At 32.1% G+C, this 115,343-nt stretch carries 99 protein-coding genes, 2 tRNA genes and 1 riboswitch (1 of these 102 running past the window's edge); of the genes, 40 read left to right on the top strand and 61 right to left on the bottom strand.

Features of this window, described 5'->3' with window-relative positions; genetic code table 11:
* Positions 1–624, bottom strand: partial view of a hypothetical protein gene (locus ABMY20_RS01945; RefSeq protein WP_253056234.1) — the 5' end (the start) only. It extends 951 nt beyond the left edge of the window; 624 of the gene's 1,575 nt are visible here — the first part of the coding sequence; it begins with the start codon at positions 622–624; its stop codon lies off the left edge, out of view.
* Between the two features lie 820 nt (positions 625–1,444).
* Here ABMY20_RS01945 and ABMY20_RS01940 point away from each other — a divergent pair.
* Entirely contained in the window at positions 1,445–2,386 is a 942-nt protein-coding gene (locus ABMY20_RS01940) for a pyridoxal-phosphate dependent enzyme (RefSeq protein ID WP_173359928.1), read from the top strand.
* Positions 2,386–3,180, top strand: coding sequence for a glucosaminidase domain-containing protein (locus ABMY20_RS01935; protein ID WP_173359927.1), 795 nt, complete (start codon positions 2,386–2,388; stop codon positions 3,178–3,180). The genes ABMY20_RS01940 and ABMY20_RS01935 overlap by 1 nt, the downstream gene beginning before the upstream one ends.
* A gap of 49 nt (positions 3,181–3,229) precedes the next feature.
* On the opposite strand, the gene ABMY20_RS01930 is transcribed toward ABMY20_RS01935, so the two are convergent.
* The gene (locus tag ABMY20_RS01930) at positions 3,230–4,360 is read right to left on the bottom strand and encodes a VWA domain-containing protein (RefSeq protein ID WP_349264510.1); all 1,131 of its coding nucleotides are present in this window, start codon (positions 4,358–4,360) and stop codon (positions 3,230–3,232) included.
* A 243-nt stretch (positions 4,361–4,603) separates the two neighbouring features.
* Here ABMY20_RS01930 and ABMY20_RS01925 point away from each other — a divergent pair, with 243 nt between their 5' ends.
* The 4 genes from ABMY20_RS01925 to ABMY20_RS01910 are packed head-to-tail and all read left to right on the top strand — an operon-like array spanning position 4,604 to position 8,758.
* Positions 4,604–5,317: a hypothetical protein gene (locus ABMY20_RS01925; protein ID WP_125064433.1), complete on the top strand. Its 714-nt coding sequence runs from the start codon at positions 4,604–4,606 to the stop codon at positions 5,315–5,317.
* On the top strand, positions 5,310–7,499 hold the full coding sequence (locus ABMY20_RS01920) for a tetratricopeptide repeat protein (protein ID WP_349264509.1): 2,190 nt from the start codon (positions 5,310–5,312) through the stop codon (positions 7,497–7,499). Before ABMY20_RS01925 ends, ABMY20_RS01920 begins: the two co-directional genes overlap by 8 nt.
* Before the next feature lie 2 nt (positions 7,500–7,501).
* Complete coding sequence (locus ABMY20_RS01915; protein WP_047788537.1) at positions 7,502–8,236, top strand: LytTR family DNA-binding domain-containing protein; 735 nt, start codon at positions 7,502–7,504, stop codon at positions 8,234–8,236.
* A gap of 6 nt (positions 8,237–8,242) precedes the next feature.
* Positions 8,243–8,758 carry a gamma carbonic anhydrase family protein gene (locus tag ABMY20_RS01910; protein ID WP_073181751.1) on the top strand — a complete coding sequence of 172 codons (516 nt, stop codon included), beginning with the start codon at positions 8,243–8,245 and terminating at the stop codon, positions 8,756–8,758.
* Positions 8,759–8,854: 96 nt separating this feature from the next.
* Here the strand turns inward: ABMY20_RS01910 and ABMY20_RS01905 are convergent, their stop codons facing one another.
* Positions 8,855–9,280, bottom strand: coding sequence for a hypothetical protein (locus tag ABMY20_RS01905; RefSeq protein WP_349264508.1), 426 nt, complete (start codon positions 9,278–9,280; stop codon positions 8,855–8,857).
* A gap of 122 nt (positions 9,281–9,402) precedes the next feature.
* Here ABMY20_RS01905 and ABMY20_RS01900 point away from each other — a divergent pair, with 122 nt between their 5' ends.
* On the top strand, positions 9,403–10,383 hold the full coding sequence (locus ABMY20_RS01900) for an endonuclease/exonuclease/phosphatase family protein (protein WP_349264507.1): 981 nt from the start codon (positions 9,403–9,405) through the stop codon (positions 10,381–10,383).
* Between the two features lie 116 nt (positions 10,384–10,499).
* On the opposite strand, the gene ABMY20_RS01895 is transcribed toward ABMY20_RS01900, so the two are convergent.
* The 6 genes from ABMY20_RS01895 to ABMY20_RS01870 form a co-directional block, all read right to left on the bottom strand.
* On the bottom strand, positions 10,500–11,834 hold the full coding sequence (locus tag ABMY20_RS01895; RefSeq protein WP_349264506.1) for a hypothetical protein: 1,335 nt from the start codon (positions 11,832–11,834) through the stop codon (positions 10,500–10,502).
* A complete protein-coding gene (locus tag ABMY20_RS01890; protein WP_349264505.1) occupies positions 11,831–18,022 on the bottom strand; it encodes an AAA domain-containing protein in 6,192 nt (2,063 codons plus the stop codon). The genes ABMY20_RS01895 and ABMY20_RS01890 overlap by 4 nt, the downstream gene beginning before the upstream one ends.
* Positions 18,019–18,654: a 4Fe-4S single cluster domain-containing protein gene (locus tag ABMY20_RS01885; protein WP_349264504.1), complete on the bottom strand. Its 636-nt coding sequence runs from the start codon at positions 18,652–18,654 to the stop codon at positions 18,019–18,021. The genes ABMY20_RS01890 and ABMY20_RS01885 overlap by 4 nt, the downstream gene beginning before the upstream one ends.
* Before the next feature lie 4 nt (positions 18,655–18,658).
* The gene (locus tag ABMY20_RS01880; protein WP_349264503.1) at positions 18,659–20,479 is read right to left on the bottom strand and encodes an AAA family ATPase; all 1,821 of its coding nucleotides are present in this window, start codon (positions 20,477–20,479) and stop codon (positions 18,659–18,661) included.
* Positions 20,480–21,069: 590 nt separating this feature from the next.
* Positions 21,070–21,142: transfer RNA gene (locus ABMY20_RS01875), tRNA-Phe, on the bottom strand.
* Between the two features lie 64 nt (positions 21,143–21,206).
* Positions 21,207–21,279: transfer RNA gene (locus ABMY20_RS01870), tRNA-Phe, on the bottom strand.
* 109 nt (positions 21,280–21,388) lie between these two features.
* Here ABMY20_RS01870 and ABMY20_RS01865 point away from each other — a divergent pair.
* The 7 genes from ABMY20_RS01865 to ABMY20_RS01835 all read left to right on the top strand — a co-directional run bounded on the left by ABMY20_RS01865 (position 21,389) and on the right by ABMY20_RS01835 (position 29,001).
* The gene (locus ABMY20_RS01865; protein ID WP_047788529.1) at positions 21,389–22,120 is read left to right on the top strand and encodes a type III pantothenate kinase; all 732 of its coding nucleotides are present in this window, start codon (positions 21,389–21,391) and stop codon (positions 22,118–22,120) included.
* Positions 22,113–23,381, top strand: a complete 1,269-nt coding sequence (locus tag ABMY20_RS01860) for a hypothetical protein (RefSeq protein ID WP_073181738.1) — start codon at positions 22,113–22,115, stop codon at positions 23,379–23,381. The genes ABMY20_RS01865 and ABMY20_RS01860 overlap by 8 nt, the downstream gene beginning before the upstream one ends.
* 15 nt (positions 23,382–23,396) lie before the next feature.
* Positions 23,397–24,707: a hypothetical protein gene (locus tag ABMY20_RS01855; protein WP_349264502.1), complete on the top strand. Its 1,311-nt coding sequence runs from the start codon at positions 23,397–23,399 to the stop codon at positions 24,705–24,707.
* 9 nt (positions 24,708–24,716) lie between these two features.
* Positions 24,717–25,289: an LPS export ABC transporter periplasmic protein LptC gene (lptC, locus tag ABMY20_RS01850; protein WP_047788526.1), complete on the top strand. Its 573-nt coding sequence runs from the start codon at positions 24,717–24,719 to the stop codon at positions 25,287–25,289.
* Entirely contained in the window at positions 25,289–25,486 is a 198-nt protein-coding gene (locus ABMY20_RS01845; protein WP_159489762.1) for a hypothetical protein, read from the top strand. The genes lptC and ABMY20_RS01845 overlap by 1 nt, the downstream gene beginning before the upstream one ends.
* On the top strand, positions 25,486–26,778 hold the full coding sequence (locus tag ABMY20_RS01840; RefSeq protein WP_349264501.1) for a hemolysin family protein: 1,293 nt from the start codon (positions 25,486–25,488) through the stop codon (positions 26,776–26,778). The genes ABMY20_RS01845 and ABMY20_RS01840 overlap by 1 nt, the downstream gene beginning before the upstream one ends.
* Positions 26,779–26,883: 105 nt before the next feature.
* A complete protein-coding gene (locus ABMY20_RS01835; protein ID WP_349264500.1) occupies positions 26,884–29,001 on the top strand; it encodes a peptidylprolyl isomerase in 2,118 nt (705 codons plus the stop codon).
* Between the two features lie 52 nt (positions 29,002–29,053).
* Here ABMY20_RS01835 and ABMY20_RS01830 read toward each other — a convergent pair whose 3' ends face one another.
* The 3 genes from ABMY20_RS01830 to lpdA all read right to left on the bottom strand — a co-directional run bounded on the left by ABMY20_RS01830 (position 29,054) and on the right by lpdA (position 33,144).
* Positions 29,054–30,727: an alpha/beta hydrolase-fold protein gene (locus ABMY20_RS01830; RefSeq protein ID WP_349264499.1), complete on the bottom strand. Its 1,674-nt coding sequence runs from the start codon at positions 30,725–30,727 to the stop codon at positions 29,054–29,056.
* A 63-nt stretch (positions 30,728–30,790) separates the two neighbouring features.
* Positions 30,791–31,600, bottom strand: coding sequence for an AraC family transcriptional regulator (locus ABMY20_RS01825; RefSeq protein ID WP_349264498.1), 810 nt, complete (start codon positions 31,598–31,600; stop codon positions 30,791–30,793).
* Between the two features lie 143 nt (positions 31,601–31,743).
* Positions 31,744–33,144, bottom strand: coding sequence for a dihydrolipoyl dehydrogenase (gene lpdA, locus ABMY20_RS01820; protein ID WP_349264497.1), 1,401 nt, complete (start codon positions 33,142–33,144; stop codon positions 31,744–31,746).
* A 187-nt stretch (positions 33,145–33,331) separates the two neighbouring features.
* Between lpdA and ABMY20_RS01815 the strand changes: the two genes are divergently transcribed.
* Together ABMY20_RS01815 and ABMY20_RS01810 are read left to right on the top strand one after the other, a co-directional pair.
* Positions 33,332–33,802 (top strand): heme-binding domain-containing protein, encoded by a 471-nt coding sequence (locus ABMY20_RS01815; RefSeq protein ID WP_349264496.1) that lies wholly within the window; start codon positions 33,332–33,334, stop codon positions 33,800–33,802.
* 4 nt (positions 33,803–33,806) lie between these two features.
* Positions 33,807–35,036, top strand: a complete 1,230-nt coding sequence (locus ABMY20_RS01810; RefSeq protein ID WP_159489772.1) for a glycosyltransferase — start codon at positions 33,807–33,809, stop codon at positions 35,034–35,036.
* 3 nt (positions 35,037–35,039) lie between these two features.
* Here the strand turns inward: ABMY20_RS01810 and ABMY20_RS01805 are convergent, their stop codons facing one another.
* From ABMY20_RS01805 to ABMY20_RS01770, 8 genes are all read right to left on the bottom strand, one after another.
* Positions 35,040–35,513 (bottom strand): DUF4625 domain-containing protein, encoded by a 474-nt coding sequence (locus ABMY20_RS01805; protein ID WP_073181724.1) that lies wholly within the window; start codon positions 35,511–35,513, stop codon positions 35,040–35,042.
* Positions 35,514–35,574: 61 nt separating this feature from the next.
* The gene (locus ABMY20_RS01800) at positions 35,575–36,399 is read right to left on the bottom strand and encodes a hypothetical protein (protein ID WP_159613475.1); all 825 of its coding nucleotides are present in this window, start codon (positions 36,397–36,399) and stop codon (positions 35,575–35,577) included.
* Positions 36,400–36,418: 19 nt separating this feature from the next.
* Complete coding sequence (locus ABMY20_RS01795; RefSeq protein ID WP_349264495.1) at positions 36,419–38,779, bottom strand: TonB-dependent receptor; 2,361 nt, start codon at positions 38,777–38,779, stop codon at positions 36,419–36,421.
* 193 nt (positions 38,780–38,972) lie between these two features.
* The gene (locus ABMY20_RS01790) at positions 38,973–39,311 is read right to left on the bottom strand and encodes a hypothetical protein (protein ID WP_047788517.1); all 339 of its coding nucleotides are present in this window, start codon (positions 39,309–39,311) and stop codon (positions 38,973–38,975) included.
* Between the two features lie 139 nt (positions 39,312–39,450).
* Positions 39,451–41,478, bottom strand: coding sequence for a M3 family metallopeptidase (locus tag ABMY20_RS01785; RefSeq protein WP_349264494.1), 2,028 nt, complete (start codon positions 41,476–41,478; stop codon positions 39,451–39,453).
* 82 nt (positions 41,479–41,560) lie between these two features.
* Positions 41,561–42,040, bottom strand: a complete 480-nt coding sequence (gene purE / locus ABMY20_RS01780; RefSeq protein WP_047788515.1) for a 5-(carboxyamino)imidazole ribonucleotide mutase — start codon at positions 42,038–42,040, stop codon at positions 41,561–41,563.
* A gap of 38 nt (positions 42,041–42,078) precedes the next feature.
* A complete protein-coding gene (locus ABMY20_RS01775) occupies positions 42,079–43,236 on the bottom strand; it encodes a 5-(carboxyamino)imidazole ribonucleotide synthase (RefSeq protein ID WP_349264493.1) in 1,158 nt (385 codons plus the stop codon).
* Between the two features lie 66 nt (positions 43,237–43,302).
* Positions 43,303–43,713 carry a Rieske 2Fe-2S domain-containing protein gene (locus tag ABMY20_RS01770; RefSeq protein WP_073181714.1) on the bottom strand — a complete coding sequence of 137 codons (411 nt, stop codon included), beginning with the start codon at positions 43,711–43,713 and terminating at the stop codon, positions 43,303–43,305.
* 194 nt (positions 43,714–43,907) lie between these two features.
* Between ABMY20_RS01770 and greA the strand changes: the two genes are divergently transcribed.
* The 3 genes from greA (at position 43,908) to ABMY20_RS01755 (ending at position 45,075) form a co-directional block, all read left to right on the top strand.
* A complete protein-coding gene (gene greA, locus ABMY20_RS01765; RefSeq protein WP_125068825.1) occupies positions 43,908–44,381 on the top strand; it encodes a transcription elongation factor GreA in 474 nt (157 codons plus the stop codon).
* A 102-nt stretch (positions 44,382–44,483) separates the two neighbouring features.
* The gene (locus tag ABMY20_RS01760; RefSeq protein WP_281979757.1) at positions 44,484–44,876 is read left to right on the top strand and encodes an HIT family protein; all 393 of its coding nucleotides are present in this window, start codon (positions 44,484–44,486) and stop codon (positions 44,874–44,876) included.
* Between the two features lie 13 nt (positions 44,877–44,889).
* Positions 44,890–45,075, top strand: coding sequence for a hypothetical protein (locus ABMY20_RS01755; RefSeq protein WP_349264492.1), 186 nt, complete (start codon positions 44,890–44,892; stop codon positions 45,073–45,075).
* Here the strand turns inward: ABMY20_RS01755 and ABMY20_RS01750 are convergent.
* Positions 45,072–46,220, bottom strand: coding sequence for a HAMP domain-containing sensor histidine kinase (locus ABMY20_RS01750; protein ID WP_349264491.1), 1,149 nt, complete (start codon positions 46,218–46,220; stop codon positions 45,072–45,074). The genes ABMY20_RS01755 and ABMY20_RS01750 overlap by 4 nt on opposite strands.
* Positions 46,221–46,295: 75 nt before the next feature.
* On the opposite strand from ABMY20_RS01750, the gene ABMY20_RS01745 reads away from it, so the two are divergent.
* Both ABMY20_RS01745 and ABMY20_RS01740 read left to right on the top strand, forming a co-directional pair.
* Positions 46,296–47,156 (top strand): flavin reductase family protein, encoded by an 861-nt coding sequence (locus tag ABMY20_RS01745; RefSeq protein ID WP_167713211.1) that lies wholly within the window; start codon positions 46,296–46,298, stop codon positions 47,154–47,156.
* Between the two features lie 7 nt (positions 47,157–47,163).
* Positions 47,164–47,529, top strand: coding sequence for a DUF3127 domain-containing protein (locus ABMY20_RS01740; protein ID WP_047788508.1), 366 nt, complete (start codon positions 47,164–47,166; stop codon positions 47,527–47,529).
* A gap of 239 nt (positions 47,530–47,768) precedes the next feature.
* Here the strand turns inward: ABMY20_RS01740 and ABMY20_RS01735 are convergent, their stop codons facing one another.
* From ABMY20_RS01735 to ABMY20_RS01725, 3 genes are all read right to left on the bottom strand, one after another.
* The gene (locus ABMY20_RS01735) at positions 47,769–48,017 is read right to left on the bottom strand and encodes a DUF1456 family protein (RefSeq protein ID WP_073181707.1); all 249 of its coding nucleotides are present in this window, start codon (positions 48,015–48,017) and stop codon (positions 47,769–47,771) included.
* A 12-nt stretch (positions 48,018–48,029) separates the two neighbouring features.
* Complete coding sequence (locus tag ABMY20_RS01730; protein WP_047788676.1) at positions 48,030–48,665, bottom strand: VTT domain-containing protein; 636 nt, start codon at positions 48,663–48,665, stop codon at positions 48,030–48,032.
* Between the two features lie 81 nt (positions 48,666–48,746).
* Entirely contained in the window at positions 48,747–50,303 is a 1,557-nt protein-coding gene (locus tag ABMY20_RS01725; RefSeq protein WP_349264490.1) for an FAD-dependent protein, read from the bottom strand.
* A 65-nt stretch (positions 50,304–50,368) separates the two neighbouring features.
* Here ABMY20_RS01725 and ABMY20_RS01720 point away from each other — a divergent pair, with 65 nt between their 5' ends.
* Together ABMY20_RS01720 and aat are read left to right on the top strand one after the other, a co-directional pair.
* Positions 50,369–51,748: a TIGR00366 family protein gene (locus tag ABMY20_RS01720; RefSeq protein ID WP_349264489.1), complete on the top strand. Its 1,380-nt coding sequence runs from the start codon at positions 50,369–50,371 to the stop codon at positions 51,746–51,748.
* A 298-nt stretch (positions 51,749–52,046) separates the two neighbouring features.
* On the top strand, positions 52,047–52,670 hold the full coding sequence (gene aat, locus ABMY20_RS01715) for a leucyl/phenylalanyl-tRNA--protein transferase (protein ID WP_349264488.1): 624 nt from the start codon (positions 52,047–52,049) through the stop codon (positions 52,668–52,670).
* Positions 52,671–52,740: 70 nt separating this feature from the next.
* Here the strand turns inward: aat and ABMY20_RS01710 are convergent, their stop codons facing one another.
* The 9 genes from ABMY20_RS01710 to ABMY20_RS01670 all read right to left on the bottom strand — a co-directional run bounded on the left by ABMY20_RS01710 (position 52,741) and on the right by ABMY20_RS01670 (position 61,283).
* Positions 52,741–52,899: a hypothetical protein gene (locus ABMY20_RS01710; protein WP_349264487.1), complete on the bottom strand. Its 159-nt coding sequence runs from the start codon at positions 52,897–52,899 to the stop codon at positions 52,741–52,743.
* A 392-nt stretch (positions 52,900–53,291) separates the two neighbouring features.
* On the bottom strand, positions 53,292–53,711 hold the full coding sequence (locus ABMY20_RS01705; RefSeq protein ID WP_349264486.1) for a hypothetical protein: 420 nt from the start codon (positions 53,709–53,711) through the stop codon (positions 53,292–53,294).
* A gap of 248 nt (positions 53,712–53,959) precedes the next feature.
* Entirely contained in the window at positions 53,960–54,394 is a 435-nt protein-coding gene (locus ABMY20_RS01700) for a hypothetical protein (protein WP_349264485.1), read from the bottom strand.
* A 96-nt stretch (positions 54,395–54,490) separates the two neighbouring features.
* Positions 54,491–55,318 (bottom strand): hypothetical protein, encoded by an 828-nt coding sequence (locus ABMY20_RS01695; protein ID WP_349264484.1) that lies wholly within the window; start codon positions 55,316–55,318, stop codon positions 54,491–54,493.
* Between the two features lie 177 nt (positions 55,319–55,495).
* Positions 55,496–55,645, bottom strand: a complete 150-nt coding sequence (locus ABMY20_RS01690; RefSeq protein WP_349264483.1) for a hypothetical protein — start codon at positions 55,643–55,645, stop codon at positions 55,496–55,498.
* Between the two features lie 156 nt (positions 55,646–55,801).
* Positions 55,802–56,320, bottom strand: coding sequence for a DUF4833 domain-containing protein (locus ABMY20_RS01685; protein WP_239179183.1), 519 nt, complete (start codon positions 56,318–56,320; stop codon positions 55,802–55,804).
* A 31-nt stretch (positions 56,321–56,351) separates the two neighbouring features.
* Positions 56,352–56,669, bottom strand: a complete 318-nt coding sequence (locus tag ABMY20_RS01680; protein WP_159489803.1) for a multidrug efflux SMR transporter — start codon at positions 56,667–56,669, stop codon at positions 56,352–56,354.
* A 120-nt stretch (positions 56,670–56,789) separates the two neighbouring features.
* A complete protein-coding gene (locus tag ABMY20_RS01675; protein WP_349264482.1) occupies positions 56,790–58,712 on the bottom strand; it encodes a CocE/NonD family hydrolase in 1,923 nt (640 codons plus the stop codon).
* A gap of 72 nt (positions 58,713–58,784) precedes the next feature.
* Positions 58,785–61,283: a zinc-dependent metalloprotease gene (locus ABMY20_RS01670; RefSeq protein WP_349264481.1), complete on the bottom strand. Its 2,499-nt coding sequence runs from the start codon at positions 61,281–61,283 to the stop codon at positions 58,785–58,787.
* Between the two features lie 172 nt (positions 61,284–61,455).
* Between ABMY20_RS01670 and ABMY20_RS01665 the strand changes: the two genes are divergently transcribed.
* Positions 61,456–63,408: a YgiQ family radical SAM protein gene (locus tag ABMY20_RS01665; RefSeq protein ID WP_159613506.1), complete on the top strand. Its 1,953-nt coding sequence runs from the start codon at positions 61,456–61,458 to the stop codon at positions 63,406–63,408.
* A gap of 33 nt (positions 63,409–63,441) precedes the next feature.
* On the opposite strand, the gene ABMY20_RS01660 is transcribed toward ABMY20_RS01665, so the two are convergent.
* The 17 genes from ABMY20_RS01660 to ABMY20_RS01580 form a co-directional block, all read right to left on the bottom strand.
* Positions 63,442–63,696 carry a hypothetical protein gene (locus ABMY20_RS01660; RefSeq protein WP_047788492.1) on the bottom strand — a complete coding sequence of 85 codons (255 nt, stop codon included), beginning with the start codon at positions 63,694–63,696 and terminating at the stop codon, positions 63,442–63,444.
* A gap of 140 nt (positions 63,697–63,836) precedes the next feature.
* Positions 63,837–65,309 carry a nicotinate phosphoribosyltransferase gene (locus ABMY20_RS01655; RefSeq protein ID WP_349264480.1) on the bottom strand — a complete coding sequence of 491 codons (1,473 nt, stop codon included), beginning with the start codon at positions 65,307–65,309 and terminating at the stop codon, positions 63,837–63,839.
* Between the two features lie 69 nt (positions 65,310–65,378).
* On the bottom strand, positions 65,379–66,389 hold the full coding sequence (locus ABMY20_RS01650; RefSeq protein ID WP_159613585.1) for an ADP-ribosylglycohydrolase family protein: 1,011 nt from the start codon (positions 66,387–66,389) through the stop codon (positions 65,379–65,381).
* Between the two features lie 42 nt (positions 66,390–66,431).
* A complete protein-coding gene (locus ABMY20_RS01645; RefSeq protein WP_349264479.1) occupies positions 66,432–66,986 on the bottom strand; it encodes an NADAR family protein in 555 nt (184 codons plus the stop codon).
* 34 nt (positions 66,987–67,020) lie between these two features.
* A complete protein-coding gene (locus tag ABMY20_RS01640) occupies positions 67,021–67,746 on the bottom strand; it encodes a metallophosphoesterase (RefSeq protein WP_349264478.1) in 726 nt (241 codons plus the stop codon).
* A gap of 5 nt (positions 67,747–67,751) precedes the next feature.
* Complete coding sequence (locus ABMY20_RS01635) at positions 67,752–68,306, bottom strand: RNA 2'-phosphotransferase (protein ID WP_349264477.1); 555 nt, start codon at positions 68,304–68,306, stop codon at positions 67,752–67,754.
* A gap of 52 nt (positions 68,307–68,358) precedes the next feature.
* Positions 68,359–69,327, bottom strand: coding sequence for an ADP-ribosylglycohydrolase family protein (locus tag ABMY20_RS01630; protein WP_349264476.1), 969 nt, complete (start codon positions 69,325–69,327; stop codon positions 68,359–68,361).
* Between the two features lie 18 nt (positions 69,328–69,345).
* A complete protein-coding gene (gene prs / locus ABMY20_RS01625) occupies positions 69,346–70,182 on the bottom strand; it encodes a ribose-phosphate diphosphokinase (RefSeq protein ID WP_349264475.1) in 837 nt (278 codons plus the stop codon).
* A 64-nt stretch (positions 70,183–70,246) separates the two neighbouring features.
* The gene (locus ABMY20_RS01620) at positions 70,247–70,936 is read right to left on the bottom strand and encodes an NUDIX domain-containing protein (RefSeq protein WP_349264474.1); all 690 of its coding nucleotides are present in this window, start codon (positions 70,934–70,936) and stop codon (positions 70,247–70,249) included.
* A gap of 116 nt (positions 70,937–71,052) precedes the next feature.
* Complete coding sequence (locus ABMY20_RS01615; protein WP_349264473.1) at positions 71,053–71,592, bottom strand: sigma-70 family RNA polymerase sigma factor; 540 nt, start codon at positions 71,590–71,592, stop codon at positions 71,053–71,055.
* A 260-nt stretch (positions 71,593–71,852) separates the two neighbouring features.
* Positions 71,853–72,188, bottom strand: coding sequence for a DUF3703 domain-containing protein (locus ABMY20_RS01610; RefSeq protein WP_349264472.1), 336 nt, complete (start codon positions 72,186–72,188; stop codon positions 71,853–71,855).
* 51 nt (positions 72,189–72,239) lie between these two features.
* Positions 72,240–73,853 carry an amidohydrolase family protein gene (locus ABMY20_RS01605; protein WP_349264471.1) on the bottom strand — a complete coding sequence of 538 codons (1,614 nt, stop codon included), beginning with the start codon at positions 73,851–73,853 and terminating at the stop codon, positions 72,240–72,242.
* Complete coding sequence (locus ABMY20_RS01600) at positions 73,853–74,212, bottom strand: MauE/DoxX family redox-associated membrane protein (protein WP_047788482.1); 360 nt, start codon at positions 74,210–74,212, stop codon at positions 73,853–73,855. Before ABMY20_RS01600 ends, ABMY20_RS01605 begins: the two co-directional genes overlap by 1 nt.
* A 12-nt stretch (positions 74,213–74,224) precedes the next feature.
* Positions 74,225–74,437 carry a hypothetical protein gene (locus ABMY20_RS01595; RefSeq protein WP_047788481.1) on the bottom strand — a complete coding sequence of 71 codons (213 nt, stop codon included), beginning with the start codon at positions 74,435–74,437 and terminating at the stop codon, positions 74,225–74,227.
* A gap of 10 nt (positions 74,438–74,447) precedes the next feature.
* Positions 74,448–75,887, bottom strand: coding sequence for a M20/M25/M40 family metallo-hydrolase (locus ABMY20_RS01590; protein ID WP_349264470.1), 1,440 nt, complete (start codon positions 75,885–75,887; stop codon positions 74,448–74,450).
* 49 nt (positions 75,888–75,936) lie between these two features.
* Positions 75,937–77,718 carry a hypothetical protein gene (locus ABMY20_RS01585; RefSeq protein WP_349264469.1) on the bottom strand — a complete coding sequence of 594 codons (1,782 nt, stop codon included), beginning with the start codon at positions 77,716–77,718 and terminating at the stop codon, positions 75,937–75,939.
* A gap of 39 nt (positions 77,719–77,757) precedes the next feature.
* Positions 77,758–80,778, bottom strand: coding sequence for a tetratricopeptide repeat protein (locus ABMY20_RS01580; RefSeq protein ID WP_349264468.1), 3,021 nt, complete (start codon positions 80,776–80,778; stop codon positions 77,758–77,760).
* Positions 80,779–80,902: 124 nt separating this feature from the next.
* Between ABMY20_RS01580 and ABMY20_RS01575 the strand changes: the two genes are divergently transcribed.
* Positions 80,903–81,586 (top strand): ATP-binding cassette domain-containing protein, encoded by a 684-nt coding sequence (locus tag ABMY20_RS01575; RefSeq protein ID WP_047788478.1) that lies wholly within the window; start codon positions 80,903–80,905, stop codon positions 81,584–81,586.
* Positions 81,587–81,797: 211 nt separating this feature from the next.
* Here the strand turns inward: ABMY20_RS01575 and mdh are convergent, their stop codons facing one another.
* From mdh to gyrB, 4 genes are all read right to left on the bottom strand, one after another.
* Complete coding sequence (mdh, locus tag ABMY20_RS01570; protein ID WP_073181642.1) at positions 81,798–82,724, bottom strand: malate dehydrogenase; 927 nt, start codon at positions 82,722–82,724, stop codon at positions 81,798–81,800.
* A gap of 126 nt (positions 82,725–82,850) precedes the next feature.
* The gene (locus ABMY20_RS01565; protein ID WP_047788476.1) at positions 82,851–84,770 is read right to left on the bottom strand and encodes a PQQ-binding-like beta-propeller repeat protein; all 1,920 of its coding nucleotides are present in this window, start codon (positions 84,768–84,770) and stop codon (positions 82,851–82,853) included.
* Between the two features lie 124 nt (positions 84,771–84,894).
* A complete protein-coding gene (locus ABMY20_RS01560; protein ID WP_073181637.1) occupies positions 84,895–85,914 on the bottom strand; it encodes a DUF6588 family protein in 1,020 nt (339 codons plus the stop codon).
* A gap of 91 nt (positions 85,915–86,005) precedes the next feature.
* Positions 86,006–87,943, bottom strand: a complete 1,938-nt coding sequence (gene gyrB, locus ABMY20_RS01555) for a DNA topoisomerase (ATP-hydrolyzing) subunit B (RefSeq protein ID WP_047788474.1) — start codon at positions 87,941–87,943, stop codon at positions 86,006–86,008.
* Between the two features lie 428 nt (positions 87,944–88,371).
* Here gyrB and ABMY20_RS01550 point away from each other — a divergent pair, with 428 nt between their 5' ends.
* The gene (locus tag ABMY20_RS01550; protein ID WP_349264467.1) at positions 88,372–89,550 is read left to right on the top strand and encodes a DUF3103 family protein; all 1,179 of its coding nucleotides are present in this window, start codon (positions 88,372–88,374) and stop codon (positions 89,548–89,550) included.
* 89 nt (positions 89,551–89,639) lie between these two features.
* On the opposite strand, the gene asnB is transcribed toward ABMY20_RS01550, so the two are convergent.
* Entirely contained in the window at positions 89,640–91,301 is a 1,662-nt protein-coding gene (gene asnB, locus ABMY20_RS01545) for an asparagine synthase B (RefSeq protein WP_349264466.1), read from the bottom strand.
* 251 nt (positions 91,302–91,552) lie between these two features.
* Positions 91,553–91,751: riboswitch (cobalamin riboswitch) on the top strand.
* Between the two features lie 94 nt (positions 91,752–91,845).
* Here asnB and ABMY20_RS01540 point away from each other — a divergent pair.
* The 11 genes from ABMY20_RS01540 (at position 91,846) to ABMY20_RS01490 (ending at position 106,053) form a co-directional block, all read left to right on the top strand.
* The gene (locus tag ABMY20_RS01540) at positions 91,846–92,910 is read left to right on the top strand and encodes a hypothetical protein (RefSeq protein WP_349264465.1); all 1,065 of its coding nucleotides are present in this window, start codon (positions 91,846–91,848) and stop codon (positions 92,908–92,910) included.
* Between the two features lie 206 nt (positions 92,911–93,116).
* Complete coding sequence (locus ABMY20_RS01535) at positions 93,117–94,508, top strand: anthranilate synthase component I family protein (protein WP_349264464.1); 1,392 nt, start codon at positions 93,117–93,119, stop codon at positions 94,506–94,508.
* Between the two features lie 83 nt (positions 94,509–94,591).
* Entirely contained in the window at positions 94,592–95,185 is a 594-nt protein-coding gene (locus tag ABMY20_RS01530; protein ID WP_349264463.1) for an aminodeoxychorismate/anthranilate synthase component II, read from the top strand.
* 10 nt (positions 95,186–95,195) lie between these two features.
* Complete coding sequence (gene trpD / locus ABMY20_RS01525) at positions 95,196–96,182, top strand: anthranilate phosphoribosyltransferase (RefSeq protein ID WP_047788671.1); 987 nt, start codon at positions 95,196–95,198, stop codon at positions 96,180–96,182.
* A 122-nt stretch (positions 96,183–96,304) separates the two neighbouring features.
* On the top strand, positions 96,305–97,093 hold the full coding sequence (trpC, locus tag ABMY20_RS01520) for an indole-3-glycerol phosphate synthase TrpC (protein ID WP_047788469.1): 789 nt from the start codon (positions 96,305–96,307) through the stop codon (positions 97,091–97,093).
* A gap of 115 nt (positions 97,094–97,208) precedes the next feature.
* Positions 97,209–97,838 (top strand): phosphoribosylanthranilate isomerase, encoded by a 630-nt coding sequence (locus ABMY20_RS01515; RefSeq protein ID WP_349264462.1) that lies wholly within the window; start codon positions 97,209–97,211, stop codon positions 97,836–97,838.
* A gap of 10 nt (positions 97,839–97,848) precedes the next feature.
* Positions 97,849–99,024, top strand: coding sequence for a tryptophan synthase subunit beta (trpB, locus tag ABMY20_RS01510; protein WP_349264461.1), 1,176 nt, complete (start codon positions 97,849–97,851; stop codon positions 99,022–99,024).
* Positions 99,025–99,152: 128 nt separating this feature from the next.
* A complete protein-coding gene (gene trpA / locus ABMY20_RS01505) occupies positions 99,153–99,923 on the top strand; it encodes a tryptophan synthase subunit alpha (protein ID WP_073181623.1) in 771 nt (256 codons plus the stop codon).
* Between the two features lie 66 nt (positions 99,924–99,989).
* Positions 99,990–103,157, top strand: a complete 3,168-nt coding sequence (locus tag ABMY20_RS01500; protein ID WP_349264460.1) for a S41 family peptidase — start codon at positions 99,990–99,992, stop codon at positions 103,155–103,157.
* Between the two features lie 67 nt (positions 103,158–103,224).
* Positions 103,225–105,330, top strand: coding sequence for a DNA helicase RecQ (gene recQ / locus ABMY20_RS01495; protein WP_349264459.1), 2,106 nt, complete (start codon positions 103,225–103,227; stop codon positions 105,328–105,330).
* Between the two features lie 6 nt (positions 105,331–105,336).
* Positions 105,337–106,053: a hypothetical protein gene (locus tag ABMY20_RS01490; RefSeq protein ID WP_253056135.1), complete on the top strand. Its 717-nt coding sequence runs from the start codon at positions 105,337–105,339 to the stop codon at positions 106,051–106,053.
* 38 nt (positions 106,054–106,091) lie between these two features.
* On the opposite strand, the gene ABMY20_RS01485 is transcribed toward ABMY20_RS01490, so the two are convergent.
* The 3 genes from ABMY20_RS01485 to ABMY20_RS01475 form a co-directional block, all read right to left on the bottom strand.
* Entirely contained in the window at positions 106,092–106,712 is a 621-nt protein-coding gene (locus tag ABMY20_RS01485) for a hypothetical protein (RefSeq protein ID WP_349264458.1), read from the bottom strand.
* Complete coding sequence (locus ABMY20_RS01480) at positions 106,696–107,235, bottom strand: sigma-70 family RNA polymerase sigma factor (RefSeq protein WP_253056133.1); 540 nt, start codon at positions 107,233–107,235, stop codon at positions 106,696–106,698. The genes ABMY20_RS01485 and ABMY20_RS01480 overlap by 17 nt, the downstream gene beginning before the upstream one ends.
* A gap of 72 nt (positions 107,236–107,307) precedes the next feature.
* Positions 107,308–107,682: a hypothetical protein gene (locus ABMY20_RS01475; RefSeq protein ID WP_125343505.1), complete on the bottom strand. Its 375-nt coding sequence runs from the start codon at positions 107,680–107,682 to the stop codon at positions 107,308–107,310.
* A gap of 149 nt (positions 107,683–107,831) precedes the next feature.
* Here ABMY20_RS01475 and ABMY20_RS01470 point away from each other — a divergent pair, with 149 nt between their 5' ends.
* From ABMY20_RS01470 to ABMY20_RS01460, 3 genes are all read left to right on the top strand, one after another.
* The gene (locus tag ABMY20_RS01470; protein ID WP_349264457.1) at positions 107,832–108,338 is read left to right on the top strand and encodes a MarR family transcriptional regulator; all 507 of its coding nucleotides are present in this window, start codon (positions 107,832–107,834) and stop codon (positions 108,336–108,338) included.
* Between the two features lie 762 nt (positions 108,339–109,100).
* Complete coding sequence (locus ABMY20_RS01465) at positions 109,101–109,484, top strand: hypothetical protein (RefSeq protein WP_253056128.1); 384 nt, start codon at positions 109,101–109,103, stop codon at positions 109,482–109,484.
* A gap of 92 nt (positions 109,485–109,576) precedes the next feature.
* The gene (locus tag ABMY20_RS01460; RefSeq protein WP_349264456.1) at positions 109,577–110,287 is read left to right on the top strand and encodes a DUF2071 domain-containing protein; all 711 of its coding nucleotides are present in this window, start codon (positions 109,577–109,579) and stop codon (positions 110,285–110,287) included.
* A gap of 61 nt (positions 110,288–110,348) precedes the next feature.
* On the opposite strand, the gene ABMY20_RS01455 is transcribed toward ABMY20_RS01460, so the two are convergent.
* The 3 genes from ABMY20_RS01455 to ABMY20_RS01445 all read right to left on the bottom strand — a co-directional run bounded on the left by ABMY20_RS01455 (position 110,349) and on the right by ABMY20_RS01445 (position 115,329).
* Positions 110,349–111,275 carry a M43 family zinc metalloprotease gene (locus ABMY20_RS01455; RefSeq protein ID WP_349264455.1) on the bottom strand — a complete coding sequence of 309 codons (927 nt, stop codon included), beginning with the start codon at positions 111,273–111,275 and terminating at the stop codon, positions 110,349–110,351.
* Between the two features lie 207 nt (positions 111,276–111,482).
* The gene (locus ABMY20_RS01450; RefSeq protein ID WP_349264454.1) at positions 111,483–114,923 is read right to left on the bottom strand and encodes a methylmalonyl-CoA mutase family protein; all 3,441 of its coding nucleotides are present in this window, start codon (positions 114,921–114,923) and stop codon (positions 111,483–111,485) included.
* 70 nt (positions 114,924–114,993) lie between these two features.
* Positions 114,994–115,329 carry a hypothetical protein gene (locus tag ABMY20_RS01445; RefSeq protein WP_349264453.1) on the bottom strand — a complete coding sequence of 112 codons (336 nt, stop codon included), beginning with the start codon at positions 115,327–115,329 and terminating at the stop codon, positions 114,994–114,996.
* Positions 115,330–115,343: the final 14 nt, after the last annotated feature.

The raw sequence follows: 115,343 nt of genomic DNA, 5'->3' as shown, positions 1-115,343 counted from the left end.
ATGTCGTGTTGACAAACTTGTCTCGGATGATTTAAGAATTTTCGTTGCAACTTTTTTAAACACTTTACTTGGTTTAACATCAATATGTAATATGAAATAGGATTCATTTGTTTTGACGTAAGATATAGTTAATCGGTCAATATAATCTGAATGCGAATTATTTATTTTTTCAAAATCTAAACTGATTAGTCTTCCAAATCCTGATGAATTGAAATCAATTTTTATTTTGGACAATTTTTTTGATAATTCATCTTTAAATCTAATTTCTTTTCCAAAGCCTGCATGTTTAGATGAAAATTTTGAAATAATAGTTTTTTTGAATTGGTCAAATTTATCTATCTCAATTACCTCAAAAAAACTAATATAAGTTAGATTTAGTTTTTTGTATTGTTCAGGTTGGTTTTTTGAGATTATTCTATCAGTGTAGTAATTTAGATATATATGATGTTCTTTAGCATTCCTTAATTCAGTGTGTCTGTCTATTACGTTTAATTTCTTTTTTAAATATTTATTTCTAGTGAGAAAGGAAAGTGTTTTTTGTTTTAGTTTATAAGAATATTCTGCTCTTTTTTCAGACCAATTTTTATGTTTTTTTTCGTAATAGAAATACTCTTTTTTCTTCAATTTTTTTAATTCGGTATGATTGGTCAATATTACTGGCAACTAGTTTATATACGTAATAAAATCACTTATATATTCCTTTTACGGTAAGATATGCGGAACTTTTAGCAATTTTATTAACACTTTCAAATATAAAGAAATAAGATAAAAAAGTGCAACTTTTTTATCGGGACTACAAACGAAGCCTAATCGGTTGTCTTCCTTCTTCAGTAATAGGAGCAACTTTAAACAAGTTGACACACTTCATTGAATACTCCCACACACTTTATTGAATGGTCTCCTTATTGGGTCGCTGATACCACGGCATGCTCCGAAGACACCGCGGCATGGGTCGCTGATATCACGGCATGCTCCGAAGACACTACGGCATGGGTCGCTGATATCACGGCATGCTCCGCAGACACCGCGGCACGGGTCGCTGATATCACGGCATGCTCCGCAGACACCACGGCACGGGTCGCTGATATCACGGCGTGCTCCGCAGACACTACGGCACGGGTCGCTGATATCACGGCATGCTCCGCAGACACCGCGGCATGGGTCGCTGATATCACGGCGTGCTCCGCAGACACCGCGGCATGGGTCGCTGATATCACGGCGTGCTCCGAAGACACCGCGGCACGGGTCGCTGATATTACGGCATACTCCGTTGACATCACGGCACGGGTCGCAGATATCACGGCGTGCTCCGAAGACATCGCGGCACGATTAGTTAATACTTTTCACTACTATGTTGTTATTTTTTTTAAAAATTACTATTGGTATAGTAGGGGATAAACTAAAATAGATTAAAGGCTTATTTTTGCATTGATAACTTTTTAAAATGCTGTTTAAACTAGAAATTCCCATACCAGAAAACCAACAAATTCACTTACCTATTTTAACAACAAAAGAGGTTGAACTTTTTATAAAAAGAGAAGATACTATTCATCCATTCGTTTCAGGCAATAAATTCAGAAAACTGAAGTATAATATTGCAGAAGCAAAACAACAAAAAAAAGAAACCTTATTAACTTTTGGAGGCGCTTTTTCAAACCATATTGCAGCTACTGCTGCTGCAGGAAAAATGGCAGGTTTTAAAACAATAGGAATTATTAGAGGTGATGAACTTGGAAAGGATGTAGCCAAAACACTTTTACAAAACGAAACCTTGAGAAAAGCTTACGAAAGTGGTATGCAATTTAAGTTTATTACTAGAGAAGCCTACCGAAGTAAAACATCTGAAGAATTTATTAATCAGTTAAAAAAAGAATTTGGTAATTTTTACCTAATTCCTGAAGGAGGAACAAATGCTTTAGCTGTAAAAGGTTGCGAGGAGATTTTAACAAATGAAGATGAAAAATTCAATTATATTTGCTGCGCAGTAGGTACTGGAGGAACGATTTCTGGATTGATAAATTCGGCCAAAAAGAATCAAAAGGTAATTGGGTTTCCTGCACTAAAAGGTGATTTCTTAGCAGAAGAAATAACACCTTATGCAAAAGAAAGTAAAAATTGGAACTTGCAAACCAACTATCATTTTGGAGGCTACGGAAAATATACTGAAGAGTTAATCCGTTTTATAAATGAATTTAAAGGGCAAACAGGTATTTTATTAGATCCAGTTTATACAGCGAAAATGTTATTTGGAATACTAGATTTAGTAGCAAAAGATATGTTTTCGAAAAACAGTAAAATACTAGTAATTCATACAGGAGGTTTACAAGGAATAGCAGGAGTAAACCAGAAATTAAAGGATAAAAATAAAGAGTTAATAAAGGTTTAATGAAAATAAAGGTAGTTTTTTTAGTAGTTTGTGCGGCAATATTTACAAGTTGCGGGTCGGGTAAAAATGTGGTAAAAAATACACCAAAAGAGGTGGTTTTAGAACCTAGAGAAGAAAAAATGCCTGAGTTACCACAGTTAGAGCAAATACAAAAGCCAATATCAACAACTACAAACCATACCGAGGCCTATATTCAAAAATTTGCACCAATTGCAGTGAAGAAAATGCACGAACATGGTATTCCTGCTAGTATTACCTTAGCGCAAGGAGTATTAGAATCAGGGAGTGGTAGAAGTCAATTAGCTCGAAGATCAAACAATCACTTTGGTATTAAATGTCATAGAGGTTGGCAAGGTAATAGTGTAACTCATGATGATGATGAAAAAGGAGAATGTTTTAGAAAATATAAATATCCTGAAACTTCGTATGAAGATCACTCACAGTTTTTATTAACTCGTAAACGATATGCAGGTTTATTTAGATTAAGGCATACAGATTATAAAGGTTGGGCATACGGGTTAAAAAGAGCAGGGTATGCAACGGACAGAAAATATCCTCAAAAATTAATTTCTATTATTAGAAAGTATGGTTTAGATAAATATGATAGAGTAAGAAGAGATGGTTCTTTAGCAGTAAAAACGCCAACGTATAAAACGACTTCACATAAAGTTCAAAAAGGAGATACGCTATACTCTATATCAAGAAGATATAATGTTTCGGTACAACAATTGAAAAAGATGAACGGTTTAAGTGATAATAACATTAGTATTGGGCAAGATCTATTGGTAAAATAAAAAAAAGCGGAGTTTTACTCCGCTTTAACTAACCAAACCCCAATTAAAACTACCAAGAGTAATTTTTCTTTTCTGCTTGTTTTTTAATAGCTTTAATCATAACACTTTCTAACTCATTTTTTTTAGAACTTTCCCTTTGTTTTTTAGCTACATACGTTTTTCTTTTTTTATTTAGTTCTTGAATTTTTTGTTGAATTTCAGTACGCTCTTTACGTTTTTTCTCCACATACATTTTAATTTCTTTGGCAGATTTGTTTTGTAACTGTTTAGGAAGCTGCTTCTTTTTTAAAGAACCATAATCAATTTCTTTTTCTTTTGAAGCATCCACCAAATCCCATTCAGCATTTTTATATAGTTTAGAGCTTTTAGTTACGGCACGTTTTACAACTACAGCTTCATCTAAACTCTCAGCATTCATGTCTTGCTTCGCTTGGTTACTATATTTAGAATATCCATAAGAACCATAGTGAATATAGGTGGCATTTAAACGTTTGTTTAAAATAATAATATCGTTGTCATAAGGTGTTACAATATGTACAATGTGTTTGTTTTGATTAATAGTCATATAATCACCATCTCCATAAATAGCTCCGTCTTGCCATCTTCCAGTAATCCCTTGGTTATAATCACCGCAGAATATTGTGTTAACTATAATATCTTTTTCTTTAGCATTAGTAATAGCATCTTTATAGTTTACTTTTCCTTGAGTAAAAGGCTCGTTTCCGGCGATAAAAATCATTTTTAAATCACGTTTATTAGTTCCCCAATCCAATTCGTTTAAAGAAGTTTGTATTACTTGACCACAATATTCACTTCCGCCATTAGTGCTTAAAGAAAAAAGATGTTCAGAAATCTCATCTAAATCACTCGTAAATTGTAAAACCTGTTGGATATATCCTTCTTTAGGAGATAAACTTGAATTTCCGTATTCGTATAAAGCAATTTCTAAGTTAGGAGTAATGCCATTACATTTAGCATATGATAACTCATTAACAATTTCCCATAGTTGTGCTTTTGCTTGGTTAATGAGTCCGTCCATACTATTACTGGTATCCAGTAACAAAGCAACTTTAACAGTTTGTTTTTTTACCTTTCTTATAGGGGTGTTTTTGTTGGCAAACGTAGTTGTTGTTAGTAGTATTAAGCAAAAGAAAAATACTTTTAATGTGTGCGTTTTCATAATTTTTATTTTTAGTTATTAATTGGGTATAAGTTTGATTGGTGTTAATTTCTATTCAAAATTACTTCCAACTTTCTTCTTAAAAAATCCAGAATGAGTGAACAGGTTGTTTCATTTAGGGAAATAACGAGTTAAATGAGCAACATCTATTTTTTGACTGTTTTTTGTGGAGTTTTAATGGTTTAGGTGTTTTTTTGTATGGCTTTTTGTGAGTATGTTTACACAAATAAAAAATTAATAAACATGAGAAAAGAAGTAATTTTAATATTCCTTTTTTTAGGAATTATATGTTTGAGTTGTGAGCCGAAAACCAGAAATGAAACTAATGAAATAACTGTTTTAGATAAAACTAAAAAAGAAATTAAAGTTGATACTTCTTTAATTAAAATAGCTGATTTACCTATACATATTGATAGTACAAATTATCTTATACACCCTGTAGGATATGGAAATAATAAGGAAGTAAATAAAAGCTATTTTTCATTAAGTAAAGGAGGAAAAACATATCATTTGACAGATTTCTATGATAATGAAATTAATGGAATGATGATTAACCTTAAATTTCAAAAATTAGGGTCAGATAAGTTTACATCATTAACGAAAGAAAATATCCATATATCTTCTGTAAGCTTTTTAAGAGAGATATTTAATGTTACAAAACAGCAAATATTAATGTATAAAGTTATTGATAGCGATACTAATGATGATAAAAAACTCGGTTATGAGGATGATATAAGTTTGTACTTAAGTAAAATTGATGGTACAAATTTTATTAAAATTTCACCTCAAAAACAAAAAGTAATAAATGTTAAGGAGTTAGTTGAAAATAAAAGACTGTATTTTAAAACAACAGAAAAAATAAAATCAGAAGAAGATAAATTACAAATACATTATTTTTATGTTGATTTAACTAATGAAAATTTTAATGTGGTTGAATATTTTCCAGTAAATGATTAAAAAAATATACATAGTATTTCTTTTCCTTTCATTCGCTGCTTTTTCTCAAATAGAGGAAAATACAGCTAAAGATTTTTTAGTAAAAGTTCAAGTAGTTAGTAAAGAGACGCGTGAGCCTATAAAAGATGCGAGTGTAGAAGTAAATGGAAGAACATATCGATTTTCTGAAATAACGGGAAGCTATACTGTAAAAGCCACAGCGGGAAGTCAACTAGAAGTATCACATCCTAGTTTTAATCGTGTTTTTTATACAATTAGAGATGATGAAGATATAAAGGTGGAAGTAGAAGATTTTACGCCCCAAAAAAAATCAAAACTAAGCTCTTATAGTACAAGAAAACAAACAGGTTTATATTCACAATATTTAGATTCTGTTCAGTTTTACAAAAAGAAAAATATTGATAAGAGCTTGTCTTTTGTTGAAAAGACGTTGTTGATAGACCCAAATAAAAGCCAAAGAGCTACTGTGTTTAAAGAATTAGCTGAGGTGTACTTTTATTGGAAACAGTACGATTTAGCGGTTGAGAATTATCAAATTTCCTTACAAGAAGTAAACTCGCCTAGGGTTCGTTTGAAACTGGCAAAAGCAGCATTTTTATCGGAAGATTATAACAGTAGTGAACAAAACTATATACAAAGCCTACAAAGCGGGGTGCTTAATAATTACTTACGTTTAACTGCATACCAAGGATTGGGAGATGTGTACTTAGCTCAAAAAAACTATAACAAGGCTAAAGCAAACTACGAAAAAGGATTAGAAATTGCGAAAAAGAATTTAATCACACCTAAAATAACAGACTTAAACTCTAAGCTAGCAGAAGTTTTTGCAGCCCAAGGAAACACACAAAAAGCAGATGGCTATTTTAAAAACTCATTAAAATTAGCATCCGAAGAAAACAAAAAGCGCTCGTTAAAAGAACAGCAAAAAGTAGCCGATTTTTATAATAAATCTCAACGATACGATGAAGAAATTCAGTTACGAAAAGAAAGCCTAAAAGAAGCAGATAATATAGTTGTAGAAGCGGAAAGCAACGAATCTTTGGTAGATTCAATTACCTCACAAAAAATCAACTATAAAATAGGAAATGCCTACATGCAAAAATCTGAATATGAAGAGGCAATCCCGTATTTAAAAAAGAGTATTGCAGATGCTGGTAAAAATAAAGATTTAATTATTCAAAAAGACGCGACTAAGCGTTTATCGGAAGTATATGCTACGGTTGGAGATTACACAGAAGCTCTAAAAACGTATCAAGATTATGTAAAATTGGTAGATACTTTATATTCACGAAAAGAACAGGAAATTCAACAAGTAAAACGTTTTAGTAAACGAATTTCAGATAACCAAAACAGAATAGTAAGTTTAGAAAAAGACAAAGAATTAACAGATAGTAAAATAAGTTTAGCATACAAAGACCAGCAATTGGTAGAGGAGAGTAATAGACGTCAAAAATGGATTATTTATTCATTAATTGGAGGTTTTTTATTAATGGTTTTGTTGGTGTATTTTATGTTTAGAACGAATAAACAACAAAAGTTAGCCAATAATTTACTGGCTTTAAAATCGATGCGGTCACAGATGAATCCGCACTTTATTTTCAATGCATTGAATTCAGTTAACAGTTTTATTGCAGTAAGTGACGAGCGAAGCGCAAATAGATATTTGTCAGAGTTTTCGGTATTAATGCGTTCGGTATTAGAAAATTCAGATGAAGATTTCATACCGTTAACCAAAGAAATTGAGTTGTTAGAATTGTATGTGAAGTTAGAGCACAACCGGTTTAAAGATAAGTTTGATTATACTATTAATATAGACAAAAGTATACCTTTAGATGAATATTCGATTCCACCAATGTTATTGCAACCGTATATAGAAAATGCAATTTGGCATGGACTTCGATACAAACAAGAAAAGGGAAAACTTCAAATTTCAATGCTTCCAAAAAACAATGATTCTATTACTATTTTAATTGAAGATGATGGGGTTGGAAGAGAGAAATCAATAGAAATGAAGACGAAGAACCAACTCAAACAAAAATCAAAAGGAATGAGTACAATAAAAAATAGAATTGCTATTTTAAATAATATGTATCAGGATAAAATATCTGTGGTGGTTTTAAATGCTTTTGAAGATGGAAGCGGAACTAAAGTAGCATTGACACTAAAAAAGGATAAAAATTAGCAATGAAAATAAAAGCAATTATAGTTGAAGATGAGCAAATAAGTAGAGATATTTTACGAAACTATATTACTAAATACTGTCCTAATGTAACCTTGTTAGGAGAAGCAAGTAATATTGAAGAAGCACTAAAACTAATTGAAAAACACGAATTGGACTTGGTGTTTTTAGATGTAGAAATGCCTTTTGGAAATGCTTTTGACTTGTTAGAAAAAGTAGAAAATCAAACTTTTGAAACAGTTTTTGTAACTGCTTACGATCATTACGCGATTGAGGCATTAAATAATCAAGCAACTTATTATTTGTTAAAACCAATTTCAATCGACGAGTTGATTAAAGCAGTAGGTATTGTAACTGAAATTAAAGAGAAAGAAAATGAGTTAGAAACTAATGTGTTAACTCCAAAAATGACTCATCAAGTAAATGGGAAAATTACGATTCCGCAACAAGATGGATTTGAAGTAGTAGCTGTTGAGGAAATTTTATTTTGCAAAGCAGATGATAACTACACGGAAATCTATTTTGATAATTCTAAAAAAGTGGTAAGTAAAACACTTAAATATTTTGAAGAAGCTTTAAAAGACAGTTCTTTTGTTAGGGTACACAAATCGTATTTAGTCAACGTTAATGAAATAGTAAAGTATAAAAAAGGAAAAGGAGGAAGTGTTGTGCTATCAAACGAGAAAGAAATTATGGTTTCAGCATCCAAAAAAGCAAATTTATTATCATATTTTAAATAAAAATTTATGCCAATTATAAAACCAGTAAGAGGAAAACACCCACAAATTCCAAATGATTGTTACATTGCAGAAAACGCAACTATTGTAGGCGATGTGCAAATGGGGGAGTCGTGTAGTGTATGGTTTAATGCGGTGATTCGCGGAGATGTACACTATATAAAAATGGGAGATAAAGTAAATGTACAAGATGGTGCAGTAATACATGCAACATATCAAAAATCACCAACAACTATTGGAAATAATGTGTCTATTGGTCATAATGCCTTAGTACATGGGTGCACTATTCATGATAATGTGTTGGTAGGTATGGGAAGTATTATCATGGATGATTGTGTAGTAGAGTCAAATTCTATTATTGCAGCAGGTGCTGTAGTTACTAAAAATACACATATTGAAAGTGGAAGTGTGTACGCTGGGGTTCCAGCAAAAAAAGTAAAAGATATTTCCAAAGAACTTATTTCAGATGAAATTGATCGAATTGCCAATAATTATGTGAAATATTCAAGTTGGTTTAAAGAGTAATGAAAAATAAAAAAGCCTGGTTCTGTTTCCAAAACCGAGCTTTTTTTCAATCAAAAACTAATCTACTATAAATCGATATTACCTATCGCTTTTATTTTATTTATGATGCTTTCTTTTTTTGTGTATTTTGCGATCACCTTTCTTGCTATGTCTCTTTATTTTTCGAGCAGCCATTTTTTCATAACGTTCATATTGTTGCTCATTTAAAATACGTTTCATTTCAGTTTTGTAAGCAATTTGTTTGTCAAGCATTTTACTTTTCATAGCATATTTCTGATCAGCAGTAGGTTTAGTACCGCTTTTTTTCATAGCTTTTCTTTTAGCCCACATTTCCTGTCTTTCAGAAATTTGCTCTGCTACTAAAGGCTTCACTTGTTTTTGTTGAGACTCTGTTAAATCAAGCTGTAAGGTCATTTTTTTTACAGCTAATTCTGTTTTTTGCTCTACAGTTAATTTTTCATGTTTAGTTTTATCTCTCTTTTGAGCTTGAGTAGTAACAGTAAAACCAACTGCTAAAATCAAGAGTGTTAGCGCTTTCTTCATGTTGTTAAATTTTAAGGTTTATTAATTATTTACGCTTCTAAGACCGTTGCAGATTAAAAAAGTTTAAATTTGAAACTATATTTAACATTTTTTTATTTTTTATGAAGTTAATTTTCAGAATTGCTGTAAGGTTTTTATTGGTAGCTATAGGAGTGTTTGTAATCTTCTTTTTTTGGGCGTCTTCACCAACAATTGATGAAGCAGAATATGCTAAAATTATTACGCATAAGTATGCGAGTAAAATTGATACTGATTCAGTATATAGTATAGTAACTTATAATATTGGTTATTTAAGCGGAATGACGAATAACCGAGCAGTAGCAAAACCTAAGCAATTGTTTGAAGGAAATATGAAAAAGGTATTAACTGAAATAAAAAAAGTAAATCCAGATATTATAGCGCTTCAAGAAGTTGATTACAATGCAGCTAGATCTTATAAAGTAAACCAAGAAGAAAAATTAGCAGAACTAGGTTATAATTATGTAGCAAGAGGTGTAAACTGGGATGAGAATTATGTGCCTTTTCCATACTGGCCACCAAGTATGCACTTTGGTAAAATAGTTTCAGGTCAATCAATTTTAAGTAAATATGAGTTAAAAGATTATGAGCGTATCGTTTTAGAACGAGTAGCTGATAACCCTTTTTATAGAGACGCTTTGTATTTAGACAGGTTGGTACAAGTGGTAAAAGTTAAGGTAGAAGGAAAAGAAGTGGTAGTAATAAATTTACATTTAGAAGCATTTGATAAAGCAACGAGAGTAAGACAGTTTGAGTACGTATTGAATCTTTTTAATAAGTATAAGAGTCAATACCCTACAATTTTATTAGGAGATTTTAACTCAAAAGCTAGAGACAGTGAAGCCGTTATTCAAAAAATATTTGCAATGGATGGAGTAGGAAATGCTGCTTTCTCAACTGAAAATCCTGAGAATACTTTTGATACAAAAAATCCAGAAGAACGTATTGATTATATTTTTTACACCAAGGATTTTATAGAGTATGTAGAGGGAAGTGTATTAAAAAAGTTCGGACAGGCATCAGATCATTTGCCTATTGAAATGAAGTTTAAATTAAAAAAATAAAGAAGCTTGGTAAAGCTCCAAGCTTCTTTATTTAAATATAGAGTTGTTTTCAAAGCTACCTTACAATAAGATACTGTCTATAGTGGTATGTAGTTATACATATTTTTGTATTGAATTTAAACATTTTTTCTTTTCTTGGATTGATTTTCTCTTTTTACATAATCATTACCTAGAGCAATTTCTTTCATTTTTACTGCACCTGCTTCTTCTGCTTTATCCACAACAATAGATAAATTTTGGCTTTCTAAAATAGTTTTAATATCGTAAAATTCATCACACCAAATTTCTTCCTGATTTTTGTCTAGATTTGGACTGCGTTCATTATTTCTATTTTTATCGGCAACAACTCGTGCTTGAATGCGGCTTAGGTTTTTGGGACTCATAAACTCTACACCATATAACGAATTTTTAGCTTTTTTTACCACTAAGCTCCCATTTTCAACCCATGCAGTTTCCATTGTGTCATTAACTTCATAACCTGCATTTTGTAATGCCTTTTTAATAGCCTTTCGTCGAGTTTCAATAATGATTTTCTCCGAAACTTCAGTATACAAGTATTTGGCTTTTTCTAAGGCATCTTTTACATCATTTAGATTATCTGAATTAAGTAAGGCTATCCATTTATCAATAAAACTCAGATTCAATTCTAAAGATTCTAATTGGTCAATGGCTGTTTTGAGCTTTTCTTTAGCTTCCCGTAATGCCAATTGATTTTTACTGAACTCGGCTACCTGAATAGTTAATGAATCCAATAACAAATCGTAATTAGGAGCTTCTTCTTCTAATTCGGCACAACGATTCATAAATTCGTGTATTTTGTTCTGAGAAATTTCAGAAATATACATTTCCTTTAACGCGTTTTCTAACTTTTTTAGTCTGGAAATTACTTTAGGACGATTGGAACGCCATTTTTGTACAGACAGCAAACTGTCACCAGAAGATAATCGTTCTTGAATTACTTTTTGTTCATTTGTCAGTGTTTGAGAATTAAAAGAAGCTTCTTTTAAAAGGCTGTACAAATAATCTACTTTTTCACGATATTCTTCTATTTCATTTATATTTGAAGGAGTGTCGAAATCTTGGAAATCAATGCTTTTATTTTTAAGTAAAAAGCGTAATTCGTTATGTGTACTCTTTAGGTTCTTAAAAGATTCCCATTTAGAAGTCCTAATTTTAACTACTTTTTTTACCAAATTCTTTTTTTCCTTATCTAGAAACTCGATATGTCCCGAAACTTCTCGCTCTATTTTTCTATAATCATCTTCTGAAATATTTTGGTAATACTCCAATGTTTCATCCAAAGCACCTTGAAGTTCTTCTGTAAACATATTATGTTTGATGGCATAAGCCTTCACGTGTTCTATTTTGTTTTTTAATCTAGTTAACCACCTTTTCTTTATCAATTTTCGCTCAGCTGGGGTAACGATTCGTACAACTTTTGGTCCGCTCATGGTGTGTTGTTTAAAGCATTTTGTATGGCGTGTTTCAGCCTTAATTTTTCATTATCTGTATCTTGTAACCACTTATAAGAGGTAGTTCTATGTATATGAGGAATCGATTTTTTTAAAATCAATGGGCGCCATATTTCACGATGTCTAGCATCTTTAAGTAATGAGTTTTGAGGTACATCACATTCAATTCCAATAACAAATCGTCCTGTGTTTTTATCTTCAATGGCTAAATCTAAATAAAAAACATTGTTATCATTATTTTCCACGGTTTCATAACCCAAGCTGTGAATGTAATTTCTAACAGTATTTTTAAAACCATCGTTATTTAGTGTTTTACTTTCTTCTATTTTTCTTGATGAAAGCCTTTTTAACGATTGATTAGCAACCTCTATTTGATTACTAAAATGTGTTTCGGTATATTTCAAATAGCCCTGAATATAATCTCTTGGTTTTGATGGAGATCGTCCTGTAGAAAGCATATCAGAAATATCTTTGATGGGCATTGAGGTGGCAATAACTACTTTATGTCTTGCTCTTGTAATAGCTACATTGAGTCTTCTTTCTCCACCACGATGCCCTAAAGCTCCAAAATTTCGGCGGAAAACTCCTTGTTTATTAAAACCAAATGTAGTGCTGAATAAAATCATATCACGTTCATCTCCTTGAACATTCTCTACATTCTTAACAAAAAAGCCCATGGCTTCTCCTTCTTGTTGTTTGTTACGTTCACGATTTAAAACTTCCATAAAAGCATCATCTGAAAGCGCTTTTTCTTCAATTTTATCTTCAATAAGATCTGCTTGTTTTTTATTGAAGGTTACAATACCTGTACTTAAAATTTCATTTTCAGGTAATTGCCAGTGGTTATATAAGTATTCAATTAGCACTTCAGCTTCAGTTTCGTTGGTTTGTTCATTATAAACACCATTTACTCGAATGACTTCTAGAGGTTTTATTTTCTTAATTTCGTTTTTAGGGTGATAAGCAGGAATATGTAATTGACCAGCATAAAAGGCATGGTTAGAAAAGTTAATAAGCGCTTTGTATTGAGAACGGTAATGAATTTGAAGTGTAGTGGTGGGAAGAACCGTTTTGGCTAATGTTAATAAATCTGGACAATCTTTGACTTCTTTTTTATTCCAAGCCTCTTCATATAGAGTTAATTCTTCTTCGGAATTATCCTCACTGAGTTCGATATTTATGCCTTCACTTTCGTCATCATCCATTTTATGACCAAAGAAGTTTGCTGGAGGCATTTGCTTTTCATCACCACTTACAATTACACGTTTTGCACGATAAAGTGAAGGGATTGAATGATCAATTAACATTTGAGAAGCTTCATCAAAAATTACTACATCAAACAATCCCGCTTGTAAAGGTAAAGCTTGTGAAACTACCTCTGGGCTCATCAACCAAATTGGACGAATATTCATTAAGCCTAAATTGTTGCCTAAATGAATAAATTCTCGTAGTTTTTTATAGTTCTGCCCTCGTAGACGTGTAATACCATGCCATTGTGACTTTGAGCCAATTTTTCCAAAGTCATAGTTTAAGTTAAGTAGTTCTTTGTTTAATGTTTTTATTTCAGCTAAACTATTTTCTAACAATCGTACATTTTGGTCAATTTCACTATCAGCCATTAGTAAGGCTGGTGTTTCTTTTTCAATACGTTGTTTCCAACCCAATAAACCTTCTCGTCGTATTGTTTTTTGGATAATTTTAGGCCAACGTTCAGAGGTATATTGAGTAATTTTATTTTCGTAATTCCTAAAAATTGCTAAAAGTTGTAATGTTTTGTCTTCTTGAAGTTTATCTCCTAGTCTTATCCTAAATTTTTGATATGGAATAAAGTGGTTTATGTCTTGGGACATTTTTTGAATGACAGATAAATCGGTATTGTTATTTTTTATGTTTGAATGGAAAAAATTAAAACTAGAATCTATTAACCATTGTTTTAAGTCAGTTAGTTTTTCGTAGGATTCTTGTCTTTTTTCAAAACGATTACTAGCACTGCTTAATTCTTTTATGAAATTTTGAAATTCAGATTCTTTTCCGGATTTTAAAACTTTTTTAGCTTCATCTTTTAAAGGGCATTTTTTTAATGCTTTTACTAAAACAATCGTGTCTAATAGTTCGCTGATTTTATCACTAATTTTCACAGCAAGAAACTTAGGGTTTGTAATGGTTTCTACTGTGTTGTCTAACTTTATTAATACATTATTAAAGTGATTTCGGTAAGATCTAAAAGTAATTTCGTATTCAGAATTTGTTTTTAATAGTTTTATATTTTCTTTATTGGAGTGAAGTTCAAGTTCTTTTAAGACTTTCTTCAATAGAAATTGATGTTTCCATGTTAAAGGATTAAGAAACTTAAAAATGGATGTATTTAGATAGCTGTCACAAGCTCGAATTACTTCTTCTAGGATTTCATTATCAGTTTGTATTAACCAACTCGAAAAATAGATTTTTTTGTATTTGAAAATCAGTATTTTGAGGTCTGATAGTAATTGTTTTAGTTCATCAAGAATATCGTCACCAATGGACTTTTCATTGAGTTCATCCCAAATAAAATCAAGCCAAATTTTAGCATTTTTAGCTTCTGTATCAGTAATATTTAGGAGTTTTTGTTCGTTTTTATACAGCCATGCTTTATAAAATTGAGCGTGTTCATTATCATAGACTCCTGTGGTTTGTTTTATACAATCTACTCTTTTTTCTTCAATCTCATTAAAAAGCTCTATATCTTGCTTAATTGCTTTTTTTGTTGCGTTATCATATTGTGTTATTTTTAAATTGGAAAGCGCATTATTTTCATATTTTGAAGGCACCCATTCACGCATTAACGTACTGATTTCCGTTTCAAGAATGTTCAAATCATCTGCTGAAGTATTTTCTAGAAAATTTCGGGCTTCAGGAATATCAATATAATCACTATGTTGAATTTCAATAAGTTCAGATAAAATGTTTCGATAACTTGCGCCTGCTTGCTCGTCCAGTACATGAATCTCTTTAGAAATTATATTCAATTTCGATTCGATTCTATCAATTTGTTTTGCCAAGTTATTTCGCTTGAATGTGATTTTTTCAAGAATATTTTGTTGCTCAGATTTGTTTAAATCGAAAGAAACCTGTTCACGAATACTTCGAATAATTTCTTGTCTATCTTTAGCAATATCAGTGATAGAAAGAGCTCTTTTTTCTAGACCTACAGCCTCTAACCGTTTCATAATTACCTGAATTGCTGCTCTTTTTTGAGAGACTACTAATACTTTTTCCTTTCTACCAATACAATCGGAAATAATATTAACAATCGTCTGGCTTTTCCCTGTTCCAGGTGGACCTTCAATGACAATACCTGGTTTTAATCGACTATGCATTACTGCGTGTTCTTGTGAAGGATCTACATTAACGACAGTAAATCGATTATTTTCTGATTGTATGGGCTTATATTCGGGTGTTTGTGGCGTGCTTATTTTTAAAATTGGTTCCATAGCTGTTCCCGAATGTGGTAATTTTTGAAGTAAACGCAAATCTTCACTAATTGATTGACCTGTAAAATTGGCATTAAAAATTACTCCAGAGCTATGTAGTTCAAGACCTATATCTTCCATCATGTAAGTAACTTCAGGATGAGTAACAAGTTTTGAAGTTTTGTGTTTTACAAATGAACCGAAGGCATCGATAACCTCAGAAACACTTAGAGATTGCCTACTTAAAACCTCATTATAAATTTGTGTTATTCTTTTGTAATTTTCAGGTTCTAAGGAGCTTGAAAGAGCTGGGTTTAGTCGAATTTCTTCACGAACTTTGTCGAAACCAATTTTTAGTGTAGGGTTTGATCGGTATTTAAATTCCAGTGTAATTGGCCATAAAATAATAGGTAATATTCGGGGACGATTATTTTTTTTGAACTGACTAATTAGGAATGGAAACCCTAAATACAAAGAGTCTAAACCGGTATCGCGTTTAAAGTTTGCTGTTCTTAAAACTAACCTCCTTGTTCGGTAACTAAGTAATGGGTTTTGGCTGAAACTTAATGGATCTATTTTTTCCGTACTAGATGAGCGATTAATAATACTATTGAGTATTTTTTCTGAAGGTTTTAATGAGGTTCCTAATGTCTTTAAATCTAAACGAGGTGAATGTTTAGAAATAACTAATCTAACTAAAGGACCTCTAGAGGAAGTATGAATAATCTTTTTTTCAAAAAAGTTTAATAAACTAGAAGCATATTCATACTTTGGTGGTGTAATCCATTTGTCTTTGGGAATGGATAAACATAAAATTGATTGCAATATGGGTAATCGTCTTTCTATCCTGAAACGATCTGCCCAACGATTTAAGTTATTGTTATTACTTAGTGAAAACCCTTCTAAAAGCTCGTGTAGAGATTCGTAAATTTCTAGCCTGGATTTTATTAGAGTTTCTCTAAAAAAACTTTCATTAGATTCAATTTTTATTTCTCTTGCCAAATTAGCAGCTTCTTTTACTAATTGATTTAAGGAGATAAATTGATCTTGTTGAGCGCTTAAAATAAGTATCAAATCTTCTTCACTAAGTCGGATGTCTCCCATTAAATCAGATAAACTGATGTTTTTGGCATCAGGATAAATTTGACGTAAAAGATTCAATTCAGATTTTAATCGTACCCTAGAAGTACTTAGTGTATTAATCTTGAGCTTGTCATTATCCAATTCAATACCTAAACTCTTTGCTTTTTGCAAAACATTTTGTTTTCTACTCTTGAGGTTAACCAACCATTTTTCACGTGAAAGTGTGTTTAAATAATCAGGAATGTTTCCTTCTATAAGCTCTGAAGCGAGTGTTGGATTGCCAAGTAACCATGCAGGAATAATAATTTGTCCTCGCCAAGTAAGTGGTAAAGCTTCATTGAGGTGCATTAAAGCTAAGGAAAACCTCCACTCCAAATCGATATCTTCTTTAGAGCGTAAGTTTCTAATAGTAGCAGCTATTTTTCCTTCTCCAAGGATTTCTTTTACCCAATTTGAAATTTCACCAGAAGTAAATAAGGTCAAACCTTTTTTCCAATTATTTTCCTCTGCTGCCGCAAGTGCAAAATAGCTTACATTGGTGTAAGTTGTATCTCCAAGTTGGATGGTTTTTTCCTTTTTTTGATCAGTCCCCGAAGTAGCTTTTATAGGAGGAGCAACATATTCTTTATTCAGCCATTTTTCTACTTGTTCCCAGTGCCAACGTTTAAGAGGGTCTCTACATAACAAGCCTTTTAGCAATAAAAGTATATGTTCATCAATACCTTCTGGAATTTGAACGCCTCTGGTTACCAAATGGATCATGAACGCTTTGTCATTAATGTTTTCAAAGAACGCTCCTTTGGTAATTTGCTCTAAAACTATCATTCCTAAACTCCACCAATCCGAGGCAGGACTTACTCCACCAATGATAGCTTCCGGAGCTGTATACCGAGTTAATTGTATAGGGGTATCGGTATCAAGATCATAATCTGATAACCTTGCAGAACTGTAATCGATAATTACCAAATCGAAGGTTTCATTATCACGGATTAGAATGTTTTTAGGACATAAATTACGATGTCTAAAACCAGCTTCTGAGAAATCTCGTAGTGCTCGACCGATTTCGTTTACTAAAGTTTCGAGTCTGTTTTCTTTTATATATCCTAAATCATTGAGTGATCCTCCTTGGATATGTTCAGAAACTTCAAAAAATCGATTGTTCCAATAACCTGTTTTTACTAATCTAGCAATATGATCAACATCCGCTCGGTGCAGTACATCATAAATTGTTTTATCAGGCTCAGAATTTTCATGATAATAAGTTAAAAAAAAGTGTTTTTCATTAGTGTCTTTAACTAAAAAACATTCTTTGGTAGCTCCTGAAATCTCGATAGGTTCAATAATGGTGTATGCATCAATTTTCTTGAGGGCTTCTTCTTTAATTGTTAATTCTTGAATGTCAGCACCACATTCCATGCACATAAAATCGTCTTTTCCAACTTCATGCCCGTTTTCACAAAGGCGTTTGATTGATTCTTCAGCTTCAGGATGAATTTCGATTCGACCGCCTACTGGAGTTTGGGGTACATTCATTAATAACCAACTACATGTTGAATTACTGATTATGTTTTGGCAATACATTTCGGTTACTGGTCGTTCAGTATTACATGCAGGACAAAGTCGTATGTGTTTCATTTCTTATGTTGCTTTATCACCGCTTGAGTATTGGTTGTTTCAACGTTGTTTTGTCGAAAACTTTCAGTTATTTTATTCATTCCATTAATAGGTATGCCTGCCATCCAAAGAGTCTCATTATTAAACTGAATGTCTAATTTACTTTCGGGTTTTTTGTTTAAATATTTAGCAAAGCTTTGCGCTCCTAAATTAGTAAGAAAATGAATTTGTTGATTGTCACTTCCTAATAAAGCTCGAGTTTGGGCTTTTGTATAGTCATAAGGTTCAGAAATTAACACATCGATTAATTTCTCCTGAACAACTTTTTTATATTTTAATTCTTGGAAAGAGTATCCACTGTAAACTAACAAGGAAAGTTTATAAGGTTTAAGAAATTTTAGCAAATTTTGTAAAGCAGGTTCTTGATCAAAGGGTTCTCCGCCGGAAATAGTAATTCCATCGCATGTTGGAAGCCACTTTTTTAATAGATTTTTTACTTCTTCTATATTTATTGAATTGGTTTTGAATTGCCAGGTATCTGCTGAGATACATCCTTCACAATGTAGAGAGCAGCCTTGAAACCAAATGCCAATTCTTTGCCCTGGACCAAGTGTAGTTACTGGAAAGTGTAAACGAGAGATTCCTATTTTCATTCAATTATTTTTTAGTTAGATGAATGGTAGTACTTCGGTTTTCAAAAGAAATAGAAGTTACTTCTACCGTTTCTCCCTTGTCTGGATTTAAAGAGAACAAAGCTCTAGAGAAAGGTGAGATAAAATGGTACTCAATTTTATTTCTAATGCCTCTACCACCATTGTTTAAATCAGTAACAGATAATTCTTTTAATGTTTGCATCACTGTGGGGTGAATATTTAGTGTAATATTTAATTGTTTTTGAATCCCCTTTATATTATTTTTCATCATCATATCAAAAATCATTTCACCAACATCTTTACGTATATAATCAAAAATAATAATGTTGTCTCCAATTCTATTGAGGAGTTCAGGTCGATTGAGTTCAAACTTAAAATAGCGCTCAATTTCATGTCGTACTTTCTTTTCAACAGTTTCAAAACTATCTTTATAAGTCACATTTGGTAATCGTTCACCAGTAGTTGAATTTTTATAAATTCCAAGGTTTGATGTGAAAATTATTAGTGTCTCAGAGAAATAAACGGTGTCTCCTCGTCCACTCGTAAGAACCCCATCATCTAGAATCTGAAGAAATTTATCTAATATTCTAGGGTGTGCCTTTTCAATTTCGTCAAATAAGACTACACTAAATGGTTTTTCTCTTATAGCATTGGTGAGTTCGCCACCAACATCGTAACCCACATATCCTGGAGGAGCACCGATTAAGCGTTGATCGGAATGTTCAGCGCTGAACTCAGACATATCAAACCGAATATAGGCACTTTCATCACCAAATAATAAACTGGTTAAGGTTTTAGCTAATTCAGTTTTTCCAACACCAGTAGGCCCTGCTAAGAAAACTACACCTCTTGGGCGATTATTTCTTTTAGAATTCCCCACTCCAGTGATGGCTCGCTTTACAATATCCATGATATGTTGTACAGAATGATCTTGTCCAATAACACGTTCTTTGATAAAAGCTTCTCCGTTTTCAATTTTGCTACGTTGAATTTTCATCCAAGGGTCTTCAGTTACACCTACTTTGTATCGCCGTACTGCATCTGCTATCATAGATATTGGTATGTTTTCTGATCTTGCTAATTCTATAATCGCCACTAAGTCTAACAATAAAAGACCTTCAGTTTCTTCCACAAATTCAGTAACTAAAGCATCTACATTAGCTTTATCTTTGCTTAGGCTCTCCACAATCGGGTGAACCAATCTTCTACGAGCAATGTGATTAGGTTTTCCAATAGGTATATGTCTTATTTTAGGGTTGTTAACCACCATCCAATCGGGTAAGTCTCCCTCTTTATCAACTAACCATATTACAATGTTGTAATACGGATTAGGAGGGTTACCGTAAGGTTTAGTTTCTGTAGTTTGAGATAAGATATGAGCTATACTAAAAGAATCGTGTTCTGCTTTTACCAAATTTTCAGGGTTTATTAAAAACTGAGAAGCGAAATCGACAATTAACCCAATGGGTTCATCAGGATAGTGAATAATCTTTTGTAATACCGTATTAAAGGTTTGTAAATCGTTATAGACACCTTCTTGCTGAAGAGGAATTTGAAGTTTTTGAAAAAACACTTTTTTTTCATCTGAATTTCCTGTAAAAAAGGGAATGTCAAAACCACTTAACGGGTTATAGTAAACCACATGTGTATACCCTATGTTTTTTAATTCAGAATCTATTACATTTTCTAATCGATGCCAACTGTAGCTGCCAAAATCGTTCTCCAGTAACTGAAAATCCTTAATATTACCCGAAAGAAAAAATTGACTTTTTAAAGGAACAAACCTTCTAAAGTCTTGTAGCCATCGAGGTTTGGTGTTATTCATTCTTGTTTTTGTTTTAACTCATTTATTACAATTTCTAAAGCGTTTAATACTTAATCTAAATTAACTGTTATATATCGCTTAATTTGTTAATTAAAGTATCATAGCGTTTACTGTATTTAGATTGGAAACTAAATGAGTTGATTAATATTTTTATGTCTTGCAATTTTTTCTTCTTCCTTAACCTTACTCATTAACACACTTTCAATACTCTACTACCTGAGAAGTATCTCAAGAGTATGACTCATTGTTCTTTTCATACGACAAGGTTCCTAAGTATTTATTGGTCTTGTTTTAACATGACCAATTTAAAAATAAACAAATATATAATTACAAAAACGATTAAAGAAAATTAAAGAATATATAAGTTTTTTAAAAAAGTAAGTATTTATAAATCATGTTTAGTGAGGTGTTCAGCGGTAGATGCATAGTCTTACTTATATATCCTGATTTTTTGAAACTGAAATAAACCTTAATGCCTCTTAGATGATAGAATTTTGCAAGAATTTGTATTAAAAATAAAAATGTATGAGAAGATTTTGATTTATTGTTAAAACTAAAAAACCCGAACAATTTTGTTCGGGTTTTTATCGTGGTGCCTCCAGGAATCGAACCAGGGACACAAGGATTTTCAGTCCTTTGCTCTACCAACTGAGCTAAGGCACCAGTCATAACTTAAAAAGTAACATCTTTAAAATAAAACTCGCAACTAATTTTACTAGTTTTATTGTGGTGCCTCCAGGAATCGAACCAGGGACACAAGGATTTTCAGTCCTTTGCTCTACCAACTGAGCTAAGGCACCAGTTGCTACTTTCGTTAAGCGGATGCAAATATACAATCGTTTTTTAATTATACAAAGTAAAAACTTTAAAAAAATGTAACGTAAATTTACAAGCTCTAAGAAATGAAATATGTACCTAATTATAGATGTAGGAAATACAAGAGTTAAAGTAGCTGTTTTTGAAATAGATACTATTAAAGAAGTCTTTACTTTTGAAAAAACAAATATAATTTCAGAGCTAAAAAAAATAATTTCAAATTTTTCAATTTCGAATAGTATTATATCGTCTGTAGCTAATTTTACAGATGAGGAAACGAAAAAAATAGCTGAACTTTTGAATCCGGTTTTTTTAGACTCAAATACCAAAGTTCCATTTAAGAACTTATATAAAACGCCAAAAACATTAGGAGTAGACAGGGTAGCATTGGCATCAGCAGCGATAAAAAAATATCCAAATAAAAATGTATTGGTACTAGATGCTGGTACTTGTATAACATATGAGTTTATCACAGATGAAGGAAATTATCTTGGAGGGGCTATTTCACCGGGGATAACTATGAGGTATAAGGCACTACATACTTTTACTTCTAAATTACCGTTATTAAAAGCAAAAGAATTAGAAAACTTTATTGGTACAGATACAGAAAGTTCAATTCATTCAGGGATTATCAATGGAGTTTGTAATGAAATAGACGGGATTATAGTACAATATCAAAAAAAATATCCACATTTAACAGTAGTTTTAACAGGAGGAGATACATATTTTTTGTCAAAACAATTAAAAAGTGTCATATTTGCCCATCCAAATTTTGTTTTGGAGGGGTTACATACTATTTTGATACACAATTTAGCGAATGATTAAGAGATTTATATTAGGAGTTTTTGTACTTACTTCATCAGTAATAATAGCACAAAGAAATAGTGCATCACCTTATTCTTATTTTGGTATTGGTGAGAGTTTTGAGGCAGTAACAGTAGAACAAGCTTCTATGGGAGGTATAGGTGTTGCAATGAAAGATTATCATCACCTAAATTTTACAAACCCAGCTTCAAATGCTGATTTAAAAGCAGCAACCTACGCAATAGGTGGTAGTTTGACTTTTTTAACAGTCAAAGAACAAAATGCTTCTCAAACAGGTAACTCAACAAACTTAAGATATATATCGTTAGGTTTTCCTGTAGGAAAAAATGCAGGTTTATCTATTGGTTTGCAACCTTTTTCATCTGTAGGCTACTCTTTGCTAAATGATGAAAATGCTGATAATGTTACTTTATTCACAGGTGAAGGAGGAGCCAATAAGATATATGCTAGTTATGGTATGTATGTTTATAAAGGCTTGTCTATTGGTGCTGAAGCGGGATTTATTTTTGGAAGCATAGATAATAGCGTTTTAAATCAAAGAGCAGATGTAGCATTAGCAACTAAACATGAAGAGTCTTTCAATTTAAGAGGAGGACAGTTTAAGTTAGGTATACAATATAAAACAGAACTTAAAAATAAACTACAACTATCTACAGGAGCATCATTTATTTTGTCTACAGATTTATCTGCTAAAGGATCTGAGAAAATGTATTCATTGTCATTTAATGGATCAGGGCAAGAAGTTCCTAGAAATGAACTATTCAATAGAACTTTAAATGGTAATATCAACATGCCTTTAAAAAGTATTTATGGTTTTGGTTTAGGAAAAGAAAATAAATGGTATGTAGGAATTAATCAAGAATTTCAAACAGCTTTAGAAAGTAATAGTGTTTTTATAGCAGATGGATCATCTCATAAATATGAAGATTCAAATAAATTTGCAATAGGAGGATATTTTATACCGAAAATAAATTCTATTTCAAGTTATTGGGATAGAGTTACTTATAGGGCTGGTTTGCGTTTTGAAGATACAGGATTGCTAGTTAAAACTACCGATAATTTTACTTCTGTGAAAGACTTTGGCATAAATGTTGGATTAGGATTACCGTTGCCAAGACAACTATCAAACGTTAATATAGGGTTTGAGTATGGGCAAAGAGGTACTACTAACAATAACTTAATAAAAGAAGACTACTTTAATGTAAGATTAAGTTTATCTTTAAATAGTATTAAGTGGTTCCAAAAAACACGAATAGATTAACATAAACTGAGAACGATGAAAAAAATTACGTATTTACTAACAGGATTATTTTTGTTTGTAGCCGTAAGTGGAGCGAAAGCGCAAGCAAGTCAAGAGTGTCATATTAAATACAATCTTTTTAAAGGAGATGCTACAACTAAAAAATATGACCAAGCAAAACCTAATTTAGAATACTTATTAGATAACTGTGCTACATTGTCTATTAACATATACAAGTATGGAGCAAAAGTTGCAGAGAACTTAAAAGATCCTGTTTTAGCTAAAAAAGTATATGAAACAAGATTAGCTAATTATCCAAAGAAAGGGGCAGCAAAAGCGCATAGTGATTACGCTGAGTTTTTAATAGATAATAAATTAGCTTCTGATGATGAAGTTTTTGAAATCTTAAAAAAGGCTTATGATATTTCTCCTAAAGATATGGGGGTAAAAAATATCTTTAGATACTTCCAAATGATAGCTGATAAGTATCAAGATACAAATCCACAAAAAGTATTTGATACTTATGATGATGTAATGGAGTCAGTTGATGAAAAGCTGGAAGATTACAGTAAGAAGATAGCAAAGTTACAAGAGAAAGATTCTGTGGGTACTATTACATCAAGAGAAAAGAGTCTTTTAAGAGCATATACTATTAACTCTTCTTCATTAGGTCAAGTAGAAGGTGGTTTAGACGCTAAAATATCTAAAATAGCAACTTGTGAAAGATTAATACCAATTTACTCTAGAGATTTCGAACAAAACAAAACTGATGGTGTTTGGTTAAAAAGAGCAGTATCAAGAATGTATAATAAAGAGTGCCAAACAGACCCTTTATTTGAAAAATTAGCAAATGAGTACGCAAAGGTAACACAATCTGCAGATGCATATAACTTCTTAGCTGGTGTGTTAGCTAAAAACGGAGACAATGGTGGAGCTGCTGAAATGAGAAAAAAAGCATTCGACTTAGAAACAGACCCGTTTAAAAAGGCTAAGTACAAGTTAAGAGAAGCACAAAATGCTGGTGGAAGTAGAGCTAGAGCTTTAGCTTATGAAGCACTAAAGTATAACCCTAATATGGGTAAAGCATACTTGTTTATTGCAAGTTTATACCAAAGAAGCGCAAATTCATGTGGTAGCGACGAGTTTGAAAAAAGAATGGTATATGTAGCAGCCTTAAATAAAGCTTTAAAAGCACAAAAAGTTGATCCAGGATGTGGAGCAGGAAGATATATTTCTAGTTACAAAAAAAATGTACCATCTAAAAAGTTAATTTTCCAAAAAGGAATGTCTTCTGGTGCAAGTTATAGAGTAGGATGTTGGATTGGAGAAACTGTTCGTGTACCTTAATAGAAGTTAATGCTTAAAAGAGCAAAACATATATACAATAGCATTGCTACCATTTATTTGGTGGCAATGTTTTTTTCTTGTACTAATTCTAAAAAGGAGGTGCGAGATTTTCTTGCTGATAAAAATTTACCAGTAGGTTCAGCAGTAAATATTTATCATGTTCACAAAGATTCTGGAAGAATAAGTTCAAAAACAAAAGCACCTATTTTTTATGACTATTCAAATAGAAAAGAACACCCTTACAGTGAGTTTCCAAAAGGAATAGAAATAGTAACAATAGAAAAAAAAGGAGCAGATTCAACAACAATTTCTGGTAATTATGCATTAACCTATAATAAAACAAAAATATCTGAAATTAGAGGTAATGTTGTTATCACTAACCATAGCAATCAAACAAAATTAGAAACTAACCAGTTGTTTTGGGATCAAAAGGAGCATTATTTTTTTACAGAAGACGGTTTTCGATTTACAACACCTGAATCTGTAATTAATGGTTTTGGATTTGAGTCGAGCGAAGACTTAACTAAATGGATAGCTAAAGATATTACTGGAGATGTAGAAACTACACAAAAAGATATATAATGAACGCACTTTGGAAATATTTACAATACGGATACTTGATTATAGGAGTAATCTTTTTTGTTGAAGGAATCTTTAAATGGAATTCAGACAGACAAGAAGCATTTATTATGTTTGGATTTGCTATCTTTATCATATTAATTTTCTTCTTCAAACGACACTTTAGAAGAAAAGTAGAAAAAAGAAACAAAGAACGTTAATGCAACCCGAACTCTTAATAATTCTTACTTCTATTTTATTTTCAGCCTTTTTTTCTGGGATGGAAATAGCCTTTATATCTGCAAATAAACTTCACATAGAGTTAGAAAAAAAGGGAGACGGTTTGCTCTCTAAAATTCTAACTAAGCTAACTGAAAAATCCTCAAAGTTTATTACCACTATGTTAGTAGGTAATAATGTAGCTTTAGTTATTTATAGTTACTTTATGGGAGAGCTGTTAATGAAATGGTTTCAATCTTTTTTACCATCAGATTATGCGGTTGTAAACTATGTGTTATCAGACGTAAGTTTATTAACTCAAACCCTTATTTCGACTGTAATTATATTGGTAACAGCAGAGTTTTTGCCAAAAGCTATCTTTAGAATTTATGCAAACGAAATGCTAAAGTTCTTTGCACTACCAGCTTATATTTTTTATGTTATTTTTTATGGGGTTACATGGGTAATTACCAGAATATCAGATTTTTTTCTACATGTATTTTTTAGAACAAAAGAAGATGAAATTCAGACCGAATTTAGTAAAGAAGAATTAGGAAATTATATTTTAGAACAATTAGATTCAGGAAACGATGAAGAAGAAGTTGATTCAGAAATTCAAATATTTCAAAATGCATTAGAGTTTCATAAGGTTAAATCTCGTGAAATTATGGTGCCTAGGACAGAAATTGTTGCGGTTGATTTACACGAAACGGTAAGTAATCTCAAAAAAATGTTCATTACAACTGGGTTATCGAAAATCTTGGTTTATAAAAATTCATTAGATGATATTTTAGGGTATGTAAATGCCTTTGAGCTTTTTAAAAAACCACGTACTATTAAGTCGATTTTGTTACCAGTAGAGTTTGTTCCTGAGTCAATGATTATTAATGATGTACTTAATAATTTAATAAAAAAGCGTAAAAGTATTGCAGTTGTAGTTGACGAGTATGGAGGAACTTCAGGTATTATTACAGTTGAAGATATTGTAGAGGAGTTATTTGGAGAAATAGAAGATGAACATGATACGCAACAATTATTAGAAGAACGAATTAGTGAGTATGAATTTAATTTTTCAGCTCGTTTAGAGGTAGATTATTTAAATGAAGAATATGGTTTAGGAATTCCTAAAGAAGAAGCTTATGAAACCTTAGGAGGTTTTATTTTAAACCATACAGAAACAATACCATTACAAGATGAGGTATTAGATATAGAAAACTTCCAAATCAAAATTTTAAAAGTAAGTGCAACTAAGATTGATGAAATTTATTTTAAAGTAATTTACAAAGAAGATTAAGCTAGCCTCATTTACTTAGAACTCCCTCAAAAACAGCGTAAAAAAACATTGCATTATTTAATGTGAAATTGTATTTTCGCACACTGTTAATAAAATAAATTACGTATGGCAATTTTATCGAAAATTAGAGAACGTTCAATGTTCTTAATTCTTGTAATTGGTTTAGCACTTTTTGCTTTTGTATTAGACCCTTCTACAATATCAGATTTTTTCAGCGCAAGTAAAGTAAACGAAATAGGTGAAGTAAATGGAGAAGCCATTTCTCGTCAAGAGTTTGCTGAAGCACTAGAAGCTTACAAAGCGCAAACAGGAAATAGTATGTCTGAGATGCAAGCAGCAAAGGCAGTATGGAATAATTTAATCCGTCAAAAAATATACAAAAAACAATTAGAAGAAGCTGGAATTACTGTAGGAGATGTAGATATTTTAAATGCCTTATATGAAACTCCTGTAGTTCAAAATGATGCTAGATTCCAAACCTCAGGTATTTTCGATAAAAACAAGTTAAAAGAACATTTAGCTACTATAAAAGAAGAAAATGGACAAGAATGGGCTGCATGGCAAAATTACATGGCTTCTATTAAAAGTAACATAGAAAAAACAACATACGACAACTTAGTAGCTGCTGGTTTAGGAGCTTCTTTAAAAGAAGGGGAGTCTAGATATTTAACTGAAAACACAAAAGTATCTGGTAGGTATGTATATGTACCTTATACAACAATTGCAGATAGCTTAGTAACTTTAAAGAAAAGCGATATTCAAAATTATATAAACCAACATCAAGATGCTTTTCAAGTAGAAGCTTCAAGAGACATTAACTTTGTAAAATTTAATATCGAACCTTCAACAAAAGATGAAGAAGCTATTAAAGCTAATGTGGCCAAATTAATTGATGATTCTGTAGTAAATAACACTCCAGTTAAAGGGTTAAAAAATACTACTAACTACAATGAATTTTTAGAAGAAAATGATTCTGATTTAAGATTAGATAATAGTTATAAATTTAAAATACAAGTTCCTCAAGTAATTGCAGAAGAGGTTTTCAATGGAAATGAAGGTGATGTATTCGGACCATACAAAGATGCAGGATTCTTTAAGTTATCTAAAATTACTGAGGTAAAACAATTACCAGACTCTGCGAAAGCAAGTCATATTTTAATTCCTTTTGTTGGTTCTGCTAGTGCTGATGCTACTGTTGTTCAAACGGAAGAGGAAGCTAAGAAAACAGCAGATAGCTTATTAGCTGTTGTTAAAGCAGATAAATCTAAGTTTGCAGATTTAGCTAAAAAAATGTCATCTGATCAAGGTTCTGCTGAAAAAGGAGGATTTTACGATTGGTTTGCTTACAATAGAATGGTACCATCATTCAGAGATTTCGTTTTTGAAGGTAAAGAAGGAGATATGGGAGTTGTAAAGACTCAATTTGGGTTCCATGTAATTAAAATTGATGGGCAAAAGAATTTTCAACCAGTAGTGAAGTTAGCTACTTTTGGACGTAAGATAGAAGCTTCAGAAGAAACGGAGAATGCAGTATTCCAAAATGCAGAAACATTTGCTTTAGAATTAGCTAATGGAAAAGCTTTTGAAGAAGCTGTAAAAGAAAAAAACTTAACTTCACTACCAGCAGTAGGATTAAAATCTTTAGATGAAAACGTACCAGGAGTTGGTAACGAAAGACAAATTATTACTTGGGCTTTTGAACCAGAGACTGAAAAAGGAAGTTACAAGCGTTTTGATGTTGAAGGAGGATATATTGTAGCGGTACTAACAGCAAAAACAGCTAAAGGTTTAATGCCTGTTGATAAGGCAATTACTTCAGTTCGTCCTATATTAACAAACGAAAGAAAAGCCAAAATGATTGAAGATAAGATGAGCGGAGCTACTTTAGAAGAAATCGCAAAATCTGTGAATCAGTCAGTGAGAGCAGCAACCGATGTAAACTTACAATCACCAACAATTTCTGGTGTAGGATTTGAGCCTAAAGTAGTAGGAGCAATGATGAACGCTAAAGAAAACAAGATGGTTAAAAATGTTGCAGGAGATAAAGGTGTATTTGCTTTTGTAGTAGAAAAGAGAGAAGAGCCAACAGCATTACCTAACTACGACACGTATAGAAAGCGTATTGTTGCTGAAAGACAGAATAAGACATTTCAAATGTATGAGGCGGTTAAAAAAGCGTCTGAAATTGAAGATAACATGAGTTCTTTTTACGGAATTCAATAAGAAATAACGTCATACCAATAAAAAAATCCCGAACTATTCAGTTCGGGATTTTTTATATAGTGATTTTGATAAAGTTTACCCAAATCCGTTTATAATCCATATTCTCTTTAAAATTTTCTATCATGAACTCTCTTTCGTATATAATTCTTTTTTTAAAGTAACACTTGTCATTAACATAAATTGTTATTTTCTTACTTAAGTCAACCATTTCTGGAGAAAGATTAATTCTAAAAGATTTGATTCGAGAAGTTTTAATGGTGAAGGTATTGTTTTGGTATGAAGCAATTATTTTTCCTGATTTTCTTGGAAAGTCAAAGGCTTTTTTATCTACAATTTTTTCTATTAAGCTATCTTTTTCATTATATGTAAGCCACTTTTTAATGTCAAAATTTAAATTATTATGCCAAGAGGTTTTCTTTTGTAAAGTGTCAAGTTGTATGTTAGTTAACCAATCAATACTTCCATAATTATTATCATCAAACTCCCAAGTTATTTTTCTTGGATGAGGATTTCTTTTCCTTTTCATTAAATCTGAAAAAAGAATTTTATAAGCAGACTCAGAAGCATCAAATTGAGGAAACCAATGAGGATAACCATTATATCGATAATCCTTATAATCTGCGGCTATACTTTTCATTAACTTAACTAAATTATCATTAGCTTTTGGAGGATAATAGTAATCTTGGTCGGTAGAAAAATTAATGAATGAACGATTTAATATGTTTTCAATATAAGTTCCACCCGTATACACTTTTGGTTCAGTATTAAAACCATAAAATCCAGCAAATATATTAGGCTGTTTCATTAAATATGAAAATGCCCCAGTAGCTCCATTCGAATGTCCAGAAATAAAAATTTTATCATCGTTTATATTGATAGCTTTTTTTAATTGTCTTACAATTGAAGGCACCATAAAAAAACCAGCATCAGAGGTCATCCAATTATACTTTTTGTTTCCTTTAGGAAAAATTAAAATAACATTATTTTTATCTGCATACTTTGTATAATATCTGTTCCAATACTTTAGGTTTTTCTTTGTTTCAAAGTCAGAAAGTTTAGTATGTCTTACAGCTCCATGTAAAAAAATAAGGACAGGATATTCTTTTTTAGGAGTATAGTTTTGGGGTAAATGAACGTAATAAGATGTTTTTAAAGAATCGTTTATTTTAAAGCTTATAGAATAACTTTGTTGTTGTTTTGTTATATAGGGATTAAATTCTTTTAAATACTTAAAAAGTGTTTCGCTCTTTAAGGTTTCAGGAATACTTATTTTTAAAGTATTGAAAAACTCTACTTCTGATTTTTTTAGATTACTAAAGAATTTAGTTTTTCTTTTTAAAGCCTTAGTTTTTAATTTTGTCCATCTTTTGTCGTTTTGAATATTTTTGTAATCTTCATCTGCATATTCACCAACAACATAGTCCCAACCAGGATAACCGTCTTCATCTTCTATTAATTCAGATAGAGGAGTTAAGTATTTGAAGGCTTTATTATTTTGTTTTAAATCAGCAGCAATAATAGAAGAATAGTATAATTCAGTATCGGTAATACTATCAGGAAACTTTTCAAAAGCTTTTTCAAATAAGCTTAATGCTTTTTTGTAAGAGGTAGTGTCTTTTGAAGTATTCATTGTTTTCATAGCTTTTTTTACTAGTTCAGAATATGTGGTCTGAGCATTAGTTGATATAAAAGCTAAAAAGAAGAAGGTGTAAAATAGTAATTTCATTATTGTTTTTTTTACAAATGTAATTGCAAAAAAGAAATGAAACTTGTAAAAATGGGACGGTAGCTATTTTAAATGCCAAAAAGTATCTTCATTACCAAGTTGTGTTCCTTTTTTTATAAGGTTTTTAGGGGAACTTAAAGTAAGGCTCTTGAAAAGTTTAGTAAGGTGTGATTGATCAAAATAATTGAACTCATGTGCCAAAGAAGTAAAACTTTGTTCCGAATCGATTAAGAGTTTTTTTTCTAAAGTTTTTCTAAAAAGTACAATTTTGTTGAACTTTTTGACTGAAACACCAAAATGAGAATTAAAAAGTCTATTTAAGTGCCTTCTACTCACGTTTAATTTAGAAGCTAAACATTCAATAGTTATAGCATCAAAATTGTTAAAAATTACCTCGATAGCATTATTTAAAATAGTATTGTTATAGGCTACATATCTACGAAATAAAAATTGGTCTAATAATCCTGCAATAGTGTTAATATTTTGTGAGCTAAACAGAGCGTTAAGTTCAAGTTCAGAAAAGAAATTGAATTTTGTTATAAAATATGTAAAAGATAACCCCCTATAAAATTGATGAATACCCAAAGGGTTGAAAATTATTACAATTCTATGTACTTTACCAATTTGTGTGACATTAAAAATATTTTCTCTTAAAGGAGTGAAAATTTGAAGAGGATTAGTATCATTTTTAAAAACTATTTTTCCAATTTCAGGACTAAAATGTGAGTTGTAAAGAGAGATGGAATTATTGAAATGTGGATAGCAATCAAACTCTATTTTTTTATTTTGTGGTTTTACATCCAAATAATAATAATGGACATGTTGTGCTATTATAGGGTTTTTGGGTCTAAAAGTTTCAAAGACATTATTCATTAATTATAAGTTAGGTGTTTTCTGTCTATATTTTTATAAAAAAGACGAATTTAGTAAAACTTAGAAAAGTTAGCCAATTGAAGTAAAGTAAAAAAGCAACCTCATACGAGATTGCTTTTTAAAGTATGTTTAAAGCTTTTTTATTAAGCGTTTAATGGTTTACCATCCCAAGCTGCTTTCGCTGCTTCTTTTACAGCTTCAGAGTAGGTTGGATGTCCATGACAAATACGAGCTAAATCTTCCGCAGAAGCTCTGTATTCCATTGCTACAGCTGCTTCCATAATCAAGTCAGCAACACGAGCACCTACCATGTGAACTCCTAATACTTCATCAGTGTTTTTATCAGCCAATACTTTTACAAATCCGTCTAAATCTCCACTTGCACGAGAACGTCCTAATGCACGCATTGAGAATTTTCCAGACTTATAATCAACACCAGCATCTTTTAATTCTTGTTCAGTTTTACCAACAGCCGCTACTTCTGGCCATGTGTAAACAATACCAGGAATTAAGTTATAGTCAATATGAGGTTTTTGTCCAGCTAAATATTCAGCAACCACAACACCTTCTTCTTCTGCTTTATGCGCTAACATAGCTCCACGAACTACATCTCCAATTGCATAAATGTTAGAAACATTAGTTTGTAAATGACCATTTACTTCAACCATTCCTCTTTCAGTAACTTTTACACCCGCTTTTTCTAAAGCTAATCCTTCAGTATACGGACGACGACCTACAGAAACTAAACAGTAATCTCCAGTGAAAGTAACCTCTTCACCTTTTTTATTAGTAGCTTTTACTACAACCTCGTCACCATTTCTTTCAACAGAAGTAACTCCGTGGCTAGCATTAATTTTCATTCCTTGTTTCTTTAAAACTTTAGTCAGTTCTTTAGAAACATCTTTATCCATGGTTGGAGTAATTGTTGGAGCGTACTCGATAACAGTTACCTCAGCACCTAAACGCTTGTAAACAGAACCTAACTCTAAACCAATAACACCACCACCAATAACTAATAAGTGCTTAGGAACTTCAGGAAGTTTTAAAGCTTCTGTAGAAGTAATTACACGCTCTTTATCAATAGTAATAAATGGTAAAGAAGATGGTTTAGAACCAGTAGCTATAATAATGTTAGTACCTTCAATTACTTCTTCAGTACCATCATTTTTAGTGATTTTTACGTGCTTAGCATCTTCAAAAGATCCTAAACCTTCGTAAACTTCAATATTATTTTTGTCCATTAAATATTTGATACCTCCTGTAGTAGTTTCTACTACATTTGCTTTACGAGCTACCATTTTTCCGAAGTCAAAAGAAGGTTTCTCTACAGAGATACCGTGCTCTTCGAAATGATTTACTGCATCATAGTAATGGTGCGAAGAATCTAATAAAGCTTTTGAAGGAATACATCCAACATTTAAACAAGTTCCACCTAAAGTTGAGTATTTTTCAATGATAGCAACTTTAGAACCTAATTGAGCGGCTCTGATAGCAGCGATATATCCTCCTGGACCAGAACCAATAACGATTAAATCGTATTTCATGAGTTGTGTTTTATAATTTCATCTATTTATATTGCACAATGTCCATTACTAATAGTTCAACTATTTGTGTTTATGTTAACCATTGTTTGCAATTGCCCATTTTGGGCTTTCGTAAAAATGAAGTACAAAAGTACAATTATTTGTCGATAAAATTAGTTTTCATATCTTTAAAACTTAAACGCATTGTATGAAAATTTTTAAAAAAATAATCATAGTTTTATTACTATTGTCAGTAATAGTACAATTTTTTCAACCAGAAAAAAATGAAGGAGAAATTACTTCTGTTCAGTATTTTATAGAAGAAACCAAGCCAAATGATGCAGTGCATAAAATTTTAAAAACGGCTTGCTTTGATTGTCATAGTAACTCAACACGTTATCCTTGGTATAGCAGTATTACGCCTGTGAATTATTGGTTGGCTGATCATGTAAATCACGGAAAAGAAGAATTGAATTTTTCTGAATGGGCTACCTATTCTTTAAAAAGAAAGGAACACAAAATGAAAGAAGTTTGGGAAGAAGTTGAAAAAGGAAAAATGCCATTAGATTCATATACTTGGATGCATGCCGATGCTCGTTTGTCTAAAGAAGAAGTACAACAAATCACTGAGTGGGCAAAAAGCGTTCAAAATAACTACCAAACGCAATTAGCGAACTAAATTAATGCAACAACTTTTAATTATTGGGTATGTTTGGGTAGAAAAAACAACAGGAGCTGGTAACCGAATGCTACAGCTAATCAATGTTTTTAAAAACCATAATTATACCATTACTTTTGCCACACCAGCTCAAAAAACTGAAAACTCTTTAAACTTAGCTGAATTAGGAATTGAAGAAAAATCTATCGAATTGAATTCAAGTTCTTTTGATAATTTTATTACGGAACTTCAACCTGATGTTGTGTTGTTCGATCGTTTTATGATGGAAGAGCAATTCGGTTGGCGTGTTGCAGAATATTGCCCGAAAGCTTTACGAATTTTAGATACAGAAGATTTACACTTTTTACGTAAAACACGTCATCAACAATTAAAAAAAGGAAAACAATTTTCAACAGAAGCTTTGTTGAAATCGAATGAAGCAAAACGAGAAATAGCTGCTATTTTACGTTGCGATATGAGCCTGATTATTTCAGCTTATGAAATCCAGCTTTTGAAGGAAGTTTTTAAGATTGATAAAGCTTTGTTATATCATTTACCTTTTTTGTTGGATACAATAGATGCTGAAACTACTCAGAAATGGAAATCTTTTGAAGAACGAAAACATTTTGTGTTTATAGGTAACTTTTTTCATGCTCCAAATGTTGATGCTGTTTTGCAATTAAAAACAATATGGAAGCAGATCAGAAAACAACTACCCAAAGCAGAAGTACATATTTACGGAGCCTATGTTACGCAACAAATTCAACAATTGCATAAACCAAAAGAAGGATTTATAATTAAAGGTTTTGCAGAAGATGCGCTCGAAGTAGTTAAAAATGCTAGAGTCGTGTTAGCTCCCATTCGTTTTGGTGCGGGAATTAAAGGAAAGTTAACCGAAGCAATGGAATGTGGAACTCCAAGTGTTACTACTTCGATAGGAGCAGAAGGAATGTATGACAACTTACCTTGGAACGGATTTATAGAAGATAATTTTGAGAAGTTTGCTAACAAAGCTATAGAGTTATATACTTATGATATTCTTTGGAAAAAGTCTCAACAAAAAGGTATAGAAATAATTAATTCACTATATGATAAAGACAAGTTAGGTGTTTCTTTTATTAGGGGGATTAAAAAAATCCAAGAAAATTTTGAAATACATCGTACACAAAATTTTCTTGGAAGTTTGTTGCAACATCAAACCTTACAGACTACTAAGTTTATGAGCAAGTGGATTGAAGAGAAGAATAAAAAATAGAACTTATTCAATTTTAATATCTACAGAGGTTCTACTTTGCCATCCAGTAACATCAATTACAGAAATTTGACAATGGTAATCACCAGAATCAATATCAGTAGGAATTGTAATGTTTTGTGCTATTTCATATTCTTTACGATTATTATCAATTGTGTAATTTTCCATAAAAATTAAAGGAGAAACAGGATCTTTTATAGGAGATAATTCACAATTAGAACCTTGGTCATCGTGCGTGTGATGATCAAAATTATGGTGGATATCAATAGCATAAGTGGCCAAAGCTATGTTGTCAGACACTTTTACACGTATTGTGTACTCTTTTCCTTTTTCTAATACAGCACACGATTTAGGAAACCCTTCGTTGTAATTTATGGTAATAGTTGGTTTTTCAGTATCTGGTTCTTCAGAATCACTACTACAACCAAAGTTTACCAAAGTTAAGAAGAGTAAAGCGCTTGTTATTTTTAATAATTTCATGGTAGTTTATTATTTATAAAAGACTACTTGAGAAAATCAAGTAGTCTTTAATTAGTTATAATTATTTTATTTCAAGAGGAATAGACAGCTTTACTGTTTCACTTTCACCACTTTCTTTAGCGTAAATGTTTAACCAGTAGTTTCCTACAGGAGCTCCAGGAATTAAATCGTAGTGATAATGTATGTGTGGGTTTTTAACTCCTTCATATAAATTTTTAGGTAAAACAGTAATTACTTTGTCCCACTTTCCAACTTCAACATTCTGTCCTTCTCTCCATTCTTCGAACCAAAACTCATATTTAATTTCAGTAACAGTATTATTACCAGAAACATATTCAAACTCTGTGTGTAACTCATCTTTTCCAAAAGCGATTGAGTTGTTCTCACCAATTTCTAAGTCTTTAAATTTTTGAATGATATGTAACTTTTTAGTAATAGCACTTTTAGTTCCGTCTTCATGTTCAACAGTAATTTTGAATTTATAAATCCCTTCAGCAGGTGTAAAAGAAGGAGTGTACTTGTTCTCTTCATCAAAATATACATGGTAATGTATGTGAGGGTTTAATTGGCCTTCATATCGGTCAACAGGTACTAAATGGTTTTTTAACTCCCAAATTAGTTCACCGTTTTTAACTTTTGGAACATCGTAAGCTTCTACGTCAAAATAAATTTTAGAAACTTTGCTAGTACCCTCATAGCCAAATTCAATATGAACATCTATGTTCGATTGTGGTAAAACAAAATCAGAATTACCTAACTCCAAGCCTTTGAAATTTTGTGTATTAATATTTTCATCAAAAGTATCTGGGATGTTATCTTCATCACTACAAGAAATGATTAAAAGACTTACGAAAAATAAGATTGCTGATTTAAATGTGTTTTTCATGATTAAAAAAATTAAATAATTAAAATGTTTGTATAATTGTTATTGAAAAGTTTCTTCCAGGTTCAGGAACCTCTATCAGTCTGTAGAAGCTTGTATGGTCGAATACTTTGTTGTTTAAAATATTATTTAGCCTACCTTGAATTTTAAGAGGCTGCTTTTTTGAGAAAAGATCTACACTAGTATGTAAACCGATGTTAAATAAAGAATACCCTCCTGTAGTTTTTTCAGGAGGAACAATATTGTTTTGATCCGAAACTAATCGTACACTAGAGAATATTTTAGTTTCTCCAAAAGTGGACCAAGGATTCAATGTGTATTCAAGCGAAACAACTCCTGTTAATGGAGGGGAAAAAGGAAGTGTGAAGTTTTTCTTTTTTCCACTTAACTGTCTTGCTTTTACATATTCTAAAGAACCTGTAATAGATAATTTATCAATAGGTTCATATTGCGCCATAATTTCGCCACCATATCTAAAAACACGACTTTGATTGTATTGATACTTCTGAAGTGTTTCGTAATACTCTGACGTTGGACTTAAATAAATATAATTATCAAAATAATTGACAAATGGCGTGACTTGAATAGATCCTCTACTAAAGTTAGTTTTAAACTCTCCATCTATTTGATAAGAACTTTCAGGTTCTAAGTCAAGACTTCCTTCTTCGTATCGATACATGTGATAGTTTACTCCGTCTGAAGCCAATTCGTTTGCCAGTGGAATTCTAAAACTCTTGCCTATATTTATTTTATATGATGTATTTTTAAGTCCATAACTTAATCCAGCTGAAGCACTAAAACTTCCAAAAGTTAAGCTCTTTCTTTTTGAACGCTGTAGTTGTTGCTGAGTAGTGTTTCCGTTTTCGTCAGTAACAGGAGATAAAAACCACTCGTAATATGGCTGTGTTTTTATTATACCATAATCGTAACGTACACCACCATCTAAATATAATTTGTCGTTGAGTTTTATTTGATCGTACACAAAAGCCCCAGCTGTAAAACGAGTATATTCAGGAATAAGAAACCCCCAACCATCAATAGTATTATCTTGATACTCTAAATTAACACCTGTAGTAACTTTATGTTTATTAAAGTTATGTAATTGACTTTTTACATTAAGACTATAGGTATTCTTTTTAAATAAGCGTTCCATTGTAGATGACGGCTTGGGCATATAACCATGTGGAACAGGTTCTGAGTGTTCTTCGCGATGATTATTTTGAAACCCAAGCTCAACATCTAACGTATAATTGGGGAATAGAAAACTGGTATTATTTGTTATTTTAAAATGATTGACCTTATGATATGGTAAATCAATATCTCTATTGTCAACATCGTAGTCTATTTTAGAAGTTCTCACTTCCAGACCATGAGCATTAGCGAAAAAACCGTTTTTAGAATTAACATTACTAAAAGAAGTTATAGAGCTTATATTATCAGATACATAACCTATAGAAACTCCAACATTATGATTAAATCCTGCTGTATTACGTAAGTAATTTTTATGCAAATCAAAAATGTAATTATCGTACGTTATTTTTTTGGTAGGAACTTTATAATCGCCATAATCTTCATGAGTTATTCTAGCTTTGTAATACCAATGATTATAACGTTGTTTAACACCTAAAGAAACTCCATAAAAATCGTTGTTACTTCTATTGGTAAGGTTTAGTTCACCAGTAAAGGAATTAACATCAGATAGTAAATTGTTTTTCAGGCTAATTACACCCGATATTGCATCTGAACCATAGAGTAGAGAAGCGGCTCCTTTAGTAACCTCTATATTATCAATATTATATTGGTCTATTTCCAAACCATGGTCGGCTCCCCATTGTTGTGCTTCGTGTTTTATACCGTTTTCAACAACAACAATTCTATTAAAACCTAAACCTCTAATGGTAGGTTTGGATTGACCAGAACCTATAGTTATTGTACTAACTCCTGGTATGTCTTTAAGAGTTTGCATTAAACTATTATCCCTGTTTTTCTCTAAAAAATCAACATCAATCCTTTGTGTGTTGCTAGAGAACTTTGTTAGTGTTTTTTTAGGGTTTTGTGCAATAACCACCTCATTTAATACTGAATTGTCTTGTATTAGAGGAATAACTATTACTGAATTAGTAGGAGAAATACTTTCTTTATAAGTAACATACCCAACATGAGTAACAGTTAAGAGGTATTCTTTGTTTAAAAGTTTAAAAAAAGTACTACTTCCTCTAGTGTTTGTGTATGCGTGCTTTGAACCGATACTCACGTGAGCATTGGGTAACTCACTTTGTGTTGTTGCATCAATAACCTTAATAGTAACAGAATTAGTGTTCTGACCAAAAAGAATAGTATGAAACAATACACAAAATAAAGCACCTAAGCTTTGTTTTGTCATTGTAAATAAAATTAAACGAATTGTAGTAGTTGAACTGTAAGCGCTCAACTATTGATTAAATAATATAGAACAGATAGTTAACTAATAGAAAAAGTAAGTGGTAAATACAGTACAGACTTAGTAGGTTTATATGCATATATATTTACAACAATTCTTAATACAAGAAAGTTAAGTATGTTCTAAATTTAGTATGTTATGAGTAAGTTGGAGGTCCTCTAAGCTTTCTATTCAGACATTGGTAAGAAGGTAAGATAATTGACTTGTAATTATCTACTATCGTCTTGCTAGGAAGAATAGCTAAAGCTGGTGAGAAATTTTGTGTAGGTACATCAAAAGAAGCAAAAGAAAAATAACAAATATCACAATGGTCGTTTACCGATTCGTGCAAGTGAGTAGATTTTTCTTTACAGTTATGGTGGTGTGCTTCATTATCATGATGATGAGTAGCTTTTATAAGAATAGGAAGCATAAGAAGAACCACCAATGATAAAGAGGTGATTTTACGAAATATGCTATTTTTATATAAGCTCATTTTTTATAACTGATAAATGGCAAAAATAAATGCTTGTTGTATTTTTTTATATTAAATTATGTTAATTTTTATTAAAAAAAACAGCTTCTTCTTTCTAATAAGAGGAAGCTGTTTTTGTTAGATAAAGTAATAAAGAGATTTAGCTCATTAATCCAGCACGTCTTAATAAAGCATCAGGTTTTGGTTCTCTACCTCTAAAACGTTTGTATAACTCCATAGGCTCTTCTGTTCCGCCTTTAGATAATACATTGTTTTTAAATTTATCTGCAACTTCTTTATTAAAAATACCTTCCTCTTTAAAATATTCAAAAGCATCGGCATCTAAAACCTCTGCCCATTTATATGAATAATATCCAGCTGAGTATCCGCCTTGAAAAATATGAGAAAAGGAAGTACTCATACAATTTTCTGCTACATCAGGATATAATTTAGTCTCAGCAAAAGCATTCGTTTCAAACTCTTTTACATCAGTAATGGTTTCAGGAGAATCTCCAGAGTGCCAAGACATATCTAATAATCCGAAGCTTAATTGACGCAGGGTTTGCATTCCTTCATGGAAACTCGCAGATTCTTTAATTTTCTCAACATATTCCATAGGAATAATTGCTCCAGTTTCGTAATGTTTTGCAAACAACTCCAACGCTTCTTTTTCGTAACACCAGTTTTCTAAAACCTGACTAGGTAACTCCACGAAATCCCAAGAAACTGAAGTTCCAGATAAGCTCTTATAAGTAGTATTTGCCAACATTCCGTGTAAAGCATGACCAAATTCGTGGAAAAGGGTAGTAACCTCGTTAAAAGTTAATAAAGAAGGTTTGGTTTGTGTTGGTTTGGTAAAGTTACAAACGATAGAGACTTGTGGTCTTTCGTTAGTATCGTTACTCCTATATTGTGATTTGTAAGAAGTCATCCACGCACCGTTACGTTTTCCTGGTCTTGGATGAAAATCAGCATAAAAATACGAAACAAAATTACCATCAGTATCAGTTACAGCATACGTCTTAACATCTTCATGATACTTATCAATAGTGTCAATTTCTTCAAACTGTAAGTTGTACAATTTGTTAGCCACAGTAAACACACCATCAATTACATTCTCTAACTTAAAATAAGGTTTTAATAATTCTTGATCTAAGTTAAACAACTCTTTTTTCAGCTTTTCAGAATAGTAAGCACCATCCCATTTTTGTAATTGATCTATTCCGTCTAGTTTTTTAGCATAGGCCTCTAAATTATCAAATTCACGTTGTGCAGCAGGTTTCGCTTTTTCTAACAATTCATTTAAAAACTCCATAACCTTTTCAGGAGTTTCAGCCATACGCTCTTCTAATACAAAATGAGCGTGGGTTTTATACCCTAATAGGTTGGCACGTTTGTGGCGTAAGGTTACAATATCTTTTACAATTTTCTCATTGTTATATTCATTTTGTTGGAAACCTTTTTTACCAAAAGCTATTGCTAACTTTTTTCTCAATTCTCTATTATCAGCATAGGTCATAAAAGGAATATAGCTTGGGTAATCTAAGGTAATCATCCAACCCTCTTTATCTTTCGAGTTAGCGAGTTCTTTAGCAGCTTCTTTAGCGCTTTCTGGCAAGCCAGCTAAATCATCTTCATTGGTAATTAATAATTCAAAAGCATTGGTTTCAGCCAACACATGCTCACCAAACTGTAACGATAATTTTGCTAACTCAGCATCAATTTTGCGAAGCTCTGCTTTGTCAGTTTCATTTAAATTCGCTCCATTACGTGCAAAGCTTTTGTATTGCTTATCTAACAACATTTCTTGTTCAGGAGTCAGATTTAAATCAGACAATTGATTGTATACAGTTTTTACACGTTTAAACAACCTCTCATTTAAAATCATATCGTTTCTAAACTCACTTAACCAAGGAGAAATATCTTTCGCTATCTTTTGAATTTCTTCATTTGTCTCAGCGGAGTTTAAGTTGAAAAAGATAGAAGTAGCTCTATCTAATTTATTACCTGTATTGTCTAAAGCGACTGTAGTGTTTTCAAAAGTTGGAGCTTCAGAGTTTTCTACAATAGCATCAATTTCGTCTTTAGCTATTTGTATAGCTTCTTTTATAGCGGGTTTATAATCTTCTTCTTTAATTTGAGAAAAAGGAGGCGTATTAAAATCTTGTAAAAGTGGATTTTTGGTCATGAAAATTTAGTTTAAAAAATTGAAGAAACCTCACAAATAAAAAAATCTGTGAGGTCTTCAAGTTAATATTGTACTAAGGTACTTATTTTTTTACGCTTTCAGAAGCTTTTTCAACTTTCAGTTTTAAGCCTTCTTTATAAGCGATAATTTTGTCTAACACACATTTGTCTGAAGCTCCAATAATTTGAGCTGCTAAGATTCCTGCATTTTTTGCTCCGTCTAAAGCAACTGTAGCCACAGGAACACCCCCTGGCATTTGAAGAATAGATAAAACAGAATCCCAACCATCAATAGAGTTTCTACTTTTAACAGGAACTCCAATTACTGGTAACGGACTCATACTGGCTACCATTCCAGGTAAATGAGCAGCACCACCAGCACCGGCAACAATAACTTGTATGCCACGCTTGTGTGCATTGTTAGCGTAATCGAATAATTTTTCAGGAGTTCTGTGTGCAGATACAATATCTACTTCAACTTGAATATCAAAACTCTCTAAAATATCAATTGCTTCTTGCATAATTGGAAGATCTGAATCGCTTCCCATGATAATTCCTACCATAAATTTATGTTTTTGTCATCTCGAACGTAGTCGAGAGGTTATTTTGCTATTACCTTAATAGTTTCTTTTACTTGTTGAGCGACTTTTCTCGCCTCATTTATATCTTCATTCACAATAGTTACGTGTCCCATTTTACGGAAAGGTTTGGTTGTCTTTTTTCCGTAGATGTGAGGAGTAACGCCGTCAATCTTTAAAATTTCTTCAATGTTTTCGTATACTACATCACCAGTATAGCCTTCTGCCCCCACTAAATTCACCATAATTCCAGCTACTTTACTTTCGGTATTTCCTAATGGAAGGTTTAAGATGCTACGTAAGTGTTGTTCAAATTGGCTAGTATAACTTGCTTCAATAGAATAATGCCCTGAATTATGAGTTCTTGGAGCCGCTTCATTAACTAAAATTTCGTTATTTTCAGTTTGGAACATTTCCACAGCTAACAATCCAACAAAATCAAATGCATCCGCAACTTTTAAAGCAACTTCGCGCGCTTTTTTAGCAACTGCATCTTCAATTCTAGCAGGACAAATTACATACTCTACCTGATTTGCTTCTGGGTGAAATTCCATTTCAACTACAGGATAAGTTTTAGTTTCTCCGCTTGCATTTCTAGCAACAATAACAGCTAATTCATTTTTAAAAGGAATTAACTTTTCAGCAATACACTCACCAGTAGGTAGGTTTTCTAAATCGCTGATAGCACGAACTATTTTTACCCCATTACCATCATATCCAAATCGAGCTGATTTCCATACAAAAGGATATGTAACAGCTTCGTTACTTATAGCATGTTTTAATTCTTCTAAAGAAGTAAATCTAGAAAAATCAGCAGTAGGTATATTGTTGTCGTGATAAAACACCTTTTGATGTGCTTTATTTTGAATAGTTCTTAAGTTCTTAGGCTTTGGAAAAATGGTTAATCCCTCAGCTTCTAAAGCATCTAAAGCATCAATATTTACGTTTTCAATTTCAATGGTTAACAAATCTACTTGTTTCCCAAAATTGTAAACAGTATCATAATCTAATAAATCTCCTTGATGGAATTCGTTACATATCTGAGCGCAAGGAGCGTCAGCGTTTCCGTCTAAAATAACAGTGTAAATGTCGAATTTTTGCGTTTCGGTAAGCAACATTCTTCCCAATTGGCCGCCTCCTAGAACACCCAATTTAAAGTCTGAAGAAAAGTAGTTTTTCACGATAAATGTGTTAATTGTGTTGTTGTTGCTGCAAAAATAAGAATCTAATTGTTAGTACAAATAGTATTAACGAGATATTCTTAACTGATTGTTACTAATAGGAGTAACAAAATACATTAAAGCATTGCAGCCTTCACCATCTAAAGGAGTACCACCTGAAAGGTAGTTATACTTTTTGTCATCACACGGACAGGTTATTTCAACTCCGTTGAAAGTCATTAAAGAGTTACAGTTTTGTTCAGGACATTGTTGATCAAAAGCTCTGTAACCAGAAGTTCCTGTTCTAAAAATAAAAACATTTCGCCCTTGTATCACGTTTTGCGATTCTCCTCCAGGAACTAATAAACCACTAAATTCTGGAAGTGATAAATCAATAATAGCATTCATTTTTATTCCAGAAAAACAGTTGTTAATAGGAGTGTTATCACTACAGCTAAAACAAATTATAACAAGAAATAAATAAAATATTTTTTTCATTTTTTAGTATAGAAGTTGTTATTGTAACGCAACGAAGTTACAAATATTTTGTACATTTGTAAGACAATCTCATTCCTAACGGCGTGAGATTTTTAAATTTAACCCACAGGGTTATAGGAAGAAAAGTTATATGCTTCTTACAAAACGTTAAAGAAAGTGTATAAAAGTTTGTTGATTTTAAAAAGAGAGAAGAGATGAGTAATGTATCATATTATACGGAAGAAGGATTAAAGAAACTTAAAGAAGAATTAGCGCATTTAGAGCAAGTAGAAAGACCACGTGTTTCTCAAGAAATTGCAGATGCTCGTGATAAAGGAGATTTGAGTGAGAATGCAGAATACCACGCTGCAAAAGAAGAGCAATCGTTGCTAGAAACAAAAATAGCAAAGCTAAAAAATGTAGTGGCTAATGCTCGTGTTATTGATGAAAGTCAGTTAGACACTTCTAAAATTTTAATCCACTCAATAGTGAAGATTAAAAATACGGTAAACGGAATGGAGTTTACGTATACGCTGGTAGCAGATAGCGAAAGTGATGTAAGAAACGGAAAGTTATCTGTAAACTCACCAATAGGTAAAGGATTGTTAGGTAAAAAAGTAGGTGATGTTGCCGAAATACAAGTGCCTAACGGAATTATGAAGTTTGAAGTAATGGAGATTTCTCGATAAGAGAAAAAACAAATACAAAAAGAGTAAAGATTTATTCGGGTTTTAGCTTCGCTAGAACCCGATTTCTTTTTTACTTTTACTGTAAAATTAAATTTAAAAGACATGGCAAGTATTTTTACTAAAATAATTAACGGAGAAATTCCATCGTATAAAATAGCTGAAGATGACAACTATTTTGCTTTTTTAGACATCAATCCAAATGCAAAAGGACATACGTTAGTAATTCCTAAACGTGAAGAAAATAAACTATTTGATTTATCGAAAGAAGAGTACGAAGGATTAATGTCTTTCTCTTACAGAGTAGCCAAAGCTATTGAAAAAACAATTCCGTGTGAACGCGTAGGAATGAGTGTAATTGGTTTAGAAGTACCTCATGTACATGTACACTTAATTCCGTTACAAACGATGGAGGATATCCGATTTGTAAAGAAAGAAAAATTAACAAATGAAGAGTTTGTAGCAGTAGCAGAAGATATTGCTAAGAATTTTGAATAAATAAAAAAGAGCTATGAAAAAGTGGATAAAAGAGGGGATAGCCTGGGGAGTAATTATGTTTATAATAATGGTAATATTCTTTCCGTGGTATGATAGAGAGGAAATTACATTAAAAAGAATGCTTGTAGGAGCGCTTATATGGGGAGCAGGAGGCTTCTTTTACGGTTTTTTAATGAACAAACTAAAGAGAGACAGTTAAACCTTATTCAATAAGATTTCAAAAGTAGTTCCTTTTCCTATTTCAGATTTTAACACGTGTATTTTTCCGTTGTGGTAATCTTCAATAATACGCTTAGAGAGCGATAAACCAAGTCCCCAACCACGTTTTTTTGTGGTAAACCCTGGGTTGAATATTTGTGAAAACTGTGTTTTAGGAATTCCTTTACCAGTGTCAGTAATTAGAATTTTTACATTCTTAGAACTTTTACTAATGCTAACAGATAAACTCCCTTTACCTTGCATAGCATCAATAGCATTTTTAATTAAGTTTTCTATTACCCAACCATATAACTCGGTATTTAGGTTGGCGCGAATTTCTTTTGCTTCGGTAGTAAAAGAAAAAGAAATTTGTTTAGAACTTCTATTTTCTAAGTAGTCATAAGCAGCTTTAGTAATCGACACAATGTTGAAAGGTTTTAACTCTGGTAGAGACCCTATTTTAGAAAAACGATTTGCGATGGTATTTAAACGTCGCACATCTTTTTCAATTTCATCAACATAATCACTGCTAACATCCTCAGCACGTAAAATAGCTACCCAACCTAATAAAGAAGAAAGCGGCGTTCCTATTTGATGCGCAGTTTCTTTAGCCATTCCTGTCCACAACTTATTTTGTTCAGCAACTTTGTTAGACTTGTACACCATGTAAATAATAGTAAGGAATAACCCTAAAATTAGTACTAAGGCGAGCGGGTAGTATTTAAGTTTGTATAAAAGATCAGAGTTTCTGTAGTAAATATGTTCTTTAATACCTAAGTACTCTATAGCAATTGGTTCATTCTGTTTTTTCATAATGCTCAATTGCTGTTGAAGATACTTTGGGTCTGTAGATTTTATAGAATCTAAGTTATGGAACTGCTTTATCTGTCCATCTTTATCAACCAAAATAGAAGGAATATTCTCTATGGTTTCATAAACTTTGTTTACTAAGTTAAAGTTACCATCTGAATTTGGGTTAGATACCACTTCTTTAATAGCAGTGGCATAAATCTCCATCTTAGCGCGTTCATCTTTTTTAAATTTTTGAAAAAACACGTAGGTATTCCATAAAATAAATAAAACGATAAGTAAGGAAATACTAATTGCAATACGTTTTACCCAATAAGTGTTTCTAAAAAAAACCATCAATCAAATATAAACTATTATCTAGAATAACTAAATTTATAAATAGGTAGTATATTTACACTAAAATTATACAGAATGTTATCAATAAACCCTAAAGATATACCAACTTCTAAACTTCATGGATATTTATTAGGAGCTGTAGCTCCAAGACCTATTGCTTTTGCAAGTACTGTAGATGCAGATGGAAACCCAAATTTATCACCATTTAGTTTTTTTAATGTATTTGGGGCAAACCCACCAATTATGATTTTTTCTCCAGCACGTAGTGTAAGAGGAAATAAAACCAAACATACGTTAGACAATGCTGAAGCAACCAGAGAAGTGGTTATTAATATTGTAAATTACGATATTGTTCAGCAAATGTCGTTGAGTAGTACGATGTATCCTAAAGGAGTTAATGAATTTATAAAAGCTGGTTTTACAATGTTACCTTCAGATGAGGTAAAGCCGTTTAGAGTAGCAGAATCTCCTGTACAATTTGAGTGTAAAGTAAAAGACATTATTTATACAGGTGAAGAAGGCGGAGCAGGAAACTTAATTGTGTGTGAAGTAGTAAAACTACACGTAAACGAAAATGTGTTAGCAGAAGATGGCAGTATAGATCAACATAAAATAGATTTAGTAGCCAGAGCAGGAGGGAATTATTACAGTAGAGCTAGAGATGGCTTTTTTGAAATACCAAAACCACTAACTACCTTAGGAATTGGAGTAGACCAAATACCTGCTGAAATAAGAAACAGTAGTATATTAACAGGAAATAATTTAGGGATGTTAGGTAATGTAGAACAGCTACCTACAGAAGAAGCTGTTAATAACTTTGCAAAAGAACATTCACAATTTGTGGGTATTTCAACTGAAAAAAAACATACTTTTGCACAAGAGTATTTACAAAACAATGATGTAGAAAGTGCTTGGAAGGTACTTTTAATTAAATAGATAAGAAATGGAAGTAATAGGGAAAATCAAATTAATTAACGAAACGCAAACATTTGGATCTAACGGATTTAGAAAGCGTGAAATGGTTGTAACTACTGATGAGCAGTACCCACAAATGATAATGATTGAGTTTATTCAAGATAAATGTGATTTATTAAATAATTATCAAGTAGGGCAAGATGTAAAGGTTTCTATTAATTTAAGAGGAAGAGAATGGATTAACCCACAAGGAGAAGCAAAATACTTTAATTCTGTTCAAGGATGGAGAATTGAAAACTTAGCACAAGCAGCTCCTCAAAACATTCCACCTGCTGATCAATTTGAACCAGCTCCAGATTTATCTGCAAACGAACCAGATGACCTACCTTTCTAAGAATACTTAGAAAAAATATGAATACAACAAAAAAGAGCGCAAAATTTGCGCTCTTTTTATGTTTTGCGGAAAACTACATATTTACTTACGGTTATCCCTTTTAATAAGTTAAAAGTCAGTTATATATTTGTAGTATAATCATTCAATAAATAATTATTGATTGAAAAATTTAAGGGGAAAATAAAAACCTTCTGATATTAAATCAGAAGGTTTTTTAATTATAAGTGTTAGTGGTGTGGTTACTTTTTTGTTGGCTTTTTCTCAGGCATCGGACCTCTTAAATGAATAATTAATCCGTTTAAAAAGTTACGTAAAAACTGATCGCCACATTCCATATACTTAGGGTGATCTTCTTTTCTAAAAATAGCGTTGATTTCCGATTTAGAAACTTTAAAATCTACCAAAGAGCAGATGTCAATAATATCAGTATCTCTTAATTTATGTGCTACTCGTAGCTTTTTAAAAATATCGTTGTTAGTTAGTCCCATAATTATTTTAAGTTAATTTACTACTGAAAAAATAGCCCATGCATAAATAGCAAAACGAGCAAAACGAAATAAGCCTACAAAAACTACATTTTTAAAAGGATATTTAATCATACCAGCAGTTAAACAGCTAATGGCAAAGGGTAGTGGTAATAGTGCACCTACCAAAATTAAAAAACCTCCCCATTTACTTGTGTTTTTAAGGTTTTTAGCCATTTTAACCTCTAAATAATTTCTTACAGAGTCAATCTTTAAAGAAGCTCTTCCTATAAAATAAGCACACAAACCTCCTAAATAAGATAAGGTAGCTAACAAAGAAATATTTACAATAGGATCTTCAGTTTTCTTAGACCATGCGATGAAAATTTCTGGCGGAATTAATCCTAAAATTGTTTCAGAGATAAAAAAAGTAATTAAAACTCCTGTTCTAGAAAAGGTTTCGGTCATGGTTTGTAAACCATCGTTAATATTATAAACATACTTGTTAAATAATAATAACCCTACAATAACGCCTACAATTGGCCAGAAAGCTTTTTTTAAGCTTACCCATATAAACATATAAAAACCAGTGCGATTATAATAGTTGTGTAAACGTTTATAATGCGGTTTATCTATTTTCTTTTTGTTATTTTTTTTATTCTTTTTACTCATCGCTAAAAAAAGCATCTAATTTTTAGGAATAGCAAAAGTACGAGGTAATTAGAAATTACACTAACAAATAGTTGTTAATTATTACAGGTTTGTAATAGCAGCCTCAGCACAACGTTCACCGTCCATAGCAGCTGAAATAATACCACCGGCATAACCACCACCTTCACCACAAGGAAAGAGCCCATCAATTTGTGGATGTTCAAGGTTTTCTTTTCTAGGAATATTTACAGGCGATGAGGTTCTAGACTCCACTCCAACAATGTTTGCTTCCGCAGTATAGTACCCGTGCATTTTTTGTCCGAAAGCCGCAAAACCTTTACGTAATCTGCTTCCAATTAATTTAGGAAGTAACGAATGTAGCGGAGAAGAATTTAATCCGGGTTGATACGAACAGTCATTTAAAGAAGAAGACAATCTACCTTCCACAAAATCGGTTAAACGTTGCGCTGGAGCAACCTGACTTTTTCCGCCTGCGTTAAACGCTAACTTTTCTAAATCTTTTTGATATTGTAAGCCTTTTAAAACTCCGTATTTTTCATACTTAGGTAAATCTTTATCAACATTAATTTCAACGACAATACCCGAGTTGGCAAACTTGTTATTACGACGCGATGGTGACATTCCGTTTACCACCACTTCACCATTAGCAGTTGCCGCAGGAACAATGAATCCACCAGGACACATACAGAATGAATACACTCCACGGTTTCCTACTTGGTGTACTAAACTATACGCAGCAGCAGGCAATAACTCATCACGTTTACCTGAACAACTATATTGAATTTGATCGATAATTTCTTGCGGATGCTCTACACGAACCCCCATAGCAAACGATTTAGCTTTTAGTAAAATGTCTTTTTTATGCAATAGCTCGTATATATCTCTTGCAGAATGCCCAGTAGCTAAAACAACAGCATTTACAGCCATTTCAGAACCATTTTGTAACTGTATGGCTTGTAGTTTGTTGTTTTTAACAATAAAATCGGTCACACGGGTTTCAAAATGAACTTCACCCCCATGTTTTAAAATCGTTTCGCGAATATTTTGAATAATCTTCGGAAGTTTGTTAGTTCCTATGTGCGGATGTGCATCGACTAAAATTTGATCGGTAGCACCGTGATATACTAAGTTTTCAAATATTTTACGAACATCACCACGCTTTAAACTTCTTGTATATAACTTACCGTCAGAATACGTTCCTGCACCACCTTCACCAAAACAATAGTTAGAGTCTGGGTTTACCTCATGAAATTGGTTAATAGCACGTAAATCTCTACGACGATCTTGTACATTTTTACCACGTTCTAACACAATAGGTTTGTATCCTAATTCAATACAACGAAGTGCTGCATACATTCCCGCAGGACCAAAACCTACAATATGAATTTCTTTAGCATTCGATACGTCTTGATATTCAAAAATATAATCAGGAGTATCAGGTTGCGGTTCGTTAATATACACCGCTACTTTATAATTAAAAATAACTTCCTTTTTACGTGCATCAATCGATTTACGTAATACCTTTAGGCTAGTAATATCAGCAATAGGAATACCTAGCTTTTTAGCAGCTTTTAGCTGTAATATATTGTCTTTGCGTTCTTCTACTAGATTAACACGTAATTGAAGTTCTTTAACCATATTGCAAAACTAGTTAAAATAAGATTCAGTCTATTTAATTATTTTAGCAAATCAAACCCTACACTATGAAAATTACGCAGGTTATAGAAAATGTTTTTAAAAAATATTTACCCTCACCTTTTACCATCGCTATATTATTAACGCTCGTAACACTTTTACTAGCACTGTTTTTTACAAAACCAGCAGAAAGCTCAGTAGTAAACTATTCTTTAGAGGTGTTACAATTTTGGGAAAACGGAATTTGGTCTAACGGATTACTTGTTTTTGCCTATCAAATGATGTTGATTTTGGTTTTAGGGCATGTATTGGTGTTGAGTAAACCTGTGAGTAATTTAATTTTAAAAGTAACAAAATTCTGTACCAACACAGCAAATAGTGCAGCTATTGTAAGTTGTACTACCATGTTGGTAGCTTTTTTTAATTGGGGGTTAGGGCTCATCTTTGGAGCTTTGTTGGCACGTAAAGTAGCAGAACATGCACAACAACACAATATCAAACTAAATTATCCAATTATTGGAGCGGCAGGTTATATGGGATTGATGGTTTGGCATGGTGGAATTTCAGGTTCTGCACCCATAAAAATTAACGAAAGCGGACATATAAAAAGTATTATGCAATCAGTTTCTTCGGATGAGGTTTTAGCTCAAATACCTGATGTGATTGATTATTCTCAAACGATTTTTAGTTGGTGGAATTTGCTAATTTTTTTCGTGGTAGTAGCGGCGGTATCGGCAACTTTTTATTTTTTAGGGAAGAAAGCAGCTCCAACGGCGATTAATTTACCAGAATATAAAATGCATACTGATGAAAAGGTTAGTACCCAAGCAGAAAGGTTGGATAGTTCTCAATGGTTAGCCATTGCTTTTGGTGTGTTGATTTTAGTGGCGTTTGGTTATCGTTATTGGGCAGACATTCAGCAGTTAAAAATTACGCCTAACCTAATTAACTTTTTTATGTTAGGATTAGGAATTATACTACACGGAAGTTTTAAAAAGTTTACCAATGCTGTGGGAGAGTCAATTAGTGATGTATCTGGAATTTTAATTCAGTTTCCATTGTATTTTGGTATTATGGGCGTGATGAAAAGTACGGGAATGGTTACTTTAATTTCTGACTTTTTCGTGCCTATAGCAACGGCAACGACCTTACCCATATTTACATTTTTTAGTGCTGGTTTGGTTAATGTTTTTGTGCCAAGTGGGGGAGGACAGTGGGTTGTACAAGGTCCTATTGTGGTAGAAAGTGCATTAAAATTAGGGGTTCCGTTGCCTAAAGCAATTATGGCACTAGCATACGGAGACCAAATAACGAATATGCTACAGCCTTTTTGGGCATTACCTTTATTAGGAATTACGAAACTAAAAGCAAAAGAAATTTTACCCTATACGTTAATTGCAATGGTGGTAGGTAGCGTAATTTATTTGTTAGGACTTACGTTGTTTTAAGAGTTTATTGAGGAAACATCAGCGCGTCACGTTGATGGTTTCGTTGTGTTGAGGAAACGTCAGCGCGTCACGCTGATGGTTTCGTTGTGTTGAGGAAACGCCAGCGCGTCACGCTGATGATTCCGTTGTGTTGAGGAAACGCCAGCGCGTCACGCTGATGGCTCCGTTATGTTGAGGAAACGTCAGCGAGCTTCGCTGATGGTGACTATACTTTGTTTTATTGAATAGTCTCTTTTATTGATAAAACGTTGATGTTGAATTGGCGGATATAGTATTTTTGTAAAAAAGAATATAACGAATGATTTGGCTTTCTGAAAAAATAGAGTTTCCTCCGTATGAGTTGGCTACTGATGATGGTTTACTGGCTTTGGGCGGTGATTTATCGGCTGAACGATTGGTGTATGCCTACCAACATGGAATTTTTCCGTGGTTTAATGAAGGGGAGCCGATTGTTTGGTATTCTCCATGGGAGCGTATGGTGTTGTTTCCTGAGGAGGTGAAGATTTCCAAATCAATGAAACAGGTATTGCGAAAAGGTGGTTTTACGATAACGGAAAACAAAGCTTTTGATGAGGTGATTTTTAATTGCCGACACATCAATCGTTTTGATCAATTAGGTACTTGGATTACCGATGAAATGGAAGATGCTTATATAAACCTACACGATAAAGGCTATGCAAAATCTATTGAGGTATGGATAGACGGTAAATTAGTTGCAGGTTTGTATGGAGTAGATTTAGGAAACGGGGTATTTTGTGGCGAAAGTATGTTTAGCAAAGTAAGTAATATGAGCAAAGTTGCGTTTATCCATTTAGCTAAAAAGGGAGGCTACAAACTCATCGATTGTCAAGTATATAACGATCATTTAGCCAGTTTAGGCGCGAGAGAAATTCCTAGAGAGGAGTTTTTGAGGTGGTTGTGAGAACAAGGAGTTAATAATAGTTTGCAAATGTTCTTATAATTGTTCTTTTAATTTTTTTTAAATTAAATCATTAAAATCTGTAGCAGCTATTTCCAGAATCATAATTTTCAATAAAGTCGCGATAATTTTTCGGGATATTTATTTTAAGTGTTTCTTCAATATCATTAACTACAGTTGAGTCAATTTTTCCGTTAAACCTACAATTATCAATATTCTGTTCGATTGTCATTTCAAACATTTACTAATGTCTTGTGTAAAATGTATTTTTTAATTGTTATTAATAATCCCGTTGCCACGTTATTTCATTATTATCATGAAATATTGGACATAAAATTTTAATTATTTCATTTTTCTCATTTATGAGCTTCCATTCCGAACTATTAATAAGGTCAAGGTATATTAGTTCTTCTTTACATATCTTATTATAGTTCTCCTCGTCACCGTTTTCTAGATATTTACTTGCTAGAATTGAATACTTAATAAAATTACATAAATGAGTGTTCTCATCTGCTTTTTGTTTATAATTCAATTTGAATTGAATATTACCTGAACTTCGCATGTCCCAATTCGTTTCTATCAAAGTTCCTATTTCAATATTATGCCAAAATAGATTAAATTTTTTCATTCTGTTTTTGGTAATTCAATTTTAATAATCTCAGCCTTCCCAACTTTATTCAGACCTTCGTGAATCCACCATTTTCTTCCAATATTCATGTATGGATCGATAGGTTGTCTAGATAAAAATCTAACTAAAACCTCTTTAGTTTCTCCAGGCATAATCCATTCTGTTTGGTCAAATTGAATATCTCCCATATATGCATATTTAAATTGTCCATTTGGTTGATATTCAAAAACGTGGTTTGGTCTGTATCCCTTTTTAATGCCAGTTTTTCGTCCTCCTTTTTCGGAGGGAGTTAATTTTAGATTTGCTTTTACGTGAATTAATTCAGGCGTTTCATCAAGGTCAAAATCAGTAATACTATAATCAGTATATTTTCCAAAAGCTTGTTTATCAAAAACTTTTCCGTAACCTAAATTCAACCATCTTTTATAAATCAACTTTCCATTGAAGTAGAGGTAGAGCTCATTACTATTTCTTATTTCCTTTTTGATTATCATTTTAATTAGCTACAACGGTATCGTATAACCGTTAGTTACGGGTTAAATTAGCGTTTATTTTTGGTTTAGCACAGACGTTAGCAATTTCGAGTGGATTTGGACGTAATCGAATCCGCCGTAATTGTGGTTATAGATTGTTGTACACAGTACTTTCTATACTTATCTTAGTGTTAATCATCACCTAAAGAAGCAAAAAAGGAGTCAAAATCTTCTTCTTCATATTCATTTAATATTATTTCTTGCTCTAATAATTTATTAATCATTTTTTCGAGGTATCCATTATAATGAACTTCAGATTCTTGTCTTATTTCTTCTCCGTCAAAATTTGACTTGATATTCATTTTATTATTTCCCAGAAATGTTATTTGGATATAAGGTTCTTTATCTAAGCCATGATTTCTATTTCTAGATAATAAAAAAAACCATAATGATTGTCCAGCTCTTACTTTTTCATCAAGCCCCAATTCTCGCATTTTTTTTATTAACCTTATTGCATCTTCTCCACTTGAACTCCAATCATCAGAAAAAGAGCTATAAAATTCTTCAATCGAATTCCAGCTTTCTATAAAGTCATTTTTATGGCAATCAATATTTTTATTTTTCAATCTTATTTTTGTGTGTTAGATATTGTGTACAAAGGTCTCAATTAAGAGTAGTTGTATGGTTAAACAATTACTTATAACCATTGTTGTACAATGTTTTTATTTAAAGTAATCTCTAATTCGTTTATAAATTCCCAATATTAAATAGCCAACAATAGAATACGAAAAACCAACAACACCTGATACAATAATCAATGACTTTTGCTCTGGGTAATTGAGCGAAAGTATCGCAAGTATAATTACTACAAGCGCTATTCCTATTCCTACTGCTGTCCATAAATTTTTCTTGGCTACTTTATCATCATCCACTTTTCTTTCCAGTCTGACAGACTTGTGATTAATTGAAGTATATAAAATAGCTGTACTCCCATCTAACGGGTCTTCAAACAAAAAGTTAAAATGAGCAGTATCATTTCTGTTAAATACTGGGATTAAATATTCTTGGTTCTGATTAACATAATTAATTAGGTTCTGTAAATTATCTGGAATTTGCTTTACCCCATTTTCATCAGTTGGTAGAGCATTATATTTAGATAGAACATTTTGGAAGATTTCATTATGCTGTTCAGTCCAATTGAGCCAAGAAAGTCTATTTTTCACGTATCCTTCACTTCCTTGAAAAACTGCACCTTGACTGATATTAAACCTTATTGCAATATTTTCTAAGTCAACATTATTTTTATTTTCAAACTCGACATACGCAGTTCTCAATGAGTCAATTTCTCTTTCATTTAGGGATATTTTCAAATTACCGATAAGATTCTTTGATAAATTTGGCTTTAAATTCTGAGTGTAAATTTCGTAGGTTATAATTCTCAGTCTATTCTTAAATTTCTCAGTCAATATTCCAACTAACAATCCAAAAAGAGAAGTTACAATCAATGTAATTGTCGCTGGTAATAAAGAGTTTATTGTTTCAGTTTCCATTTTTTTTGTCAAATGTTGTATAACACATAGATATAAGGATATTTTTAATATATCCAGACTATTTTTAATTCCTAAACTTCTCAAATATAAAAAAATAAAAAGAGTACAAGAGTTTAATTCAAAAGGGTTAGTTAAATAAGCGTTCTTAAAACAGACGCTTATTTAGTATTATAGATTTTAAACAGCATTCACTGGACCAGCAAGCGGAGTTTGAGCAGGTTTGGCTATTCCGTAAACTACTACGACACCAGAGCCACCACCCCAAGTAGAATAAGCAGGGTCAGGTTTTGCTTCCATCACCGTTTGAGGTAGGTTCCAGTTATACATCGGTCAGCATTTGTATACTGCCCGAATGAATGGTGTGAATCACCTCTCCTGTAGTAGCGTTAAAAAGTTCTAACAGGAGGGATTATCACCTAGTATTTTAAATTAAACTCAAAGATCAATTTTTGTGTCTAGATTTATATAAGATTGTTTTATCGTTTAAAAGTCTTCAACTTTAATTTCAATTTTTTTATTGGTATTGTAGTCTTTTCCGTAAAGAATAACCGATTTTATTTCAGTACTTAAACCAGTTCCATTAATATTTAAGAACATTCTGTCTAGGTATATTTTTGTTGTATTATGGTTTACAAAAATTTTGTAATGATTGTTTTTTTTCTCTAAATTAAAAACAAGTTTTGAAGAAGCAGCTAGCCTAAATTTAAAAGAATTATCATCTGCATTAAGCAATACCATACCATAAGCAAGCCTTTTTTGTGTTGGAGTTAGAGGCTTAACTTCAGCATTTTTGGTATATAGTATTCTGTATTCTTTGATAGGCTTTTTGGTGTTTAACTTAGAGTTTTTAAGATTAACATCGTATACATATGTGTTAAAATTATTGCTGTGTTGTATGTAAAAAAGGCTATTAGAGTTTTTAGGAGGAAAAGGGTAATTCTCTTGTCCGTATGTTATAAAATGAATGTTTAAAAAAAGAAGGAAAAAATATTTTTTAGGCACAGTTAGTTTTTTTTGAGAATAAAATAATAATTTAATTGGCTAGTTTTAGTCCTACTATTCCAAATACAATTAATGATGCAGAAATAAGACGCCAAATGTTGGCTGAGTCTCCTAAAAATATAATACCAACAAGTAAAGTGCCTACAGCGCCTATACCTGTCCAAACAGCATAAGCTGTTCCCATAGGAATTGTTTTTTGAGCTAACCATAAAAAATATCCACTGGTAGCCATACAAATAATAGCCATACAAATGCCTAAGAATTTATATTGAACGTTTTGAGAAAGCTTTAAGCCTAAAGGCCATCCTATTTCAAAAATACCAGCTATAATTAAATAAATCCAGTTCATAAAATACATTATTATTTAAAGATAAAGGTACGTATTGTTATTTAGAGTTATAAATTCTAAAATAAAAAAAACTCACAATACTTAAGTGTTGTGAGTTTTTAAATAGAAAAAAGTTTGTTGTTATTTTAACACTGTAAATTCTATACTAGAATCGGTAAATACTGAGTGTGTTTGTGTTTTAAAATCTTTTTCGTCTGCTTTGTAAATATTGTCTACATAGGTTTGCGGATTCAAATCAATTAAAGGAAACCAAGTACTTTGTACTTGTATTTGCACTTTATGCCCTTTTTTAAACGTATGGAAAACATCTTGTAGTTTAATGTTTACGGCTGTTTTCTTATTTGGTGTAAAAGGTTCTGGATTTGAAAAACTATTTCTAAAACGTCCACGCATTACTTCACTACGTACCATTAAGTGGTAGTTGCTTAGTTTTAAATGTGATTGCATTTCTTTGTTGTCGTTTTTTAAATCAGCAGGATGCACATCAACAACCTTCACAATCCAATCGGCTGCTGAACCTGTAGTAGCTACTTGTAGCTTTGCTAAAATATCACCAGCAAGGGTAAAATCTTCTGTTAATATCTCTGTTTCAAATACCAATACATCAGGTCTTCGAGCAGCAAAACGCTGATCGTCTGTCATATATTTACGCGGAGTAAACACCGTTTTAATATCTTCTGAATAAGGCACAGGTCGCTTAACATCACTAATAAAACTAACTTTATCTATTCCTTTTTGAGTTGCCGTTAATTCTTGATTTTCTGAAAGGAAAAATGTTTGTTTTTGAGCATTTTTTGGTGGCCATACATCGTATGATTTCCACGTTTTTTTACCTGTATCAAAAACATAGGCTTCTGGTAATCCAGAGTTTTTAGAACCATCACCTTTTAAGAAGTGGTTAAAGAATTTTGTTTCTACTTCTTTTTGGAATTTTAAAGAGATAGAATCTCCAAAGTAGTAGTTACCAACTTTGTTAGCTACTTTATTTCTAGACCATCCGCCATGATCCCAAGGTCCAAAAACAATTGTATTATAGTTGTTTGGTTGATTTTTTTCAATGTTTTTGTAAGTTTCTAAAGGCCCGTATAAGTCCTCTGCATCAAACCAGCCTCCAACAATCATTGTTGCTACGGTAGAAGGAACTTTATCTAAATGTTGGATAATTCCTTTGCTTTGCCATACAGAGTCGTAATTAGGGTGTTCTACAATTTCCTTCCAAAAGAAATCATCAATACGCTCCTTATTGTCGGAAACTTTGGTGTCTAGCTTATCGTATTGAAAATATTCGTTTAAGTTTTTTAATGGCCCTTTATCTAAGAAAAACTGATATTGGTCTTGAGTTTTCATGTCAGGAAACGAGTACCAAGCAGAATCAGTTGGTTGTTCTTTGTAAGTTCCGAATAAAGAAATAGCTTTGAAATAGCTTAATAAAAAAGCTCCGTTATGATGAAAATCGTCAAAAAAGAAATCACCAATACACGCTTGTGGTGAAGCAGCTTTTAAAGCAGGGTGTGCATCAATGGTTGAAACAGTAGCATAATGACCAGGGTATGAAATTCCCCATGTACCTACCTTACCATTATTGTTTGCTACATTGTTCACTAGCCAATCGATAGTGTCATAGGTATCGGTAGTTTCATCGGTTTGTTTTTCTGTTTTATTAGGAATGTAAGCACGCATATTGTCATACACTCCTTCACTCATCCAACGTCCGCGAACATCTTGATATACTATGATGTTTCCTTCTTTCATTAAAACTGGGTTTGGACCAATTTTCCTTCTAAATTTATCTTCTCCATAAGGTTGGCAACTATACGGAGTACGTTGTAGTAAAATAGGGTAGGTTTTACTAGTGTCTTTTGGTGAATAGATAGTGGCGTGTAGTTTTACACCATCTCTCATTGTAATTTTCACCTCTTTTTTAGTGTAATGGTCTTTAACGTAAGTGTTTTCTTTCTTTTCAGCTTTCTTTACTGTTGTTTTTTTAGTACAACTAGCAAATGAAATTGCAACTATAAAGAATAGAATTAAGTTTTTTTTCATTTGGTTTTGTTGATGTATAATAAAAGTATAAAAATAACAGCAATCTACTAGATTGCTGTTATGTAAGAAAAATTAGTTGTTTGGGTTTAGAATAGTGTCTATTCTATCTGCTGCATCTTGTAAGTGGTAACGGGTTATTGTGTTACGAGTAGAAGGAATACTACGTTTAATATCTTTTTGTAAACGTTTTAGCTCTCCTCTTACCACAGGTTTAATATCTGATTGATTGATAGTAACCGCTGTTTGTTTAAAATAGCCTCTATCACTTCTTGGTGCTTTTTGGTCTTTTGCTTTGTTTAGTAAAAAGTCCAATCTGTCTAAATGTGCACGTTGTAAGTTTCTACGGTAAGGATCAATAGTTTTGTTAGCGTATACTTCGCTCCAAATACCTTTACGTAAATCACCCATCATTTCAATAAGAGAATATGCTTTAGTTCCGTTTAAAGTTTCATTCTCAATCATACGAGTTAACCTTCCAGTTTTTAAAACCCTATTTAAGGTTTGTACTTGTAAACCTCTAATACGCTCAATAATTCCAGAGTGTTGTGTTTTACTGATGATGTTTTCATCAATTAACCAAGTAGGAGTTTTAAACAATTCGTTATTTACAAATTTTAACGCTCTTTTTTGATGCTCTTTTGGAACGTGAATATATACAGCACCGTCTTGATCGGCAGTTTTAAAGTATTCATATACACCACCAATATTAGAACTCACATGTCCCATATATCTATTAAATTGCCCAACTACTTGTCCGTACATAGTTTTTAACTCTTCGTAAGTTTCACCATCTTCAGTAGTCCACTCTTCTAAACGAGGTAAAATACGTTGTAAGTTTTTAATACCATAAGCACTTGCTTTCATGGCATCGTCACCTAAATCTTCTGTTTGAGAACTAGGGTCAATGATATTACGAACTTGTTGGTGTCCGAATCTATACACAGGATTTCCTGCTTTTTCTTTAATCCACTGATTTAAGATTGTTTTTTCATCTTTAGCTGATTTATCTAAGATTGGTCTGTATCCCCAGTTGATAGCATATTTATCATAAGGTCCAATATTAGGCATTAAAGCAACTCCTTTGTCTTCTGGTTGTGCTACATAGTTAAAACGAGCATAATCCATGATTGAAGGAGCCGTTCCGTTCTTTTTTGTAAATTCAGCTGAACGTAAAGAATCTACAGGATATGCAACAGAACTTCCCATGTTGTGAGGCAATCCTAAAGTATGTCCAACTTCATGGGAAGAAACAAAACGGATTAAGCGTCCCATAACTTCATCTTTAAATTGATTTCCTCTTGCATCTGGATTGATTGCAGCTGTTTGTACAAAAAACCAGTTGTGTAATAAAGTCATTACATTATGATACCAGTTAATGTCAGATTCTAAAATTTCTCCTGAACGAGGGTCGCTAACGTGAGGTCCATTCGCATTAGGAATTGGAGATGCTAAATAACGAACTACAGAGTAACGTACATCTTCAGGGCTCCAATCAGGATCTTCTTCTTTAGTAGGAGCATCTTTAGCGATGATGGCGTTTTTAAATCCAGCTGCTTCAAAAGCAATTTGCCAATCTTCAATACCTTGTTTGATGTACTTACGCCATTTTTTTGGTGTAGCCCTGTCAATGTAGTATACGATTTGCTTCTTAGGCTCTACTAATTCACCTCTTTTAAACTTTTCTAAATCTTCGTCTTTTACTTCTAAACGCCATCTGTCTAAATAGGTAACCGATTTACTTTTTTGAACATCTAAACCGTAATCTGTTTGAGAACTCGTAAACCACCCTACACGTTCGTCAAAATAACGTCTTTTCATAGGTGTTTTAGGAAGTAAAATCATAGAGTTACTCAACTCCATAGTTACAGAACCTACACTTGAATTTGAAGGAGGGTTTCCAGCAATGTAAGTTTTCACATTTCTAACTTCTATGTTTTGAGGATAACTACTAATTCTGTCAATATAAGATCTCGTTTTATCCATTTTAGAAATCTTATAACGTTTTCTGCTTCTTTGTGGAAAAGTAATTGCTTTTACATCACCTTCAAAAAGAGGGCTAGCATCAATTACAGTAGCTGTTGAGTCTTTGCTAAATGCTTTGATTGGAAAAGCAAATAGGATAGGCTCAAAATTAGAGTTTACAACGGCTTCGTGTACCGGTAAAATGGTGTCTGCTACAACATTGTGAGAAACTACTTTTAGTAAAATTTGTTTCTTGTTTTTTACCCAACGTAACACTTGTGTATTTTGTTTTCCACCACCAAAACCAATACCGCTAGCTGTTTTAGCAATTCTAGTCACCATAAGCATTTCACGATTAAGAAGAGAATCTGGAATCTCAAATAAATATTTAGCATCTTTTGAGTGAACTTTAAACAAACCTTCGTCTGTTTTGTGTTTTTTGGTAACTACCTTTTCATAAGGTTGTATACCGCCCTTTTTAGGTTTGTCTTTTTTAGCAGTAGTTTCTTTTTTTGCGTTTTTTTTCTTCTTTCGCTGTGCTTCCGCATTCAAAGAAAATCCTAAAGCAAGAAATACCACTAAAATAGTTGAAAGTATTTTTTTAGTCATTGTAAAAATTAATTGAATAAATAAGTGCGGAATTTAGCAAAACTACTACCAGAATTATCTTAATTAATTGTTAAAGAGATGTTTTGATGTATAGTTTTTTCTTTATTTATAGCTAGTTTTCAGTTTTTTACTGTATTGTAGTGTAAATAAAACCCCGTACCTTTGCAGCGGCATGAGAATTAGACGACTTTCAGATTGGTTACCGACTACGAAAAAGGAGGTGAAGTTAAGAGGATGGGATGAATTAGACGTAATCCTATTCAGTGGAGATGCATATGTAGATCATCCATCATTTGGTCCTGCAGTAATTGGACGTATTTTAGAGAGTTACGGTTTGCGTGTGGCAATTGTTCCGCAACCAAGTGTACACGATAATTTACAAGATTTTGAAAAGCTAGGAACTCCAAGATTATTTTTTGCAGTTACCGGTGGTTGTATGGATCCCATGGTTAGTAATTACACGGCTAGTAAGCGCCGTCGTGATAAAGATGCTTACACTCCTAATGGAGATAAAGGGTTCAGACCTGATTATGCGACTTCAGTATATTCTAAAATTTTAAAAGAAAAGTTCCCAGATGTTCCTGTATTAATTGGAGGAATTGAGGCTTCGTTACGTCGTGTTACGCATTACGATTATTGGTCTGATAAATTATTACCAACGATTTTAGAAACTTCTAAAGCCGATATGTTGGTCTACGGAATGGGAGAGCAGCCACTAAGAGAAATTGTTGAGTTGTTGCAAAAGGGTGTGCCGTTTTCGAGCTTAAAAACGATTAAGCAGACAGCAGTTTTATTAGAAGAAGGTGAGAAAACTCCGAAAAATAAGAACTGGGACGATGTAGAAATTAATTCGCATGAAACTTGTTTGAAGGATAAGAAAGCCTATGCTTCTAACTTTAAAGTGATAGAGCAGGAGTCAAACAAATTATATGCACGTCGTATTTTTCAAAAGGTTGGGAATAAAAAGTTGATGATTAATCCGCCGTTTCCAACAATGACAGAGGAAGAAATTGATGCTTCGTTTGATTTGCCTTTTACACGATTACCGCATCCAAAGTATAACAAACGCGGACCTATTCCTGCGTTTGAAATGATTAAGTTTTCCATAAATATTCACCGTGGATGTTTTGGAGGGTGTAGTTTTTGTACTATTTCAGCACACCAAGGAAAGTTTATTGCGAGTAGAAGTCAGGAATCTGTTTTAAAAGAAGTAGATCAAGTTGCTCAAATGGATGATTTTAAAGGGTACTTATCTGATATTGGAGGACCGTCGGCAAATATGTATAAAATGAAAGGTAAAGTACAATCGATTTGCGACAAATGTGTTGCTCCGTCGTGTATTTCGCCAGTAATTTGTAGTAATTTAGATACCTCGCATAAGCCGTTAACAAAATTGTACCAAGCTGTTGATGCACATCCGAAGGTTAAAAAATCATTTATTGGAAGTGGTATTAGACACGATATGTTAGTGCCTGAGTTCAATAAAAATGCAGATCCTAAAGAGTTAGATGCATATACAGAAGAAGTGATGACAAAACACGTTTCTGGGCGATTAAAAGTAGCACCAGAACACACTTCTGATCCTGTACTAAAGTTAATGCGTAAACCGTCGTTTAAGTATTTTCATTTATTTAAAGATAGGTTTGATCGTATTAATATTAAAAAGAAATTAAAACTTCAATTAATACCATATTTTATTTCGAGTCACCCAGCTTGTGAGGCAGAAGACATGGCAAACTTAGCTGCGGAGACTAAAGATATGGGCTTTCAGCTAGAACAGGTACAAGGATTTACGCCAACACCTATGACTGTGGCTACGGTAATTTATTACAGTGGATATCATCCGTATACTTTAAAAGAGGTAAAAACTCCGAAAACTAAAAAGGAGAAGGAAGATCAGCACAAGTTTTTCTTTTGGTATAAAAAGGAAAATAAGCAATGGATTAAAGATACGTTAAACAAAGTTGGACGTACAGATTTATTGAAAAAGTTACTTCCAGAAGACACTTCTTGGCGAAAAAATAAAGCAGGAAAAGCTAAAAATACCTTTGATGATACTGTAACGTATAAACCATCAAAGCCTTCTAGAAGAAAGAATAAAGGTTTTAAAAAGAAGAGACGATAAAAATAAAAATCCGCTGTTAGGCGGATTTTTTATTTATGCTTCGTTTTCTAAACGGTTTCGTTTCATTTCAAAAGCTTCGGTAGCTTGTTTTATAATATTTAAGGTGTCAGAAGCTCTTACCATTACTTTTTCGAGTTCTTTGTCTAAGTCTTTTGACTGGATATCGAATAGTTGAACTTCAACCACACCAATTTTTTCAATTAAACTTTTTTGCGTGTTTTTAATGTCTTCCATTTTAACTAAAACAGAGTTCATTGTATCGAGTCTTTTCTGTTCTTGATCTGTCATAAGTTTCTTTTTTAGTTGCAATTAAGATATGAAAAAATCAAGAGTTAAGCAAATTAAGTAGTTTGTAAGGTGTTGGTATTTAGTGTTTTTAGTAGGTTTTTAAATAACAAAAAAGCAGGAGTAAAATTCCTGCTTTTTTGTTATTCTGAAAATTCTAATACGTTGTTTTTAGTACGGAGTCTTATTTCACTTAGTTTTTCATCAACCAACAATTTTCCGTCTTTAAAAACTTCTCGTAACTCGCCTTCTTGTTCTTCTTTCCAACTTACTTGATCGTGTAATGTATATTCTCCATCTTCTAGTGTTATTTTTAATAGCCCTTTAGCAGATTTTTTAGTTCCGTCATCAGTAATTGGATCTTTAAAGATTTCTCTTCCTTCTCCATCTACTTCTCCGTAAGTGGCTTTCATGGCAAATCCAAAGGTATCTCTGGTGTTGTATTGATAGGTAAAAGAACCAATTCCTAAGACTACGTTGGTAGATGCAAACCCTTTTTGTTTTAAACGTTCACAAATTTGTGTGGCTCTTTCAAGGGTAATGCTATCGCCATAAATAGTTCCAATATGACTATCTAGTTCTTTATATCCTTTTGTATTGGTTGTTCCTCCAAAAACTTCCCAAAGCAGCTGTATAACCCCTTTTTGTTCTTCTACTGTTTTACCATTTGGATTTCCGCAAATAATATCCACAGGATCACCACTGTCTGGTCTTATGACTACTTTTCCATCTCTGGCTAAGACTTCTTCTTTTAGATTAGGTAAGTATTCGGTAAGTACTTTCCATAAATCCCACGTATCAGAAACAATAGAAACGATACCGTTTGGATATACCTCAGTAATTAATCGTTTAAAAGTTTCTTCTTCACCAGTGTTAGTTCCCATACACATTACAGAGTGTTCAGTTGCCGCAACAGAACCACCAATCAACTCATTATCAGAATCTGCATTGTAATATTTTTCTAAAAAGTCCACAGCAGGTATAGTATCTGTACCAGTAAAACTTAATAAGTGACCAGCAGCACTCATTTCAGCAGCTTCTAAACCAGCCATTCCTCTCATAGAAAAGTCGTGTCCTTGCCAATCTACCATTTCAGGAACAGATGAGGTTTCTTGTGCGTATTTGTCTAATATTTTTCTGTACTGTTTTGCAATGGTTGCAGAATTACATGGTAACCAAACAGTGGTAGATAATAAAGTTTCAAAGTAATTGGTTAACCAAAAGAACTCTGGCAATGTATTATACATGGTAAACATAGGTACTCTGATAGGAACTTCTACACCTTCAGGTAATGCTTTAAAAGTCATAGGAATGTATCCTAAATCGTGTAATGCTGCAATATGTTCAATACCTACTGAGTTTTCACCTAAATAGTTATTAATTCTTCTACTGTATTGTTTGCAAATTTCTTCTTTTGGTTTGTTAAAAAAGTTGGTTTGAAAATCTTCAATTATATATTTTTTGATGAAGTATTGCAGTCCAAAAAAAACAACCTTCTCAACTCCTTGAATCCTACTTTTTCTTGGTGTCCAGTTTGAATATACTAAGGTAGTATTGTTAGGGTATTGTCTTCTGTGGTCTACTTTGTAACCGTCTGTATATAATAATGGATTCATAGTATGTTATTTTATTTGTGTCAAAATTACGCAAATTAAAATTAACTGACAATTAAATCTTTTGAAATTTTAGTTTATTTCCTCTAAATATTGATTAAAACGAGAAGATATTTCTTTTATATATTGTTTCCCTTCAACATTCTCAATCATAAAGTCAGGAAGGCTTCCAATTCCATACAATCCTGAGTTAATTCCTGTTGTTATAGATGCTACAGAGTCAACATCACCTCCAAGAAAAATAGATTTCTTAAGAGCATCAAAAGCACTTGTACTATTTTTTAAGATATATAGAACACTGCCTGTGGTATATTTTGAATCTGATGGCATACCGTTAATCCCATTTAAAAAATATGGTTTTCTTATCGGTTGATGTCCGCACAATGTTTCGTAATTACCCTTAGTTAATATCTCATTTGATTTTATCTTATTAACGGAGGTAAGGTAATTTTTATATTCATCATTTAGATTTACTTTTTCTATACAGTATTTTATGAGGTTTTCTTTATTTCCTTTTTTTACAAGTAAGTACTCAGTAGCTCTTGCAATGCATTGACTACTAAGTATGGCATTTATATTAGGATGTGTTGCGTTAGCATTAATCTTTGCATATTTATTAATGAGATTCGAAGGAATGAAACCTAATGGGACTGATCTCATGGCTGGAGCATTTCCTGGAGTTGACCTATTTCTTTGAAAGTTTTTAATTTCTTCAATTGTCATTTCTCCAGAGAAAAACCATCTCATTGACCCATGGCCATTTCTGCCGTGGCCTTTTTCATGTTTCCCTTTGTTGTATTCATCTTTCCATTTTTCTACTAATAAACTCTCATTAAACTCTTCTTTTGAATAGAGAGCTTTTATAAGTCCAATAGTCATTTCTGTATCATCTGTGTATTGCCAATCGTAATAATTTTCTGTAAAAGCACTTAACTTATCAGTTGAGATCTTAATTAAGTGGCGTACGTTGATGAACTTGGTAAAGTCTACATTTTTTTGAATCCAATTTCTATCTTGAAATTCTAAACCGGCACCAAAAGCGTCTCCTATAGCTATACCCAGTAAAACATTGTATAAATTCACAATTTTATGTTTAATTATATCCAAAATTTTGTAATCAAATGCTTATGAATTTTTGTTTAATAAATCTCTAACTTCCATTAAGGCATACCCTAATAAATTGTGCCCTTTCCATAACTCTGGATTAGTAACATTAGGGTTATCAGCAGCCATTCCAATTCCCCATATAGAATCAACAGGGCTTGCTTCTACTATAATTCTATCTTTTGTATTTAATAAAAATTCTTTTAAGTCTTTATTTTGAGAAAATTTAGCATGATTGGCTTTTACGACGATTTCGAATTTATGTTGATCCCATACTTCTGGAGAAAAGTTTTTAACCTTTCTTCCTAATTTTTTTACTTGGTGTGGTGTGCCAGCAGAAAGAATTTCTTGTAAAATATCTTCATCATTAAACACTTTTGCTTTGGCATCCATCATATAATGTTCGGCCGTAGGGTAGGTAGTTCCATCTACTTCAAAAGGTGACTCCCACCATTGACTAAAACAACTTTTACTTATGCTACCATCTTTATTGGGTTGATGCCCCCAAAAAAACAAGAATTTTAAGTTTTGATTGTTGTTGTAACGTGTTATTATTGTTTCATTATTATATTTCATAGTATTATTATTTAGATGAATTTATAAGAAAATTTTAATTTCTCCCTTTTTCATTTGGATACAAATTTTTTACTTGGTCACTTTGCCAAAACTCTTTGTTGTCGATATCCATGATTGTTAAACACCCTGTAAATGCAGCTCCAGTATCAATGTTCCATAAGTTTAAGGCGTTTATAGGTATTGATGAACTATAGCGTATAGTTGGGGTGTGACCAATGTATATTTCTGAGTAGTGTGTAAACCTTTCAGGATATAGTTCAGATTTTTCAGATAAGTTTTTATCAGTAGCCAACGCTGTTTCCCATAAGGTTCTATCAAAATGATAATTTAATTTAAATGTCTCTTTTTCAACTCCGTGCATAGAGGTAAATCCAGCATGAATAAACAAACGATTTTTACTATCGATATGGTAAGGTTTCATTTGTTGAAAAAATGCTAGATGTTCATTTTTTTGTTCTTCTGAATAAGATTCGTAACTCTTTTTGGTTTCTTCTCCACCATGTGCTAACCAAATGGTTTCACCTTCACCAGTTCTCAACCAATCTTCACACCACAAATCATGATTTCCTTTAATGAAAATACATTCATGCTTTTTGTTTAACTCTATTAAAAAATCAATGACTTGTGCAGATTCACTCCAACCATCTACATAATCACCAAGAAAAATTAAGGTATCTTCTATAGTGATTTTGGCTTTTTTAAAAACTTGGGGTAAGGCTTTTAAGCCTCCATGAATATCACCAATGACTAATGTTCCCATATCTATTATAAATCTTCAAAATTAATGAACTCAGTAGGAACAAGATTAGTTAGCCAAACTCCATTTTCAGATAAAAAGAACTCATAATTTTTTTTATGCATAACACCTGATTGAACAGTCAAAATTATAGGTTTACCTCTTCTACTGCCTACTTTTTTAGCAGTTTCTACATCGGAACTCAAATGAACATGTTGCCTACTCATTTTTTGTAATCCGTTTTCTTTTATGGAAGGAATAAATTTATCTACTGTTCCATGATATAAAAAGGGAGGAGGAGTCTTTGTTTCAGTTACTATGGTTACATTTTTTAAAGAGTGTCCTTGATTGGCTCTTATTTTTGTTTGATTTTCATTTAATGAAAATCGTTGTTTATCGTTGTTTTTTACAATAAACTCCAATTCATCTTTTGTAAAAGTAACTCCGTTGTTACTTGATTTGTTCAAAAGTTCTTCTACTGAAGCCCATCCGTTGATGTCTAATTTTAGCCCAATTTTTTCAGGCTGATGCCTTAATATCAGGCTTAAAAACTTACTTATTCTTTTTGTGTTCTTCTCATTCATTTTTTTCAATTTTATTCAAAAACGTAAGCAATGTTTGTTACGTTTTTATTGGTTAATTTTCATAACGATATTTTTTTGCGAATTGTTGACTTAAGAGAATAATATCATCTTTTTTTACTAATGAATCTATCCATTTTTGAGGTATATTATCAATTCCATAATACATACCAGCAATAGCTCCAACTACAGTAGCTGTGGTATCAGTATCATCCCCTAAATTTACAGCTTTTAAAACTGCCTCACTATAATTAGTAGTGTTGAGCAAACACCAAAGTGAAGCTTCTAATGTATCTATAACATAGCCACTGGAATTGATATCTTTTTCTTTTAAGTTAGATATATCTTGCTTTAAAATTCTAGAGAAATGATTTTGCTCGTAAGAAGAAATACTTCTTTCTGAAAAATAGACAGTAATTTCCTTTTGTATCTTTTTATATGAATCTACAATTGAAAATCCATTTAAAATATGTTCAGCTAATTTTAAATATATTAAACAAGAAATTGCCGATCTTATGTGGGGATGTGTTAGTGATGAAACATGCCAAATAATATTAAACTGGTCATTTATTTTTTTATCCTTTATGTAAAAGAGTAAAGGAACAATTCTCATTAATGAACCATTACCATTTGTATATTCATCATCAGAATATTTTAAAATTTCTAGTTCTTTATAGTCTTTTTTATTTATGATTTTTGAAAGTTGTTCAATCGCTTTTCGCGTTTGGATTCCGATATCAAAAACATTACCGTGTGGAGTCCATATCTCAGCATTCATCCATTGGATAAATTTATATGAAATATCCACTAAATCGTACCCTTGACATAAACTTTCAGCTAAACAAAATGTAAGAGAACTATCATCAGACCAAGTTCCTTTTGGTTGATGATGTGTTCCAAACTCTCTCATGTTTATTACAGGGTTTTGTTTTAACTCTTGCCTGTTTTTAAACTCCACAGGTACCCCTAGAGCATCAGCTACAGCCAATCCAATAAATGTTGACTTTATAATGTTATTTTTCATAGTAGTTTTTTATGATTTTTATAGCAATTTTCCCAATTCAATCTGTATGCAATTATCGTTTTCTATAGTTTTAAAACTATCTGTTGTAAAAATTTTGGTGAAGTGTTTTTCAAGTTCATCAAAACCTTTACTAAATATTCCGTGACTTATCGCTAAGTATAAGTTTCCTGCATTCTTAGCTTTTAGTTCTTTAGCTAGCCCTAGAAAAGTACCTCCACCATCACAAATATCATCTACTATCAAACAATCTTTTCCTTGTAAGTCATCAGTATATACTTTAAAACCTGTCAACTGACCTGTTTTTACGTTTCTGCTTTTTGAGCATTCAACTACTTCATAGTTTTGAAGGTAAGCAGCAACTTTGTATATCTTTTTTAAAGCACCACCATCAGGAGAGATTAATGTCAAATCTTCTGAAAGCTGTTGTGTAACTAGCTCTATAAATTTGTGATTATCGATAACCTTACAGTTATTCAATAGGGCAGGAGTTACCTCAGAATGTGGATCGAAAACAGTTACTGACTTAAAGTTTTGCGCATTTATAATATCTGCATATACTTTTACCGATAATGGTTCGCCTGATACCATTAATCTGTCTTGACGAGCGGCTGGAAAATAGGGAAGGACAACGTGTAACTTTGTAATCCCCATGTTTTTTAATGCATTAGTAGCCAATAAAAGCGTACCGATATCATTAAAAGACTGAATGCGATGTGTAATGGTAACTTCTGACACATTTTCAAGTTCAGAAATGATTTTAATATGTGGTTCCCCTCCTGAAAAAGTAAAGAAATTATAGTCTACATTGTTTTCTGTTCCGTAAGGAGCAAAGCTTTTATCTAAGTTTAAAATCATATTGCGTAATTTTTACACAAATATAATGCGGTTTTTTAAAATAAAAAATGTTTTAGTGTTTTTTTTACGCAAACTTAATTTCGAAGTGGAATCCTTTCTTTTCTAGTTCTTTATACTTCTTAGCATTAAACTTAAAAAGTTTTGCAGGTCTACCACTAGAAGGCTGGTGTATTTTGTCGGTTTCGGTAAGTATTCCAAAGCTCATAATTTTTTTTCTGAAATTACGTCTATCAATTTTTTGATTAAGGATTGTTTGATATAAATTTTCTAAATCAGAAAAAGGAAATTCTTTTTTTAGTAATTCAAAACCAATAGGTTGGTAGTTTATTTTGTTTTGAAGTCTTTGTAAAGCTGTGGTTAAAATACGATTGTGATCAAATGCTAGTTTGGGGAGCTCATGAATAGTAAACCATTGTACTTCAGCGGCATCAGTATCAGCACTAATTTTAAAATGATTGGGACTTACCAAACCAAAATAGGTAACAGAAATAACTCTGTTTCTTGGGTCTCTTTTGGGAGTTCCGAATGTATATAGTTGTTCAAGATAATCGATAGTAACTCCTGTTTCTTCTAATAATTCTCTTTCAACTGCATGTTCTAGTGATTCGTTTTCTAAAACCAATCCACCAGGCAATGCCCAAGCTCCTTTAAAAGGTTCGATGCCTCTTTTTATTAATAAGACAGAAAGTTCTTTTTGTTGGTAGCCAAAAACAACAGCATCTACAGCAACTTTTATATTTTGTGATATCTTCATTTAGTGTTGAATTTACACAAAGTTACGAAAGTTTTAAAAATTATAGATTCATATTTTAAACAAGGTACTTTTTAATTGTTTTTTTAATGTAGCTTGTGCAATTTGAATAATAAAACCTACTTACAAACTTTACAATCTTCTTTGTCTTGAATTTCACCTACTAATTTTCCTTCTTCGTTAAGTGAAAATCCACAGCAATCCATAAAACCTTGAGCAATTAATTTACGAGCACGTTGAATTTGAGATTTAGTGGTTGGTAAATTTTGTTTTAAAATGTCAGCAACTTCTTGCTGTTTTAAGCCTTTTATATCTGATAAAAATAGCGGCTCTCTATATTTTTTTGGTAAGCTTTGTAAGATTCCACGTAAGCAATCTTTCTCGGTATGCTCTTGTTCTTTTATGTCTGTTTGAACTTCAAAATTTTTAAATTCAATTGTTTGATTAGTATTCTTGAAGTAATCCATCATCGTATTCCGAGCAATCGTAAAAATCCAAGGTTTTAGTTTGGTGATATCGTTTAATGTATGAAGTTTAGTGTGAACTTTTATAAATGTTTCTTGTAAGAGGTCATCAGTCACAGTAGTGTCTTTCACCTTACTTAAAATAAAGTGTTTTATATCATCTGCGTATTTTTTCCAAACTTGTTGCGTTGTCATTCTATAAATTTACGAAAAATGCCACGTTGAATAAATAAACATTTGTTTTTCATTTTATTCAGCGTGACAAAACATTTAAAAATTGATTTAATTAACAGTTACAGTTGTTGCATGTGCAGTTTTCACATGTACAATTTGAGCAGTCATTTGTTTTACATCCTTCGCAAGTGCAGGTACATTGATTATTATTTTTCATGATATTATATGTTTTGTGTGTTCGTATAATAGACTAGGAAAAGAATAAAAAGATGCGTTTATTTTTAAAAATATTTTTGAAGTTCTTTTCTAATAGGAATAGGCTTCACTGCTGAAATGTTTGTACCTCCTGTATTCCCTGTAGGTACCCAAATTAAAGTGAATAAAATTGAAGCTATAATTCTAAAAAGTTGCCCAATAATTTCTTTACTACTGTTTGTTTTTATTCCGTAAACTAGCATCCAATAATGAGATAGAGTGTGTCTATAAACATGTTTTTGTCCTAATACATGAGCGTTTTCTAAATGATAAAAAGACACCTGAAAGCTTTTGCTTTTAAGTGCCTTTTTAGCTAAAGTTAACTGCTTGTAAAACTCCTGTTTTCGTTGTAGTTGTGTCATGATTTATTGATTTTGTAAATCAGACTACAACGAATAGAAAAAGATGCATTTTTAATTTACTTTTTCACCATTAATATAGGTTGCTAAAACTTTTGTATTCGGAATTTCTTTTCCGTCGATTTTCACGATGTCTTTGTCTAAAATGATAAAATCAGCTACTTTACCAACTTCTATGCTTCCTTTTTCTTTTTCTTCAAAGTTTGCATAAGCATTCCAAATGGTCATTCCTTTTAAAGCATTTTCTCTAGATAAAGAGTTTTCCATTTGATAACCTTTTTCGGGATATCCTTTTAAATCTTTTCTGATGGTTGCTGCGTAAAATGTATATAATGGACTAACATGTTCAATAGGAAAGTCCGTTCCTAAGGCAACTTTTCCATATTCTTTTAATAAATCATTATAAGCATAAGCGCCTTTAATTCTTTCAGCACCTACACGATTTTCAGCCCAATACATATCAGAAGTGGCATGTGTTGGTTGTATAGATGGAAGTACATTTTTGAATAGATTAAAATCCTTTACATCTACTATTTGAGCGTGCTCAATACGCCAACGTCTGTCAGTTTTGTTTTTTAATACTTCGTTATAGGTTTTTAACATCACATAATTGGCAGAGTCACCAATTGCATGGGTATTCATTTGATAGTTGGAGGCAGCAATTCTCTTAGCTAATTTTTGTAAGTTCTCATAAGAGTTTACCAAAGCACCATAATGTCCTTTTTTATCAGAATACTCGTCTTTAAGAGCAGCTCCTCGAGAACCTAGAGCTCCGTCAGAATAAACTTTTACTGAACGAACGTTTAATCTATCCGTTTTAATGATGCCATTGTTGAGGTAGTAATCAAGGTTTTTTTGATTGTTAGAAATCATAGCGTATATACGCATTTTTAAATCCCCCGATTTTTGTAAACTATCAATTAACTCAATAACTTCTTTATCTAAACCAGCATCGTCAACGGTAGTTAATCCTAAATCAAAACAGATTTTTTCAGCATCTTTTAAAGCTTGAATCTGTTCTTTTTTAGACGGTTTTGGATTGTTAATAAAGTTCATTGCATTGTCAATAAGCACCCCTGTTAGCTTACCGTCTTTTTTTATAAATTCTCCTCCGTCAATTTTTGAGTCAAGAGTTATTCCAGCTAAATCAATAGCAGCTTGATTGACTAACATTGCATGACCATCAATTCTACGAATAGTAACAGGTGTGTTTGGAAATATACTATCCAATTTTTCTTTGGTGGGAAACTCTTTTACTTCCCAATCATTTTGATCCCAACCACGACCTGTGATGTAGGTTGTATTCTTTTCTTTTTGGAAATCAATTAATCTTTGTAGTACTTCATCATAACTCTCAGTTCCAACTAAGTCTACTTTCTGTTGTTGTAAACCTAATCCGTAAAAATGACAATGTGCATCGATAAACCCGGGGTAAACAGGTTTGTTTTTAGCATCGATAAGATTAGTTGCTGTGTATTTTTTTTGTATTTCTTTATTGTTTCCTATGGCTATAAATTTTCCATCTTTAATAGCAAAACTTTCAGCGGTGTCAAAATTAGAGTTTACCGTGTATGTATAGGAATTAATAACAATAGTATCTACTTTTTCTTTTTGTTTGCAAGAAAGTAGGAAACTAAAAAAGAGCAGAGGGAGTAGTGTTTTTTTCATTAGTGTGTGTAAATTAAATAGGCAATATATAATAACAAAAACTGAAGAGGCACTCTTATAATGGCTATTTTCCTAGATCCAATTGCAGGTTTTTCTCTAAAAACATCCCAAATGTGAATAGGTAAGAAAATTAACATTAATAAAAACATTGCTAAGGCTGCTTGTTTGGTAGTTTGATTAATTAGTAATCCAATACCAATAAGCAGTTCTAATAAACCAGCTATGTAGTTTACAACTAATTTGGGAAGGAAATTAGGAATAAAGCGATTGAAAATCTTAGGTTTCACAATGTGCATAATACCTGCAAAGGCGAAAAATATTCCGAAAATAATTCTTAATGCTAATATTAATATATTCATTAACTGAGTTTATTACTGGATTAATATATAAGATGAAGAGTTTTCTTTTTTATTCTGTTCAGCCTTCTTAGATAAATAGTTGTTAAAAATATTATATAAGGTAATTATAATAAAGGTGATAATTAAATTAAAAATGACTTTTTTTAAAGTAAATTTCTTTTTTCCATAACCTTCTTTGTGTTTTCTTTTAGTTTCAAAGTATTCTTTATTTAATCTAGTGCTCATCTTATACTTTTTAAGGTTTTAAAGCTTCTTCGTTATATAAATATTTATCCATTAAATATACAATACTAGCCATAGAAGCACTTCCTAACTCAAGTTCACGTTTATTTACTTTATCAAATGTATCAGTAGCTGCATGATGATAATCAAAATAGCGTTGTGAATCTGGTCGGTAGCCTACTAAGGTAACATGGTCGTCTTTTAAAGGTCCGATGTCAGCACCGCCACCTCCAGCAGTAATATCATGTAATCCGTAAGGTGCTAAAAGCTTTTTCCAGCTTTGAACTAGTTGCAAGTTTCTTTCATTAGCATCGATAGAGAAACCTCTTGGAGTATGCCCACCGGCATCAGATTCTAAAGCTCCAATATGTAGTTCATTATTTTCCTTAGCTAAACGAGCATATTCCGTTGCACCACGTAAGCCATTTTCCTCATTCATAAAAAATACAATACGGATTGTGTTTTTAGGTTTAATATTGTTCTTTTTAAACAAATAAGCAACTTCTAACGATTGTACAATTCCGGTTCCGTCATCGTGCGCGCCTTCCCCTAAATCCCAAGAATCTAAATGTCCTCCAACAACCATAATTTTATTAGGGTATTCACTTCCTTTAATTTCTCCTACGACATTGTGTGAAGGGGCATCAGGTAAGTTCTCGCAACTTTGTTTAAAATAAAACTGTAAGCTAGGGTTTTCTTTTAAATGCTTGCTTAAGTTTTCAGCAGCACGAGAACTAATAGCAGCTGCAGGAATGTATTCTTCTTTTGGAATATCACCGTACCCCATAGAACCTGTGTGTGGATAATCATCAATTCCATTAGTCATAGAACGAACAATGACTGCTTTTGCTCCAAATTTTCCAACTATGGCAGCTCCTCCATAGCGTTGTCCTACACAACCTCCATAAGCTTGAAAGGTATTAATAAGAGTGTTGTCAAAAGCACCATTGAAAAATACAATTTTACCATTGGCTTTATCACCTAAGTTTTTAGCTTCTTCAATATTTTTTACTTCGATAACTTCTGCTGTAATTCCGTTAGAAGGTGTTGCAATTGAGCCTCCTAAAGCACAAATAGGGACATTTATTTTTTCTCCGTTAAATTCATAATTAGCAACTTCTTTTTCTCCACGAACCCAATGAGGCACCATAATGGGTTGTAGCCAAACAGAATCTAAACCAACTCCTTTCATGAGTTTTTCTCCCCAAATAACTGATTTAGCTGCCCCTTCTGAACCAGATAAACGGTTTCCAATATTTTGTGTTAAATCACGTAGCCATTCATATGATTTACCTTGGGTAAGCGCGGTGCTGAACAGTTTTTTTATTTGTGTTGAGTCTTGTTTGTAGTTTGCTTCAGTATAAGTGTTTGAAGCAGTAGTAGGTTGTTTTTGCTCTGTTTTACAAGCAAAGAAAACCATGTTTGTAAGAAGTAAAAAGGTTAGTTTTTTCATTTAGGGTATTAGTTTTAACACCCTAAATGTAAGTTTTATATTTTAAATGCTAGAACAGTGTATCAAACTTCCAGGTTAAGCCGCCCATTGCTTGAAATCCTTGTACATTAAAGTTGTTGAATCGCTGATAGCTGTTATTTAAAACATTGTTTAAGTTTAAGAAAACAGAGAACGAATCATCAAAATGATACCCCCCATTAAAGTTTACATCAAAATAACTTTTTAAGTCTATTGGAGTATAGGTCTCAGCAGGTAAAGTATCATAAATTCTTCCTTTACGATTTCCTACGAAGTATAAGTTAGCACCAGCAAACCATTTATTGGTTTTGTAGGTTCCAAAAACTTCTCCTTTTATTTTAGGCGTGTTCCAAGCTTCTTCTTCATTGGTTAAGGTAAATTTATTAAACTGAGCATTCGCTCCAATAGTAAGATTTTTAATGCCATCAAAGGCAACTTCACCAAAGAAGGTCATTAACTTAATATCATCATAAATTACTTTAAAAGAGTTCCCATATTCATATCCATAGAATGTAAATCCATTAGTTCCAGCAATGTTATCACCCTCCGATTTTGATTGATTCAGTACAAAAAATGGATTATTTTCTATGTCAGCATAACTTACTTTTGCATTATAACTGAATTGATGATTTAGTTTACCTCTAATTCCTCCGAAAGCATCAAACTTTTTATTAGTTTGTCTCATGTCAAGAGTAGGAGACAAATATGGGTTATCATCTGTAAAAGATTGATACATATTTGTGGTTAAATCACCGGAAGCACCAAGAAATACATTTGCTAGTTCTTTAACTATAGGATAAGAAATCTCCACATCAGGGTAGATAAAAAAGTTATTTTCGCTATTCTCTGTATCCATTGAAAAGTAACTTTTTGCTCCTAATTGAATTGCTAAATCTTGTACATTGAATTTGTAAGTAGGATGTACTCCAAGTGTAATGAAGTTATAATCTATCGGAGTAATTGCATCGTATGCGTAAGCATAAGAACCTCCTAAGTAATTAATAGTGGTATTTATATACAAATCGTTTAATTGGCGATGAAAATTATCTAAAGGAAAACGAAATTGTGCATTACCATCAACTAAAAATTCAGCACTTTCAAACGAGTCAGAGAAAAAAGCGATTGACCCATTAGCTTCATCTAAAAAAGAGTCATCTGGTTTTATTTGACCAAATATTTTTATGTGATTGTAACTTTGTGCTTCTTCAATAGCACTTAAAGTAGTTTCTGTAAACGTAATATTTGTAGGTAAACCGTACCAGTTGTATTTGTCTTTTTCAGCACTGATACCTGCTGACCATTGAAAATAACGTTCTTGTTGGGTGTAGTTTATGTTTAGGTCAATATTATAAAAAGTACTGCTTAATTCTGTGTTAGCTACAGGGTCAGATGATAATAGGAACTTTAGATGTGCTGTTAATTCACTATTATAACTTTCATTTCGTCTTACATATGCTTCTAAAAAAGGTGAAAGGACGTTTCCAAATCCAACCGATACATAGTTAGGATATAACTTTTCTCTTTTACCCAAGTCAACTTTTTTCATTGTTCCACTTTTGGGGATAAAAGTAGAGGCAACAGGAACCGAATATATTTGATATTCTAAAGCTTTTTTCTGAGTTTCTTTTGTGTGTTCAATCACAGGTTTTTGCTTTATTTTAAAAGCATCAGTAATTTTAGGAACATATGAAGTTACAACATTTACAACTTCGGTTTTTATAATAGTGTCTTTAGCTTTATTAGTGGTATTTTTTTCTTGTGCATTTGTGTATGCTACTACAAATAAAACAAGTAAACTTAAGTGCTTTTTCATCAATCTAGTCATTTAACTTTCGTTTGTTATTAACAAATTTTAGTTTTGGGTAGTTACTGATTCGTTTGTTTTTGCTTCTTTATTTTTAATGGTACGAAGCTCGTTTTTTGCTTCTTCAATTACATCTTTATACTGTGTAAAGTTTTTTATAATGTTCTCCAGGATGTATGTTGCTTGATATGCATCTTTCAAAGCATAATAGTTTTTAGCCATTATTATATAACTTTTAACTCCCCAGTACTTATATGATGAGTAGTTGGCAATTAAATCTTGTACAGCTTTGGTAGATGCTTCATATTCTTTATTCTCATGCAAAAAGAAAGCATTGTAGTATAAACATTCGGCTTTCAGTTCACCAGTAGCTTTTTTACTAGCTTCGTTAAAATATTCTTCAGCAGTTAAAAAGTCATTGTTTTTGAAAGAAGAGCGTGCTAAAATTATTTTAGCATCCTCAGCAATATTAGTATCTACCTTTCCTTTGAGTAACACTTTTTCAGCATAAGTAATAGCATTGGTGTAATCATCTTTTTTATAGTACCCTTTCATTAAATTACTTTGAGCAAAAATGATGTTTTGTGGGTAGTTAGCTTCCTTTTCTAGTTGTTGGAGTACTACAATACCGTTGCTCCAATCTTCTTTTTGTAAATAAATATTAGCTAACTTCGTTAAAGATTCTTCTGTAAACTCGCTTTTTGTTTGTTTGTTTACATAGGTGTAGTGAGGGATAGCTTTATCAAATAACTTTGTATTGTTATACGCTTGAGCTAAGTAAAAATGTGCTTTTAAGACATTAATCCCGTTAGGAAATTGTTGTAAGTATTTATTGAATCCTTCAATAGCCTTAGTGTTATCGTTCTCTAGGAATTTATTTTCAGCAGATTGATAGGTTGCGTTATCTAATTCTGCATTGCTAACATTAGCAAAAGGTATGTTTTTAACCCAAGCAGCATATTCATCTACTTTACCTATATCGATATATACATTTTTAACGTTGGTTACTGCTTGTTTTGCTTCGTTTGAATTAGGATGCTTCGCAACAACTTCTTTATATTTTTCGATAGCTTTTCTATTATTGTTGTTGCTATAATATAATAATCCTTGGCGTAATAATACATTTGGAACGTAGTTGCTTTTTGGATGATTCTTTAATAAACGTTCGTAAGTTTTTTGTGCTTTTGAGGCATTATTCATGGTTGTATAGGTTGTTGCTAACTGAAATAAAGCATCGTCTTTTAATTGAGAACCATCATAGTCACTAATTAAAGTTTCAAGGTTTTGAACTTTTACATCGTTTTTACCTAAGAAACCATTACTCATAGCTGTTTGATATTGTGCATAATCTGATCCTACACCACCTTCTTGTATTACCTTATTATATGCCTTAATAGCATTTGTGTAGCTTTTTGAAGCATAAAAAGAATCTCCTAAGCGATTGGAAGCATCATCATTTAAATCGTTATCATCCAAATTTTGTTCTAAAAATTGCTGAAAATATTTTGCAGCATTCGGATAACTTTTTAATTTGAAGTTTGTGTACCCAATTTGGTAATTAAGCATCTTAGCCTCGTTAATATCCTTATCAGTAACTGATAAGAAGTGTTTAAGGGCACTTTGATAATTTCCTAAAGAATATTCGGTTTCAGCCAACCAGTAAGCTGCTTTGTTACTCACAGTAGCGTTCTCTGACTGAGTTGCATTTACAAAGTATGGTTTGGCTTCTGTTATTTTAGTTTCGTTATATAATTGAATTCCCCTGTATAAAGAAACTTCATTAATAATACTTTTACTTTCTGGAGTCTCTGAAGTATTTAAAAAGTCCAAAGCACCTTGATAATCTTGTTGATGCAAGTATGAAGTCACTAACAAATTGCTAATTTCAGCAGCGTATGGAGATGTTGGGTATTTAGCTAAAAAGCCTTTTAAAACATCAGGAACACTTTCATACGGATTTCCTTCTTCGTAACTTAACTTCGCATAATTTAAAGAAGAACTTTGAGTAATTTGAGCATCAAAATCCATTTCACTTGCATTTTTAAATGCGTTTAAAGCTTCCGTTTTTTTATCTAATTCTAAATAACACTCTCCTAAATGATAGTAAGCATTTTGCGCTACTTTGTTATTTCCACCAATAATTTTATTAAAATTACTAACAGCAGTTTCATAATCTTTTTGTTGATAATAAGCATAGCCTAAATAATAGTAATCGGTATTTGTCCAACGACCATTTTTTCCTTTGTAGGCTTTTAAAAACGGAATAGCTTTTTCGTATTTTTTAAGGTTAAAATAACTTTCACCAACAATTTTAGAAATTTCAGAAATCTCTTTTTGATCTTTCGTAGTTTTTAGTAATTGTTCTCCAATTTGAATTGATTTATCGAACCTTCCAGCTTTAAAACTAATATCTAATATATAGTAATTTGCTTTTGCTTGGTAAGTAGCATCATTAGCTAGTTGACTTAAATTGTCTTCTGCTTCTCCAAAGTTTTCTTCTTTATAGGCTATGTATCCGTAATAGTAACGAGCGTCGTTACCATAAATAGGATTTCCTAACAGAGTTTGAAAACGAGATTTAGCATCTTTTAAATAGTTAGAAACTAATAATGCATAGCCCATTTTATAATTGAGTTCATTCTTTTCTTCTGGACTCAATAGTTTTTCATTTACTTTTTGATACCATTTTAGGGCGTGAGCAGCTTTTCTGTTGGCGAAATAATAATTACCAACATTTAAAAATGCTTTTTCTTTTTTATTGTTGTAAGGGTAGTTTTCAACAAACTGATTAACTCTATAATCAGCATCATCTTGTTGTAATTTTATTGCACACATAGCATCATAATAGTCAGCATCAGCTTTTAAGTTATGATGTTTTTCAGAGTTTATAGAAACTTCGCGAAAAACTTCTTGAGAAGCAGCGTAAGCTTTATTATTATACAGGCGCATTGCTTTATGAAAATTGGCATTTACATCAGTATTTATAGCTGATTCTTGCGCTATTACCGCTGTTGTAATGGTTAAAAAAAGAAATAAGTAGCAGCTTTTTTTGAAACAGTTAAATCTCATATTTTTTAGTTATCTAGAAACTATAACGTTAGTTTTTTATTTTTGTTGGGAGACTTTTTATCAAAAGTAAGAAATGTTAGAGAATTACGTTATAAAATTTTAGATTTGTAAAAAACTACACTCCATGGAAAATCCTGTTTTACACCTAGAAAACGCAGATATTTATCAACAAGACAATTTAGTGTTATCAAAAGTAAACTTTACCTTAAATAAAGGTGATTTTTATTATTTAATTGGTAAAACTGGAAGTGGGAAAAGTAGCTTGTTAAAAACCTTGTATGGTGATTTACGTTTGCAACGTGGTTTAGGAAGCATCGTTGATTTTGATTTAAAGAAAATGAAAGAAAAAGATATTCCTTTTTTAAGAAGAAAATTAGGTATCGTTTTTCAGGATTTTAAACTATTAAACGATAGAAACGTATTTGAAAATTTAGAGTTTGTATTAAAGGCAACTGGGTGGAAAGATAAAACTGAAATGAAAGATAAAATTCATGAAGTTTTAGATAAGGTAGGAATGAAGGAAAAGTACTATAAAAAAACTTTTGAATTGTCTGGAGGAGAGCAACAACGCGTAGCAATTGCAAGAGCATTATTAAATAATCCTGAATTAATTTTAGCAGACGAACCTACGGGGAACTTAGATCCAAAAACTTCACTAGAGGTGATGGAGTTATTGAATGAAATTCACCAAAGTGGAAAAACGATTCTTATGGCTACGCACGATTATCAATTGATTGTAAAGTTTAAACAAAAAGTAATTAAATGCGAAGGTGGAGAATTGTTTGAAGTAGTACAGCAAGCAGTTTAATTTTTTATAAAAAAACAAACCCACTTCAAGAATGAAGTGGGAAAATTGCTATGAAAAACTATGAAAAGAAACACTACTAATGCTTCTCCATAATAAAGACGTTCAGATTAGCAGAATCTTACACCACTATTTGAATTTTAACAAAAAATTATAAAAAAAGTCCTGAGTAAATTCATTACTCAGGACTTTTAGATTCTACGTTTTTAACTTCCTAGAAAGTTAAAGTAGTGTTGTTGTTTTTAACAGCTTCAGCAGAAGAAGTTAAAGCAGCTTTTTCTTCCTCGCTTAAGTTAATTTCAACGATTTTTTCAATTCCGTTTTTACCTAATACTACTGGTACACCAATACATAAATCAGATAAACCATATTCTCCCTCTAATAAAGCAGAACAAGGGAATATTTTCTTTTGGTCACAAGCAATTGCTTGTACTAAACCAGATACAGCAGCACCTGGAGCATACCAAGCAGAAGTACCTAATAAACCAGTTAGGGTAGCACCACCAACTTTAGTATCTTGTTTTACTTGCTCTAATCTTTCTTCTGATAAGAATTCAGATACAGGAACAGAGTTACGAGTAGCTAAACGAGTTAACGGTACCATTCCTTTGTCAGAGTGTCCACCAATAACCATTCCGTCAACATCAGAAATAGGAGCTTCTAAAGCTTCAGCTAAACGATACTTGAAACGAGCTGAATCTAAAGCACCACCCATACCAATGATTCTATTTTTAGGTAATCCAGTCGCTTTGTGTACTAAATATGTCATAGTATCCATTGGGTTAGATACTACAATGATAATTGTGTTAGGAGATTGCTCAACTAAGCTAGCAGCTACAGATTTTACAATACCAGCATTGATTCCTAATAACTCATCACGAGACATTCCTGGTTTACGAGCAATACCTGAAGTAATTACACAGATGTCTGATCCTGCAGTTTTGCTATAATCTCCTGTTGTTCCAGTAATTTTTGTGTCAAAACCATTTAAAGAAGCAGTTTGCATTAAGTCCATTGCTTTACCTTCAGCAAAACCTTCTTTAATATCAACTAAAACAACTTCAGAAGCGAAATTTTTAATAGCAATGTACTCAGCACAACTTGCACCTACAGCACCTGCTCCTACAACCGTTACTTTCATTTTATATATGTTTTTTGTAATTAATTATGTTTATAAGTGCGGAATCCGCACAAGATGCACAAAAATAGCGATTTGGCTATGGATATAAAAGAAAAACCCGTTGATATTTCAACGGGTTTTATATTGTTAGTTGTAGCTAAATATTTTTAAGTCTTTTCCTTTAGAAAAATAAATCTTTTTAGCGGGCTTGTCAATTTTGTATTTTGGTTTGTCTACACCAAACTCATATGTTTCAACAGTGTCACCAGAATCTTTGTTAACTTGCACTAAAACTTTTTTACCTCCTTTGTTTGCATAGAAGAAGGCATTATTTTTAGTGGCTTTAAAAGCATTGTGACGGTCTCCATCCCATAATAACTCTCCTATTTCAGAAATCGTTGTTCCGTCGTTAAATTGAGATACGCCTTTGTTAGCATGTTTTATACCGCGATTTATTGTGTTTTGTTTACCTACAAAAGCTCCTGATCCAACTAGTGCTGACCCATATGTGGCGTTAGCGTATCCAAGTCCTTGCATTCCAAAACCAGTAAAACCTAATGCATAAGAACCAAAATTCTTTAAATGTCTAAACCCTTCGCCAGGTTGTTTAAAGTATTCATTCTTTATTACATTACCTTTGAAGTCTGTAATTACATATTCCCAGTTGCTGTTGATGAAATAACCATTGTCTCTTATTTCAACAGAGGTTATTTTACTAGCATCATTAAAATCAATCTTTTTTACTTGGTCTTTTCCAAGTTCTTTGTCAGGGTTTAAAATGTATAGTTTTTTACCACTTAATAAAATTAAAGAGTTGTTTTTCTCATGATAGGTTAGTTTATCATTTTTTTCATCTAATTTAATTTTGTATACTCTTTTCTCTTCTCCGTTTTGGAAATATTCTATTCTGTATGGGGTTACAAAAATAGTACCTTTATCATAAGAGAAAGTAGTGAATTCTTCTTCGTCGTCTACTTCAAAATCTACATTTTTAATAACCTTTTGAGGTTTTTTCCAAACTTTTTTACCAGTATTATCTACCAAATGCTTTTTGTTTTTGTAATAAACAATATAACCTTCTGAAGTTTTTTCAACACCTTTAACTTTTTTTCTTTTGAATTCTTTTTTCCAAGCATCTTCACCAGTATGATAGTCAAATAATTTAGCTCCGTCTTCGTGGATTAAAAATAATTTTCCATCCTCAAATTGATAGTCTACAAACCCCTCATCTAGTTTAATAGGTTTTTTCCAAGTTTCTTTACCTGAATTTACATCAAAAGCAATAAGCTCTTTACCAATTACTTTTTTCCCTATTAGAGATAATCCCATGGTAAAACCAGCTTTAATAGCTCCCCCAACTAAAGAACTACTTTTGTTTTCAACAGCGATTAAAGACTTATTATCTTCTGTAAAAAACAATTTACCAGCGTCGTATTTTTCTGATAGTATAACTTTACCATCAGATTTGTTGATTAAAAAAACAGTTTTACCAGCTGTAAAAGCAATTTTATCTTCGTTTTGGATAAAGTTATAAGCACCTGCACCTCCTAATAATAAGCTTCCTAATTTCTTATTGGTTTTTATAGAGCTTTCCCAAATGATGTTATCATTTTCAATGCTAGTTAAAAATAGTTTAGCTTCAGTTTTATCAGTTTTTGCAAAAAATAAAATAGCATTTTTACCAAAAACAAACTTGTCATCAAAAATTCCTTTGTATCCATTGGTCTTTTCGTCTAAAATTTTATGACCTGTTTTGATGTTGAAAATTGTTTGATTAAATTTTCCGAATGGAGATAATGCTACTTCACTAAAAGAAGAGCCTCCATCTTGACCAAGAGCATTAAGATTTTTAATAAACCCACTTTCTTTGAACTCCCATATTTTTTGACCTGTTTCACCATTAACTCCATATACGGCACCGTCTGTTGTAATCACGGGAATCCCTGTTAGGTTGTGTAGGTAAACGTCACTAATTTTACTATCGAGAGTAAGTGTGTGATCAGGGGCCTTTTGGGCAGATACTAATATAGAGATTAATAGAAGTAATAAGAATAATTTTGTTTTCATAACACTTAAAAATTAAGAGGTTAAAATTTTGTTAAAGTAAAAAAATTAGTTGCGAATATAGAGAATAAAAAAAACCTATTTTGTAAAAATAGGTTTTTTTTATTATTGGTTTATAAAGTGAGTTTTATCTAAAACTAAAAGCAATACCTGCATTAACAGAGTTATACTCTTGTAAGGTATAACTTCCGAAGATTTTAAAGAAACCTAAACTTAAACGAGCACCTAATGTGGTGTTAAAGCTACCCGTATTAGTCTTTAAAGATAAAGGGTCAGTAACTCTTTCTTCATCTACTGGAATATTATTGAATTCGTATCTAAGAATGTAGGTTCCAAGCATATTTAGTCTGGTATTACCTCCATTATATCCTACACCTCCGTAAATATTAATAACAGGAAAGTTTAAAGATGCGATTGCTTGTACAGTATATGAGTTTAGTTTAAATTCTGCAGAAGCATTTTCGGTTGATACATCACCAGAAACATCACCTATTGTATAATCAACATTCATATTGGTGTAGGCAGCTAGTAAAGAAACATGCAATGGTGTTTTATCCATAGGACCAAACCAATTGGTAATTTCTTTTTTTACTCCTATTCCAAACAATCCTCCTTTTACATCATCAGAGCCTACTTTTGGTACATATCTAACCATTGCTTCAAATTTATAAGGAAGTCCTAATCCAATTTGAACAGAAGGAGCTGGTACGGCATTAGCAGGTAGATCATCTTTAACGCCTTCAGGCATTGTAAAGTTAGCTTCAACTTCTTGTCCATTAACGGTTGTTCTATATGTTAATTCTGCAGGAGTTAGGGAATTGCTTCCAGTAACTGTTGGTGTAGTATTTTGGTTATAGGTAGTATTACTAGATAATCCTATTTTTGTTAGATTAAATATTTCATCTTCAGAAGGTACAAAAGAAGCATTAGCACCAATAGTGATATCAAAGCCAAATTTTTTGTGAACTTTAGCAGTATGATACCAGCCATTGTTCATGCTATAAATAAAACCTTTCATAGCAGGATCTAAATAAGCATTTGTTAGTTTGCTAGCGTCTTCTTTTGCTAATAAAATAGTTTCTAATTCCTGAGCTTTAACACTAAAGCTTACCATTAAAGTTAAAAGTGGTAAAAGAATTTTTTTCATAATTATGAGGATGTTGTTTTAAGCGGTAAAAATATAAAATAAAAAAAAGCTCAATAATTTTATTGAGCTTTTTTGTCGTTAAGAAATTGTTTTATGCATCAATATTCGCATATTTTGCATTCTTTTCTATGAAATCTCTACGTGGAGGAACTTCATCACCCATTAGCATAGAGAATATTCTATCAGCTTCAGTTAAGTTGTCAATAGTAACTTGTCGTAATGTTCTAAACTCAGGATTCATGGTAGTGTCCCATAATTGTTCTGCGTTCATCTCTCCAAGACCTTTATAACGTTGAATTGTTACTGATCCACCCATTTTTTGAGCAATTAAATCACGTTGATTGTCATCCCATGCATACTCGCGTTTTTGCCCTTTTTTAACTAAATATAAAGGAGGAGTAGCAATGTAAATATATCCTTGTTCAACCATTTCACGCATGTAACGGAAGAAGAATGTTAAAATTAAAGTAGCAATGTGGGAACCATCCACATCGGCATCACACATAATAACTACTTTATGGTAACGTAATTTGGTTAAGTTTAATTCACGAGGGTCGTCTTCTGTTCCAATGGTAACTCCTAATGCGGTAAACATGTTTTTGATTTCTTCATTTTCAAAAACTTTATGTTGCATAGCTTTTTCTACATTTAAGATTTTACCTCTTAAAGGAAGAATAGCTTGGAAGTTACGGTCACGACCTTGTTTTGCAGTACCACCTGCCGAGTCTCCCTCAACAAGGAATATTTCACATTGAGCAGGGTCAGTTTCAGAACAGTCAGATAATTTACCAGGTAAACCACCAATACTCATTACTGTTTTACGCTGTACCATTTCACGAGCTTTACGTGCTGCGTGACGTGCTTGTGCAGCTAAAATAACCTTTTGAACAATGGTTTTAGCGTCGTTTGGATTTTCTTCTAAGTAATCTGTTAACATTTCAGATACCGCTTGTGATACAGCAGCGCTTACTTCACGGTTACCTAATTTTGTTTTTGTTTGACCCTCAAATTGAGGTTCTGCTACTTTTACAGATACAATTGCTGTCAATCCTTCACGGAAGTCATCACCAGCAATTTCGAATTTTACATTTTTAAGTAAACCAGACTCATCAGCATACTTTTTTAATGTGTGCGTTAAACCACGACGGAAACCTGATAGGTGTGTACCACCTTCGTGTGTATTAATGTTATTTACGTATGAGTGTAAATTTTCAGCATAAGAATCATTATACACCATAGCAACTTCTACAGGAATTCCATTCTTTTCACCTTCCATAGAAATTACATCTTGAATAATCTGTGTTCTTGTCCCGTCTAAGAATTTCACAAATTCAGATAAACCTTCCTCAGAATGAAATGTTTCAGAAATATTATTCCCTTCATCATCCTGATTACGTTTGTCAGTTAACGTAATGGTGATACCTTTATTTAAGTATGCCAATTCGCGCATACGTGTAGCTAAGGTATCGTAGTTGTATTCTGTTGTTTGTTGAAAGATTGATTTATCTGGCAAGAAGCTAACAATAGTTCCAGTAAAATCTGTATCTCCAATAGTTTTTACAGGGTATAAAGTTTTACCTCTTTCATATTCTTGTTGCCAAATTTTACCTTCTTTATGTACAGTTGCAGTTAAATGATCAGAAAGTGCATTCACACAAGAGACCCCAACACCATGTAGTCCACCAGATACCTTGTATGAATCTTTATCAAATTTACCACCAGCACCAATCTTGGTCATTACAACCTGTAGTGCAGAAACTCCTTCTTTTTTATGAATTCCAACAGGAATACCACGACCATTATCTTTTACTGTAATAGAGTTATCTTCATTAATATCTACTGATATTTCATCACAGTGACCAGCTAAGGCTTCGTCAATAGAGTTATCTACAACCTCATATACTAAATGGTGTAATCCTCGTACTCCAACATCTCCAATATACATGGAAGGACGCATGCGTACGTGCTCCATTCCTTCTAGCGCCTGGATACTATCGGCAGAATAATTATGTTTTTTTTCTTCGCTCATTATAAAGAGAATTAAATTAAAGTCTTTATCATAAAAAAATCGCTCGGGAGCGATTATTGTTACATTACAAATTTACGATTTTATAAACTTTAAATAAAGTTTTTAAGAGGTTTTTGTGATGTTTTATAACAATTGCTTAAGAAATAAAAAAGCCCTTAAAACGGCTAAAAACACTTTTAAATTAGAATTTGAAGATAAATGGATAGTTTGGTTTAATCTTTTTTTATAAAAATAGCTTATTTGGCTTTAAAAATGTTTTATAAAAGTAAAGTTATAAAATTGTTTGTTTGGTGTTAAATAAATGAATTTAAATTAGTGTTTAATGGTTTTTTGTTTATGCTTTTGTAAAAAATTAACATTTTTTAAGGTTTTTGTTGTGTTTTTTGTTAATATTGAAGCTAGTATTAATAAATTAAATTTTTTTTAAAATGAAAACCCCCCGAATTTTATTAGGAGCTTTATTGGCTTCTATGTTGTTTATTGGCTGTAACAATTCTGAAGAATTTGTTACTGGTTCAGAAAGTTTGACAGAAGAGCAAATTTCTAGTTTAACAAATAAGAAAGAAGCTACTTTTCAATTTATTGATTTGATGAAGAATCAAAGCTTTAAAGAAAAGACTCTTGAGTTGTTGAATAATCAGCAACCAAGTGTAGCGATGTCTAAAATTTTAAACCAAACTTCTGAGTTTGTAAGTGATGAAGAGTCATATAAAATGTTAATGTCTAAAACCACTATGTTAGAAGGTAAGGCGTCTAAAGAAGCCGCTCCTGAAAAGATAGAGATTTTGGAAGTTTGGATGCACAATGGAGAGAGAATAGAAGATTTTTCTAATGTATTATTTTCTTTTGCTCCTGAAGGAGATGAGAAAACTTGGGAGAGAGTTGAAGCGTATACAATAGATAAAGAAGTTGTTTATCTTGATCCTAAAGAAGCACCAAGTCAAACAGTTATTGTTATTGAAACTGATGGTTTTGAAGCCTTGAAGAGAGAGGTAATTTATATGAATGAGTATCTTCAAGAAAATGGAGTTCAAAACAACAGGTTTTTAAAGTCTTCATTAGATTTAAGTACTAAATCTGCAAGAAACACTGGATTAGAAACTACGAAGTTAGATAAAATAAGATTAAATGACGATGAAGAGCCTTGGATAAGTGGTGCTGCTGAGGTATATGCAATAACATCTGGTATTAAAGATGATAAAAATAACCCTGAAATTAAGATAATACCTATGTATTATTTAGATCATGACGATACTGATTATTACCCGAATCAAATATTATTGTTTTGGGATGATTATCAATATCAAGCAGCAAATATTCAGTTATTTGAAAAAGATGACAATACAAATTATAAAGACTTAGTTTCTGCTATTGTAAATGGAGTTTTTCAAATTATAGGAACAGTTTCAACACAACCTTGGGTTAATGTTTTGGGTCAGGTTGCTGGAGCAATAATTCAAGCGATGCCTGATAGCTGGTATGCCAATAATGATGATTATGTAGATTCGTTTTATACAATTGAAAAAAATAAGAGTTACTATAATTATTATGGAGCTAGAAGAAATGCAAAGGTGAACTTATCTCCTTTTTATGTAGCTCCAAATTAAAAAATAAATTTAAAGGAATAACAAAAACCTCGCCAATAAGCGAGGTTTTCTTTACAACTAAAATTTGAAAAAAAAACTAAGAATTTTTCTTAGTAAGCGTCTTCATGTACAGCTTTGATAGCTCTACCAGAAGGTTCGTTTTGGTTTTGAAAACTTTTATCCCAAGCCAGTGCGGTAGGGGTGCTACAAGCAATTGAAGGCACAGACGGAACTGTTAAAGCAGCAGTTTCACTTGGAAAATGCTCTTCAAATATTGAACGATAATAGTATTCTTCTTTAGCTCTTGGTGTTTGTGTAGGAAAGCGATGTGGAGCATTTGCCATCATTTCGTCAGTAATAGCAGCTTCTACAACTTCCTTTAAGGTGTCAATCCAGTTGTAGCCAACTCCGTCAGAAAATTGTTCTTTTTGTCTCCAAGCTACTTCTTTTGGTAAATAGCTCTCAAAAGCTTTACGTAACACCCATTTTTCCATACGTTCACCATTAATCATTTTGTCTTCTGGGTTAATACGCATTGCTACATCCATAAATTCTTTATCTAAAAATGGTACACGACCTTCAATTCCCCAAGCCATTAAGCTTTTATTGGCGCGTAAACAATCGTATTGATACAATTTATCTAATTTTCGTACAGTTTCTTTATGGAATTCTTCTGCATTAGGGGCTTTATGGAAGTATAAATATCCTCCAAAAAGTTCATCAGCACCTTCGCCAGATAAGACCATTTTTATTCCCATAGATTTAATAACACGTGCCATTAAATACATTGGAGTAGAGGCACGAACTGTTGTAATATCGTAAGTTTCCAGGTTGTAAATAACATCTTTTATTGCGTCTAAGCCTTCTTGAATAGTAAAGGTTATTTCATGATGAATAGTATCAATATATTCCGATACTTTTTTAGCTGCAGCTAAATCAGGTGAACCTTCTAAACCAATAGAAAATGAATGTAATTGCGGATACCAAGCAGCATCTTTATCACCAGATTCTACGCGTTTAGCAGCATATTTTTTTGCAATAGCAGAGGTGATGGAAGAATCCAATCCACCTGAAAGTAATACTCCATAAGGTACATCACTCATTAGTTGCCTATGAACAGCGGCTTCTAAAGCATCGCGAACTTCATCTATGGAGGTCTTATTGTCTTTCACAGCTTCGTATTCCATCCAATCACGAGAATACCATTTTTGTAATCCGTCTTCACGCGTATAATAGTGTCCTGGAGGAAAAATTTCGATTTTGTTACAAACTCCTTCTAGCGCTTTTAACTCAGAGGCCACATAAAAAGTTCCGTGTTTATCCCATCCCATGTATAAAGGAATAATTCCCATATGGTCACGAGCTACTAAATATTCATCTGTAATTGAATCGTATACAGCAAAACCAAAAATCCCGTTTAAATCATCTAAAAACTCAACTCCCTTTTCTTTGTATAAAGCTAAGATAACCTCACAATCAGATTTAGTTAAAAACTCATGTTTTTCCTTAAGTTGTTTTCTTATTTCTTTATGATTATATATTTCTCCATTAGCAGCTAAGACAAATCTACGGTCATGGCTAAATAGAGGTTGTTGTCCAGAGGCAGGATCAACAATTGCTAGTCGCTCATGTGCCATAATTGTTTTTTCATCGCTATAAATTCCACTCCAGTCTGGACCTCTATGGCGAACTTTCTTAGCCATTTCTAATAATTGAGGTCTTAATTTATCTGAAGATTGTTTTAAATCAAACGCACATACAATTCCACACATAATTTTAATTTTATTGTTTATTATAATGCAAATAACTGAATGATGTTTTTGTTTTTAAACAATTATGCTTTTTTTGGTTATATATTGTAATTTTAAAAGTTGAAAAACATATTTTAATTAACTTTAATTTGCGTTTTAAGCTATTATTATTCTACTTTTTAATTATTCTTATAACAATTATGAGAGTTTACTTTTATCGAAAAAGAAGGAAGTATAATTTTAACAGTAAAATTAGTGTTTCTTTCCTACGACTAAAATATATTTGCCGCGGTTTTTCTTTATTGTAAAGAAAATTAAAAGGGAATTAGGTGAGAATCCTAAACTGTACCCGCAACTGTAAACTTAGTCTATTAAAATTATAGATACTTGTTATTTCTTACGCCACTGTTTTTACGGGAAGGTAGTAGCAAGATGTTAGTCAGGAGACCTGCCAAAATTTAATTCATTGCTTTTCTTTCGGGTTAAAAGAAGAAGCAGTAAAGAACATTTGAAATATAATGTTTGTATTTTTTTGTTTTCAGAAACTTTAAATTTAATTATAATAATGATACGTAATTATAGTATTGTATTGGTATGTTTAATATCAGTTTTTTTTTCATGTTCAAGTGATTCAACGAAACAAGAACCAACTCCAATTTATGATAATTCTTTTATACTAAGTTATGAGGGGGACAAAACAGTGGTAGGGCATTTAGATGAAAGTCAAGTTTTTACCCCAAATGTATATGAGTCTCTAAATAAAAATTCAATATCTTTTACAAACTTTGAAAATAGTTTATTCATAGTGTCTCAAGACGGACCTAATTTTGTTACAAAATTAAACTTAAAAGATCTTGCAGAAGAAGTAACAGTGACTACATCTAAGGTAAGTAGCCCTTCGTACTTGGCCATGTACTCAGAAACTGATGGAGTAATCATTTCTACTGGTGGAAGAGGAAGACGAAGAACATATGATTTATCGTTTTTTAATGTAAGTGAAGGAGTTAAAGATAAAATTGATGGAGTTTCTTCAAAAGTATTGTTTTCAAAATCAGGAGTATTGGTAGATGGAGAAAACATATTGATTGCTGATGATAAAGAGTTGAAAGTATTAAATATCAAAGATAAGTCAATAAAAACCACAGTAATATTTGATGATGTAATTTCAGGAATCTTAAAAGATAAAAACAATAAAATTTGGATAGGAACTGAGAAAAGAATTGGAGATGCTAAGTTTGTAAGTTTGACAACTGATTATGGTATTGATGAAATGGTTACATTAACAGGAGTGAATTTATATAAGAATAGTATGCTTTCTGTAAGTGAGTCAGGTAGTTATGTTTATTGGTCAGAAGTGTCAACAGGAGTGATTCACCGTTTTAACACAGAAACAAAAAAAGCAGAAGAATTTATTAATCCAACTACAGAAGGAATAATGCTTACAACTGTTATAAGAGAGCATCCTATTACAGGAAAAGTACATGTTTTAGGTGCAGAAGATTTTTTTGATACAGATAAAAGTATACTTACTATTTATAATGAAGATAAATCTGTTTTTAAAACTGTAAAAGGAATAGGTAACTCGCCAATAGATATTTGCTTCTCTAAAGAAGATTTTTCTGTAAATTAAGTATTGTTTATTTATTTTTAATACGAAAAAGTTTGTAAAATCAAAATCACTTTATACATTTGTAGCATAATGATAAAACAACAATTAAATAACTGGTGGTGGAAAACTCATAACTTACGTTAGTGAGACCATCTTGTTATATCTATAATACAACGAAAAGGCTTATCTCATGATAAGCCTTTTTTGTTTTTTACATATTAAATAAAATGAAAAAAATTACCTTTAAAACAATAGCAAAAAAACAATTGGCAGATATGATAACGCCAGTTAGCTTGTATTTAAGAACAAGAGACAAGTATGCGAATAGTTTGCTGTTAGAAAGTTCAGATTATCATAGTAAAGAAAATAGTTATTCGTTTTTGTGTATAGAACCTTTGATAACCATCAAGGCAGAAAATGATGAATTGTTATTGTCGTATCGAAAAGAAGAATTAGAAAGAGAGCCTATTCAAAGAAATTTTTATAAGAAGTTTGATGCGTATAGCAATGTTATTTCGATAAATTGTTCAGAGGAAATAAAATCATTTAATGGATTGTATGGCTATACAACTTTTGATGCGGTTCAATACTTTGAAACAATTCAGTTAAAATCAGATAAAGCACCTTCTGAAATTCCAGTATTACAGTATAGCTTTTTCCGATTTATTGTAGCAATCAATCATTTTAAAAATGAAATGATTTTGATAGAAAATATACCAGAAGGAGAAGAATCTCGATTATCAGAAATAGAAAACTTAGTAAACTCTCAATCTTTTGCTAAATATGACTTCGTTTTTGAAGGAGAAGAAACTTCGAATATCACGGATGAGGAATTTAAGCAAAGTGTAACAAAAGCAAAGGAACACTGTAAAAGAGGAGATGTTTTTCAGTTGGTTTTATCACGTCAATTTCAACAAAAATTTAAAGGAGATGAATTTAATGTGTACAGAGCATTACGCTCTATAAACCCTTCTCCATATTTATTTTATTTTGACTACGGAAGCTTTAAATTGATGGGGTCTTCACCCGAAGCACAAATTAAAATAACAGATGGACAAGCAATTATAAACCCAATTGCAGGAACCTTTAGAAGAACAGGTGATGATGAAAAAGATAGAGAGTTGGCGAAAGAGTTAGCAAATGACCCGAAAGAAAATGCAGAACATGTAATGTTGGTTGATTTAGCGAGAAATGATTTAAGTAAACATGCAACCAATGTAACAGTTGAAACCTACAAAGAGGTTCAATATTTTAGTCATGTAATTCACTTGGTATCAACAGTAACAGGTAAAATTACAGGAAACCCAATAGAAATTGTTGGAGATACATTTCCTGCAGGAACTCTAAGTGGAGCTCCAAAATACAAAGCCATGGAATTGATAGATACATACGAAAATCAAACTCGTGGATTTTATGGAGGATGTGTTGGTTTTATTGGACTGAACGGAAATGTAAATCAGGCAATTGCAATTCGTTCTTTTGTAAGTAAAAATAATACTTTGTTTTACCAAGCAGGTGCAGGAATTGTAATCAATTCAAAAGAAGAAAGCGAACTACAAGAAGTAAATAATAAGTTGGCAGCACTCAAAAAAGCATTGGTGTTAGCAGAAGAAATATAAAATTAGAATTGAGATGTTAGTATTTACATGTAGGATATGCATGTTTTATCAATACTCAAACCTCAATATTCAATACTATAAATATGAAGATATTAATATTAGATAACTACGACTCATTTACCTATAATTTGGTACACTATGTAGAAGACATTACAGGTAGGTTGCCAGAGGTGTATCGTAATGATGAAATTTCTATAGAAGAAATTAAAAATTATGATGCTATTATCCTGTCACCAGGACCAGGTATTCCTGATGAAGCAGGTATTTTAAAGGAAACTATAAAAACCTATGCAGGTAAAATTCCAATTTTTGGAGTGTGTTTGGGTTTGCAAGCAATAACGGAAGTTTTTGGGGGCGAGTTAGAAAACCTGAATGATGTATTTCACGGAGTAGCTACTGAAATGAAAGTAACTAAAAATAACACGATTACCTTTAAAGATATTCCAGAAACTTTTGAAGCTGCACGTTATCACTCTTGGATTGCTTCACACAACAACTTTCCTGAGGAACTAGAAATAACAGCAGTTGATGAAGAAGGAAGCATTATGGCATTACGCCATAAAGAATTTGCTATTGAAGCAGTACAGTTTCACCCAGAAAGTATTTTAACTCCAGACGGAAAAAAAATGATTCAGAATTTTATTGCTTTTGCCGAAAGCCAAAAGCCAAAAGCTTAAAGCTATTGATATGAAAAAAATACTAAACACCCTATTTGAACAAAAACGATTGACCAAGGAACAATCGAAAGAAGTTTTGATAAATATTGCACAAGAAAAATACAATGCTTCACAAATAGCTGCATTCATTACCGTGTTTTTAATGCGACCAGTTTCGGTTGATGAATTATCAGGGTTTAGAGAAGCTTTATTAGAATTAGCGATAAAGGTAGATTTATCAGACTTTAATACGATTGATTTATGCGGAACAGGGGGAGATGGAAAAAATACGTTCAACATTTCAACATTAACCTCATTTATTGTGGCGGGAACAGGACATAAAGTTGCAAAACATGGAAATTATGGTGTGTCTTCTGCATCAGGTTCTTCTAATATGTTAGAGTTTTTAGGATACAATTTCACAAATGATGAGACTACGTTAAAGCGTCAGTTAGAAGAAGCAAATATTTGTTTTTTACACGCACCGTTATTTCATCCGGCGATGAAAGTTGTAGCACCTATTCGAAGAGAATTAGGAGTAAAAACATTTTTTAACATGTTGGGGCCATTGGTAAATCCAAGTCGTCCACAAAATCAATTGGTGGGCGTATTTAATTTAGAGGTTGCCAGAGTGTACAATTATATGTTGCAACAATCTGAAGTAAATTATGGTGTGGTACATGCATTAGATGGGTACGACGAAATATCGTTAACAGGAGATTTTAAATTATTTACAAAAGAGGCAGAGCAACAAGTTTCTCCATCTGATTTAGGACAAAAACAAATTGCTCCATCGGCTATTTTTGGAGGCAATACCGTTAAAGAGGCTGCAGATATATTTGTAGATATTATTAATGGAAAAGGAACAGAAGCTCAAAATAATGTGGTATTAACCAACGCGGCATTTGCCTTAAAAACTTTTAATAAAAATAAGCGTTTTGAAACCGCATTTGAAGAAGCAAAAGATTCGTTATTAGGGTTAAAAGCAAAACAATCGTTAGAAAAATTAGTAAATTAAAATAAAAAAACGTCATTCCGAACGGACACTGAGCGTAGTCGAAGTGGTAGTGAAGGAATCTTTCTGTAAAGAAAATAATTTAGATTACTTCATTTTGTTCGCAATAACAAAAAGAATATAAGATGACTATTTTAGATAAAATAATAGCCTTTAAAAAACAGGAAGTAGCAAAAATAAAAGCTGAAGTAGCTGTTAAAAAATTGGTAGAAAGCCCGAATTTTAAAAGACAACCAATTTCTTTGAAAAAATCATTATTGGAGCCTTATTCAACAGGAATTATAGCAGAGTTTAAACGTCAATCGCCTTCTAAAGGAATTATCAATGACAAAGCAACGATTACTGAAGTAACGAATGGATATTTAGATGCTAATGTAGCAGCACAATCAATCTTAACCGATACTTCTTTTTTTGGAGGTACCATGGCAGATTTGATGGAAGCACGAGTAATTAATCAACAAAAACCCATTTTAAGAAAAGATTTTATTGTTGATGGGTTTCAAATAGTAGAAGCTAAAGCAATTGGTGCTGATGTGGTGTTGTTAATAGCTACCTGTTTGACAGCTGAACAATTGAAGAATTACGGTCAATTAGCAACAGATTTAGGATTAGAAGTCTTATATGAAATCCATACCCAAGAAGACTTAGATAAAATTGGAGATTTGGATAATAAAATTATAGGAATTAACAACAGAAACTTAAAGACGTTTGAAGTTGATTTAGAACACTCAATAAATTTAGCAAGTCAAATTCCAGATACAGTTGTAAAAGTTTCAGAAAGTGGAATTTCAGATCCAAGGATTATAACAGGATTAAAAGAACATGGTTTTCATGGTTTTTTAATAGGGGAAAACTTTATGAAAACAGAAAATCCAGGTCAAGCATGTCAAGAGTTTATCGATCAAATTAGATAATGTCAGTTCGAGTGAATTTATGAGGAACGAATAAATTAGTATCGAGAACAAGTACTTCTCGATACAATTTTCTCACAAAGTCGAAAATTACTCGAAATGACGAAATATAAATAATATGAAACTAAAAGTTTGTGGAATGAAGTTTATAGAAAATATTCAGCAAGTAGCTGAATTACAACCTGATTATTTAGGGTTTATTTTCTATGAAAAATCATCAAGAAATTTTGAAGGCATCATTCCGAAACTACCTAAAGGAATCAAAAAAGTAGGTGTTTTTGTAAATGAGTATTTGGAGATTGTAGTTTCTTTAGTTGAAGAATATCAGCTGGATTTGGTTCAGTTGCATGGAGATGAACCTGTTGAATATATTCAAAAATTAAAGGGGCATTTACCAAAACTAGAAATTATTAAGGTGTTTGGAATCAAAGACAAATTTAATTTTGAGATATTAAAACCTTATGAAGAGGTAATAGATTATTTTTTATTTGATACCAAAGGTAAAGAGCGCGGAGGAAACGGAGTAACTTTTAACTGGCAGGTTTTGAGAGATTACAATTCAACCAAACCTTACTTTTTAAGCGGAGGAATAGGCTTAGAAGAAGTAGGAGAATTACAATCCTTTCTTAAAAGAAAAGAATCACAATACTGCTATGCAATTGATGTGAATAGCAAGTTTGAAACCAAGCCAGGAATAAAATCAGTAGAAAAAATAAAAAAGTTTAAAAAGCTAACGGCTAACAGCTAAAACAAATTATATGAAATTTAAACCAGACAATAACGGATATTACGGACAATTTGGAGGAGCATTTATACCAGAATTGTTATACCCAAACGTAAAAGAATTAGAAGATAATTATATAAAAATTATAGAATCTGAAGAATTTCAAGAGGAATATAAAGATTTATTAAAACACTATGTTGGTCGTCCAAGTCCTCTGTATTTAGCAAAAAGGTTATCAGAAAAGTATGGAGCAGCTATTTATTTAAAAAGAGAAGATTTAAATCATACAGGCGCGCATAAAGTAAACAATACCATTGGTCAAATTCTAATCGCAAAACATTTAGGAAAAACTAAAATTTTAGCAGAAACAGGTGCAGGGCAACATGGAGTGGCTACAGCTACAGTATGTGCCTTAATGGGATTAGAATGCGTTGTTTTCATGGGAGAAACTGATATTCAACGTCAAGCGCCGAATGTAGCCCGTATGAAAATGTTGGGGGCTAAAGTAGTACCAGCAACTAGTGGAAGCAAAACCTTGAAAGATGCTACGAATGAAGCTATCCGTTATTGGATTCAGCATCCAGATACTTATTATTTAATAGGCTCTGTGGTAGGTCCACATCCGTATCCAGATATGGTAGCGCGATTACAAGCAGTGATTTCAGAAGAAATGAAAGTACAGCTAAAAGAACAAACAGGGAAAGAAAATCCTGATACTATTATAGCTTGTGTAGGTGGAGGAAGTAATGCAGCAGGTGCTTTTTATCATTATTTAGAAGATAAAGAAGTGGAACTAATCGCAGTTGAAGCGGCAGGATTAGGAGTGAGTTCTGGAGAAAGTGCTGCAACCTCACAATTAGGAGAAGTAGGAGTTATTCATGGGAGTAAAACCATCTTAATGCAAGATGAATACGGACAAATTGTAGAACCATATTCAATTTCGGCAGGGTTAGATTATCCAGGAGTGGGACCGTTACATGCTTATTTGCATGAAACAAAACGAGCAACATTTATGAATGCTACGGATAAAGAAGCATTAGAAGCTGCTTACGAACTAACAAAAATAGAAGGAATTATTCCGGCATTAGAAAGTGCACACGCATTAGCAGTATTACCAAAAATGGATTTACAAAAAGATCAGGTGATTGTGGTGAATTTATCAGGTAGAGGAGATAAAGATTTAGAAACGTATATAAAACATTTAAGCTAATAGTTAAAAAGAATGTCACATCGAGTGAATTTGAGAGGAACGAATAAATTTGTATCGAGATGTAATAAGTTCTCGATACGATTTTCTCCTAAAGTCGAAAATCACTCGAACTGACAAAACCATAGAAAATGAACTCAATTCAACATATATTCAATAAAAAGGAAAACAATTTATTATCAATTTTTTTTACCGCAGGTTTTCCAAAACTAGAAGATACTACAAAAGTTATTGCTAAGTTAAGTAATAGTGGAGTAGATTTTATAGAAGTAGGTTTGCCATATTCTGACCCACTTGCAGATGGACCAACTATTCAGCATAGTAGTGATGTAGCGTTGAGAAACGGTATGAATCTCGACGTGGTTTTTAAGCAATTACAAACGATAAAAGGTTCAAATAAAACCCCTTTAGTATTAATGGGATACTTGAATCAGATTATTAAATACGGGGAAGATAGGTTCTGTAAAGAAGTAAGAGATTGCGGAATAGATACTGTAATTATTCCCGACTTACCTATGGTTGAATACGAGAACCATTATCAACAGTTGTTTGAAAAATACGGAATTACAAATGTATTTTTAATTACACCACATACGTCTGAAGAACGCATTCGTAAAATAGATTCTTTAACCAATGCTTTTATTTATGTAGTTGCTTCGGCATCTATTACGGGAGCCAAAGGTGAAGTTTCATCAGCACAAATAAATTACTTTAAAAGAATTCAAGCGATGAATTTGCAAAGTAAGTTAATTGTTGGTTTTGGTATTTCAGATAACAAAACTTTTACTACAGCTTGCGAGTACATGAATGGAGCTATTATAGGTTCAGCTTTTATTAAAGAATTAGAAAAAAATGGGATTGAAGAGATAAGTAATTTTGTGAGAACTGTTAAGAACTGTTAATATATTCCTAATTTTAAGAGAATTTTAGTCATAATAAAGTAATTTGGTGATTTAAAATCAAATAACATGACTAAAAAGATATTCTTAGGGGTGGCTTTAATAGCAAGTAATTTTTTATTTGCCCAACATACACTAATTCGTAAGCCTGTGATTAGCCCTGATGCTTCTCAAATGGCATTTAGTTATTATGGCGATATTTGGCTATATAACTTTAACAATCAGCAAACAAAAAGGTTGACTATTCATAAAGGCTACGAAAGTAACCCTGTTTGGAATGAAAAAGGAACTGAGATTGCATTTTCATCAAATAGAAAAGGAAATGATAATGTATTTGTAACTTCTATAAAAGGAGGAGTTCCTAAACAGTTAACATACTACCCTACAGCCAATATTCCTACAGATTGGACAAAAGAAGGAGATATTGTTTTTACGACTGGTCGTGTGTTAAGAGGTCCAGAGTGGGATAAACAAATGTATGTAGTTAATGAAAAGGGAGAAACACCTCGTCGATTATTAACTGCTTATGGTGAAATGGCTTCGGTATCTCCTAACGGAAAATTAATTGCTTTTACCAAAGGAGCATGCCGTATTGCTCGTGAAGATTACTCAGGTTCTGCGCAACGTGATATTTGGGTTTATAATACTGAAACAGATGAATATCATCAAATAACAACAAGTAACAAGAATGATCACTCTCCTGTTTGGGATGCAGTGGGGAATTTATACTACATCGGAGCAAAAAGTGGACGTTATAATATTTATAAACAAGTAATTTCTGCAAATGGAACTGCCAATGGTACAGCTACTCAATTAACAAATCAAACAAAAGACGGTGTACAAACATTCTCAGTAAGTAATAATGGAACGATTGTTTATACTAGTGGGGCAGATACTTTCAAGTTAGAAAATGGAAAAACTCAAAAAATTAACTTAGATATTGTTTCAGATAATCGTTTTGAAGAAGAAGAAACTAAAACAGTTTCAGGAAACATTGGTAATTATGCAGTTTCACCTAATGGAAAAAACGTAGCATTAGAAATTAATGGAGAAATCTTTGTAAAGGAGAATAATAAAGAAAAGAAGCGCTCAAACAATGTGAGTAAGCATTCGTATAGAGATATCAATCCACAGTGGTTAGATGATAAAACAGTTGTTTTTTCTTCAGATAGAGACGGAGTTTATCAATTGTACAGTGCAGTTTCTACAGATACTTTGGTGGGGTTACACCGTAGTTTAAAAACAAAAGTTTCTAAACTAACAAATAGTAAAGAAGATATTGAATATTCCTTAGTTTCTCCTGATGGAAAGAAGATTGCTTACCAGGTGGGAAGAGGAGTTTTAATGATTGCTGATGTTAAAAAAGGAAAAATAACAAATGCTAAAGAGTACTCTAATTCTTGGGCAGCTGCTGAAGGAGTTTCGTGGAGTCCTGATAGCAAGTATATAGCGTATTCTCAAGAGGATTTAAATTTTGATAGCGAAATTTTTATTCAGTCTGTAGCAAAACCTTCTACTAAAATGAATGTATCGATGCATCCTAGAAGTGACCGCAATCCAGTTTGGAGTGCTGACGGAAAAAAGTTAGCATTTTTATCAAATAGAAGCGGAATCAATTACGATGTTTGGATGGTTTGGTTGGAAAAATCTGATTGGGAAAAGTCAAAACTAGATCACGAAGAAGGAGCTTATTATCCTGAGAAGAAAGAAGAACCTTCTAAAGATAAAGACGCCAAAAAAGGAAAGAAAAAGAAGAAAAAAGTAGTTGTAAAAATAGATGAAGATAAAATTTACGATCGTTTAGTACAGGTTACTTCTTTACAAGATGATGAGTATAGCCCTGTGTTTAGTGTAGATAGTGATTTTATTTATTTTTCAGCAACCAATCCTGCTACAGAAAAAAGAAGCACTTACAAAGTTAAATGGGATGGTAGCAAGCCAAAATTAGTGAAAGGAGTTGCTAATGCACGAAACTTTACTGAGAACAAAGGAAAAATTTATTTCACTTCTAGAGGAAAATTAGCTGAATTAAACACAAAATCAGATAAAGTAACGAAGTTACCACACAGTGCTACCTATACAACTAATAGAAAAGAAGTGTATCAACAGGTTTTTGAAGAAGGAATTCGTGCATTAACAGCTGGTTTTTACGATCCAGAATTTCACGGATACAATTGGAATGCTTTAGTAAAGAAGTACAAGCCTTGGGTATTGTCAGCAACCACTCACGAAGATTATACCTATATGTTTAATTTGTTGTTAGGACAGTTAAATGCGAGTCATATGGGCTACCGTGGAAGTGCGCCAAGAAATACAAGTGATAAAGTTGGAGTATTAGGTTTAGAAGTAGAAAACACTAAAAAAGGTGTAAAGGTTTCTTATGTGTTACCAAATTCAGTAGCAGATAAATCAACGAGTAAGTTAAAAGTTGGTGATATTATCACGGCAGTTAATGGACAACAAATAGAAAAGAATACTAATTTTTACAGTTTACTAAAGAATACACAAACTAAAGAGATTTTATTGAGTTTAGATAATGATAAAGATGTAGTATTACGCCCAGAAAGGTCGTTAAGAAGTTTACAATATGAGGAATGGGTAAACTCTAGAAAGAAATTGGTAGATGAATATTCTAACGGTCAGTTAGGGTATATTCATATTCAAGGAATGAACATGCCAAGTTTCGAGCGTTTTGAACGTGAACTAAAAGCAAGTGGTTATGGTAAAAAAGGAATCGTAATTGATGTTCGTTACAATGGTGGTGGATGGACTACTGATAGATTAATGGCAGTGTTAAATGTAGATCAACATGCATATACAGTTCCGAGAGGAGCAGCAAAAAGTTTAAAAAATCATAAAAAGTTCAATAAAAATTATCCGTTTAACGAACGAGCTATTTTATCAGTAAACACAAAACCAATGGTAGCTTTATGTAATGAAAATAGTTATTCAAATGCAGAGATTTTCTCGCACGCGTTTAAAAATTTAGGGTTAGGAAAATTAGTAGGGCAACCAACTTTTGGAGCAGTAATTTCTACAGGAGGAAAACGCTTACAAAACGGGTTTATTCGTATGCCTTTTAGAGCATGGTATGTTAAAAAATCAGGGAAAAATATGGAGAACGAAGCTCCTGCAGTACCAGATTATTTAGTGAAAAATGCACCAGGATGGAAGGATAGAGGAGAAGATGCTCAGTTAAAAAAAGCAGTTGAGGTGTTGTTACAAGATATTAAGTAATAAGAACTAAAAAAAGATCAAGCGCAGAGTTTAAACTCTGCGCTTTTTTTATTCCTATTTTTGCCAAATGATGCAGATTACAGAACAAGAATTGTTAGAAAAATTAAAAGTAAATTTTGGATATGATAGCTTTCGTTTAGAGCAACAGGCTATAATTGAAAATATAGTAGCAAAAAAGGATACGTTGGTTATTATGCCAACAGGTGGAGGGAAATCTATTTGTTACCAATTACCAGCATTATTTTTTGAAGGTGTTACATTGGTGATTTCTCCATTAATTGCTTTGATGAAAGATCAAGTAGATAGCTTAAAAGCAAACGGAATTCCTGCTACTTTTTTTAACAGTAGTCAATCAACAGAAGAACAACAAGAAGTATTTGAAGCTATAGCATCAAAAAGTATAAAACTACTATATGTCGCTCCTGAAAGTTTATCACTACTTCAAAATGTGTTAAATCAATCTTATATAAGCTGTATTGCTGTTGATGAGGCACACTGTATTTCTGCATGGGGGCACGATTTTCGCCCTTCCTACAAGCAATTAGCATTTTTAAAAAAATCATTACCTGAAATTCCGATTGTAGCATTAACAGCAACGGCTGATAAAGCTACACAGCAAGATATTTTAGAGCAATTAGCAGTGCCAAATGCTAATCAGTTTATAAGTTCTTTCAATAGAGAGAATATTGCTTTAGAAGTTCGTCCTGCAAACGATAGAGTACAACAAATTATAAAGTTTATTCAGAGGAGACCTAATGAAGCAGGAATTGTTTATTGCTTAAGTAGAAAAGCAACGGAACAATTAGCAAAAAAGTTACAAGAAAATAACATTGATGCTAAAGCATATCATGCGGGATTATCTTTTGAAGAAAGAGCTAAAACTCAAGAGGCCTTTATTAAAGATGATTGTGAAGTAATTTGCGCGACTATTGCTTTTGGAATGGGAATTGACAAATCGAACGTTCGTTGGGTAATACACTACAATATGCCTAAAAACATTGAAGGTTATTATCAAGAGATAGGACGTTCTGGTCGTGATGGATTACCTGCAAAGGCTTTATTATTTCATAGTTACGCAGATGTTATTCAACTACGTCAGTTTATAGAAAACACAGGAAATAAAGAAGTTCAAGAGGCAAAATTAGAACGTATGAAGCAATTTGCGGAAGCTACGGTTTGCCGAAGAAAAATATTACTCAGTTATTTTGGAGAACTAATTGAAGAAAACTGCGGAAATTGTGATGTGTGTAAGAATCCTCCACAATTTTTTGATGGAACTGTTATTGCGCAAAAAGGACTCTCAGCTATTTATCGATTACAAGGAAAAGAAGCTATGGGAACTGTAATTGATGTACTTAGAGGAGCCAAAAATGCCACGGTTTTAGATAAAAGCTACGATAGATTGAAAACCTACGGTGTTGGTAACGATATTTCTTGGAGAGATTGGCAACATTATTTAATTCAGTTAACCAATCAAGGATATTGTCAAATAGCTTTTCATTTAAACAACAGTTTACAGCTTACTGAGTTTTCGAATAAAGTGCTTTTTGAAGGAGAAAAAGTACAATTAACTACTCCTGTAGCGTTTACAAAGGAAGTAAAAACGGTAACAAAAGAGAAAAAGAAAAAAGCAGTTAAGGATACGTTATTTGAGCGTTTGAGAAAACTGCGTTATCGCATTGCCCAAGAAGAAGATATTGCAGCATATTTAGTTTTTAATGATGCTACACTTAAAGAAATAGAGAATGAAAGACCACAATCTGACGAAGAATTTTTAGCCATTAGTGGAGTAGGACAACGAAAACTAGAAGTGTATGGGGCTGAGTTTATGGAAGAAATCAAAACGTTTTTAAACGAAAAGAAGAAAACTAAAAAAGATACCACTTTAGAAACGTTTAAGCTATATAAAGAAGGATTTACGGTTGAAGAAATAGCAGAGAACCGAGGGTTAAAACCCACCACTATTTTTTCTCATTTATCTAAGTTATACCTAGAGGGAAAAGATGTGAGTTTGGATGAGTTTATAGAGGCAGATACATTAGCTTTGGTAGCAAATGCCAAAAAAGTATTGAAAAATGAAACAGCTTTAAAACCTTATTTTGAGTTTTTAGGAGAGAAAGTTCCATATGAAAAAATACGAGTAGGATTGACCATTTTACAAAGGAAAGGATAGTGTATTATGAACGAGAACCATTTTCCTATTGATGCTAATTCAGACGCTATTTTAAACTTAGAAGAGAAAATCAAAGCGTTAAAAGGTAAGATTGAAGCAATTAAAACCAAGCTGCTTCCTTTTGAACAATCGTTACGAAATTCAATTGCTGATTTGTTAATAGAAGAACGAGAGCTAACCATCTTATATAAAGCACAAAAGAAAGCTAAAAAGGAAAAAAGGTTAGTACAAAAGCGAAAAGGTAAAAATTACAAAGAATATACAGGTATTGTGCCTGTTTCGAAAAAAGAAGAAGTAGAGAAAGTCAATCAAAAAGAGAAGAAGAGATTATATAAAGAAGCAATGTTGTATGTGCATCCTGATAAATTTTCGATGCAAGAAAATGAGCAACAAAAAGCATTAGAAACAACAACAAAGCTGATTGAAATATATCAAAACGGAAGCTTGGAAGAGTTAGAGGCTTTTCATGCTCATATTTTTGGAGGTAATACAGCGTTGAGTTTTAATAAAGATATAACATTAGTAAAAAAAACAACTAGCAACACTACTTATTTAACAAATGAGGTAGAACGTTTAGAAAAGCAATTAACCAATTTGTTAGATAGTTATACTTATAAAGTTTTAACAACATACAAAAATCCTATGTCATTTGTTGACGAACTAAAAGTCTATTATGACGATAGAATTTTTAAACTTCGTAAACGAACCAGAACAAAAAAATAAACCAGAATTATAAAAGAACAATTCAGGTTTATGATTAATTAAGAAGTTTTTAATTCTTCCATTTCTTTAATAATATCGTCTAGTTTAGATATAAGGCTATGATATAAAATTCTAGTTGAGATATTATACACTACGAAACCAATAACTCCAGTCACAATTGCTACGATAAGTCCAACTCCTATAATCTCTAAAAAGGATGAATCGCTAGAAATATAGTTAGATAAAAAACTTTTTTCTTTCACACCGTAAGCCAGAGCAAAAATTGATACAATAGCTAGTGGAATTGCAAAAACAAATAACTTTTTTGTGGCTTTAGATACCGAGTTAATTACACTTCTATAATTTTTTAAATATGTTAAGTTGTCAGATTTAACATCAATAGTCTTAAATCTTTTTAACAATTTTGTATTAAAGAAATACAAACTTAAGATTAAAAAAGCACCGTATGCTCCTATAATAGTTTCAGATAAAAGTATTCCTCCGATAACTACAATTCCTGCCATAGGAAGCAATCCTTTATTGTCAAACTCGTAGGTTCTTCTAATTTTATTAATAACCGATTTAGATTTCTGGTTGTATATATCGTTAATTTTTGGAGCTATTAATGATTGTTCATTTATGAAAGCTTCATTCCATCTTTTTTCAATTGATTTTTCCATCTAATATTATTTTTAATTGTTTTTTAATTCTGTTAATACGTACTGCAATATTGTTAGCGCTAGTTCCAATAATTGCAGCAATTTCTTTGTAAGGATTTTCTTCTAAATGCAGTAAAATTATCGCTCTGTCGACTTCAGATAATTTTTTAATAGCATCATATAACAAGTTTAAATCTTCGTTTTGAAAAGCTTTATTATCCTCCGATAAATTGGGAGTTTTCTCTAAAGAATATTCTTTTTTAGCATTTCTCTTCGCTAAGGTTAAACAAACATTTAGCGTAATTCTGTATATCCAAGTAGACCATTTCGATTTGTTTTGGAAAGCATCTCTGCTTTTCCATATTTGTAAACAAGCTTCTTGATAAAAGTCTTCAAAGTCTTCCTGAGAGTCCGTATAAGCTCTACATATTTTAATAATAATACCAGCATGTGGTAAAATGGATGTTATATAAAAATCGTTACTCAAAATTTGGTTTTCTTGATAGGTATTCTGAAAAGTAAAATTATTACAAGAAAGTTTCATTTTTTTGAAAATAAAAAACCTTACAAAATTAATTGTAAGGATAATAAAATGTTTTTTGTGTAATAATAGAGTTTAAAAATTGGTAATAGGAAATCTTTTTATACGAAGTGGATTGCCTATTGGACCTTTAACTCCTGATTGAAAATTATCGTTAAGTACAATTTGGTTGTTCATTTTTAATTGAATTTGGGCAGTACCGAACCATCCCCAATCATCACAATCAATAGATACAGTTAACTGTCCCATTGAAGGATGTAGGTCTATCAATTCTATAATCCCCCAATCAGTAAAGTTATTTGGGTTATTAGAAACTAATTCTAGACTATGTTGTTTCGTTCCGAAATGTTTTATGTTTTTTACAGGATCTTTTAAATGTTTACCAAAGGCCATTCCGTTTAATTGGATAGTCATTTTACCAGATGTAATAAAATACAATTGTGTACTCATATTTATGTTGTTTGATTAGAAAATAGTAAAGTATGCTATGTTTATTATTCGTTTTTAAGGAAAAAGACCGTTTTTAGTTAGGGTAAAATCTTTGTTTTTTTATTTTCAGAAATTATTGAAAGTTTAATAAAATATTGTATGTTTGTAGTATGAAATTAGAAGATGCAAAATTAAAATACATTCATACTTGGGGTAGTTTAGCCACCAATTGGGGAGTTAATAAAACCATGGCGCAAGTCCATGCTTTATTATTGGTTTCAACCAAACCACTTTCAGCCGATGAAATTATGGAAACTCTAAAAATTTCTAGAGGTAATGTAAACATGAATGTTCGTGCTTTGATTGACTGGGGAATTGTAAGTAAAGAGTTTGTAGTGGGAGAGCGTAAAGAGTTTTTTGTCGCGGACAAGGATATCTGGGAACTATTTAAACAGGTAACGAAAGAGCGTAAGAAAAGGGAAATTGAACCTGTTTTAAAAGTGTTAGATGAGTTACAAGAGGATGTTAAAGAGAACTCTGAAGAAGCAGAAGCCTTTAAAAAAGTAATGAATGATTTATCATCTGTTACCAAAACTGTAAATGGCATTTTAGAGAATGCAATCAAGGCTGATGAACATTGGTTGTTATCTAACTTTACCAAAATGATAAAAAAGTAAAAAAATTTAAACATTAACTTTCAAAAATTTCTGAAAATATGAAATATACAATATCTGTAATCTCTTGTATTAATAGATTTTTAATGCTTCCCTTTATAGTTTTGTTAATATTAGGTGTAATTGAGAATGATTGTTTAGCAATTGCAGCATTATTGGCTATACCCTTAGGTTTTTTTCAGATACTATTTGGTTTTACTACACTATATCTGTGGAATGAGATGAATAGATACTTAAAATTTTCTCAGATAATTTACTTAGCCACTGTGCTTTGTTATTTTTTAATTATATTTTTCACTGTAGTCTATGAAAAAGAAAAAGAGATTTTAATTATGAAATATATTCTATATACTATACCGATAATATTGGCTTTATTCATAACTCTTTTTATAGAAAAATTAAAATCAATATTAGCGAAATGATACTACTCACTTATATATCTTATTTAACTTTTTCTATAGCAGTTGTTTTTTATGTAGGTAGCCTTTGTTTTCAAAATGGAAAAATCTACACACAAAATTATTTTCCTAATGATTTGTCAACTGGTAACGCAATAAATAACACATTACTTGTTGCATACTACTGCTTAAACATAGGATTGGCTATTTGGAGCTTAAACTCTATAAATGAAATAGAAGGCATAAATACTTTATTGGTAGAGTTATGTTTAAGGTTCAGTTTTATTTTATTAGTTATTGGAATACTACATTTTAGTAATATCTATATGGTTCATTTAATTCACAAACATTTAAAAAAGTAATAGTTATGAATGGAAATTTAGAATTAATAGCGTATTTAATTTATTTACCTATTAGCATTGGTTTAACAACTTTTGTTTCTCAGCATTTATTTAAAAACAGTAAGATTTTTATGTTAGATATTTTTAATCAAAAACAAGAAATAGCATTTGCTACGAACAAGCTATTTAAAATTGGTTTTTACCTATTAAACATAGGGTTTGCATTAAGAATTATTCAAGTTTATAGTCTGACAAATTATAAAAGTTTAGTTGAAGCACTAAGTGCTAAAATTGGAGGCTTTTCTATTTACTTGGGAATTGTTATGATTTTCTTTATCATTTTCTTTTTGAAAGGTAGAAAAGCAAGTAAAATGGAATATTTAAAGCTAAATAGACAAGAGAATAGTTAGGGGAAATTACTTAACAAATTAGAAAAAGAGTAAGTAAACCTCATAAGTATTTTACTTATGAGGTTTGTGAATTAATTAAAAAATAGAATTATATGAGTTTTTTAAAAGCAGAATGGCGAAAATTGGTCATGGTAAATTATGAGGTGAATCCAGAAGTGCTAAAAGAGTATATACCTAAAGGTACTAAGTTAGATTTTTATGAAAATAAATGCTATATAAGTGTTGTGGGATTTATGTTCTTAAATACAAACTTATTAGGTGTAAGAGTTCCTTTTCATGTAAATTTTGAAGAAGTAAATCTTCGATTTTATGTAAAAAGAAAAGATAAGAGAGGGGTAGTTTTTATAAAAGAAATAGTACCCAAGCCAGCTATAACCTTTGTAGCGAATACTATTTATAAAGAAAACTATCAAACATTACCCATGAAACATAGTTGGGTAGAGAAAGATAATAAGTTAAAAATATCGTATCAATGGAAAATAAATAAGAAATGGAATTCAATATCAGTTGAAAGCTTATCAAAATCAATAGCTATTGAACCGAATACAGAAATTGAATTTATAGCAGAGCATTATTGGGGATATGCTAAGAGTGAAAGTAAAACTACTGAATACGAAGTGAAGCACCCTACTTGGAGTTATTATCTAGTGACAGATTATAAAATAGATGTTGATTTTACTGCTACTTATGGAGCGCATTTTTCTTTTTTACAGAGTCAAAAACCTAGCTCTGTATTTTTGCTAGAAGGTTCTGAAATAAGTGTTGAAAACAAAACAGTTTTACGTACTGAAAGAGTTTTATAAAAAATAAGTAGAGATAAAACTATTTCTACTTATTTACGTAGTTAAAATTTTTAATAGTAAGTTATCTATTTATCACATCAGAGGTAATTAGTGTTTTTCTTCTTTCTGCATGTTCAAGTACATATCTCATTCGTTTAATTTGTCCTTTGGTAAATACATTCATACATCTATCATCAGTAAGATTCATATAGTTGTTTACAGGAGCAGGTTGTCCATCACAGGCTTTAGGAATTGTCCCATCACAACCATCAATAGAACTACTTACAGGTGGTGTGTCTTCAATAAAATCGTCATGGTCATAACAAGGTTTTCCTTCAAGAGCAGTTCCCCAAATATGTAATAAACCTAAGAAATGTCCCATTTCGTGGGTTAATGTTTTACCAAGATTGAGACCTCCAGAAACATCGGATTTTCCAAAGTGATGAACATTAATTAGAATACCATCACCTATGGTTTTTAACTCATCTTCTATTCCAGGTAAGTTAGTGGTAGGAAAAGAAGCTGCGCCAGCAAATGTATTAGGGGCATACCCGCCATATACCCATATGTTGATATATTTATTAGGATTCCAATATTCAAACTCAGGAAGCCAATCAAATCTGTCTTTATCACCTCTTACGGGAGTGTTGTCGTAATAATTAATACGGTTAATTCCGTTAGTTGGGTTTCCGTTAGGATCTATTTCTGCAAGTTTAAATTGAATAAATGAGTCACTACTAAGTGGGGAATTGTTTTCTCCTAAAGTGCCTACTACTCTTCTAAAATCGTGATTTAAAGATTGAATTTGTTCTTGAATACGTTCGGTAGCTAGGTTAAAGCCTCCGCCTATACTTTCTCCATCATGTATTATGTGTACGACTACGGGTAAGGTGTGGACTTCTAAGTTATCTAAAGGAGGTTCTGGACTTTCTGGTAAATTAATTTTAGTTTCGTTACTACAAGCAAATAGTAAAGAGAAAAGAGTAGTTATTAAAAAGATTTTTTTCATAGAATTAATGGAGTTGTATCAAATTATTATTGATTAGACGCTACAGAAATAGAAAGGTTGCGTGTAATTTTTTTATTTAACATTTTATTATTTTAAAACAAAAGTTTAAGGAATAGAAACTCTTTAATAAAGAAGATATTTAAAAGTATAAAAAGCCTCACTTAAATTTAAGTGAGGCTTTAAATATTTATTTAAAGGCATTGCCTTTTACATGTTTCGTCTGTATTGACCACCAACTTCAAATAATGCTGAAGTAATTTGTCCTAACGAACAAACTTTGGTAGCATCCATTAATTTTTCAAAAAGGTTTTGATTGTTAATAGCAGCCGATTGCATTTCAGATAAAAGTTGTTCTATTTTATCTTCATGCGCTTTGTTCAGATTCTCTTTCGTTTTGATTTGGAATTGTTTTTCCTCTTCGGTAGCACGAATAACTTCTTGTGGAGTAACCGTTGGAGAACCTTTAGAACTTAAGAAGGTGTTTACTCCAATAATTGGGAATTCACCTGTATGTTTTAAGGTTTCGTAGTATAAACTCTCTTCTTGAATTTTAGAACGTTGGTACATCGTTTCCATTGCTCCTAAAACACCACCACGCTCCGTAATTCTATCGAATTCAGTTAACACAGCTTCCTCTACTAAATCAGTCAACTCTTCAATAATAAAAGAACCTTGAATTGGATTTTCGTTTTTAGCTAATCCTAATTCTTTATTGATGATTAATTGAATTGCCATCGCACGACGTACAGATTCTTCTGTAGGCGTTGTAATTGCTTCATCATAAGCATTTGTATGTAACGAGTTACAGTTGTCGTAAATCGCATATAACGCTTGTAGTGTTGTACGAATATCATTAAAATCAATTTCTTGTGCGTGTAGTGAACGTCCAGAAGTTTGAATATGGTACTTTAACATTTGTGCTCTTGGGTTTGCTCCGTATTTATGTTTTAAAGCTTTTGCCCAAATTTTACGAGCTACACGACCAATTACAGCATATTCAGGATCGATACCATTAGAGAAGAAGAATGATAAGTTTGGACCAAACTTATTAATATCCATTCCTCTTGATAAGTAGTATTCTACGTAGGTGAATCCATTCGCTAAGGTTAAGGCTAACTGTGTAATTGGATTAGCACCAGCTTCTGCAATATGATATCCTGAGATAGATACAGAGTAGAAATTACGGACATTTTTCTCAATAAAATATTCTTGTACATCACCCATTAAACGTAATGCAAATTCCGTAGAGAAAATACAAGTATTTTGTGCTTGGTCTTCTTTTAAAATATCTGCCTGAACCGTACCACGTACTTGTGCTAAGGTATTTGCTTTAATTTCAGCATATACATCCGCAGGTAAAATTTGATCACCAGTAACACCTAAAAGAAGTAATCCTAATCCGTCATTACCATCTGGTAAATCACCATTATATTTAGGACGTTCTATACCTTTATCGTCATATAATTCTTTAAGTTTTGCTTCAACCTTTTTCTCTAACTTATGCTCTTTGATGTATTTCTCACAGTTCTGGTCGATAGCAGCATTCATAAAGAATCCTAATAACATCGGAGCAGGACCATTAATAGTCATAGAAACCGAAGTCATAGCATGACTTAAATCGAAACCAGAGTATAATTTTTTAGCATCGTCTAAACAACAAATAGATACTCCTGCATTTCCAATTTTACCGTAAATATCAGGTCTGTGTCCTGGATCGTTTCCATATAACGTAACTGAGTCAAATGCAGTAGATAAACGCTTTGCAGGCATACCTAAACTTACATAATGGAAACGACGGTTGGTACGTTCAGGTCCACCTTCACCAGCAAACATACGTGTTGGATCTTCCCCAGTACGTTTAAATGGATATAATCCTGAAGCATAAGGAAATTCTCCAGGGACATTCTCTTGTAAATTCCAACGTAATAAATCACCCCAAGCTTGGTATTTTGGTAACGCTACTTTCGGAATTTGGGTGTGTGAAAGTGATTCTGTGTGTGTTTCTATTTTAATTTCCTTATCACGTACTTTAAACGAGTAAATAGGATCTTTATATTTTTTTACTTTGTCTTGCCAGTTTAAAATAATTTCCCAGTTATGTGGGTCAAGATTTAGTTTTACTTTATCGAATTGAGCAAATAATAACTTTACAAATGGTTGCTCTTCCTCCTGAACTTGTTTCTGAATAGCATCTTGGTCAATTCCGTTTTTAGTAAGGAAAGGTTCCGTCACTTCGTTCGGAATGACAGATAAGATGGTTTGATAGATTCCGTATAATTTCTGAGCTACTTTTTCTTGCTCATCAACTTTTTTGTCGTAAGCGCGGTTGTTTTCTGAAATTTCAGATAAATAACGTGTTCTACTAGGTGGAATTACAAATATCTTTTCAGACATTTCTTTCGTAATTTCAAAAGTAGATTGTAAATCAGCTCCCGCCTTTTCAACTAATTTATCCATAATCGCTTTGTATAGCGAATTCATTCCTGGGTCGTTAAATTGAGATGCAATGGTTCCAAAAACAGGCATGTCATCCATATGAACATCCCATAAATTGTTGTTACGCATGTATTGTTTTTTTACATCGCGCAAAGCATCTAAAGCTCCTCTTTTATCAAATTTGTTAATGGCTACTAAGTCAGCAAAATCAAGCATGTCGATTTTTTCTAACTGTGTTGCAGCACCAAATTCGGGAGTCATTACATACAAAGAAGTATCAGAATGTTCGATAATCTCTGTATCTGATTGTCCAATACCAGAAGTCTCTAAAATAATTAAATCAAATTCGGCAGCTTTTAAAACTTCTACCGCTTCGTTTACATACTTAGATAAGGCTAAGTTGGATTGACGTGTAGCTAATGAACGCATGTATACACGTTCATTGTTGATGGCATTCATACGAATACGATCACCTAACAAAGCTCCACCTGTTTTTCTTTTTGAAGGATCAACAGAGATTAATCCGATAGTTTTGTTTGGAAAATCAATTAAGAAACGACGAACTAATTCGTCAACTAAACTCGATTTACCAGCACCACCCGTACCCGTGATACCTAATACTGGAGTTTTGGAGTTTTTATTTTTTTTATGAATGGTTTCTAAAGCTTCTTTAGCAACTTCGGGGAAGTTCTCCGCAGCAGAAATTACACGAGCAATACTGCCAACTTCTTTATCGGCTAATTTATCTACTTCTCCATTTAATGCATCTCCAATGGCAAAGTCTGATTGTTGAACTAAATCATTAATCATTCCTTGTAATCCCAATTCACGACCATCATCAGGAGAGTAAATACGAGTAATTCCATAGTCCATCAATTCTTTGATTTCCTCTGGTAGAATTACTCCGCCACCACCTCCAAATATTTTAATATGTCCAGCTCCTTTTTCTTGCAATAAATCGTACATGTACTTAAAGTACTCGTTGTGTCCACCTTGGTACGAAGTCATAGCAATTGCATTTGCGTCTTCTTGAATAGCACAGTTTACTACTTCTTCAACGCTTCTATCATGTCCTAAGTGAATTACTTCAACCCCAGTAGATTGAATAATTCGGCGCATAATATTAATGGCAGCGTCGTGTCCATCAAATAAAGAAGCCGCAGTTACAATTCGTACTTTGTGTTTAGGTTTATAGGGAGTTATTTGTTCCATTCGTAAATTGTCTTAATTTTCGGGTACGCAATTTACGGAAATCTTAAAAAATAGACGGATGTTTTAACAATTATAAATAAGAAAGGAATGCCCATCTCTTTCGAGTAGAGATATATTCTAAATTATGTTCATTTTGATAGGCCTCTCGTTCAAAACTTAGGTTTTTATAAGCTAATGATGTTTTTCGATAAATTAATAGCTTAATAAGCCATTCTAAAAAATAGAAAAGATAAAAGAAGACAATTAGTAACTCTAATTGCTGTTTTAAGTGTATTTTTTCATGATTTATTAAAACAGGATCACCTTTTAAATCTTCTCTTTTTAAGAATATAAAAGGGTATAATGTCATTCCAGAAAATCCTTTTGGTATTATATGTTTTGAAATAAATATCATAAACTTGTTCATGCAATAAACTTACC

Source organism: Tenacibaculum sp. SSH1-16, from assembly GCF_040104435.1.
GTDB classification, from domain to species: domain Bacteria; phylum Bacteroidota; class Bacteroidia; order Flavobacteriales; family Flavobacteriaceae; genus Polaribacter; species Polaribacter mesophilus.
This window is presented reverse-complemented; position numbering and strand designations above follow the sequence as displayed.

Bases quoted from the DNA above. Each gene is read 5' to 3' on its own strand.
- ABMY20_RS01940 (WP_173359928.1), top strand. From the start codon at position 1,445: ATGCTGTTTAAACTAGAAATTCCCATACCAGAAAACCAACAAATTCAC.
- ABMY20_RS01935 (WP_173359927.1), top strand. From the start codon at position 2,386: ATGAAAATAAAGGTAGTTTTTTTAGTAGTTTGTGCGGCAATATTTACA.
- ABMY20_RS01930 (WP_349264510.1), bottom strand. From the start codon at position 4,360: ATGAAAACGCACACATTAAAAGTATTTTTCTTTTGCTTAATACTACTA.
- ABMY20_RS01925 (WP_125064433.1), top strand. From the start codon at position 4,604: ATGAGAAAAGAAGTAATTTTAATATTCCTTTTTTTAGGAATTATATGT.
- ABMY20_RS01920 (WP_349264509.1), top strand. From the start codon at position 5,310: ATGATTAAAAAAATATACATAGTATTTCTTTTCCTTTCATTCGCTGCT.
- ABMY20_RS01915 (WP_047788537.1), top strand. From the start codon at position 7,502: ATGAAAATAAAAGCAATTATAGTTGAAGATGAGCAAATAAGTAGAGAT.
- ABMY20_RS01910 (WP_073181751.1), top strand. From the start codon at position 8,243: ATGCCAATTATAAAACCAGTAAGAGGAAAACACCCACAAATTCCAAAT.
- ABMY20_RS01900 (WP_349264507.1), top strand. From the start codon at position 9,403: ATGAAGTTAATTTTCAGAATTGCTGTAAGGTTTTTATTGGTAGCTATA.
- ABMY20_RS01895 (WP_349264506.1), bottom strand. From the start codon at position 11,834: ATGAGCGGACCAAAAGTTGTACGAATCGTTACCCCAGCTGAGCGAAAA.
- ABMY20_RS01890 (WP_349264505.1), bottom strand. From the start codon at position 18,022: ATGAAACACATACGACTTTGTCCTGCATGTAATACTGAACGACCAGTA.
- ABMY20_RS01885 (WP_349264504.1), bottom strand. From the start codon at position 18,654: ATGAAAATAGGAATCTCTCGTTTACACTTTCCAGTAACTACACTTGGT.
- ABMY20_RS01880 (WP_349264503.1), bottom strand. From the start codon at position 20,479: ATGAATAACACCAAACCTCGATGGCTACAAGACTTTAGAAGGTTTGTT.
- ABMY20_RS01865 (WP_047788529.1), top strand. From the start codon at position 21,389: ATGTACCTAATTATAGATGTAGGAAATACAAGAGTTAAAGTAGCTGTT.
- ABMY20_RS01860 (WP_073181738.1), top strand. From the start codon at position 22,113: ATGATTAAGAGATTTATATTAGGAGTTTTTGTACTTACTTCATCAGTA.
- ABMY20_RS01855 (WP_349264502.1), top strand. From the start codon at position 23,397: ATGAAAAAAATTACGTATTTACTAACAGGATTATTTTTGTTTGTAGCC.
- lptC (WP_047788526.1), top strand. From the start codon at position 24,717: ATGCTTAAAAGAGCAAAACATATATACAATAGCATTGCTACCATTTAT.
- ABMY20_RS01845 (WP_159489762.1), top strand. From the start codon at position 25,289: ATGAACGCACTTTGGAAATATTTACAATACGGATACTTGATTATAGGA.
- ABMY20_RS01840 (WP_349264501.1), top strand. From the start codon at position 25,486: ATGCAACCCGAACTCTTAATAATTCTTACTTCTATTTTATTTTCAGCC.
- ABMY20_RS01835 (WP_349264500.1), top strand. From the start codon at position 26,884: ATGGCAATTTTATCGAAAATTAGAGAACGTTCAATGTTCTTAATTCTT.
- ABMY20_RS01830 (WP_349264499.1), bottom strand. From the start codon at position 30,727: ATGAAATTACTATTTTACACCTTCTTCTTTTTAGCTTTTATATCAACT.
- ABMY20_RS01825 (WP_349264498.1), bottom strand. From the start codon at position 31,600: ATGAATAATGTCTTTGAAACTTTTAGACCCAAAAACCCTATAATAGCA.
- lpdA (WP_349264497.1), bottom strand. From the start codon at position 33,144: ATGAAATACGATTTAATCGTTATTGGTTCTGGTCCAGGAGGATATATC.
- ABMY20_RS01815 (WP_349264496.1), top strand. From the start codon at position 33,332: ATGAAAATTTTTAAAAAAATAATCATAGTTTTATTACTATTGTCAGTA.
- ABMY20_RS01810 (WP_159489772.1), top strand. From the start codon at position 33,807: ATGCAACAACTTTTAATTATTGGGTATGTTTGGGTAGAAAAAACAACA.
- ABMY20_RS01805 (WP_073181724.1), bottom strand. From the start codon at position 35,513: ATGAAATTATTAAAAATAACAAGCGCTTTACTCTTCTTAACTTTGGTA.
- ABMY20_RS01800 (WP_159613475.1), bottom strand. From the start codon at position 36,399: ATGAAAAACACATTTAAATCAGCAATCTTATTTTTCGTAAGTCTTTTA.
- ABMY20_RS01795 (WP_349264495.1), bottom strand. From the start codon at position 38,779: ATGACAAAACAAAGCTTAGGTGCTTTATTTTGTGTATTGTTTCATACT.
- ABMY20_RS01790 (WP_047788517.1), bottom strand. From the start codon at position 39,311: ATGAGCTTATATAAAAATAGCATATTTCGTAAAATCACCTCTTTATCA.
- ABMY20_RS01785 (WP_349264494.1), bottom strand. From the start codon at position 41,478: ATGACCAAAAATCCACTTTTACAAGATTTTAATACGCCTCCTTTTTCT.
- purE (WP_047788515.1), bottom strand. From the start codon at position 42,040: ATGGTAGGAATTATCATGGGAAGCGATTCAGATCTTCCAATTATGCAA.
- ABMY20_RS01770 (WP_073181714.1), bottom strand. From the start codon at position 43,713: ATGAAAAAAATATTTTATTTATTTCTTGTTATAATTTGTTTTAGCTGT.
- greA (WP_125068825.1), top strand. From the start codon at position 43,908: ATGAGTAATGTATCATATTATACGGAAGAAGGATTAAAGAAACTTAAA.
- ABMY20_RS01760 (WP_281979757.1), top strand. From the start codon at position 44,484: ATGGCAAGTATTTTTACTAAAATAATTAACGGAGAAATTCCATCGTAT.
- ABMY20_RS01755 (WP_349264492.1), top strand. From the start codon at position 44,890: ATGAAAAAGTGGATAAAAGAGGGGATAGCCTGGGGAGTAATTATGTTT.
- ABMY20_RS01750 (WP_349264491.1), bottom strand. From the start codon at position 46,220: ATGGTTTTTTTTAGAAACACTTATTGGGTAAAACGTATTGCAATTAGT.
- ABMY20_RS01745 (WP_167713211.1), top strand. From the start codon at position 46,296: ATGTTATCAATAAACCCTAAAGATATACCAACTTCTAAACTTCATGGA.
- ABMY20_RS01740 (WP_047788508.1), top strand. From the start codon at position 47,164: ATGGAAGTAATAGGGAAAATCAAATTAATTAACGAAACGCAAACATTT.
- ABMY20_RS01735 (WP_073181707.1), bottom strand. From the start codon at position 48,017: ATGGGACTAACTAACAACGATATTTTTAAAAAGCTACGAGTAGCACAT.
- ABMY20_RS01730 (WP_047788676.1), bottom strand. From the start codon at position 48,665: ATGAGTAAAAAGAATAAAAAAAATAACAAAAAGAAAATAGATAAACCG.
- ABMY20_RS01725 (WP_349264490.1), bottom strand. From the start codon at position 50,303: ATGGTTAAAGAACTTCAATTACGTGTTAATCTAGTAGAAGAACGCAAA.
- ABMY20_RS01720 (WP_349264489.1), top strand. From the start codon at position 50,369: ATGAAAATTACGCAGGTTATAGAAAATGTTTTTAAAAAATATTTACCC.
- aat (WP_349264488.1), top strand. From the start codon at position 52,047: ATGATTTGGCTTTCTGAAAAAATAGAGTTTCCTCCGTATGAGTTGGCT.
- ABMY20_RS01710 (WP_349264487.1), bottom strand. From the start codon at position 52,899: ATGACAATCGAACAGAATATTGATAATTGTAGGTTTAACGGAAAAATT.
- ABMY20_RS01695 (WP_349264484.1), bottom strand. From the start codon at position 55,318: ATGGAAACTGAAACAATAAACTCTTTATTACCAGCGACAATTACATTG.
- ABMY20_RS01690 (WP_349264483.1), bottom strand. From the start codon at position 55,645: ATGTATAACTGGAACCTACCTCAAACGGTGATGGAAGCAAAACCTGAC.
- ABMY20_RS01680 (WP_159489803.1), bottom strand. From the start codon at position 56,669: ATGAACTGGATTTATTTAATTATAGCTGGTATTTTTGAAATAGGATGG.
- ABMY20_RS01675 (WP_349264482.1), bottom strand. From the start codon at position 58,712: ATGAAAAAAAACTTAATTCTATTCTTTATAGTTGCAATTTCATTTGCT.
- ABMY20_RS01670 (WP_349264481.1), bottom strand. From the start codon at position 61,283: ATGACTAAAAAAATACTTTCAACTATTTTAGTGGTATTTCTTGCTTTA.
- ABMY20_RS01665 (WP_159613506.1), top strand. From the start codon at position 61,456: ATGAGAATTAGACGACTTTCAGATTGGTTACCGACTACGAAAAAGGAG.
- ABMY20_RS01660 (WP_047788492.1), bottom strand. From the start codon at position 63,696: ATGACAGATCAAGAACAGAAAAGACTCGATACAATGAACTCTGTTTTA.
- ABMY20_RS01655 (WP_349264480.1), bottom strand. From the start codon at position 65,309: ATGAATCCATTATTATATACAGACGGTTACAAAGTAGACCACAGAAGA.
- ABMY20_RS01645 (WP_349264479.1), bottom strand. From the start codon at position 66,986: ATGAAATATAATAATGAAACAATAATAACACGTTACAACAACAATCAA.
- ABMY20_RS01640 (WP_349264478.1), bottom strand. From the start codon at position 67,746: ATGGGAACATTAGTCATTGGTGATATTCATGGAGGCTTAAAAGCCTTA.
- ABMY20_RS01635 (WP_349264477.1), bottom strand. From the start codon at position 68,306: ATGAATGAGAAGAACACAAAAAGAATAAGTAAGTTTTTAAGCCTGATA.
- ABMY20_RS01630 (WP_349264476.1), bottom strand. From the start codon at position 69,327: ATGAAAAATAACATTATAAAGTCAACATTTATTGGATTGGCTGTAGCT.
- prs (WP_349264475.1), bottom strand. From the start codon at position 70,182: ATGATTTTAAACTTAGATAAAAGCTTTGCTCCTTACGGAACAGAAAAC.
- ABMY20_RS01620 (WP_349264474.1), bottom strand. From the start codon at position 70,936: ATGAAGATATCACAAAATATAAAAGTTGCTGTAGATGCTGTTGTTTTT.
- ABMY20_RS01615 (WP_349264473.1), bottom strand. From the start codon at position 71,592: ATGACAACGCAACAAGTTTGGAAAAAATACGCAGATGATATAAAACAC.
- ABMY20_RS01610 (WP_349264472.1), bottom strand. From the start codon at position 72,188: ATGACACAACTACAACGAAAACAGGAGTTTTACAAGCAGTTAACTTTA.
- ABMY20_RS01605 (WP_349264471.1), bottom strand. From the start codon at position 73,853: ATGAAAAAAACACTACTCCCTCTGCTCTTTTTTAGTTTCCTACTTTCT.
- ABMY20_RS01600 (WP_047788482.1), bottom strand. From the start codon at position 74,212: ATGAATATATTAATATTAGCATTAAGAATTATTTTCGGAATATTTTTC.
- ABMY20_RS01595 (WP_047788481.1), bottom strand. From the start codon at position 74,437: ATGAGCACTAGATTAAATAAAGAATACTTTGAAACTAAAAGAAAACAC.
- ABMY20_RS01590 (WP_349264470.1), bottom strand. From the start codon at position 75,887: ATGAAAAAACTAACCTTTTTACTTCTTACAAACATGGTTTTCTTTGCT.
- ABMY20_RS01585 (WP_349264469.1), bottom strand. From the start codon at position 77,718: ATGAAAAAGCACTTAAGTTTACTTGTTTTATTTGTAGTAGCATACACA.
- ABMY20_RS01580 (WP_349264468.1), bottom strand. From the start codon at position 80,778: ATGAGATTTAACTGTTTCAAAAAAAGCTGCTACTTATTTCTTTTTTTA.
- ABMY20_RS01575 (WP_047788478.1), top strand. From the start codon at position 80,903: ATGGAAAATCCTGTTTTACACCTAGAAAACGCAGATATTTATCAACAA.
- mdh (WP_073181642.1), bottom strand. From the start codon at position 82,724: ATGAAAGTAACGGTTGTAGGAGCAGGTGCTGTAGGTGCAAGTTGTGCT.
- ABMY20_RS01565 (WP_047788476.1), bottom strand. From the start codon at position 84,770: ATGAAAACAAAATTATTCTTATTACTTCTATTAATCTCTATATTAGTA.
- ABMY20_RS01560 (WP_073181637.1), bottom strand. From the start codon at position 85,914: ATGAAAAAAATTCTTTTACCACTTTTAACTTTAATGGTAAGCTTTAGT.
- gyrB (WP_047788474.1), bottom strand. From the start codon at position 87,943: ATGAGCGAAGAAAAAAAACATAATTATTCTGCCGATAGTATCCAGGCG.
- ABMY20_RS01550 (WP_349264467.1), top strand. From the start codon at position 88,372: ATGAAAACCCCCCGAATTTTATTAGGAGCTTTATTGGCTTCTATGTTG.
- asnB (WP_349264466.1), bottom strand. From the start codon at position 91,301: ATGTGTGGAATTGTATGTGCGTTTGATTTAAAACAATCTTCAGATAAA.
- ABMY20_RS01540 (WP_349264465.1), top strand. From the start codon at position 91,846: ATGATACGTAATTATAGTATTGTATTGGTATGTTTAATATCAGTTTTT.
- ABMY20_RS01535 (WP_349264464.1), top strand. From the start codon at position 93,117: ATGAAAAAAATTACCTTTAAAACAATAGCAAAAAAACAATTGGCAGAT.
- ABMY20_RS01530 (WP_349264463.1), top strand. From the start codon at position 94,592: ATGAAGATATTAATATTAGATAACTACGACTCATTTACCTATAATTTG.
- trpD (WP_047788671.1), top strand. From the start codon at position 95,196: ATGAAAAAAATACTAAACACCCTATTTGAACAAAAACGATTGACCAAG.
- trpC (WP_047788469.1), top strand. From the start codon at position 96,305: ATGACTATTTTAGATAAAATAATAGCCTTTAAAAAACAGGAAGTAGCA.
- ABMY20_RS01515 (WP_349264462.1), top strand. From the start codon at position 97,209: ATGAAACTAAAAGTTTGTGGAATGAAGTTTATAGAAAATATTCAGCAA.
- trpB (WP_349264461.1), top strand. From the start codon at position 97,849: ATGAAATTTAAACCAGACAATAACGGATATTACGGACAATTTGGAGGA.
- trpA (WP_073181623.1), top strand. From the start codon at position 99,153: ATGAACTCAATTCAACATATATTCAATAAAAAGGAAAACAATTTATTA.
- ABMY20_RS01500 (WP_349264460.1), top strand. From the start codon at position 99,990: ATGACTAAAAAGATATTCTTAGGGGTGGCTTTAATAGCAAGTAATTTT.
- recQ (WP_349264459.1), top strand. From the start codon at position 103,225: ATGATGCAGATTACAGAACAAGAATTGTTAGAAAAATTAAAAGTAAAT.
- ABMY20_RS01490 (WP_253056135.1), top strand. From the start codon at position 105,337: ATGAACGAGAACCATTTTCCTATTGATGCTAATTCAGACGCTATTTTA.
- ABMY20_RS01485 (WP_349264458.1), bottom strand. From the start codon at position 106,712: ATGGAAAAATCAATTGAAAAAAGATGGAATGAAGCTTTCATAAATGAA.
- ABMY20_RS01480 (WP_253056133.1), bottom strand. From the start codon at position 107,235: ATGAAACTTTCTTGTAATAATTTTACTTTTCAGAATACCTATCAAGAA.
- ABMY20_RS01475 (WP_125343505.1), bottom strand. From the start codon at position 107,682: ATGAGTACACAATTGTATTTTATTACATCTGGTAAAATGACTATCCAA.
- ABMY20_RS01470 (WP_349264457.1), top strand. From the start codon at position 107,832: ATGAAATTAGAAGATGCAAAATTAAAATACATTCATACTTGGGGTAGT.
- ABMY20_RS01465 (WP_253056128.1), top strand. From the start codon at position 109,101: ATGAATGGAAATTTAGAATTAATAGCGTATTTAATTTATTTACCTATT.
- ABMY20_RS01460 (WP_349264456.1), top strand. From the start codon at position 109,577: ATGAGTTTTTTAAAAGCAGAATGGCGAAAATTGGTCATGGTAAATTAT.
- ABMY20_RS01455 (WP_349264455.1), bottom strand. From the start codon at position 111,275: ATGAAAAAAATCTTTTTAATAACTACTCTTTTCTCTTTACTATTTGCT.
- ABMY20_RS01450 (WP_349264454.1), bottom strand. From the start codon at position 114,923: ATGGAACAAATAACTCCCTATAAACCTAAACACAAAGTACGAATTGTA.
- ABMY20_RS01445 (WP_349264453.1), bottom strand. From the start codon at position 115,329: ATGAACAAGTTTATGATATTTATTTCAAAACATATAATACCAAAAGGA.